The organism is Methylovorus sp. MP688, assembly GCF_000183115.1.
GTDB classification, from domain to species: Bacteria; Pseudomonadota; Gammaproteobacteria; order Burkholderiales; family Methylophilaceae; genus Methylovorus; species Methylovorus glucosotrophus.
On record NC_014733.1, the window covers coordinates 1,036,065 to 1,151,407 of the forward strand.

Below are 115,343 nucleotides of genomic sequence, written 5' to 3' on the forward strand. Positions count from 1 at the left end.
CCGATATTGATCTTGCCGGCAGTTTTGAACCCTGGCGTGGCCCGGGTCGTGATGTGCGCATTGTGCGTGATGTGTATCCGCCACGTATCAAGTTGCAATATGAATGGCGCGATGCCGATGGGCATATCCTTGGGCAGGGCGAGAAAAACTTGCGCAATCTGGGGTTTCAGATGACGACAGTAGCGCGGGACAGCGATGCATTGCGCTATGAAAAAGCGCTGATCAATGACTGGCTGGCGAGCGAATTTTTGCCAGCCAGATAAGCATCAAAACAGGGTGAATGCCTTGGCGATCAGCGACTTGAGGGTGGCCAGGTTGAGGTTTTCAGCGCGTAGCCTATCCAGTTTTTGTTTCAGCGAAGGCGCGCCTGCCAGAATGCGGGCAGAGACCGCCTGATCCTTGATCTGGCTGCGGATAATCTCGTCAAACTCGCTGCCCGCACGCTCGGCGTGTTCCATAATCAGCTCCAGCAAACGCGCCGCCGAGATGCGCAAGACTTCGCGATTCAGGGTGTATTCGGCATGATGGCCGCGCGTTTTCAGGAAGTTTTCCAGTTCGCGGCGCTCCAGCGGGTCTTCAAGTGAAATATCAATTTTGCCTTCGTTCAGTTCGGTGAACTGCTGGCTGGCGATCAGGCGCTCCACCACGCGTGCCAATATCGCCCGTGGATTGATTTCTTTATAACGCAGGGCGGCATTCAGTTTGAGGGTCTTGATGCGGGTCTCAGAGATGCCAAAGGTGTTGGCGAGTTCGTAGTTTGATTTGCCCCTGTGCTCGGCACTTTGGATCAGGGCATGAAACACAAACAGATCAATCTCGCGTTTGGGCAGGCTGCCCAAACCCATGGAAAGATAAAGCGTGAGAAAGTCGTCGGCAAACGCGATTTTTTCCTGTGGCGTCATGGATCTTCCTTTGCGTGGTGGCGGCTGTTACCGGCAGCTGCGCGTTTTTTGATCGGCAAATGGACTGCAAGCCGCATGGGCGGCTTGCAGGAGATACATCAGGTCTTAGTGCTTATTGTCTGCGTGCGTCATCAGGCGGTCAATCCAGGCAATCGATACGGCTGACAACACAAAGGCCATATGGATGATGGTTTGCCAGATCAGCGTTTTTTCATCGAGATTAGGCGCGTTGATAAACGTCTTAAGCAGGTGAATCGATGAAATGCCGATGATGGCCGTGGCCAGCTTGACCTTGAGCAGATTGGCATTCACATGCGAGAGCCAGTCGGGTTCATCAGGGTGGCCTTTGAGATTGAGGCGCGAAACAAAGGTTTCATAGCCGCCGACAATCACCATGATGAGCAGGTTGGAGATCATCACCACATCAATCAACCCCAGCACAATCAGCATGATGTCGGCTTCATGCATGTCGGGTACTTTTTGCACCAGATGCACAAGCTCGACCATGAAGTGAAACACATACACGCCTTGAGCCACGATCAGGCCCAGATAAAGCGGCAGTTGCAGCCAGCGGCTACCAAACAGGATGGTCGCCATCGGGTGCATCTTTTGGGTGGTGTTACGGGTATTGCTAGCGGTCGCCATGAAGGTTCCTCGTCAAAATAAAATTGGTATGGGCCTGGCAGCCTGAAGTCGCGAGGGTACAGGCCTCATGCAGTCTGTATCCTCATCAGGGAATGTGATGCTCCAGAGTATAGCTGGCACCGTCGTCCTGGCTAAGGGACTCGGTCAGCCAGGGTAAAGTTTCTTGCAGCGTGGCAGGTAGCGTCCATGACGGGTTAACAATAAACAGCCCGCTGCCATGCATGCCAAAGCCTTCTTCCGAGGGCCTTTGTACCGTCAACGTGACATGCAGCCAGCTAGCCAATTGCAAACGCTTGAGTTTTTCTATCATCTGCTGGGGTTCTGCACGCTGCAGCAAAGGGTACCAGATGAGGTAGGTGCCGGTAGCAAAACGTTGCAAAGCATCCTGCAGGGCGGTCACCACGCGCTGGTAATCCTGTTTTTCTTCATAGGGCGGGTCTATCAGCACCACGGCCCGGCGCGGTGGTGGTGGCAACAGAGCTTTGATGCCGGCAAATCCATCCTCGGCAAACAGCATGACCTTGCGCCCGCCATGCTGAAAGGTCTGGCGCAATAGCTTGAAGTCATTCGGATGCAGTTCAAATAGCCGCATGCGGTCTTCCTCGCGCAAGCAGGCTTCGGCAACAGACGGGGAGCCGGGGTAAAGACGCAGCTTGCCATCCGGATTTTCCTGCCGGATCAGGTGCACATATTCCGCCAGCGGGGCGGGCAGGTCGGTAGCTTGCCACAGGCGCGAAATACCACTTTCGAATTCAGCATTTTGCGTGGCGTAGCCGGTATCCAGGGCGTACTTTCCCGCCCCTGCATGGGTGTCGATATACCAGTAGGGCTTGCCCTTCTGGCCGGTGTACTGCAGCACTTGCATGAGTACAAAATGTTTAAGCACGTCGGCATGGTTGCCGGCGTGAAAGGCGTGACGATAACTCAGCATGTGCTTGTTGTTTCCTTGTTATTCAATAATGCCGCAAGCCACACGTGCGCCACCACCGCCCAGGGGCTTGGGTTGGTCGCTGTAATTGTCGGCGCCGGCATGCACCATCAGGCTGCGGCCGATGACGTCGGAAAGCTTGAGATTGGGCGCGATCAGTATTTGCGTGGCGCTGCCATCAGGCTTCACTTGCAGGGCAGGCAGGTCGCCGGCATGACCATGGCCTTGCGGACCTTCATGTTTGGCTGTTTTGTTGGGGTCATAATGTCCACCCGCGGCGAGACCGGCTGTTTTCTTGCCGTCTTTGTCGGCGGCTTCACAACTCGGGTTTTCGTGGATGTGCAGGCCGTGTTCGCCGGGGGTGAGGTCGCCCAGGTCAGGATCGATTACCAGGCCTTTTTCGCTATCGCTCAGCTTGACGGTGCCAATAATCTTGCCAATGCCATTATCACTGATGGCATTCACCACCACGATTTTTTCCGCGGCCAGGGCGGGCAGGCTGGAAAGCAACAGGGCGGTTAACAGGGGGGTGAAGATCTTCATGGTGGGGCTCCTTGGCGATGAGTGGCTATATTATAAGACGGTGGCAGCCTGGTGCTGGCAAAATTGCATGGTAGATTGGTCAACGCAGATTGCTACAGGTTCGTTTGTCTTAGGGTATATGCTATGCCTGCAGGGCGTATTGGGGATGGCCCCTTTATTACACTGGGAGATTTGGCGCATGCAACACGGTTACTGGATAGTCCCTCCTATGGTTTTGCTGATGACTCTGGCGCATGCCGCGGACGATGGTGCGACTCCGGAAAAGCACCACATGCGGGCAGATACCAATGGCGACGGCCGCATCAGCCTGCAAGAGTTTCGCGCTTCGGAGTTCAAGCCTTCTGAAAAAATATTCAAACGCATAGACAGCAATCAGGATGGCTTTATTGATCCAGCTGAGAAAGCATCGGCCAAAGATAGATTGCGTGCGCGTATCCGCGCCAAAGACGGCGAGATCAGCGCACCGCCCGCGCCTTGATTCACACCTGCTGGCGTTGTGATTTTACCGTCCAGCCAGCGTTGCAGCCCCGGGCCAGCCTTGCTGCAGGCTTTTTGTTATTGGATTTGCCATATCAGGCTGTTAGCATAGCAACTCTATGAAACACGACCATCACACCCACGCACACCAGGCCCCCGGACATGACCACGAGGAGCATGACGATCATGATCATGCACATCGTCATGATCACCATCATGATCACCATCATGGACATTCCCATTCCCACGCCGGTAACAGCTTGAAATGGCCTTTGTTGCTAACGCTGGCGTTCGCCTGTGTTGAGGCGATAGGGGGCTGGTACTCTGGTTCGCTGGCGCTGATGGGCGATGCTGGGCACATGTTTTCTGATTCCGCGGCGCTCGGTTTGGCCTGGCTTGGCACCTGGATTGCGGCTAAACCTGCCTCGCAAAAGCACAGTTATGGCCTGATGCGTGCCGAAATCATTGTGGCATTTGTGAATTGCCTGGTGATGCTGGCGGTCGTGGGCGCCATCGTGTTCGAGGCCATCGAGCGCCTGCAACATCCGCAGCAGGTGCATAGCCTGGAGGTCATGGTCATCGCATTTGTGGGTCTGCTGGTCAATTTGCTGGTCGCCAGGCAGCTGCATCAGCATCAGGATAACGTCAACCACAAAGCGGCACTGCTGCATGTGCTGGGGGATATGCTGGGCTCCGTTGCGGCACTTGCGGCCGGTGCCGTCATCTACTTCACTGGCTGGATGATGATTGATCCGGTTCTGTCGCTGCTGATTTCGGCCCTGATCCTGTTCTCCACCTTCCGCTTGCTGCGCGAAGTGCTGCATGTGCTGATGGAAGGCGTGCCTTCGCATATTTCAATTCAGGCCGTGACGCACGCCCTGCAGAACGTGCCCGAAGTGCAAGAGGTCCACAGCGTGCATATCTGGTCGCTGTCTTCCGAGGTGAGTGCCTTGTCTGCGCATATTGTGCTGAATGACATGGAGCAATGGCATGAGGTGTTGAACGCCATACGCACGCTATTGCATGACCGCTTTGACATCGAGCATGTGACTTTGCAGCCTGAGACAGTGGCGGCGCTCAATGCTGGCAAGGTCGGTTGCTGGCTGACCAAAAAGGCCGGGCAGCCAGCCTGAACTGGGATTGACCATGGACGGGAGGGCTTCCTCCTGTCACCGCAAATCTTCAACACGCAACAGGAGGATAAAATGCCTTATATCAATATCAAGCATGCCGGCCCACTGAGCCGTGAACAAAAAGCAAAAATTGCGGAAGAAGTGACCAAGACCATGGAGCGCGTGGCGAACAAGCCCGCCAGCTATACCTACATCACGTTTGACGAAGTGGAATATGAAGACTGGGCGATCGCCGGGAAACTGCTAGACGAGTAATTGCCCTGCACATACCGCCAGCGGTGAGTTCCGCCCCCGGTCATGGTGGTGTGACCGCCGCCGCTGGTGTCCATGCGGGCTGAACTGTCTCTGCTTAACCCATCCAGGCTGGCCCTTAGCTGACTCTATGTTTGACCCTAAACCCATACTGAAAAACCTGCCCAATCTGCCGGGCGTATACCGCATGATCAACGCTGAAGATGCGGTGATCTATGTGGGCAAGGCGCGCGACCTTAAAAAGCGCGTGTCGTCCTATTTTCAGAAGAATCTGCCCAGCCCGCGCACGCGCATGATGGTGTCGCAAATTGCGCGCATTGAAACCACCGTAACGCGCTCCGAAGCCGAAGCCTTGCTGCTTGAGAACAATCTCATCAAGAGCTTTATGCCGCGTTACAACGTGCTGTTTCGCGATGACAAGTCCTATCCCTACATCACGCTGACCGGCGATGCGTTTCCGCGCCTGGCTTTTCACCGCGGCACGCAGCGCAAGGGCAACAGCTATTTTGGCCCGTTCCCCAATGCAGTGGCGGTGCGCGAAAGCATACAGTTGCTGCAAAAAGTCTTCCGCCTGCGCACCTGTGAAAATACGGTGTTCGCCAACCGTTCGCGTCCCTGTCTGCAATACCAGATTCAGCGCTGCACCGCACCCTGCGTTAACTTTATTTCGGAAGAGGATTATCAGCGCGATGTCAGCCATGCCACCCTGTTTTTGCAGGGGCGTGAACAGCAGGTGATGGATGAGCTCAGCCACAAGATGATGCAGGCGGCCGAGGAGCAGGAATACGAGATGGCTGCGGTTTACCGTGACCGCATGCAAAGCCTGCGGCAGGTGCAGGCCAAGCAGTTCGTCAGCGACTTTACCATCAGCGATGCCGATGTGATTGCCTGCGCCGAGCTGCATGGGCAGCTATGTGTCAATCTGGTGATGATACGTGGCGGTCGCCATCTGGGTGACAAGAGTCATTTTCCCAAGAACGCCGAAGGCGCGGATGCCCGCATGACGGCTGAAGCTTTCCTGGAACAGCATTACATGCCGCAGAATACACCGCCGCTGATTATTGTCGGGGTCGAGGGCATGGAGACGGCGGAACTGGAGGAGGTGCTGAGCGAGCAGGCAGGGCGCAAGGTCAAGATCAACACCAATCCCATCGGCGACAAGCGCGTGTGGCTGAAGATGGCGCAAACCAATGCCGAGCTGGCGCTGGAGCAGCGTAGCGCCGCCAATGCCAATCAGCAGGCACGTCTGGTGGCGCTGCGCGAAGCGCTGGATTTGCCTGAGAGCACCGAGCGCATCGAATGTTTTGATATCAGCCACACCATGGGCGAGGCCACCGTTGCCTCCTGCGTGGTGTTTGACCGTGGCGCCATGCAGAATTCGGAATACCGCCGCTACAATATTACGGGGATTACCCCGGGCGACGACTACGCCGCCATGCGCGATGCCTTGACGCGCCGCTATAAAAAGGTGGCGGCAGGCGAGGGTTTGCTGCCGGATCTGGTGTTTATTGATGGCGGCAAAGGGCAGCTTGGGGTTGCGGTGGAAGTCATGCATGAAGTAGGCTTGCCGGACATCCAGCTGGTGGGCATTGCCAAAGGTGAGGAGCGCAAGCCGGGTCTGGAGCAGATGTTCTTCCCGGATCGCGATACGCCGGTGGGCTTGCGCAATGATCACCCGGGCTTGCATCTGTTGCAGCAGATACGCGATGAAGCGCACCGCTTTGCCATTACCGGCCACCGTGCGCGGCGTGGCAAGGCCCGCATGCACTCCAGCCTGGAAGATATTGCCGGCATTGGCGCCAAGCGGCGCCAGCGTCTGCTGACCCGGTTTGGCGGGCTGGATGGTGTCAAGAATGCCAGTGCCGATGAACTGGCGCAGGTGGAAGGCATCAGCCCGGCGCTGGCACAAAAAATATACGACGAATTACATTAACAATAACAACGCATTCTCTGAGCAAAAAAAGGCGACCCCATTCATGCATTGGAATATACCCAATACGCTTACTGTCACCCGCATCCTGATGATTCCGATTTTTGTCGGCATCTTCTATATGCCAGTCAGCGTGATCCCGGCACATTGGGTCAACTTCAGCGCAGCGGTGCTGTTCGCGCTGGCAGCGCTGACCGACTGGTTTGATGGCTACCTCGCCCGCAAGCTCAACCAGACCTCGGCCTTTGGCGCATTTCTGGATCCGGTGGCCGACAAGCTGATGGTGGCCGCCGCGCTGGTGGTGCTGGTGGACTTTGAGCGCGTCGGCGCGGTTATCGCCTTCATTATCATAGGCCGTGAAATCGCCATCAGCGCATTGCGTGAATGGATGGCAGGCATGGGCGAGGGCAGCAGTGTGGCCGTGGCGCAAATCGGCAAGTTCAAGACCACCGTGCAGATGGCGGCCATCCTGTTTTTGCTTTATCACGACCCAATCGCCGGGCTGGATATCCAACTCGTTGGCACCGTGCTGGTGTGGATCGCGGCATTTTTGACATTGCTGTCAATGGCTTACTATTTGAAGGCGGCCTGGCCCCGCATGAAAGAGAGAAAATAAGGCGCAGCGGGTGTTGACACAACCCCGAAAATCCTTAAAATGGCGCCTTCTTTCGATGCGGGAATAGCTCAGTTGGTAGAGCGCAACCTTGCCAAGGTTGAGGTCGCGAGTTCGAGACTCGTTTCCCGCTCCAGATTAAAAAAAGGGAAAGCAGCGCATGTATGCTTTCCCTTTTTTGCTCCGGATTGAACTCCGGCGCGATGGCGCGATAGCAAAGCGGTTATGCCGCGGCCTGCAAAGCCGTTTAGGCCGGTTCGACTCCGGCTCGCGCCTCCAGTACATGCGGGAATAGCTCAGTTGGTAGAGCCGAGTTCGAGACTCGTTTCCCGCTCCAGGTAAAAGGGAAAGCAGAAATGCTTTCCCTTTTTTGCATTTACGCTCCCCGATTCCCCCGCAGTTGCATTCTCTATGATCCCGATTGTGTATTGCCGCATGCTTCGGTTAATATTCAAGCACAGGCGCATGCCGGTGGTGATCGCTACCGCAATACGGCATACTACTGCATGGGGTGTTGTGATAAACAGCAGCAGTAATGCGCCTAACACAATAACGGGGGAAGCATGAAGAATACACTGGCCGCCATGGCCTTGATCTGCATGGGTATGACAACGGTTTACGCCGGTACCCAGCAAGAAAAAATGAAATCCTGTAACGATGAGGCAAGCAGCCAGTCCCTGGCTGGTGATGCCCGCAAAGCCTTCATGAAAAACTGCCTCAGTGCTGACCCCATGTCAGCGCAGCAGCTCAAGATGAAAACCTGCAACGCCGATGCCAGCGCCAAATCGCTGGCAGGGGACGAACGCAAGGCATTCATGAAGAGTTGCCTGAGTGCCAAAGCGACTCCTCCCACCCAGCAAGAAAAAATGAAAACCTGTAATGCGGATGCCAGTGCCAAATCCCTGACTGGCGACGCGCGCAAGGCGTTCATGAAAAGCTGCCTCTCGGCTTCTCCCCAATAATAAATTCCGGCCCGATTCTGATCGGGCTTTTTTCATGTGCGGCGCGCAGCCGGGCACAAGGGCGATGCCATGCGCTTGAGTATGCTGGCGCAGGCCTCGTGTTTGCATGATTAACAAAGGTATGTCCGCGGCAAGTGCAGTTGCCGGGTTATTGCAAAGACAGTGTGACTATGAATCGTGATGAGGAATTTTTAGGGGCACAAGCGCAGGTCAAGGATAGTCTGCTTGAAGCCCTGTTGATTGTGTGTCGTTTTCATGGGGTCGCCATTACGCGGGATGCCCTGAGTGCGGGCCTGCCATTGCGCGACGGTAAAATGACGCCAGCCCTGGTGCGGCGGACAGCGGCACGCGCCAACCTGGTCGCCACGGTGATCAGGAAGCCGTTGGGCGACATACGTCGCGAGTTTTTACCGGCGATTCTGCTGCTGGAGGACAACGAGGCCTGCGTGCTGGTTGGCTGGGATGAATCGCGCCAGCATCTGCGCATGATCTTCCCCGAGCTGGGCGATGCCGAAGTCAGCATTTCAGAAGAGGAGCTGCTGTCACGCTACAGCGGCTACGCCATTGTCGCCAAGCCCAAATTCACCTTCGACAAACGCGCCCCCACGGTCGGCAATGTGCGTATGCGCCACTGGTTCTGGGGCACGCTGGCAGAAAACAGCAAGGTATACCGCGACATCATGCTGGCCGCCTTGCTGATCAACATGTTTGCGCTAGCCATGCCTATTTTCACCATGAATGTGTATGACCGCATTGTGCCCAACCGCTCGGTGGAAACCCTGTGGGTCCTGGCTGCTGGTATAGGCCTGATCATTCTGGCGGACTTTGCCCTGCGTACCATCCGCGGTTATTTCCTTGATTGGGCCAGCCACCGCGTCGATATCAAGCTGTCGGCCCGCATCATGGAGCAGGTGCTGGGCGTGCGCATGGAGCAGCGGCCTACCTCGGTCGGCTCGTTTGCCGCCAACCTGCGTGCGTTTGAAACCGTGCGCGACTTCATTACCTCGGCCACCATCACCACCCTGATTGATATTCCGTTTGCCCTGATCTTTATTGGCGTCATGGCCTGGATTTCCTGGCCCATGGTGATTCCGGTGCTGGTCGGCGCGGCGATTCTGCTGGTGTATTCCTTCAGCGCGCAGACCAAGATGCAGGAGTTATCTGAAACCATGTTCCGCGCCAGCTCCATTCGCAATGCCACTCTGATTGAAAGCCTGGTCGGGCTGGAAACCGTCAAGGCACTGGGCATCGAAGGCCAGATGCAGCGTCGCTGGGAAAAAACCGCCACCTACCTGACCGAAGTCGGCAGCAAGCTCAAGCTGCTGTCCGCCTCCATCAACAATGGCGCCATGGGGCTGCAGCAGCTGGTCACTGTCGGCCTGGTATTGCTGGGCGTGTATCTGGTGATCAATGGTGACCTCACCATGGGCGGCATGATCGCCTGCACCATGCTGGCTTCACGCGCGCTGGCGCCCATCTCGCAGGCGGCAGGCATGATGACGCAATACCACAATGCAGCCACCTCGCTGACCTCGCTGGAAGAGGTCATGAACAAGCCAGTGGAGCGGCCGGTGGATTTCCGCTTTCTATCCCGCCCCAGCTTTACAGGCGATATCGAGTTTCGCGATGTCAGCTTCAATTACCCCGGCTCCGATGCCAACGCGTTGCGCAACGTCTCGTTCAAGATCAAGGCGGGGGAGCACGTGGCGATTCTGGGCCGCATGGGTTCCGGCAAGACCACCATCCAGAAACTGATCCTCGGGCTTTATCAGCCCACGGCAGGCGCGATCCTGATTGATGGTATTGATTCACGCCAGATAGACCCCGCCGAGCTGCGGCGGGCGATTGGCTATGTGCAGCAGGACACCCATCTGTTTTACGGATCCATGCGCGACAACATCGCGATTGCCGCTCCGCATGCTACCGGTGAGCAGGTCCTGCATGCCGCCCATGTGGGTGGCATTGATGAATTCATCAATACGCATCCCCAAGGCTTTGACATGCCCGTGGGCGAGCGCGGCGATACGCTGTCTGGCGGGCAGCGCCAGGGCGTGGGCATTGCCCGTGCAGTGATCAACAACCCGGTGATCTACCTGCTGGATGAACCAACCAGCGCCATGGATCACTCCGGTGAAGAGGCGGTGAAAAAACGCCTGTCGGAAGCTTCCAGCGGCAGGACATTGCTGGTGATTACCCATCGCTCATCGCTGTTCGACATGGTGGATAGAATTATTGTGATAGATGGCGGCAAGATCATGGCGGATGGTCAGAAAGACCTCGTCATTGATGCCTTGCGTACCGGTAAAGTGGGGAAAGCCGCATGAGCCAGCTTTTATTCAAGGCACTGGGTGCCATTCATGGGGTTTTCAATCGCATTGGCCTGCTGAGCAAGCCCGTGCGCTGGATGCTGGACAAATGGACGCCCGCCAAGGCCGAAGAAGATGCATCATGGCAGGAAGAAGCCGAGCTCGCCATGCTGGAACAGCAAACCCTGCGTGCTAAAAAAGTGCTGTACTGGGTGGCCGGCGTGATCGTGCTGCTACTGATCTGGGCGGCGCTGACCAAGGTGGATGAAGTGACACGCGGTGAAGGCCGGGTGATCCCTTCCAAGCAGGTGCAGGTGATTCAGTCACTGGACGGCGGCATTGTGACTTCGCTGCTGGTGCATGAAGGGCAGTCGGTCAATGTCGGGACGCCGCTGGTGCGTATCGATGAAACGCGAGCCATTTCCTCCCTGCGTGAAAACCGCTCGCAATATCTGTCGCTGGTGGCCAAGCAGGCACGCTTGCGCGCGCTGGCGGATGATACGGCGTTCATGCCACCACCGGAGGTGATGAAGGAAAACCCCTCGGTGTATTCACAGGAGCAGGCCCTGTATTTCGCCAGCAAGGACGAGCTGGCCTCGCAGGTGGCAATTGCGCGCGAACAGCTGACCCAGCGCCAGCGTGAGTTATCCGAGATACAGGCCAAGCTGGAGCAGGCCGAGCGCGGTCTGGAGCTGAGCAGCCGCGAGCTGGCGGTGACCAAGCCTTTGCTCGGTACCGGCGCGGTTTCTGAAGTAGACCTATTGCGTCTGGAGCGCGATACCGCCCGCTTGCGTGGTGATCGCGATCAGGCACGTGCGCAGATCGGCCGGGTAGAGGCGGCGATTTCCGAAGCCTCGCGCAAGGTGAGCGAGGCGCAGCAATCGTTCCGCAGCAAGGTGCGCACCGAGCTGTCGGATACCACCGCCAAGCTCAACAGCCTGGTGGAAACCAGCGTTGCACTGAATGACAAGGTCGTGCAGTCCACGCTGAAGTCACCGGTCAAAGGCACCGTGAGCCGGCTCTTTATCAATACCGTGGGTGGCGTTATCCAGCCCGGCAAAGAGGTCATGGAGATCGTGCCTACCGACGACGCCCTGATCCTGGAAACCAAGATTCAGCCGCGTGACATTGCCTTTATCAGTTTCGGGCAGCCTGCCACGGTGAAGCTGACGGCTTATGACTACACCATTTATGGCACGCTGGATGCCAAGGTGGAGAGCATTTCCGCCGACTCGGTGGTGGACGACAAAGGCAATGCGTTTTACATCGTGCGCGTCAAAACCATACGCTCCAATCTGGGCAAGGGCCTGCCTATCATTCCTGGCATGGTGGCGCAGGTGGATATCATGACCGGCCGCAAAACCGTGCTTTCTTACCTCTTGAAGCCGGTGCTCAAGGCCCGCTCATACGCCTTCACGGAACGATAACAACACCATGCGCGATATTTTCATTTCTGCAGGGGGGCGCTTGCTGGCCGACTGGCAGCAGGTTTGTCCCGAAGGGGCGGTATTCAGGGAAACTGCCGCATTGAATGCCGATGTTGGCCAGGCCCTGATCTGGCTGCATGTGAATGCAGACAGCACCGCCAGCATGCTGACGGATGTAACAGGCCTGCTAGGCCGCTTCACTCAGGCGCGCGTGCTGGTGCTGGCGAATGCGCCGGATACCAATGAAGCGGTGGCGGCTTTTCAGCAGGGCGCCGCAGGCTATTGCCATGCCTACAGCTCGGCCGACGTGCTGCGCGAGGTGCGCCGCGTGGTGCAGCTGGGCGGCGTATGGCTAGGGCCAGAGGTCCTGCAGCGCCTGATCACGGTTGGCCGCACCATGGTGGGCTCCAGTCAGACCAAGATCAATGCCACGCTGGATCAACTCACCCCGCGCGAGCGCGAGGTAGCACTCAAGGCAGCAGAAGGCCTTAGCAACAAACTCATTGCGCGCGAGCTGGATATAACCGAGCGCACGGTCAAGGCCCACCTCACGGCCATCTTTGAGCGCCTGGCGATACGGGACCGTTTGCAGCTTGCCCTGATGCTGAATGATCGACAGGGCTGATGAAATTTCGAGGTCTAGTACCTTGGTACAATATTTTTTGATGTTTGGATGGGGTTTAATCGCTCCATCAGTAATTTTGTAGAAAGGTCAGGTACACCATGGCAGCGATCGGTACCGTAGTAGCAATCAATGGCGGCAGCAATGCATTTGCTGTGAATGAACGTGGCGAACGCCGCATGCTCAAGGTGGGCGACAGCATACAGCCAGGTGAAGTCGTCACGACTGCGCAAGGTGTTGTCGTTGATATCCTCCTGACCACAGGCCAGAAAATCGAGATTTCAGCTGACCAGACGGTGAAATTCACCCCTGAGCTGGCTGAATTCATCGCCCCTGAAGGCACAGAAAGTGCCGTCAGCGAAGCCACTGTACAGGCCGTTATCCAGGCCATCGAACAAGGCCGCGACATTAACGAAGTGCTGGAAGAAACGGCGGCTGGTCTGATCGGCGCTGCCGGCAACGAGCACGGCTCTACCTTCGTTAACCTGCTGCGCATCGTCGAAGGCGTGACCCCGCTTAGCTATGAATATCCCGTCGGTACGCCTCCTGTAATCGACTTCGTGCGCGAAGCCTTCATTTACTCTGATCCTGCAGGCGTGGCTGCCACACCTTCTGGCCCGCCCTCCATTGTGCTGACCGATTACAACGGTATTGAGCCCGGCGAAATGACGCTGCCAGAAACCAATGGCGCTACGCCTGGTGACTTCACCGTAACCGCGCCTGCGGGCCTCTCCAGCATTTCCATTGGCAATTCCTCCGGTAGCACGACGGTGATCACTCTGGCACAGCTGACGAATGCCGGTACAACCCCTATCGTGATAACCACTGAGAAGGGCACTCTGACCGTAGTGGGCTACAACGCGACTACGGGTGTGGTGAGCTACACCTATGACCCTAACGTGCTTGATCATAAAGGTGCTCCTTCCCTCGCAGATAGCCTTCCCATTACCGTTACCGACACCAATGGCCAGACCGCCAGTGCAACGCTGGACGTGAACATCACTGACACCGGCCCAACCGCGGTAAATGACACCAACAGCATTACCGAAGACGCGACACCGAATCAGGTGACGGGCAATGTATTGAACAACGACAACATCGGTGCCGATGTGAAAGTGGACCCTGTTACGACGACGGGTACTTTTGTCGGCCAGTACGGCACGTTGGTATTGAATGCCAATGGTACCTATACGTACACGCTGAGCAATGCCAACCCTGCCGTGAATGCGCTGAACGAAAACCAGAGCTTGCAGGATGTGTTCAGCTACACCATCAAGGATGCAGATGGGACTGAAGCCACCGCCAATCTGACCATCACCATCAATGGTCATACCGACAGCCCACCTGGGCTGATCGTGGAAGGTGCTACCTTGCCGGAAACCGCTGACGCGACTCCAGGCAGCTTCCTGGTGGAAGCCGAGGCTGGCATCAGCAGCATTACCATCAGCGGCACTACCGATCATGTAGTGACTCTGCAACAGTTGAACAATCTGGCAACGGACCCGATCACCATCACCACGCCACGTGGCACACTGGTGCTGACCGGCTATGACGCTACTACAGGTGTGGTCAGCTACACCTACGATCCAAATATCCAGAGCAGCAACTCCAGCGTGACCGACAGCATCGGTGTGACGCTGACCGATGCCAATGGCGTATCGACCAGTTCGCCACTGAACATCGTGATCACCGACAGCGCTCCAGTTGCCGTGGCTGATACCAACAGCATCACGGAAGATGCATCGCCGAATCAGGTCACAGGCAATGTGCTGGATAACGACACTGTTGGCCCGGATGTGAACCCCAACCCGGTGACCACGACAGGTACCTTTGTCGGCCAATACGGCACCCTGATACTCAATGCCAATGGCACTTACACCTACACGCTGAACAATAGTAACCCGGCCGTGAATGCACTGAACGAAAACCAGAGCTTGCAGGATGTGTTCAGCTACACCATCAAGGATGGTGACGGTACCGAAGCGACTGCCAACCTGACCATCACCATCAATGGTCATACTGACGGCGCGCCAGGGTTGATCGTGGAAGGCACGACCTTGCCGGAAACCGCTGACGCTACCCCAGGCAGCTTCCTGGTGGAAGCCGAGGCTGGCATTAGCAGCATCACCATCAGCGGCACCACGGATCACGTGGTCACCCTGCAGCAGCTGAACAATCTGGCAACAGACCCGATCACCATCACCACGCCACGTGGCACACTGGTGCTGACCGGCTATGACGCTACTACAGGTGTGGTGAGCTACACCTATGATCCGAATATCCAGAGCAGCAACTCCAGCGTGACCGACAGCATCGGTGTGACGCTGACCGATGCCAATAACGTATCGACCAGTTCGCCACTGAATATCGTGATCACCGATAGCGCCCCTGTTGCCGTGGATGACACCAACAGCATCAAGGAAGATGCATCGCCGAATCAAGTCACAGGCAATGTGCTGAACAACGACACTGTTGGCCCGGATGTGAACCCAAATCCAGTGACGACCACAGGCACATTTGTTGGTCAGTACGGCACGCTGATACTCAATGCCAATGGCAGCTATACCTATACGCTGAACAACGCCAATCCGGCGGTGAATGCGCTGAATGACAACCAGTCCTTGAAGGACGTTTTCAGCTATACCATTAACGATGGTGACGGTACGCCAGCCACGGCCAACCTCACGATTACCATCAATGGAACGACAGATGACCGTCCACCCGTCGTTGGCACGGCAACTGCCAACGTATCGGAAGAGGGCTTGCCTGGTGGCTTGCCAGATAGCAGCGGCACGGTAGATGTAACCAATAGCGCGAGCGCACATGGCACGCTTTCCATTAGCGATCCGGATGGCAATGCCATTACCTCGGTCGTGCTGACGGCACCTACTGGCGATTATTACTCCGGTGGCCAGCTTATCACCTGGTCTGGCAGTGGTACTGGCACCCTGACCGGCTCTGCCGGTGGCCAGCCTGTGCTGACCATTACCATCAACAACGGCGGTGAGTACGACGTGAACCTGTTGCGTCCGCTCGATCATCCCGATACCAAGACGGAAGATGTGCTGACCCTGAATGTCGGTGTCAGCGCCACTGCGAATGGCGTGACTTCGGTGGGCAACCTGACCGTGAACGTGGAAGATGATTCGCCAGTTGCCAACCCGATCACCGCCAATCTGTCGACTACGAATACTAACCTGCTGATTACGCTCGATATCTCAGGCAGTATGCGTACTCATGATGGCGTAGGTGACACTACGCGGCTGGCCAGTGCCATCCAGTCCATCAAGGTATTGCTGGACAAGTACGATGCACTGGGCGATACCCGCATCAGCCTCGTCGTATTCTCTACCACCGCAGCCCAGGTTGGTACGGACTGGATGACGATTGATCAAGCCAAGGCACAGCTGGATCAGATTCTGGTCAAGGGCCCCGGTGGCAATACCAATTACGACAGCGCTCTGGCCAATGCCATGGATGCATTTGATGATCCAGGCAAGCTGACCAATGCACAGAATGTGGCTTATTTCATCTCCGACGGTGAACCCAATACTGGTAGTGGCAGTAACACCAGCCTGACGGGCGGCACCAATACCAATAGCTCGGATGCTGGCATTCAAACCCAGGAAGAGCTGGCATGGAAAACCTTCCTGGAAGCCAACCAGATCAAGTCTTATGCGATTGGCGTCGGCAGCGACATCAATAGCGTAAATGCCCTGAATCCGGTAGCGTACGATGGCCAGACCAACACCAATATGGATGGCATTCTGGTCACCAGTTTCACTCAGCTCGATGCCGTGCTGGCAGGCACTATCCAGAATCAGGCTGCTGGTGAACTGATCACCGGCAACATGATAGGGAATGGTGTAGGCGGCGACGGCGGTTTCGTCGGCAGCATCTCGGTGGAAGGTACCGAGTACCGCTTCAATGCGGCCACTGGTCTTGTCGAAGTAGTCGGCACCAATCACAGTACCTACAACAGCACCACGCATGAAATCACCGTGACCACGCTGCATGGCGGCCAGTTTGTGGTGGACATGGACAGCGGTAGTTATTCATACAAGGCACCGGATGGTTTGTCTTCCGCCATTACCGAAAAAATGGACTATGTGCTGCAGGACAAGGACGGTGACACCGCTGGCTCCACCGTCACCATCAACGTGGACAAGACTGATGTCCAGGTCGGCACGACGGCAGGCGAAACCATCACCGGTTCCAACCATCCAGACCTGATCATGGGCCGTGATGGCAACGATATCCTGATCGGTGGCGGCGGTAATGATCGCCTCTATGGCGATAACGGCAATGACACCCTGATTGGTGGCGCTGGCAACGATATCCTGAGCGGTGGCGCTGGCGTGGATACCTTCAAGTGGAATCTGGCCGATGCGGGCACGCCTGGTACCCCTGCCGTGGATACCATCACCGACTTCAACAAGGCATCGGTGGCATCCGGTGGTGACAAGCTGGATCTGCGCGATCTGTTGACCGGGGAAAATTCAGGCAATCTGCAAAATTACCTGCATTTTGAAAAATCCGGTTCGGATACCATCATCCACATCAGCTCCACTGGTGGTTTCTCCGGTGACAGCCATACCGTGGGTGCGGCCTTCAACAGCGGCGCCGAGAACCAGCGTATCGTGCTGGCCGGTGTGGATTTGACCACGGCAGGCCATACCGATGCCGCGATCATCAACAACCTGGTGACCAACAACAAGCTGGTTACCGACTAAACTTATCCGAAAGGGCGTTATGCCATACGTGTTACGCGATCAGGCTGGCAATATCAAAGCGGTGAGTCGCGAGGCCATGGACTCCCAAGGCTGGGAGTCTGTGGATGGCAAGTCGCCAGAGTATCAGCAGTATCTGGAAGACGCGCTCAAGGATCAGAATGCATTTCGCGAGAGTGATATTCAGCTCGCGCGCGTGCTGGAAGACCTGATCCTGCTGCTGATCGAGCGTGACGTGATTCACTTCACTGACTTTCCGGATGCGGCACAGAAACGGCTTATCCAGCGTCAATCCTGGCGCACCCAGGGCAAAGGGCTGGACTTGCTGGTGGATGACGAGAAGCCGGTTATCTGATGCCCATTCACGGCTCTCTTGCCGTTGGGTAAGTAGCAAAAACAAACCCCATCCACTACGGATGGGGTTTTTTATTGTGCAGATGCCAATGAGCGCGGCCTTGAGCATATGGCGACTGAGCACAAGCCTGCTCGTCGCCCGGTAATGCTTACACGGCGGGCGCCTGGATAGCGGGGCCGGTCATGCCGTCGATGCCCAGCGCGGGCAGGGCGGCGATTTCCTCATTGGTTTGCACGCCCTCGGCAATCGCCATCATGCCCAGCGAATGCACGATCAGGCACAGGCCTTTCAGGAAGGCCTGGTTGCCGGTGTTGGTATCGATCTGGCGGATAACCGATGCATCAATCTTGATGTAGCTGAGGCCAAGGTCGTGCAGTTCACCCAGGCGTGCCACCTGCGCACCCACGTGCTCGACGCCGATATGGCAGCCCAGCGGCTTGAGCGTGAGGCAGAAGTTGCGGAACGCTTCCATGTGCCGGAATACACCGTCTTCTGGTACTTCCAGCCACAGCCTGTCAGCCACTTCCGGGTTGGCCTGCAGCAAGGCATGCAGATGCTCCAGATAGGTAGGATTGCTCACGGCGCGTGAGGATATGTTGAGGCCAATGGCTGGTTTGCCATTCTTGAGGTCCTCAATGGCAATCTGCACCAGCAGATCATCCATTTCGGTAATCAGGTCGAGCTTGATCGCCCAGCCGATGAATTCCGCAGCAGGCAGCCAGGGGCCGTTGGGCTCCAGTTGCAGGCGCATCGGACCTTCGTTGTGGATCAGGGTATTGGTCGGGCTGATGACCGGGAAGCTGGCCAGGCGCAGGCGCTTGGACATGATGGCGTTATCCAGGCGGGCACGCCATTCGCTTTCGGTGCGGGTGGTGTTCAGTGGTGAGCTGGACTGCTGCGCCTGATCGTCAATCTCCAACTGCAATTGCGTCAGGTCATTGCGCTGGCGTATCACGGCAAGCAGGTCTTTCAGGCTATCCAGCTGGTCTGATCTGCCAATGTGGCTGGCGATGGTGCGGGGGCTGAAATCGGGGAAGCTATCGGCGATGGCGGCAGCCGAGATGATGGTGTCCTTCACCTGCTGGCACAGCAGCTCGCGGTTATCCGGACTGCTGCTAAACACGGCAAAATCCGCTCCGCTCAGCCGACCGGCAAACAGGCCATTTTCGGGTTTGCACAGCTCGGTCAAGGCATGGCCGATGCGCTTGAGTATCTGGTCGGTGCCGGTGCCACCATACTTGGCATTGATCTCGGCCAGCTCGGCGATATGCGAAACCACTAGTACGCCTTCTTCAAAGTTGTCTTCATTGTCCAGATAGGCTGATACGCGGCTGGTGAAATACTTGCGGTTCATCAGTCCGGAGATGGGCTCGTAGTTGGCTTCAAAGCGCAGTTGTTCCAGCAGCTGCGATTGCTCGTTGAGCATTTTGCGGATGCGGTTGGACAAGCGGTTCATGGCTTGCGCCAGCGATTTGAATTCGGTCACCCGGGGCTCGGTCATGGTGATGAAGCGCTGATCGCCAATCGCCTCTGCCATATTGGCCATTTCACTTAATGGACGGGTAATGATGCGCAGCAGCCAAGAGCCCAGTACCCCGGCCAGCAGGGCAATCGCTACGCTCCACAGCAGCATTTTCTTGGCGCCATTCCACAATGCCTGGTAGGCAAAGGTGGCATCGCTTTCCAGCGAGAGGGTGCCGTATTGCGACCAGCCATTTTGCACCTGGGCTACGCCGGGATGCACCTCAATGCTGAATGCGCGATTGAACCAGCTGGGGGTATTGGGTTGTATGTCGGCATTGTAGTGTTCGGAGATCAGCTTGCCTTCAGGGTCGACCAGCCGGATGCGCTGATAATGGCCATTATCAAACTGGGCGGATAACAGCAGGGCCACGTTCACCGGGTCCTCCTTGTCGATCTGCGACAGCGAAAGTGCGAGCGATGTGGCATTGTCGATGTTCTTCATCTGCAACTGCTGCTCCAGCGTGTGCTTGCTGGATTCGATACTGGCAATCACGCAGGCCGCAAATACTAGCAGCATCAGCAGACTGATGGCGATCCATAACTGTTTAATCAACGACATAATTGTTACCCCCTTAACCTGATCTTTTATTCAATACCATCGGCTTGCATTCTTGCGAGAACGTTGCGCCAGCGTGACAAGTGGCTCAACGAATCGCTACTTGGTGTGGTCGATGTGCCCGTCCACAACCCTTCGCTGTTAAAACTGAAAATCGGTACCAGATCCGGCCGACGCGAGGCCGGGCGGATGGAAATGATGAGGTTGTCCAGAATCAGCGGCTCGGCATTTGGCGTGGGGTAGTAGCTCAAAATCATGTGCGCTTGCGAAATGCGGCTGTTAGGGCCGCCTATCTTGGCCCGGACGTAGGTCAAGCGCAGTTTTTCATTGGGAATGCCCAGCTCGCGCAAAAACACGTATTTGGCAATGCTGTAATCCTCACAGTCGCCAGCCTCGCGGCCCAGGGATTCCAACGGCGTGGCCCAGTAGTCAGATTGCCCCCAGATATTGATGTCATCATCAAAGCGACGGATTTTGTCATTGACGAAGAGATTGATCTTCTCCAGCTTTTCCTGATCCGGGGCGTCTCGCAGGGTATTGAGCAGGGCCTCCAGCTCAATGATGGTGTTTTTGGCCCGGTCGCCATAACGCTGCTCGGCCAGCGTGCGCAGCTTGCTGAAATCCGTAGCCGCCTGTATGCCTGGAATCCATACCCCCAGCAACAAGCACATGATCGTGCAGAGCACCCACAGGCATTGACGACTTGCGCGAGATGTTAGCGAATGAGCGATGATGACTCTAGCCTACAAGGTTTGGCACGACAATTGCGTACGCTTCTTTATTGTAAATTCGGTGCGTGATTTAAATTTTAAATTCATGCACCCGGAAAAACCTCATATCTATAATAACTTATCGATGAAAGATAAGGTATTATTGAGGTCATAAAATATAACTAAATAACAAGCCGGGGTGAAGTGAATGAAAGCAATCTATAAAAGTATGATTGTTGCGGCTGCTATTGCCGCAGCAACTCCAGGGATGGCAGCACCAGCATCTACTCTGCAGGAAATCGTCGAAAGCGCCGTGACGAACAATCCGGAAGTGCAGAGCCGATACCACAACTACAAGGCCGCTGAGCAAGAGCAAAACGCTGCGCGCGGTGGGTTTCTTCCCAAGGTAGATTTGATCAGCAGTATCCGCACCCAGGAAAAAGTCTTTTCCAACACTAACAATACCAACATTCCTGACCGTCAGACCCAACTGGTACTGAAGCAGATGTTGTTTGATGGTTTTGCCACCAGCAATGAAGTCAGCCGCCTGGGCCATGCCGCCCGCGTGCGCTACTACGAGCTTCTGAGCGCCATGCAGAACACCGCGCTCGAGACCGTCAAGGCCTATAACGATGTATTGCGCTATCGCCAGCTGGTTTCCTACGCGGAAGACAACTACATCGTGCACAAGCAGTTGTTCGACAAGATTGAAGAGCGCGTTGGCGCCGGTGTGGGTCGCCGCGTGGATCTGGAACAAGCCAACGGCCGTCTGGCACTGGCAGAAGCCAATCTGCTGACCGAAACCACCAACCTGCATGATGTGACAGCCCGCTTCCAGCGTCTGGTCGGCGATTTGCCTGCGGATACCCTGTCCGATGTGGATTACTTCAAGGCAGGGGTAGAGCAAAGCCCCTCCGATGCATTGAAACTGGCGTATAACCAGAATCCGGATCTTCTGGCCTCGATTGAAAACATCATCGCCACCGAAGACGAAGTCAAAACCAAAAAGGCGCGCTACAGCCCACGGCTGGACCTGCAAGGCAAAAAGAGCCTGGATGTCAGCTCCGACGGCCGCAACAGTACCGCCGCTGCCGACTATCTGGAATTGACGCTGACATTCAACCTGTTCAATGGCCTCACAGATAAATCGCTGATCAGCCAATCCGTTGAAAAGCTGAACACTTCGCAAGACCTGCGCGACAAGGCCTGTGTCGATACCCGTCAGCAACTGGTGATCGCCTACAACGATATCAGCCAGCTCAAAGGACAACTGGATTTCCGCGACCAGCATCAACTCTCCATCGAAAAAGCCCGCGAAGCTTATCGTCGCCAGTTCGATATCGGTCAACGTACACTGCTCGACTTGCTGGATACGGAAAACGAATACTTCCAGGCACGCCGCACCTACACTAACACCGAGCGCGATCTGTATAACGCCTACGCCCGCACTTATGCCAGCCAGGGCGAGCTGCTGAAAAAGCTGAATGTGACCCGCGCCGATGTGCCTGAGCTGACCCCCACCGATTACAACACTTATGCCACCTGTCAGGCTGTGGCGCCAGAAGTGGTGAAGATCGACAAGGTAGCCCTGCTTGCCAAGGCCCGTCCGCTTAACACTGAACCGCTGAAGCCAGCCGAAGTTAAATTCGGCGAAGCGGATCTGGTGAAATCCACGGTGAATGACTGGGCATCTGCCTGGCAAGCCAAGGATTACAACCGCTACATCAGCTTCTACGCCGACAGCTTTGTTCCAGAAAAAGGCAACCGTGCCGCCTGGTTACAACAACGCAAGCAGCGCTTTGCTGCGCCTGGGGCGATTGTGGTGGAACTGAAAGACCTCAAGGTCAGCATGGATGGTACCCAGGCCCAAGCCTCGGTTTCTTTCATGCAACACTATGCCTCTGGCAAATACAGTGACGATACGATGAAGTATCTGACACTGGAAAAAACCAATAACCGTTGGTTGATTACCAAAGAAACCAGCAAGTAATTCAGAAGCAAACCCATGAAAACCCGACAACATTGTCGGGTTTTCAGCATCTGGCGGCTCACTTTCACCACATTTTTTGCTTTACATGCGCGTGAAGCCTGGCAACAACGGACTTGCCACACCCTCAAAGCGGGCGATATTGAGTGGCAATTCTGCAAGCATGAATGGTAGAATAGCGCCCTTCGCCGTCGGACCCCTGGTCCGCATCCCTAGCGTCTCGCTTCTGCCCGGATGGTGAAATTGGTAGACACAAGAGACTTAAAATCTCTCGCCAGTAATGGTGTGCCGGTTCGACCCCGGCTCCGGGCACCATAAAAATCATTAAACACTTTATAACTTCTCATCCCGCTAACATATTTGTCAGTGGACTTTCTATGAAAGTATTTGTGGCTTTAGTGGTAACTTATGACGATCTACCAAAAAAATAATTAAAGTCTTAGTAACCCCATGACACTTAAATTTGAATAAGTTATGGCCCTTAGTTGTGAGAGTGACTCACAATATTAAGTTGGTCTTTGTTATTGCTGTGATCTTAACAGCGGGGGTGCGATTGATGGTATGTAATCGCAATTTCTAATATCAGAAAGTGCATTCGACTTTTCTATCTCAGTCAGTCGCCAAGTCACTACATTTAGTCCATCTAAAAGTATGTAATAGTCTTCGCCAGCCTTCGAGCAAAAATCAAAATTTGTAGAACTACCAAAATTGGCATAGTAGGGCCAGAACTGATGGATTTGGTGACAACCTTCATTTACGTAAATGTATGTGTAGCTGCCACCACTTAGATTCGCAATTTTCTTTCCATCCACGGTGAATTGTGCATCGAAAGCACCCAGAAGAAATTTCCCAGGACGATAAAGATAAACTGTAGAGGTAGATGTATCAGGTTTGGGAGCATCCTGATATTTTGCGCCACTTGACGCGCACCCAACTAAAGTCAATAACAATACGGTTAGCGTAAAAAAGCGCATTCAAGAACCTCTCTGTTAATCATGAGTTATTTATTGATTTTATAATGGTAACCAAGCTTTACTACTAATTGCCAGCTTTGGGGTGTGTGCAAATCTTAAAGAATGTAGTTGTTCATGCTATCTAATCAATAGTAGCTCTAGTATGTTAAATTTTTTAATAGTCGATAGCCTCGTGCTCCAGCTGATTAGGGCGAAGTTTTTTTGTGCACACATTAGTGATGCATGCCGCGAGAGGGTGCCTTATCGTGGAATAAGTTCTGGCGATTTTTTAAGATATTGTTTGCAAAGTCCAGCACATGAATAAGCCGAATACCGACTGCCATTCTTTTGCCTCCCATTCCTGCAACTGGTATGCCCACAGGGATGCTTATCTTTGTCTTTGTACATCCATCCAAATATCCAAAAGAGGCTTACATGACCTCGAAGATAACGTTGCAACCTGGCCTTATTTTCTGGTTTCGACGTGATCTGCGTCTGCATGATCAGGTTGCGCTGACCTGGGCCGCGCGCCAGGCGGCTCATATCGGCTCCTGGCTGCTGCCAGTATTCGTGCATGATCCTGCCGAAAGCGGCCTGACGCGCTGGGGCTTTGCCAGGATGGCGCCGCACCGGCGAGCCTGGCTGACGAGTGCGGTGGATGCGCTGGCCGGGCAATTGCGCGCGCTTGGCAGTGATCTGGTGCCATTGCATGGGGATAGCGTAGATACACTGGTGCGATTGGTGCGCGCCCTCGGCAACCCGTTGCTGGTGTGCGAGGAGATTGCAGCGCCCGAGGAGCAGGCGGTGGTAGCCGCTTTGCGGGCAGCAGGGGTGAAGGTAAAAACGGTTTGGCAATCCAGTCTGGTGGCGGTGGAGAATCTGCCGTTTGATCCTCAGGCGGTGCCAGATACCTTTACGACATTTCGCCATGCGCTGGAGCGCGGGCATGTTCAGGCGGCGCGGCCGTTGCCGTCCATCAAGCAGCTGCCGCCGTTGCCATCGCATGCCTTGCTGAATGCGATACCGAGTGAAGTTGCGAGCGACGGCACTGATCATGCGATGGCAAGCGAGCCATGGCCGGATGACGCCCGGTCTGCTTTCCCGCTAGGCTCTTCGGGGTTCGATGGCAGTGAGCAGGCGGCCCTGCAGCATCTGCAGCAGTATTGCCAACGGCGGTTGCCGCATAGCTACAAGTCCACTCGCAATGGGCTCATCGGGGTCGATTATTCCAGCAAATGGTCGCCGTGGCTGGCGACAGGTGCCTTGTCGGCACGGCAGGCCTGGGCGGCCATTCAGGCATTTGAAGCGGAGCATGGTGCCAACGAGAGCACCTATTGGCTGTGGTTTGAATTGCTGTGGCGCGATCACTTTCGCTGGCTGCATTTCAAACATGGCAACAGGCTGTATCGCGCCCGTGGCCTGGGGGAAGCGCCTGTGCCATCGCATGATCCAGACCATTTTGCCCGCTGGTGCCGTGGCGAAACCGGGCAGCCGTTTATTGATGCCGGCATGCGCGAGCTGGCGGCGACCGGGTATCTTTCCAATCGCATGCGGCAGAATGTCGCGAGTTATCTGATACATGACCTGGGTTGCGATTGGCGTGCCGGGGCGGCCTGGTTTGAATCGCAGCTGCTGGATTACGATGTCTACAGCAACCAGGGCAACTGGCTTTACCTGAGTGGACGCGGCACCGATCCGCGGCAGGGCAGGCGCTTTAATCCGGACAAGCAGGCACAGGATTACGATGCGGATGGCAGCTACCGCGCCTTATGGGCGAGGGCAGCATGAGCTCTGTTGCATCTACCTTGCCGGGGCAGGCCAATTCAAAGGTGACCTTGCGCCTGATTCTGGGGGATCAGCTCAATTCCCAGCATTCCTGGTTTGCCCATGTCAGCCCCGATGTCGTGTACGTCATGATGGAGATCCGCCAGGAGACGGACTATGTGCTGCACCATGCGCAAAAGATGCTGGCGATATTCGCCGCCATGCGCCATTTTTCCCAGCAACTCAAACGCGCTGGGCATCGCGTGCGCTATATCGCCATTGATGACGCTTCCAACCGCCAACAGCTCACGACCAACCTGGAGGCGCTGATCGCGCATTACCAGGCAAGTACGATGCAGTATCAGGCGCCGGATGAGTGGCGGCTGGACCACTTGCTCGCGGCGTGGGCCGCGTCCTGCCAGGTGCCCGTGACCATGGTGGATAGCGAGCATTTCTACACCACGCGCCAAACTGTCGCCGCGCAATTCAAAGGCCGCAAGCAATGGCTGATGGAGCATTTTTACCGCACTCAGCGCCGCCAGCATGGGGTGTTGATGACAGCAGACGATCAGCCCGAGGGCGGCCAGTGGAATTTTGATCACGACAATCGCAAAGCGCTGCCTGCCACTCAGCCATTGCTGGCCGATATGCGTCCGCAACATGATCATCAGGCCCTGTGGCAAACCATTGTCGCCAGTGGCGCGGCGCATTTTGGCGATCCACAGGCCGAGGCTTTGCGCTGGCCGTTATCGCGCGAGGAGGCCCTGGCGCAGCTCGAAGTGTTTATCAACCAGGGCTTGCCTTTGTTTGGGGATTATCAGGATGCCTTATCCACACGCGGCTGGCGCCTGTTTCACTCCCTGCTGTCGTTTGCGCTCAATGTGAAAATGCTCAACCCGCGTGAAGTGGTGGCCGCCGCAGAAGCCGCCTGGCGCCAGGGCAAGGTGCCGCTTTCCGCTGCCGAAGGCTTTATCCGGCAGATACTGGGCTGGCGTGAATATGTGCGGGGCGTGTATTGGGCGCAAATGCCCGGGTACACCGAGGCCAACGCCCTTGGGCACAGCAGGCCGCTGCCGGAATGGTTCTGGACCGGAAAGACCCGCATGGCATGTGTAGCAAGCGCCATAACGCAATCATTGCAGCATGCCTACGCCCACCATATCCAGCGGCTCATGGTCATCGGCAACTTTGCCTTGCTGGCAGGGCTTGATCCGCAAGCTCTGCATCGCTGGTACCTGGGCATCTATATCGATGCCTTTGAATGGGTGGAGGCACCCAACACCCTGGGCATGAGCCAGTTTGCCGATGGCGGCCTGCTTGCCACCAAGCCCTATGTATCCAGCGCGGCGTATATTGACCGCATGGGCGACCATTGCAAGGGTTGCCACTACAGCAAGTCCACCAAAACAGGCGAGCGTGCCTGCCCATTCAATGCGCTTTACTGGGATTTTTTTGCCCGACACGAGACCCGTTTGCGTGGCAACCATCGCCTGAGCATGGTGTATCGCAATTGGGACAAGATGTCCGCCGAGGCCCAGCAGGCCTTGCGCCAGCAGGCGGAACAAACGCTTGCACAAATCGAGTCCCTGTAAAGCATTCGCTGCCTGTTTCCTATACCATGCGGGCTTGAATTCACGGCTTGCCCACATACTCAAATGACGACCATCATGGGCAACGCAAAGGCGTAAGGATCATCAGTGAGCGAAGAAAACCCGACATCGCATTGGCATCTCTATTTGCTGGAGTGCAAAGGCGGCAGCTATTACGCCGGCATCACCAATAATCTTGAAGCACGCTACAAGGCACATGTCGAAGGCAAGGGCGCGCGCTATACCCGGGCAAACCCGCCGCTGAGAATACTGGCCAGCAAGCCCTACGCCGACCGGTCAGCGGCCTCCATCGCCGAGGCCAGGCTCAAGAAACTGGCAAAGGCAGACAAGCTGGCTTTCTTTGCCGATTAGAAGTGCGCTTTATCAGCCATCGCCAGCCTGGCACCCAACACAATCTCCTACATGCTTTTCAGAACCCGCTGGCTCGCTAGACGTGCCCATGGCTTGCACAATGAAGTCGTTACCTTACGTAACGCTAACATTCATCCCAAATAAGGAGATTATGATGGCTACACAACAAGGAAGCACTCGTGGTGGTACCTCTCAGCAACACGCTCAGGCTGGTTCGCAAAGTCACAAGAATCAGCAGCAGGGCGGGGCGCAAAGCGGCGCCAACAAGCAACAGGAGCAGTCTGGCAGCCCTGACAAGAGCCAGCAAGGCAGCACCCGCGGCGGCTCGCATGAGCAGCATGTGAAAGCGGGCAGCCAAAGCCACAAGAAGAGCTAATGCCTGAAACCCAGGCCCCATAAGGCGATAGCCCTGTGGGTTTTGCCCGGGTTTGTTGGCAAGCTGTTTCGATGGCTTGTTGAAGACGCAAAAAAAGCACATGAAGATGTGCTTTTTTTGTGGGTGACGCTTGCGGGTGGTGTGCCCGCAAGTATGAAGCGAGGAGGGACTAACGACGGCGGCGCGAGGCAACAAAGCCCATCATGCCCAGACCTGCCAGCATCATGGCATAGGTTTCGGCTTCAGGAACGGCGCTGACGGTGGTGATGGTTAGGTTGTCATACAGCTTGCCTGCACCCAGCACGATGCCGTAAACACCGGAAACTGCACCACCGGTGATAATGGCACCGGGGTTGGCAAACTGGTCGAAAGACAGGGTGGAGATGGTTTTGCCAGCCGCATCCAGGAACAGGATGGAGGAATTGAAGCCACCAAAGCTGCTGTTATCCAGCTGCACCGAGAACGATGACAGGTTCTGTGCACTGCTGAAGCTGATCAGCACCTGGTCAAACATGGCGTCCAGCGCATTGGAGACCGATGGAGCTGCACCGTGGCCGTATTCCTCCGGGTTGCGTACGCGGATATCGCTATCCGAATAGGCTTCCCAGTGCGTATAGCCAGGGATGTTCTGGCCGTTAGGGTCCAGAATTTCAAAGCCGTCACCATCCAGATCAGCCGTTTCAAAGCCGCTGAGGAATTGCACATTGCTGTACGGATTGACCGCAGCATTGTTGGCCGAGGTGCCACTGGCGGCGTTGTCAAAATTGAAGTTGTAACCGGCGTAGGCGTTGGCGGCAAAGCTTGCCAAACCCAGCACGGCGGCGTTCATTATCAGTTTTACGGAATTCATGGTATCTCGCTTTCGTCATCAAACCGGGCGCCACGGCATGAGCCGCAGCGCCGGTGTTGTGGGCTTTCTTTACTTCACGCCGCCGATGGCAGCCTGACCAAACTTGAAGAACACATCGGTGTTATCCATCACGCCAGTGAACAGGGCAGCGCCACGACCGAAGGCGGACAATGGAATGTCAGTCGCGGTGTGCACGGCCTGGTCGCCGGATACCTGACCAGTCACGAGGTAACCGGTGCTGGCATTACGCACGCTTGGGTTAGCAGGGTAAGTGTTCAGCGGTGCGGTGCCAACGAATGGCTGCTGGCTGTCCTGCGTAGGTTGCGCATTGGCAATCCAGGCTTCGTAGCGGTCAGCATTGGCGCCGTAACCGATCAGCATCTTGTTGTCGATGTCGGTGGTGGCAGGGTAGCCATCAGCCGCGATGGTGTACTTGGGGAATTTCGCATCCTGATAAGTACCCACCACTTCGTTACGCATGCTGGCCACGGTGTTGGCCTTGCCTTGCAGTTCGGCATTGGTCACCTTGGAAGCACCCAGGATGGAAGCACCACCGGTTTCGTGGTCGGCCGTCACAATTACCAGCGTGTCCGGGTTGGCCGTGGCGAAATTCTTGGCAACTTGCACAGCACGGTCAAACTCGATGACTTCTTCAATCCAGCGATCGCTATCCATCAAGTGCGCCTGCTTGTCGATGGAAGCGCCTTCCACTGTCAATACGAAACCCTTGGGATTCTTGGCAAGTACCTTGATCGCCTTGTCGGTCATCTCTTCCAGCATGGGCTGGTCAGGGAAGCCATAGTCATTTACCACACTGGAAACACCACGACGGCCGTTGATCTTGTCAAACGCCACGTTCATGTTGGAGTAGGCAAACAGGCCCAGCAGCTTGTCTGGCACGCCTGCGCTCTGCAGGGCAGATTTGTCAGAAACATAGGTGTAACCGGCAGCGCTGAAGTCGCTGATCAGGTCACGCGCTGGATCCTTGGCACCGACGGCAGCGCCCCAGCCGCTGACGATGTCGCTAGTCAGCACGTAATCATTGGCAGCGCGGCGTTGCGAACCATTGGCGGGTTGCGGGCTGACACTGTTGGATGCATTAGGCAGGAACCACTTGCGGCCGCCACCCATCAGCACGGTCAGGCCGGTCAGCTTGCGGTCATCCAGGTATTGGTCGGCAATTCCGGTACCGTTGCCGCGGTTGGAGGTGTGCACGGCGTTAGCGGCAGGTGTGGCATCAAATACATCGGCAGTGGTGACGATACCCAGCGATTTGCCCTGAGTGCGGTGCAGGTATTCCGACAGGTATTCCATGCGTGGGTTGTCGAAAGCATCGGCAGTGTCATCTGGCCATACGCCTTCCTGACCGGAAGCCTGCTTGTTGCCATTCACATAGTTGGCCATGCCAGGTGCGGAGTCAGTGACGATGGTATCCAGTGAGGATGTCATCACCATGCCGGTGTAGGGGAAGGTATCCATGGCGAGATGACCCTTGGCCTTGCCCTGGGCATAACCCTTGGCCATGATGCGGGCGGCAGTGCGGTGCGCGGCACCCATGCCATCACCCAGCAGGATGATGATGTTCTTGGCTGGACGGCCCTGGTTGGTAATGCCAACCACTTCAAAGCTGCCAGTGGCGGTGACGGTCTGGCCATCGCTTTGCGTGGCTTTCACTGTCAGGGTGTGAACGCCGGGAACCGTGTTGGAGTAAGCACGCTTGGAAACCACGGCGGTATTCGCAGGCAGGCCAGCATTCAGGCCAGTGGTAACGATGCCAGAGGTGCTGGCAGTTACAGGCACAGTCACGCCATCCACGGCAAACTGGAAGCCGGTGATGGTGGCGCCAGCATCTGGACGGATGGTCGCTTGCAAGTCAAAACGCTGACCTGGCAGGAAGCGGGCAATCATGGGGGCGCTTGGGTCATTCACGCCGGTAGCGAAACGTTCGCTCGGTGGTGTCAGGCGTGTAACGGTAGGGGCGGCAACACTGACGCTGGCAGCAACGCCCAGCGTCGCTGCTACAACAGCGCGTACACAGTTAAGTGCAAAACGAGGTGACTTCATTTGAAAAAGCTCCTAATTAATCAATACAAAGGGTTGGCTATCATCAAAAACAGAAAATGACAGGTACAGCGATTACAGTTGACGCAAAAACAGGTGCTACTTGAAATCGGAAGGCGACTGCAGGGCCGCCGTGGTATCGGGTCGCAGCAGATGGGCGCTTTGCACGGCATCCAGTTGCAGGCGCACATAGGAAATGCGGCCATCGGCCTCGTGCCATTCCCCCACGCTCAGCACGCCGCTGAGGTTGATGAGTCCGGGCACGTAACCATTGATCTGACGGGCATCATGCAAATGCACAAACACCGAGGTGGCGGGCATGTCGTCGGCAAAGCTTTCATCCTCATGGCCCATCAGCACTGGCAATGGCGAGAGAATGAAAACACCAGGCGTGGCCTCGTCCTGCTTGGCCATATAGCCCAGCAGGCGCACCTGTTTGCCATTCAGGCTTAACAGTTTGGCCGATGGCTCCAGACCGCGCGGGCCCACCGGCAGCTTGTAGATTTCGCTGAACTTGAGCTCGGTAACGCCTGCGGGCAGGGCGGGCAGTGGCCCATTGACCTGCAGGGCAGAACTCATGGGCGGTTGGGCGTGCTCGTGCCCGGCTTCGTGGGCAAAGGCTGGCTGTATCAGTTGCGGGAGGGCCAGTTGAGCAAATAAAAGACTGGTGATGATGGCGCGGGAGTAGTGCATTGTTATCTTCCTCTTTGTCGGGACTGCAGCAAGTGCGTGAGCTATCAGCAAGTGCGTGCACTATAGGCAGCAAAAATTTCAGATTGATGAACGTTAAAAGATGTTAATGCGGCGAAATGATGAAATCCGCGCCAGACATGCAAGTGCCGTTGTCACAAAAGTATGCCGTGTCTTGAAAATGCAACATTACTGTAAAAAACTGCGCCTATGATCTGGCCTGTGAATACATCCTCTCTTGCTCCTTATCTCCATCGTGCGGCCCCCATTCAGAATTCTGGCAGGCAGCGCGCCCGTCATTCCGGCTTTACCTTGCTGGAGCTGCTGGTTGTCATGGTCATCATCGGTCTGCTCGCGGGCTATGTCGGCCCCAAGTATTTTGCACAGATCGGTAAATCCGAAATCAAGGCCACCCGTGCCCAGCTCGATTCCCTGGAAAAAGCGCTGGATCAATACCGGCTGGATACCGGGCATTACCCTTCCACTGAACAAGGGCTGGCGGCACTGACTGCCAAGCCGGACAACGACGCCCGCTGGGATGGCCCTTATCTTAAAAAAACTGTGCCTGACGATCCCTGGGGCCATGCCTATCAATACAAATCGCCCGGCGAGCACGACGAGTATGACCTCTACTCGCTGGGCAAGGACGGCCAGCCAGGCGGTACCAACGAGATGGCTGACATCGTCAGCTGGTAGACATGCTTTACAAACTCAGCGTACTGCGCGACAAACAATACCGCTCATTGCGTCTGGAGGCGGCCAATGAAAAGGCGGCAGCACTGGCCGCGAAGGCCCAGGGCTATACGGTTTTTTCTGTGGCGAGCGCCGAGCGCAACACCACACTGTCCTGGCTGCGCGGCGAGCGTTTCCCCCTCATGCTGTTCAGTCAGGAGCTGCTGGCCCTGCTTGAAGCCGGGCTTAACCTGATGGAAGCCATGGAAGCGCTCTCCGAGAAAGAGCAGCGCCCCCAGGTGCGCGATACGCTGCGGGCGACCCTGCGTCTGTTGAATGAAGGCCAGCCCTTGTCGCAAGCCATGGAGGCAAGCCCGGAGGCATTTCCTCCCTTGTATGTGGCGGCCCTGCGTGCCAGCGAAAAAACCGGCGGCATGCCGGAAGCCTTGCAGCGCTATATCGCCTACCAATCGCAGGTGGAAGAAGTCAAAAAGAAGGTGATCTCGGCGTCGATTTATCCGGTCATGCTGATCGTTGTCGGCGGCCTGGTGGTGATGTTTTTGATGGGCTTTGTGGTGCCCCGGTTTGCGCATATCTATGAAGACATGAATGGCGACATGCCCTTCATGTCGCAACTTTTGCTGGCGCTGGGCGGCTTTATCGAGACGCATGGCATGCAGCTTTTGCTGGCGGGGGTGGGGCTGGTGGTGGCAGGCGGCTATTTGCTGAGTCTGCGCAGTGTAAGGGCAGCGATGATGCAATGGCTGTGGCGCCTGCCGACCATAGGTGAACGCATGCGCATTTACCAGTTATCGCGCTTTTATCGCTCGCTCGGCATGTTGCTGATTGCCGGTATTCCCATCCTGAGTGCGCTGGGCATGGTATCGGGCTTGCTGGCACCGGCCTTGCGCGAGCGCATGCTGCTGGCCAGCGAGCAGATACGCCAGGGGCAGGCGATCTCGACCGCCATGGAAGCAAACGAACTGTCGACGCCGGTGGCTTTGCGCATGCTGCGGGTGGGCGAGCGCAGCGGCATGATGGGCGAAATGATGGGCCGCATTGCCGCTTTCTACGATGAAGAAACCGCACGCTGGGTCGACTGGTTCACCAAGCTGTTCGAGCCTTTGCTCATGCTGGTCATCGGCTTTGTCATCGGCTTTGTGGTGCTGATGTTGTATATGCCGATTTTTGATCTGGCAGGCAGCATCCAATGAGCCTGATCAGCGCACAAACCCTGGGAACAGCCCGGCAGTTGGCGGCACAGTCCAGCCGTCGCCTGATGGAAGTGCTACAAGACCAGAGCGCCATGGCGCCAGAGGCATTTGTCGCCGAGCTGTCACACGCATTGCATTACCCGGTGCTGGATAACCGCACCATGCACACGCTCAGCACCGATTTTGAGGTCATGCCATTTGCCGAGGCTTATCGCCGCGAATGCATTCCCCTGCGGCGCGAAGATGGTCAGCTGTTAATAGCAATTGCCGACCCGTTTGCCAGCGATATTCAGGCTTGGCTGCTCGACACCGTGCATGAACCGTTCACGCTCCATCTCGCGCATTATGCCGATGTCAGCGCCTTTCTCTCGCGCCATGAAGAAACCCTGAATGCCATGGACCGGGTGCTGGGCGGCGACATGGCGTCCGATGCCCATCCTGTACATGCAGATGGAGTAGAGCATCTTTCCTTAAGCCGCATTTCCGAAGACAGCAGCCCGGTGATCCGCCTGGTGAATTCCACGCTGTATGACGCCATGAAGATAGGTGCCAGCGATATACACCTGGAAACCACGCTGACTGGCCTTGCCCTCAAATACCGCATTGATGGTGTGCTGGATGCCGTGGGCCAGATTCAGGGCGTGGACATGGCCGAGCAGATTGTGTCGCGCATCAAGGTCATGGCCGAGCTCGATATTGCCGAGCGCCGCATACCGCAGGATGGCCGTTTCAAGGTGCATATCCAGCAGCGCGAGGTGGACTTGCGCGTATCCATCATGCCCAGCGTGTATGGCGAAGATGCGGTGTTGCGTATCCTGGATCGAAAATCGCTCACCGAGCAATCGCGTGGACTCACGCTGGAAAATGTCGGCCTCGATGCCCTGACGCGCCAGCAGTTTCGCGCCCTGGCCCGCGAGCCCTACGGCATGGTGCTGGTCACCGGCCCTACTGGCAGCGGCAAGACCACCACACTGTATGCGGCCATCTCCGAAGTGAATACCGGCCGCGACAAGATCATCACCATCGAAGACCCGGTGGAGTACAACCTGCCCGGTGTGCTGCAGATTCCGGTCAATGAAAAAAAGGGCCTGACCTTCGCTCGCGGCCTGCGCTCCATCCTCCGACACGACCCGGACAAGATCATGGTCGGCGAGATTCGCGATTCGGAAACCGCGCAGATTGCCGTGCAATCCGCCTTGACTGGCCATCTGGTATTCACCACCGTGCACGCCAACAACGTGTTTGATGTCATCGGCCGCTTTATCAATATGGACGTTGATACCTACAGTTTTGTCTCCGCGCTCAATGGCATTCTGGCGCAGCGGCTGGTGCGCCTCAATTGCACGCATTGCCTGGTGGATGACCAGCCGGATGCCGAGCTGCTGCAGGCTTCCATGATCAGCGAGACCGAGGCCGCCAGCATGCAGTTTCGCAAGGGCCAGGGCTGCGGCCATTGCCGTGGCAGCGGTTACAAGGGCCGCATGGCGGTGGCAGAGCTGTTGATTCTGGATGATGAAATCCGCGAGATGATCGTCTCGCGCCAGCCCATACGCCAGCTTAAGGACACCGCGCGCCGCAAGGGCCTGCGCCTATTGCGCCAGGCCGCTGTTGAAGCCGTGGCCGATGGCAAAACCACATTGGAAGAAATCAATCGTGTTACCTTCATCACGGCCTAGTTACTGCCTCAGGCTTTTACCGGACAGGGTAACGCTGTCGCAACCGCAGCGCGCCTGGCGCTTTGCCAGCTGGAAACGCAAATGGACGGATGCGACGCCGCCATTCACTGACACTGACGTGATTGTTGGCACTCATGCCGTGCAAGAGATGGCAATGGCAGATGAGCCAGGGCCGCATTCGGCTCAGCATTCGACGCATCAGCCCTGGCAGCGCGCGCTGCAGGCATGTTCACCGCTAGTGGCGGAGCTGGCTGCCGGGAGCCAGCTCACGGTGGTGGTCAGCAATCAATGGCTGCGCTACAAGCTGCTTCCCGCCATGCCGCCCATGCAGTCGCACGCTGCCAGTCTGGCGGTAGCCCGGGCCTTGTTCATGGAAACGTATGGCGAAGCCGCAGCCACTTGGCATATCGCGCTGGAGCCGCTGCCGCAGGGCGGATACCAGTTTGCCTGCGCTCTGGATCAATCACTACTGGAGGCGATCACCGCCATGGCAGCGCAAGCTGGCTGTCAGCTGGTGTCGGTGCAGCCGTCAATGATGCATCTCTACAATCGGCTCTGCCGCCATCTGAGCCCCGACCTGTGCGGACTGGTGCAGGTAGAGGCGGGCCGTATCCATCTGGCGCTGATGCGGGATGGTGGCTGGCTGGCGCTCAGTGCATGTGCCAGCCATGTGCAGGATTGGCCACAGCAGATGCTGGCCCTGCTGCAGCGCGAGATGGTGTTGCTGGGCGATGCGCCCCCGGCGTCAGGCAAGCTCTATGTAAATGTCGCGTTGGCGGCAGCCCATTCCGCTGCGTGGCCAGCCTTGCAAGCGAGCCTGGCCGAGATGGGCTGGCAGGCTGTGCCGGTGTTCAGCCATGAGCGGTCCATCAGCAAGCTGGCATTGCCTGCTGCGGCATGGGTAGGTGGCTAGCATGCGTGCATTGCGGGTGGATTTTATTGCCGATAACCAGCCAAAGGGCTGGGGACGCCTGCTGGCCGCGGCGGGCATGCTGCTGGCGCTGATTGGCTGGCAGGGGTATACGGCGATCCAGCATCAGACAGAAGCCGTGCAGTCGGCGCTGGCAGAAGCCAGCAAACAGGCCGGGCTGGTGCCGTCTCGTCAGCCGCGCCAGGCATCCTCGCCTGCTACCCAGCACGCCATGCAGCAGGCACGCAGCCTGGCGGATTTTCTGCAGATTCCATGGGGCGACCTGTTTGCCGGGCTGGAGGCAGCCAGCAGTCCGGACTTTGCGCTACTCGGCATAGAGCCGGATGCGCGCAAACGCCAACTCAAGCTCACCGCCGAAGCGGATAGTCGCGATGCGGTGTTCGATTACATGCAGCGCCTGGAAGCCACGCCGCAATTCAGCCATGTCATTCTGCTCAAGCATGAAAAGCAGCAGGAGCAGGCCGAGCAGCCCTGGCGCGTGGTGCTGATCGCGACCTGGCATGACATGCCCATTTCAATACCGCTTGAAACCTCGCAGGTGGCGCCATGACGCCGTTGCTGCGCACGATAGACACCTTGCGGTTCTGGCTGGGAACAGCCGGGCAGGTAGGGCTGCTGCTGATGGTATTGCTCATGCTGTTTGGCTTGTTGGTAATGCTGCCTGCACAGCAAAAGCTGCAAACTCTGCACGATCAGCTGGAGTGGATGCAGGCGCAACCCAAAGCCCAGGCCAGGCCAGCGCCCGTATTGGCCGAAACCCAGCAACTGCAGCAGTTCTATGCGCAATTTCCACCGCAGGACAGCCTGTCTGAACAGCTGCGTGCGCTGCATCAGCTCGCGCAGGAAAGTGGCATGGACCTGGTGATGGGGGATTACAAGTTATCGCATCAGCGCGATAACACGGCCTTGCAGCGCTACGAGATCACTCTGCCGGTCAAGGCGCGCTATGGGGCGCTGCGCGCCTTCATTGCCCAGGCGGCGCTGCGCTTTCCCACGCTGGGGCTCAGCGACATCAGTATCAAGCGCGATGGTATTCAGGACGACGAAGCCGAGGTGAAACTGAGCTATGTGTGGCTGTTGCGAGGCGAGGGCACATGAAGCGGCTGCAACCGAGACAATGGGCCCTGGCTGGCGCTCTCGCCTTGACTCTGCTCGCTATCTATCTGGTGGATGCGGAGGATGAGGCAGAAGAGCTGACGGTGCAGCACACCGCCGCATCCCGCCCCCGGCTAACGCCAGCCCCGCCATCGCGGCTGGCGTCAAATCTCATCGAAAACCAGACCTCGGGCCTGCCCGATCTGGCGCTTAGCCGAGCCCGTCAGGCGCACGCCATGCCGCAGGCGGGCCAGGATTTATGGCAGGCGCATGCCTGGCATGTCGCACCAGCGGCGAGTCATGAGAACACAGCCACGCTGGCCGAGGTCGTGAAGCCCGTGGCGCCTGCCTTGCCCTATCAGTACATGGGGCAGATGGACGATGCGCCCGGCGGCAATCTGGTGTTTCTGACCGCCGGTAACCGCGTACTCAGCGTCAGCCCCGGTCAGACCATAGAGCAAGTATGGCGTCTGGATAGTGTGGACCAGCGCGCCTTGTACCTGACCTATCTGCCCCTGAACAGCACCGTGGTGCTTAGCAAGACAGCCAAACCGGTGGTGGCACTTGCCCCATCGCCTGACGATCAACCGACCGACCGCTAGCCACGCGATCCTATCCATGAAACCCAAGATGAAACCTGTTCGCCTTTCAACGCTCTGCAGCCTGTTAACGCTGACCATGCTCAATGCCTGCGCCTTTGCGCCCTGGCCCAAGTCCGAGGTCAAGGGCGATACCCCCGAAACGCGGGTACACAGCGCAGAGGAAAACCTGCAGGCTAAGCCCGAGGCCGCCGTGCCACGCAAAGATATATTGATTACGCAGGAGCAGGCGGTGCAGGAATTGCTGACCGAGGCGGAAAAGCAGCGCAACGCCGGCCATTTTGTTGAAGCCAACGCCCTGTATGACCGCGTGATTGCGCTTGCCCCCAACAATGTGCGGGCGATTGCCGGCAAGGCCAGCATCACCCGCGAATATGCCCACAGCAAACGGCTGGATCAGGCACGTGCCATGCTGGACAACCAGAATAGCGAGGGCGCCTGGTCGATATTGCGCAATATCCTGATGGAAAACCCGGATAACAAGGAAGCGCAGCAGTTGCAGGCCAGCATACGCGCTAGCCGCGATGTGGCGCAGACGGAGCCGCCACGCCTCAAGCCGCCATTCCAGAAACCGGTGAGCCTGGAGTTTCGCGATGCCAATATCAAGATGGTATTCGAGGCGCTGTCGCGCGCCACTGGCATCAACTTCATTCTGGACAAGGATATTCGCGCCGATGCCAAGGCTACGGTGTATATCCGCAAGGCCTCGATTGAAGATGCCATCGAGATGGTGCTGGCGACCAATGGCCTGCAGAAAAAAGCGCTCACTGAAACCAGTGCGCTGATTTTCCCCAACACGCCGCAGAAGGTGAAAGATTACAAAGAGCTGATGATACGCAGCTTTTACCTGACCAATGCCTCGGCCAAGCAGGTGGCCTCCACCCTGAAAACCGTGCTCAAGACCAAGGATGTGGTGGTGGACGAGCGGCTTAACATGATCGTCATGCGCGATACGCCGGAGGTGATTCATATCGCCGAAAAACTGGTGGCGGCCAATGACCTGGCTGATCCTGAAGTCATGCTGGAAATCGAAGTGCTGGAAATCAGCCGCAGCCGCCTGCAGGAACTGGGCATTGCCTACCCCAACCAGATTTCGGTGAATAGCCGCATTCCCGTGACCACTTCCACGGCGGGGTCGGGTATTGCGGTCACGTCTACCGTGGCAACGGATTCGCCACTGACGCTGGAGGGCTTGCTCAATCTTAATTCCAGCCGCTTTGATGTCTCGCCCAACCCGGCGGTCAATTTCCGCAAAACCACAGGTGACGTCAATCTCATTTCCAACCCGCGCATACGCGTGCGCAACAACGAAAAGGCCAAGATTCTGGTGGGCGACAAGGTGCCGATTATCACCACGACCTCCACCGCCAATGTCGGCATTTCGGAAAACGTGACCTATATTGATGTCGGCCTCAAGCTGGATGTGGAGCCGCGCATCACGCTGGATGATTTCGTCAATATCAAGATCGGCCTGGAAGTGAGCTCGCTGGGCGACCGCACCACCACGCGCAATGGCGCCACGGTGTATACCATAGGCACGCGCAATGCCAGCACGCTGTTGCGGCTCAAGGATGGCGAGATGCAGATACTGGCCGGGCTGATACAGGATGAAGAGCGCAAAAACGCCAGCAAGCTGCCTGCGCTGGGCGATATTCCCATCCTCGGGCGGCTGTTTTCCAATCAGGAAGATCGCAAGAACAAGACCGAAATCGTGCTGGCGATTACGCCACGCATTCTGGGCAACATCCGGCGGCCTGACGCGGAAATTTCCGAATACTGGTCAGGCACCGAGAATGGCATTTCGGACAAGCCACAGCTGGCAGCGCCTGCTGGCGGTGGCAGCCCGGCTGCCAGTGGACCTGCGGTGGAGTCTACTTCTGAGGCCGTGGCAGCAGATGCCACTGGTGTCTCTTCTGAAGATGCCGCGATTGCCCAGCCTGGCGCTGCCGCGGCTAATGCCAGCCAGCCCGCGCCCACAGCGCCGGTCAACGCTGTCCCTGCGCCTGCAGCACAACCGGCAGTGGAAGGTGTGGACCTGTCGCGATGAAGTCCCGCGCTGGATTCACGCTGATCGAGATGGTGGTCACGGTGGTGATCGTGTCTATCCTCGCCGCGGCGGCGATGCCGGTACTTCAGCTGACGCTCAAGCGCAACAAGGAGGCCGAGTTGCGCACCTGCTTGCGGCAGATTCGCGAGGCGCTGGATGCCTACAAACTGGCCTATGAGGAAGGCAAGATCAAGCGCGGGCTGGACCAGTCCGGCTATCCGCCCAGTCTGGATGTGCTGGAGCGCGGCGTGCAGGACCAGACGCGGCCAGACAGGAAAGTCATCCGCTTCATCCGCAAGATTCCACGCGATCCTCTCAATCATGATCTGACGCTGGCCCCGGCTGACACCTGGGGCAAGCGCAGCTACCAGAGCGAGGCCGATGCGCCCAGCGAAGGCGTGGATGTTTACGATGTGTATTCCAAAAGCCCGGAGCAGGCGATTAATGGAAGCTGGTACCGTGACTGGTAGCAACTGCGAGAGCCGCAAGCGCTTCAAGGGCTTTACCCTGATCGAACTGATGGTCGTAATGACCATAGTCGCCTTGCTGATTGCGGTGGCGGTGCCACGCTATTTTCATAGTGTGGACAAGGCCCGTGAATCGACACTAAGGCATGATCTCAATGTGATGCGCGAAGCCATCGACAAGTTTTACGGGGACCATGAGCGCTATCCGGCCTCGCTGGAGGAACTGGTGAGCCTGCATTATCTGCGCGCCGTGCCACCAGACCCCATCACCGGTTCACGCGATACCTGGGTGCTGATCGCGCCGGAAGTGAATGTGAATGGTGTGGAGGCGGGCAGTGCGGGGGCGGTGTATGACATCCGTAGCGGCGCGCCGGGCAATGGACGCGATGGAACGGCCTATGCCGAATGGTAGGGCAGCTACGGCCAGCGAATATCGCCGCGGCGAACAGCGCGGATTCAGCTATATCGGGCTGTTGCTGATGATCGCCATTGCCGGTGTCGGCCTTGCTGCGGTGGGCATGCGCTGGCATCACCAGCTGCGTGCCGAAAAGGAAAAGCAGCTCTTGTTTGTGGGGCATCAGTACCGGGCGGCGATTGCCAGTTATCAGGCCGCGAATCCCTCGGGTGTCAATATGTACCCGGCCAGCCTGGATGACCTTTTGCTGGACAAACGCTACCCCAACATCAAGCGGCACCTGCGCAAACGATACGATGATCCGATCACCGGTAGCGCCGAGTGGGGCCTGATCAGGCAGCGCGGACGCATAATCGGCATTTACAGTCTTTCTACGGAAAAGCCCATAAAACAGGCGGGCTTTGCCTCTGATGACCGCGGGTTTAAAGGCGCGAGCCGCTACAGCCAGTGGGTATTCGGGCAGGAGCTGCTGGATCCGGAGGAGGCCGCCACGCCAGGTGTGGGCGCTACGCGACGCTAAAGCTAGGGCATGCCGGAAATGCGCTGCTGCAAATGGCGATAATGCTGCAGCACGTGGGGCACGTAGCGCTGGGTTTCCGCATACGGCGGCACCTGGTAGCCATGCCGTATTACGGCCTGCGGCCCGGCATTGTAGGCGGCGAGCATAAGCGACATATCGCCATGAAACTGTTGTTTGAGCGACTGCAGATATTGGGCAGCGGCCAGCAGATTTTGCCTGGCATCCAGCGGATCCCGCACGCCATAGCGTCTGGCGGTGGCGGGCATCAGCTGCATCAAGCCGGCGGCGCCACGGGGCGACAGCGCCTGCCGATTGCCCCCGGATTCCACATGCATGATGGCGTGCAATAAGGCGGGCTCGATCGCGGTCAGTCTGGCAGCCTGCTGCACGCTGGCGGCATAGGGCAAGCTGGCCTTTGAAAGCGGTGAAGGGCGGCTGGCATGCGATGCTGGATGCTGCGATGTATCTTCGCTGACCAGCACTTCATAACCGGACGCGTTTTCGGGCGGCTGTAAATTGCTGAGCACGATCTCGTCGGCATCATTTTTCAGCATGTAGATATCGGCCTCAGCCCGCCATGGCGCCATCAGCAAAAGCAAAAAGAGGAGGGTGAGTGAATGCCGCATGCGGCCAGCATATCCACCGGATATGAACAGCGCATGACAGCACAGCGAGGGATCACCATAAATATGGCTGCCGCCACTGGACCATTCTTGTCACCGCTCATTGTTGAGCTGGCGCTTGGCCACTATGATGAATCAGCTTTCTCACAAAAGCGGCGGCCAGCAGACTGTTTGTTGCTGGCCGCAATCTCGTTTGCTCCCCCAAATCTTCCCGTTTCGTGTGCCCGGCTTGTAAGCCCGGAGTGCAACTGGCAATATGGCACACTTTGGTTTTAAGGTAGTGGTGGGGTTATGAATAATCTGAATTACCGATGGTTGGCAGTTGGTTCTGTGGTCATGATGCTGAGCGCGTGCAGCAGCGTGAAAGTCTGGCCGTTTGGCGGGGATGAGGTCGCGTCTGTGCCAGGGGCACCGGCTAACTCAACCGCCTATGTCTGCGAAAAAAACAGGAAGTTCTATGTACGCATGCTGGATAACGGCGCCACTGCCTGGGTGATCCTTCCTGAGCGCGAGTTCGCCCTGGCTAAATCCGGCACTTCTTTCAGCAACGGGGTATCGACGCTGACGATCCAGGGGCAAGAGGCTACCTTGGTGGTTACACCGGAAAATACCTACAGTGGCTGCAGTGTCCCCGCGCCGATCAAAAAATAAAACGGCAGCGCAAGGCATAAAAAAAGAGCCATCATTGATGGCTCTTTTGCATTTCAAGGCTGCCAGTTAAGGCTTGCAGGAAAACTCCATGATGCGTTTCTGCTCGATCAGGCTTTCTTCTTTGCTGCCAATTTCAAAACCATTTGGGCAATAGGCCTTGGCTTTTTCATTGCATTTGTCCCAGGAGGCAAAGCCGTTACAGTTCACGCTGATCCATTCGCGATTGGGCTTTGAATTGGGTGTGGTACATGCCGAGAGCGATGCCAGGATGGCGATCAATAGCAGTTTTTTCATGAGGGGTGCTTCCTTTAGCTGATGTGGGCAAATCTGTTACCGCGCGCTGAGCTGGCGCAAATCATCGATAATTTCCTGCGAGTGGCGCGAAGTATCCACGCTTTGGTAGACCTTGGCAATCTGGCCCTGAGGATTGATCAGGAAGGTATAGCGCTTGGCGATTTTGATGATGCCAAGATTGGTCAGCGCGCCATAACTCGCCGCAACTTTGCCATCGGTATCCGACAATAGCGGAAACGGCAGGTTGTACTTTTTGGCAAACTTCGCGTGCGACTCGGCATCGTCCACGCTGATCCCCACAATCTTCGCCCCCAGTTTTTCCAGCTGCACCATGTCATCGCGAAAGCTGCAAGCCTCCTTGGTGCAGCCCGGCGTATCGTCCTTGGGGTAGAAGTACAGCACCAGCCAGCTCCCCTGGTAATCATTCAGGCCATGCACGTCTCCCTTGATGCCTGTAAGTGAAAAAGGTGGTGCCGCCTGCCCCACCTGCGGCAAAGGGCTCGCCATGGCAAACGAGCGGTAAAGCAGAAAGCCGAGAAACACAAAAGCAGACGCAAGAAGGATTTTCATTGTTAAAGCCCGCGGAACAAAGATATTCATCATAACAAGCCTGACCGCGATTTTGTATTTGCAAATTTACTGCAACGTTTTTTATGCGAAAATAACGCCCTTGCCCTCGTAGCTCAGTGGATAGAGCATTCGCCTCCTAAGCGAAGGGTCACAGGTTCAACTCCTGTCGAGGGCACCAGAAAAATGAGGTATTGTTGATATTAAACAATGCCTTAGTTTTGCTGATGGCTTCCGCGTGTGGTACTTTTGAGGTACTCTCGTGGTAATCAATTTCGGAACGGTCTTCAGTTTGCATATCAAGTACGTCTACCAGCGCGGTGATAATTACTACTTCCAGCGCAAGATACCCAATGATCTTCAAGAGCGGTATGGCTCAAAATCTCACATCAAAGAGAACCTGAAAACGGTGGACCCTGTAGAGGTGGCCCGTAAGGTCAAGGAACTCAATAGGAAATACGAGGCTATTTGGGAAGCCCTAAGACGTGATCCCAGCGTTTGCCCAGATTCTGTTAGAGAAAACGCTAAGCTCCTCCTTGAGCGTCATGGCCTAAAGCCGCAGCCCGCAACTAACGATCAGATTCTCCTAGAGCGATTCTATGATGTACTGATTGACAAGGAATACCAGTACACGGGGGGAGACGTAGAGCTTGCCGATCAGGTATCCATAGACGAGTACCTTGAGCCAGTTGAGGTGGAAGCTATAAGGCTGCTTAACGATAAGCCTAAACTCCTTCTCAGTGATGCCCGAGATGTATACCTTGAGGGGCACGAGAAGCGAAACGATCAGAAGTTCTATAACGACTCATTTAGGGCATGGGCTCGCTTTATTGATTCCGTGGGAAATAAGCCATTTGAAGCCGTGACCAGAGAGGACGCCAATGGCTACGTTAAGACGCTGTTAGCCCAACGTCTCAAAACAGGTACTGTTCGTAGGATGATCGTGCCTCTCAAGGCCGGATTTAACACTGTCATAGTTGAGAAAGAAATACACCGTACCAATCCCTTTGAGCGGTTGCGTATTCCTGGATTCGGAGAGGATGCGGATAAGAGGGTGAGCTTAAGTCCTAAAGAGCTAGCAACCTTGAAGGCTGCCTGTATTGCAAAAGACGACGACATCCGCTGGGCTATTGGGATGCTTACCGACCTTGGAGCACGTCTGGGCGAGGTTTTAGGGTTAGCCTTGGCTGATATTCATCTCGAAGAGCCTGTGCCGTATGTTCACTTCCAACCGCACCCATGGAGATCACTTAAGACAAAAGCTAGTAGGCGCAAGGTACCGTTGATAGGTACTTCACTGTGGGCCGCCCAACGCATTCTTGCTAGTGCGCAAGCTGGACAGAAGTTTGCTTTTCCAAGGTATATCTCCAATGGTCAGTGCAAGGCTGGGACAGCTGCTGCCTCAGTCAATAGCTGGATTAAAGCTAGAGGTGTGGACAAAACAACTCATGAGTTGAGGCACAGCATTCGAGATCGTCTCCGCAATGTGAATTGCCCCCGTTCCGTGATTCAGCAAATTGGAGGATGGTCTTCTGAAAGCATTGGGGACGATTACGGGGAAGGATACGCCTTGCATTTGCTTCAGGAATGGATGCTTAAAACTGTGGAAGTATGATTTTCTATTCATGATGTGAGCTGGTGGACGTACATGGCACTATCCAATATAGTGTACGAACGTACAAATTAGCTAGCCATCATGAATACTTTCCACTGAGGGCGGGGCAGTCCCGCTTTCCTTCCCCAGCTCAAGACTATGAGCAAGCGGAGCTGGACCTTAACAAACGGCTGGTGCGCAATCCTCCCGCTACCTTCTTCTTCACTGTCAGCGGTGACTCTATGATTGGTGCGGGCATCTTTGAAGGTTCTACGCTGGTGGTAGACCGCTCCATAAAGGCCAAGTCCTCAAGCATCGTGGTTGCCATGGTAGAAGGGGAATTGATGGTTAAGAGACTCTATAAGCGTGGGGCCGTGGTGAAGCTCCTATCAGACAATCCCGCCTATGCCCCTATTGCGCTCACAGAAGGCCAGGAACTGATTATTTGGGGTGTGGTGACCTATGTCATCAGCGCAGCAGCTTAAGCGCGTATTCGCCCTTGCAGACGCTAACAGCTTCTATGCCTCATGCGAGAAAGTCTTTAGGCCAGACCTAGAGGGAAAGCCTGTGGTTGTACTCTCGAATAATGATGGGTGCGTGGTTGCTCAATCCAAAGAGGCGAAGGCATTGCTGAAGCTCTGGATGTGCCGTCCGTGGTTCGAGATTGAAGAGGAGGCCCTCCGGCTGGGAGTGGTGCCGTTCTCATCCAACTATGAACTGTACGCCAACATGAGCAATCGCTTCATGACCACTTTAAGGCAATTCTCCCCCCGGCAGGAGGTGTACTCCATTGATGAGTCATTCCTTGAGATGACGGGCATTACTCGTAACCTGACCGACTACGGCCAAGAGATAAAGCGGACGGTGAAAGACTGGACAGGGTTACCTATCTGCGTGGGGTTTGGTCACTCCAAGACCCTAGCCAAGCTCGCCAATCATTGCGCTAAGAAGCAACCGCAGTGGGAAGGCGTGTGTGACCTTACAGCGCTCTCAGAGCGTGAGCTTGAGGCTATCCTAGGGCAACTCCCGGTAGACACTGTGTGGGGCGTAGGGCGACGCTTACAGGCCAGCCTTGCCACGGTAGGGGTAGAGAATGTACTCCGATTGAAAAGGGCAGACCCTAAGCGAGTCCGAGATAAGTTTGGAGTGGTGCTTGAGCGCACTGTAAGAGAGCTTAACGGGGAAGTGCTGCTAGACCTTGAAGAGATGGTACCGGAGGCGAAGCAGGTCATGTCCTCCCGGTCATTCGGGGCACGAGTCCACCAGCTCAAAGACCTTGAAGAGGCCATAAGCTATCACGCAAGCAACGCCAGCCAGCGGCTCAGGAGCAAGGGCTTGTACGCTAATGCCGTGTATATCTTCATTCAGAATAGCCCCTTCGATAAGGCCGAATACTATGGGCCTAGTTGTACCGTGGCGCTCCCATGCCCTACGGATAACACCTTGCAGATTAACAAGGCAGCCCTATGGTTGCTGAGGCGTATCTACCGCCCCGGTATCTACTATCAGAAGGCGGGGGTGATGCTAATGGAGCTGGTACCCAAAGAAGGCCAGCAGCAAGAGCTTCTAGGCTGCTCTGAGGCAACGCCGAAGGCGCAAGCCTTGATGGATACCTTGGACCGAATCAATAGCAAGTATTCCAAGGGGACGCTCAAGGTGGCCTCGGAGGGCTTAGAGAAAGCCTGGGTAATGCGAAGAGGATTCAAAAGCCCCAACTATACTGGCGACTGGGGGCAGCTCAGACGCATTGAATGACTCTTTGCTAAGTACCTCTTCATTGAAATTCAAAAATGAGGCATTCGGGTTTCAAACTGAATGCTGAATCTGTTCAAGGCGCTTTTCCAATCGCGCAAGGGTAAGTTCCAGTTTTGGCTGATGTTATTCAAAGCGAGGTAGAACAATTTGATTAACGATTCATCGTTGGGGAAGGAGCCACGGTGCTTGATGATTCTCCTTAAGCTCATATTCACCGATTCGATAGCATTGGTCGTATAGATGACGCGCCTGATCTCGGGAGGGTAATCAAAAAAGGGAGTAATTCTGTACCAGTTTCGTCTCCAAGATTGCGCGATAGGAGGGTAGAACGCGTCCCATTTTTTCTCAAAAGCAGTTAACCATTCCTCAGCCTCTGTGACTGTTGCGGATTGATATATGCGTTTTAAGTCTGCGGCAACCTCTCTACGAAGCTTCCAATGCACGTAGTTCATGCTGTAGCGAACCATGTGTACGATACAAAGTTGAACCGAGGTCTGAGGGAATACAGCTTCAATCGCTTCAGGAAACCCCTTCAAACCATCTACGCAAGCAATGAAGATATCTTGCACCCCTCTGTTCTTCAACTCAGTAACGACTTGTAGCCAAAATTTGGCACCTTCGTTTTGAGAAATCCAGATACCCAAAACTTCCTTCTCCCCTTCCATGTTGATGCCTATCGCTAAGTAGACCGCTTTAGGCCTTACTGCACCAGTGTCACGAACTTTTACATGTAAGCAGTCCAGGTACACAACTGGATAAACCTCGTCCAGCGGTCTATGTTGCCATGCCTTCAAATCATCATTTACCCGATCTGTTACTGTGGAGATTGTGGATGTTGAGACCTCAAGTCCGTGCGTCTCTTCAAGATAACTCTGAATTTGTCTAACGGTCATCCCGCGAGCGTATAAGGCGATGATCTGCTCATCGTAGTTAGTTGTGCTACTTTTGGGGTGGGTTATAAGCTGAGACTCAAAATGGCTTTCTAGGTCATGCGAGGGTTGACCTTTAATCATTCTTTGAGAATTTGGGGTAAAGCCATTCCCATGAGAGACGGTGGTCGACAGGGGGGAGGGTATGTTGCTATCCGCCATCTCGCTCTCAATAGCTCGCTCAATCAGTGCGCGGGCTAGTTGCTTAATGAGTCCAGCTTCCTCTATAACACCTTCGGTCTTCTTGTATGTAGACAGAACGCTATCCACAACATCCTTAGGGCCATCCTTGGGAACTACTTTGATAATATCAGCCATCTGAATCTCCTAGGGTAGGGTCAGCTCCAAATGACTTTGTACATTCAGTCCTTTACATCCATTTGAACATTTCATGAGGGGAATATTTCAGGAAAAATGTGAAACCCTATACGCTGGTGGCCGTCTCGATTTACACCCCCCTTGGCCCCTACGCTTTCTCGAGGATGTACTAGGAACGCCTGATGCCCACTTATGGCCGGTGCCCGGAGTCGGGGTCGAATTGATACTATTTATGAGGGGCAGCCTAAGCCGCCCCTTCCAGCTCACACCTTACCGATTATCTCTTGCTGTTCGGGGTTGTATGAGTTGGTATCCAAGTGCTACCTCGGGAGGAGGTTGGAGGTAATGGCTTGTTGTCCGCTACTGTTACGTAGTTCGGATGCAGCCCTCCTCTTGGTCCTTCCTCTTGGAAAATACCACCTTTGTTTCCGGTGTTAGTACCCGGTTTCTTGCCGTTTGCCATGATGTGTCCTTTCCTAGGATAAATGGCGTTGTACTGGCGCAGAACCCTAGGGTACGTCCAATTGCTAACCAATCAAGAATCAGCTATTGTGATCGTCCCTCGTACCCGGTTTCTTGCCGTTTGCCATGATGTGTCCTTTCCTAGGATAAATGGCGTTGTACTGGCGCAGAACCCTAAGGTACGTCCAATTGCTAACACATGAAGAATCAGCTATTGTGATCGTCCCTCGTTCGATACAGGGCGCAGACCTCGCCAGATGATGAGGTTCTGCAAAAGCCGTCCTTGGTTGCAGCCTTGGGCGGTTTTTTCTTTTCAGGATTAGCACTCGCTATGCCTGAGTGCCAATGATACAACATCTATTGCTGATTTTTTGAGTGTTGCCGGAGCACATCCATAAGTGTCATAAAGTGACCGTTTTCCAACACCACTCCCAATCGTCAGTCGCGCTGTGTTAGAAAGTATGTATTTCAATTTCCAACAGGTGTTGATATACTAACATCACTTTCTAACACCTCAGGGCTTCCCAATGACCTCCAAAGTATTCGCATACGGGCGCGTCAGTACCGACGAACAGACAGCAGACAATCAGTTACTTGAGATACGCAATGCAGGGTACCCCATTGAGCATGAATACTGGTTTGCTGACGAAGGGGTTAGCGGCAAGACTCCGGCTCTTGAGCGTCCTCAGTTCTCCAAGATGCTCCATAAGATACGCAAAGGGGAGACCTTGGTAGTCTCTAAGATTGACCGCTTGGGGCGTGATTCCGTCGATGTACTCCAGACCGTGAGGCACCTGCAAGATATGGGGGCGAGGGTGGTGGTACTCCAGCTAGGCAATACCGATCTGACCTCTCCCGCTGGAAAGCTAATGCTGACCATGTTATCGGCGGTCCGTCGATGTACTCCAGACCGTGAGGCACCTGCAAGATATGGGGGCGAGGGTGGTGGTACTCCAGCTAGGCAATACCGATCTGACCTCTCCCGCTGGAAAGCTAATGCTGACCATGTTATCGGCGGTTGCAGAGATGGAGCGTACCCTCATTGTTGAACGTACTAAGGCGGGACAGGCAAGGGCTTGGGCTGAAGGGAAAACGAAGGGTAGGCCTTCTAAGACCAGCGCAGCTCAGCGCAAGGAAATCTTGGAGCGACTCTCTAGGAATGACTCAGTGTCGGCGGTCGCTAGGGATTATGGAATCAGTAGAGCAAGTGTGATCAGTATCCGTGATGGGGCCTTCTAAGACCAGCGCAGCTCAGCGCAAGGAAATCTTGGAGCGACTCTCTAGGAATGACTCAGTGTCGGCGGTCGCTAGGGATTATGGAATCAGTAGAGCAAGTGTGATCAGTATCCGTGATGGGGCGGCCTGACCTGAAGAGGGTCATCTGAGGCTTCTGCAATCGAGCCATGACGCGTTATTCGATTGGTACTTAGGGGTGAGCATGGAGAGGCCTTGTTTTCGTGTCCTGCAATGGGGGCGGAATGGCTGCTTAGTCATTTTGAATCAATTGGATGTTGGGGTTTGGGGGGTTAAACCCTTACTTCAGTACAACCCGAGCCGCCCGCCCGGTCGTACATTTCCCATCAACATCAACAGGTAAATCATGACCCCTCACCCCCCCGCAAAGGTCTTCAGGAGCTTCGCGCTTCCGTTGGCAACCTTTGACTATCTCAAGCTTTTTCAACGGCGCTACCTTGAGCAACACTCGGTTCACCTAAACAACAATGAAGCAATTGCCCTAATCCTTGACCAGCATCAGCAATCCCTAAATGTAGAAAGTGAAGAACGAAGCCATGACACCGAACAAACCCACCAGCAGCTTTAAGAACAGCCTAGAGTTTCCAGAGGAGACGATGGAGGTCACGCTTGGCTGCATCGAGATGAACCCCCTATATCAATCACGGAAGCTGATGAACTCCAAAACGGTTGAGCTTTATCAAAGAGCACTGAGTAACGAGGCTTTGTTTCCTCCGCTTCTAGTTGCTCGGCGGGAGGGGGATTCCCCCATGGATAAACTTATACTCTTGGACGGCTGGCATCGCTATCAAGCAATGCGCAACAGCGACTTTAAAGGGAATGTCGTAGTTAAGGCGTTAACCGTACCGAAAGATACCAATACTGCCACTTTGAGATTCCTAGGTGCGCGAGGCAATCTCACCCATGGGCTCGGGTTGACGAGTTCTGATCGCCGGGAGTTGTTCAAGATTTACGTCAAGGCGGGTCAATGTCGCAAGGGACTAAAGTACAAGTCATATCGCGAGATCGCTAGGGAATTACAGGCAACCTCCCATCAAACCTTGGCCCGTTGGATGCAGCAAGATTTCCCGTCAATTGCTAGAGCGATGAGTGCCGGAAACGGAACCAACACGGCAGCGGAGGGCACTGGTAACAGATTAACTACCATGCCCGATCTAAGAGGACGGGAGATCAAGCTTACCCTTGAAGAGGTCTTTGAGGCAGCCAGAGAATCCAGCGACCAAGAGCGCTGGACAATCGCTGAACAAGTCAAAGCACTACTGACGAGGCTTCATCAAGAATTCCCCGGCACTCCTCCACCAGAGGACGAGTTCTAAGATAACAATGAGGGCAGCCCCAAGACATTTTAAGGTGTAGCTTGGGGTTGTCTCATTGTGACACCTCTAGACGACAAAGCCTTGGCGACCCATTGGGGCAGTTGAGTTTCCGCTGATTAACCCCTTATGCAGTTCAATGTCTTCGACATCCGGCTTTGATAGGGTATCTGTAGCATCATTATCACTGATAATGGAGGTACCTATGTGGTATTCTTGTGGTACTTTTAACTAGCCACACATCGAGAAGCCTTGTGGCGCAAGGATTACGGGTTCAAGGTTCAGTGCCTTATACCTGTCGAGGGCACCACAAACACCTGCGTCTGCCTTGTCTGTGGTTGGCCTGTAAGAAGTGTAAGCGCTGGGATTGCCAACTGACCTATTCAAGCCCCCAACTCAACGATCAACGGTATGAGATTTCGCTCTATGGGTTTGCTGATATGTGTCTAAAATCACGTTTGCTTGATTGATAAACAGATATTCTCAGGCTGTTTCATAAAAATAACCTGAAGTGAGTTTGCTTGATGGGCATTCTGATTTTTGGTACAGATTACTTTTTAAATGCATCGTAATGTTGCTAATCATAACAATGAACAAGACATAATCCATGTTTAAATTCTTTATTTATCATTACCTTATTTTGATGGTGGCCATCATGTCTTTTTGGGGCATAGGGCATCTTGTTGCACGCTCATCATCCGCTATCGGAGATTTGGGGAATATTCGACATCCCATTCAAACATCGCTTGGATTGGGGATTGTCATCTGCCTGATTCAGCTCATTTCAATTCTTGGTTTTTTGAATTTCACAGCACTTGCGCTGATCATCGCTGTGGGAGTCGTCATATCCTCGGTAAGATTGTTCTCTTATTTCCAAGATAAAAATCAAAGGAAAACCTTTTTTGAGGGATGTAAATCTCTTGGAAAATCAAGAAAAATTTACATTTTTTCATTAGTACTCTGTGTTTTACCTACACTTTTAAAACCATTACATCCACCCACATCATGGGATGAAGTCATGTATCACTTGCCTCATGCCCAGCAATGGGTAATGGCTGGTAAGTTGACCGTGAATGAATGGATAAGGTATCCATGGTTTCCATATAACTATGAGTTGCTTTACGCCGCAGGAATGATCCTGGTGGATGATATTTTTCCGCATTTGTTGCATGCATTGGCAGGATGGCTAACCGCCGTTTTGATATACCAAGTGGCAAAACGCTATTTTGATTCTTTTGTTGCTGTTTTATCAGTATTGATTTGGTTGCAAATTTCGAGGTCCTATTTTGGCAATGCCTATATTGATATGGGTCTTACTTTATTTATCGTTGCCGCTGTGATTTCATTTTATTCCTGGTCAGAAAATCCAAAAAATAACGCGTTGCTTTATGTGGCTGCTTTTTTTATGGGACTTGCTGCTGGGACCAAATACCAGGCACTCATGTTTTTGCCGATTTTCTTTGTGTTACTTGTAGTTAAGAGGGTAAAAGTTGAAGTGTTTTTGAAGCTAACTTTGCTTTTCCTGATTCCATGTGCTTATTGGTATTTCAGAAATTTTGTGATTACCGGCGATCCATTTTCCCCTATGGGCGGGAAAATATTCGGTTTTTATGATTGGAATGCTGAGGATTTCAGATCACAGTTCATTGAGCTTGGTACTGTAAAGGGTTGGCCTGAGTGGTTGTTATGGGCTGCCCCATTTTGCTTGCTGAATAAGGAAGTTTATGCAAAGCGTTTTATCAGATCATTAGTTATTTTTTGCGCTTATTCGGTTGCAGTGTGGATGATTATTTCGCATTATCCGAGATATCTGCTTCCACTTTATCCACTACTGGCAGTTTTTTCAGCCGCAGGAGTTGTTTATATTGCTAAATTTCTATTTGGTAAAATAACAAAAACAACTATTAACGAAATCTCTACGGAAGCGGAAAAAATACGGAAATCATGGCTCGTTATTTCTTCCATCCTACTTATCGCTTTTATGATAAGCGGTTTATCCGCAACGAAATCATCGCTTAAATATGTTGCGTGGAATGACAGTGTTCGTGAAAAGGTTCTTAAGAAAAGAATACCAGGCTATGAGGCGATTGAGTTTCAGAATAAATATGCCAAAGGTAATACTTACCAGTTTGGTATGGAATATGCCGTCTATTACATGAAGAATCAGACATGGGGCGATCATTTTGGACCCGGTCGCTATAGAGATTTCGTTGATCTGAGCTCAAGTGATTTGCATGACAAGTTAGTCAGGATGGGATTTGAAAACCTGATGATCAATCAGGATGTATTTAAAAGCATTTCCTTGAAAGAGGACTTTGCCTGCTATTTTTCCGAGATGTATAAAAGTGATCCTGTTGTACTTTATAAGATCAAATCATCCAGAGAATGTTGAGAATACTCCAAGTCGTAAACTAGCATCTCAATGTTTTTCACTGCTATATCTCTGAGGCTGATGAGGCGGACTACGAAAGTGACATCGCCCTTGCTGGTGTGAGGCATAAGGACTTTTATGTTAGAGTCGGTGGCAAGTGGAAGGTCGTTGATGATGGGGTATCCATCTTGATGGCCTCACTGGATACATTCGCATAATTTCATCCCAGTTTCGTACCTAAAAAGAGCAAGATACGAGGTGTTTTTTTCACTCTTGTTCGAATTCTTGTCCCTATCGCAATTCAGGCGCCACCATGTCCAACCTACACATTACCGAAATCAAAGCCTTCGTCCCGTCCAAAGACTTTGCTTTGTCCAAGCAGTTTTATACCGATATGGGCTTTACCATGGCTTCCGAGGGCGGTGGCGTTGCCTATTTTCATTGTGGAGGGGTGAGCTTTCTGCTGCAGGATTATTGTACGGAAGGGTTTGCTGAAAATTTCATGATGCATATCCTGGTGGATGATGTAGATGCGTGGTGGCGTCATATTGACGATAGTGGTGTCGTGAAAAAATATGCGGTTAAAATTTGACCTTTGGAGACGCAATCATGGGGGATGCGGGATTTTTGCCTGACCGACCCCTCAGGTGTGCTGTGGCGTATTGGGCAGAATGTGGATTGATGCTTGCCGCCAGATTTCTCACTGGCAAGGTACAAAATTGCTCGCGCATGTGTGCTTGCATTCAAACAGGTTCGACTCTGGCTTGAGGTCTTATGAGCACTAAAACTACTCCGGTATACCCCACAACCCCAGCCCCTCAGCCGGTCTCTCTGGCGCAGGCGTTCTGGTATTGGCTCAAGTTAGGCTTCATCAGTTTTGGCGGGCCTGCGGGGCAGATTGCCATCATGCACCACGATCTGGTGGAGAAAAAACGCTGGATTTCTGATCAGCGTTTTTTGCATGCCCTGAATTACTGCATGGTGTTGCCCGGTCCTGAAGCGCAGCAGCTGGCGACCTATATCGGCTGGTTGATGCATCGTACCTGGGGTGGAATTGTCGCCGGTGGTTTGTTTGTGCTGCCATCGTTTTTCATATTGACGGGCCTGGCCTGGATTTACATGGCGTATGGATCTGTTCCTGCGGTGGCGGGGGTGTTGTATGGAATCAAGCCTGCGGTGGTGGCGATAGTGATGTTTGCGGCCTACCGCATAGGCCTGCGCACGCTTAAAAACCGCGTGCTGTGGAGCATTGCGGTGCTGGCGTTTCTGGCCATATTTGTGTTCAAGCTGGCGTTCCCGTTGATTATTGTTTCCGCTGGCCTGATCGGCTATCTGGGCGGTAAATATTTTCCGCTGTATTTCAAGGTGGGTGGGGGCCATGGCCCTGCTGCTGGAAGTGTGGGGCCTGCATTGATAGATGACCATACGCCTGCGCCAGCGCATGCCCTCTTCAGCTGGGCCAGCTTATGGCGAGTGGCGCTGACTGGCCTGGGCCTATGGCTAGTGGCTATGGGCGGCCTGATGGCGGCGTATGGCTGGCATGGGGCGTATACGCAGATGGGCTGGTTTTTTACCAAGGCGGCTTTGTTGACCTTTGGAGGTGCCTACGCGGTGTTGCCATATGTGTATCAGGGCGCTGTGGAGCATTATCACTGGCTCACCGCCCCGCAGATGATCGATGGCCTGGCATTAGGCGAGACAACGCCGGGGCCGCTCATCATGGTAGTGACCTTTGTCGGCTTTGTGGGGGGATGGGTAAACGAGGTATTTGGCGCAGGCGCCACCGTGGCTTCTGCATTTGCGGCAGCCGGCATTGTGACCTTCTTTACCTTTCTGCCTAGCTTTGTGTTCATTCTGCTGGGCGGGCCGTTTATCGAGACTACTCATGGCAAGCTGAAATTTACCGCGCCACTCTCGGCGATTACGGCAGCAGTGGTCGGCGTGATAGTCAATCTGGCGGTGTTTTTTGCGTATCACGTGATGTGGCCGCAAGGGCTGGATGCCGGTGTGGATTGGGTTGCCTTGCTGCTAGCGCTGGCTGCGGTGCTGGCTATTTTTCGGTTCAAGGTTGGCGTTATCCCGGTGATTCTGGCGTCTGGCCTGCTGGGCATGTGCCTGAAACTCGCATCAATCTGACCTGCTCCATATTGCTTTCAGCGAGTTTGGTGGCGATTAAGCGCAACCTATAACCTCCAGCGCAGTCCTACCATGGTAAGTGCCTCTCCTGGTTTTTTCACCGCAGTGACTCTCAAGGTATTCCCACATGAAGCGTTTTTTCACCGTCCTCGGCTTGTGCTGTTGCATCAGCCTTTCCGTTAGCAGCGCCCAGGCAGAGCCTCGTCCCAAGATCATGGCGCTGGATTTTCAGCTGAACGACATGACCGATATCCCGAATGCCCCGGAAGAGCTGGAGCGCATAGCGCTGCTGTCGTCAGCATTTCATGAAAAGCTTGCCGAGAAAGATATTGACCTTGTCCCGCCGAATGAGGCGATCAAGGCGGCCATGGCAAGCCAGTCGGCTACCTATCTTTATAACAACATCGAGAATGCAGCAAAACTGGCAGAGGGAAGTGGGGCAGATTATCTGCTGATTGGTGTGGCTTTGAAGCCAACCTATCTCTTTGTGTACCCGAGATTGCTCTTGGTGGATATCAAGACCCATCAGGTACTCATGTCCAAATCCTCGCAGCTGGAAAGCTCCTGGACTGATCGCAACACGACCATACGCACTGCAGCCAACCTTGCCCAGGTCGTCAAAGACAGGCTATTGAAACTGGAGAATGCACAGTAATGTATACCTCGCTTGCGGGCGTATCGACGAGCCAGGCTGACGCGGCCGTATTGTACTGAAGTACAGGTGTACCACGGTACAATGGTCGCCCTATCGCTCGTTCCCTAGAATGGCTTCCAACAATCATTCAACAACAACGGGGAACGAAAATCATGAATAAATTCAAAATCGGTTTGCTGATCGGTCTGGCTGTATTCAGCCTGAACGCATCTGCTACCAACTTCACTTATGGCAAGGGCGACAAGCACGACCGCGATGGCAAATACAGCACATCAAAGGATGGCTGTTACGTCTGTGATCCTGACAACAGCATTTTCGGTTCGGATTTCAAGGACGGCAAAAGCACGCAAACCTTCAAGAACTTTATCCCTGACACCGATGCCACCTTCACGGCAGTTGGCGGCAAGTTCGAGAAGAAAACCCAGGACGGCTACACCGGTGTAGGCATTTCTGGCAAGACCGCTGGTGAAATCGATATTGGCGAACGTATTGATGTTTCGTTCACCAAGAACATCATCATCACCGCGAAGGCGCACTGTGGGCAATTGCCAATCCGTTTGGTGACAAGCAGGTGAGCGCACTGTCCTTTACTGCTGTATTGGGTACATGTGGAAGTGGTGCATGCAACAACCAGTCTGACTACGTTCTGCACTGCATTTCGGCCGTACCAGAGCCTTCTACCTACGCCATGATGATGGCAGGCATTGCAGCTGTTGGCTTCAGTGCTCGTGAAGTGGTGCATGCAACAACCAGTCTGACTACGTTCTGCACTGCATTTCGGCCGTACCAGAGCCTTCTACCTACGCCATGATGATGGCAGGCATTGCAGCTGTTGGCTTCAGTGCTCGTCGCAAGGCTAACAAGCAAGCGTAATCTGGCAGTAAGTACACATAAAAAAGGCTCCCATGTGGAGCCTTTTTTATTTACGCGATTTATTAATTACGCATCACATCTCACAGTAACTCGCAGCGATCAATAGCTGCTGCCACTGTTTTCTTTCTGCATATCGCGCGACTTGTTGGCTTTGCTTTCTGTTTCGGATTTCTTTTTCAGCTTTTGAATATCATTGCTACTGCCGGTAGATGTGCCATCTTGAGACGGGTGCTTGGCGTTATGGTCTGTATTGTGGGACTTTTCCATTTGCTCTGGTGGTGTCGTCGTAGTGGAGTTGCCTTGGGTGGATTCTGCGAACGAAATGGTGCTGCTCACAAGCAGCATTACACTGCATAGCATGCTGACAATAAGTTTCATGATGATCTCCTTGGTAGTTTGTAGTTATTGCTTGGTGCACCTTCAAGGTAAGGTATGGCCCCTGGTGTCAGCATCCGCTAATGGCTTAATTCCATGTAGGAATTATTGACGCGACGGGCTTCTGTCAGTGCTTTCTGACATCAAAATCAGGGCTTGACCGATCATGCGTGCCACGATGCATAAGCAATAATCTATGCAACCAGTCCCGCGCGTGATTCGCGCTATGGGGCGGCTGATTTATCCACATCTACTTTATCCATATCTACTAGGGGTTAGCATGTCAAAGTCCGGGGTTGCACGCGAGGATGTCATTGATTTTGTAATGAGCTGCGAAAATGTGTTTCGCTTGGGTATTTACGAAAAAAGACGTCTTGATGAACTGGATGCGTTTGCCGTGCAAAAAAAGATGGCGCACTATCTGCGCTTGGCCACGGATCCACGCCTGCTAAGGATTTATCCAGAGGCGGCAGCAAAACAAAAATGCATATTGATTGATCTGGATGCGATGCCTTGCGCCTATGTAATGGAAGTGCTGGGGCAGTGGAGTTCACGTGCTGTGGCTTCAAAAGTGGCCGTGGAAGTGAGCGTGGCGGGGGAACTGGTATTGAATACCCGGCCGCAAGTCGTCACCACAGGCAAGCCACGCCGACGCGTTACGGCAACTTCTGTCGCCCTCTAAGGCAAGGATTCACGTGAGCAGGCAATAGCCATGCATTCCAACCGTAGGACGCATTAGCCCAAGCGGTACATCAACAAAAACAAGATAAAAGGTAAAGACGGGTGATAACTTTTTCGACAGATCGTTATAGTGATATCAGCATGTTCAACGAGGTTGCCCATCAGCTTCTGAGTGTGATCGGGCACAGTGGTACTGTGCCGGGGGCGATATTGGCCGAAGACGTGCCTGCAGCCCTGCAACGATTGAAACAGGCAACCGAAGGCGATACCGAAGTGATCGCAGGTGCGGACGATGGAGATGACGGTGGTGAGAGCGCGGGTGTTAGTCTCAAGAATCGAGCACTGCCATTGATTGCGCTATTTGAATCCGCCCAGCAAAATAAAAGTAACGTCATGTGGCGCTGATTCTCGTGATTTCGCCAACCTTGTTTCATCCTTGAAAATTCATTTCTTCCGACCTCCTTCATAAGCGATTTGTCTTAGCATTAACCCGGTTATAACGACTAGACTATACTGTCTAGACTAAACGACTGCATTGCGCTAATCTTTGGACGGTTTACCCAGTGCCTGGCGTGGCAAGTACAAGGGAATGTAGAGATGAAAACCGGATTTCAACAGGCGAGACAGCCTGGCCAGAGTGAGATGCAAGCGTTAATCGGGCTTTTGAATGCGGGGCATATGCCGCAGGCGGAGGCGACGGCGAGATCCATGTTGCGTCAATATCCACAGACGCTGATGTTGCACAATGTGCTCGGCATCGCCTTGGAGTCGCAGCAAAAGTACGCAGATGCAGCAGCCAGTTATCGAAGTGCGATTGCGCTTGAACCCAAAATCGCTGAAATACATTTCAACCTTGGCGTGGTGCTGGGGCATTTGGGCCGCATGGACGAGGCCATTGCTTCCTATCGCAAAGCCATCTCCCTGAAACCTGATCTTGCGGTTGCTTATTTCAACCTGGGCTTTGCCTTGCAAACCTTGGGGCGTTATGAAGAAGCCATTCCCAGTTATCGCAAAGCGGCCGCCATGCAACCCACGTTTTATGAAGCGCATGGCAATCTGGGCACGGTGTTGCAGAAGCAGGGCAAGATGGAAGATGCCATTGCCAGTTACCGCAAGGCACTTGAGATCCATGCAGACCCACGCGGCTACTTTAATCTCGCCACCGCATTGCGCGATCACGGTCAGTTGGAAGATGCCGTGACGGCATACCGCTCGGCGCTGCGCATGCAGCCTGATTATGTTGATGCCTGGAACAACCTGGGTGAGGCACTGCGCGATCAGGGCAATATGGATGAGGCAGTCAAAGCCTATCAGCATGCCTTGAGTCTGGATGCAGCGCATGCTGCCGCCAACTACAATCTGGCCGAGTTTTTATATCTTGCGCGTGAATATGCCCAGGCAATACCGCATTTTGAGCGCTCGCAATTAGGCGATTGGCAAGAGCGCATCCTGTACTGCCTTTATAAATCCGAGCAGTTTGATGCATTCAAGGCGCGCTTGCCCCAAGTCATGGGCGATACCCATGCATCGCCTTTCCTTGCGACCTTGTCTACGCATTACGCGACCAACTTTGGCGTGCCAGATCCCTATCGCTTTTGCCCGCAGCCCATGGAGTATGTCTTCCATAGCCGCATCGCTCCTCTGGCCGAGCAGGACAGCAGTTTGCTGAATGCGCTGCTGAAAGATATTACCCTCACCGAAATTGCCGAGCGCAAGCAGGGCCGGCTGCATCATGGCATACAGTCAGCGGGCAATCTGTTCAAGCGCTCTGAAGCTTCTTTCAAAACCCTGGCGCAGCTGATCAAACAGCAAGTACAGGCATTCCGTGAGCGCTATGCCGGACAGGATTGCGAATTGATTGAAGGCTTCCCGGATGACATCGAGTTCACCAGTTCCTGGTACGTGAAAATGCAAAAAGGCGGGCATCTCACCTCGCATATCCACGAGATCGGCTGGCTCAGTGGCTGTGTTTACCTGGCAATTCCTAAGGAAAAACAGGGAGAGCATGATGGCAGTATCGAGTTCAGTACGGATGGTGACGAATACCCACGCCAGCATGATGATTTCCCGGTGAAGGTGATTGCGCCGCAAGTGGGCGATATTGTACTGTTCCCTTCGTCACTCTTTCATCGCACCATCCCGTTCAGTTCCAATGAAGAACGTATTTGTGTCGCTTTTGATATCAAGCCCAAGGTCGCCAAGGTGGGGGCCGCCGTCACCATGACCGTGGCCTGGATGGCAATCACCTTCGCCGATATGCTTGAGGTGGGTGTTGTCTCACTGCGATATGCCATATAAACAACGATGAGCATAAAAAAAGCCGGGGAATATTCCCACCGTGGCCTGGATGGCAATCACCTTCGCCGATATGCTTGAGGTGGGTGTTGTCTCACTGCGATATGCCATATAAACAACGATGAGCATAAAAAAAGCCGGGGAATATTCCCCGGCTTTTTTTATGCATGCAAATCCGCTTACACCTTTTTGCCGCCTGGCCCGGCAAGATACCAGACAATCAGACCCAGGACCGGGAATACCAGCACACCCAGTATCCACAACAGTTTGGCGACAGTATCCGCTGAACTTTGCGCAATTTTGATAATGGCAAAAATGTCGGCGATCAAAATCAGAATTCCGATGATGCTGCTCAATTTATTTCCCCCTTTTTTGTAAGTGTTGGTGCCATTCATCATAAGCATAAGCCAGTGTAGTGGCTATCGGCTTCTATCCTATGTCCTTGTAGGACAGAAAAGGACAACTACCATGTGGTTTTTAGGCCACGAAGACATCGCAAGCTGTTGTTTTGATATGTGACGGGCTTCACGGATTAGACATGTTTTGTGTTGTGTTTCTGCAACAAGTCCCAACTCTTTACTTTATTTAACAAATGGTAATCGTTATCATTAGCGATAAATTGCAAGCCACGATATTTAGCCAGCGATCCCCTCTATAAAAACTATATTTAGGATTTGATTCTATGCGTTCGTTGAAAGAGCCGATGATGTCCCATTTGGCTAAAACAAAAACGGTGGTTTCGCCGTGTGCTGCATCTCAAATTTTCCCTCTAGGCGCTATTGTTGCTGCCTTGTTCCTCAGTTCGGGTGCTTATGCTGCCGATGTAGCTTCTCCTGAGGCTGCCGCTTCGAAAGAAAAGTCATCTGAAGAGCAGCAGGTATTACCTGAGGTTGCCGTCAATGCCTCCAAAGAAAAAGCAAAAGAGGACGGCTATCAGGCAACCAAGACCCGTGTGGGGAAAGTGCTGCAGGATCCTCAGGACGTACCACAGGCTATTACTACTGTCACTCGCAGCCTGATGACTGACCAGCAAGTTGGTTCCTTGCGAGAAGCATTGCGTAACGTTTCAGGTTTGACTTTTAACGCAGGCGAGGGTGGTCGCGCTGGCGATAACATGATGCTGCGTGGGTTCTATACTTTTGGTGATATTTATCTGGATGGCATTCGCGATACAGCGCAATACAATCGCGAGACATTCAATCTTGAGCAGGTCGATGTATTGCGCGGTTCAGCTGCGATGCTTTTTGGTCGTGGGCAGGCAGGTGGTGTGATCAATCAAGTCAGCAAAATGGCCAAGCTGGAAGATGCTAATAAAGTTTCGGCTAGTCTTGGCGATTATGGCTACCAGCAATACACCGCTGATCTTAACAAGACACTGGGTGAAACCGTGGCATTGCGCGTAAATGTCATGGATCGTACCGAAGAAGCCACTCGCCAGAATAAGGCTGCTGGCGACAGACCTGAATTGAACCGTAAAGGCATTGCGCTCAGTTTGGGGATGGGCATAGGCACGGATAACGAGCTGTATCTTAATCATATTTATACCCAAACCCGCGATGTTCCCGATTTCGGTATCCGTTTTGCCAACGGCAAGCCTGTGAGCCAGTACTACGGAACCTTCTGGGGAACCAACGCCAACTTTGACGACAGTGATACGCGTGTTTCCACGGCTATTTTCACCCATAAATTTAACGAAAAGACACAATGGCGTACTCAGGTTCGTCAGGGCTCATATCAACGTGCATATTGGGTAAAAACGCCGCCTAATGGAACAAGTCCGGCACTGCCCGCTGCCAATGCAAGTGTCGGCGGTAACATCGCGCGTACACTGGATTACCAGACGTTTACCGTGCAGTCCGATTTTTCTACAGAGCTGGAATTAGCTGGAATGAAGCACGAGGTTCTGTTCGGGGTTGAGTATTTGCACGAAGACTCCTATCGCCAGAGTTTGCAAGGCTTGGTTGATGCAAACGGTAATCCTTATTACCGCTCAAGTGCAGTAGTTCAAACAGGTAATAAAGGCCTGAATAAATTCAAGAGCGATAGCCAGGCAGTTTATATTCAGGATTCGATAGAGTTTGTTCCTGACTGGAAACTCCTGTTGGGTGTCCGTCGCGATCGCATGGACGCAGACTATTTCCGTACAACGCGTACAAATGCCGCCACGGTTAACCCGGCAACCTATGATGATCTCAATTCTAGTCTGACCTATAGTGAGAACAGTTATCGTACGGGCTTGTCCTGGCAGCCAACACCTACTGCACATTATTACTTGAGCTACAGTGACTCTTTCAGCCCAACAGCTGACCTCTATCAACTGACTACTACCCCGTATCCTGCTGAAAAGAGCAAAACGACAGAGCTTGGCGCCAAATGGCTGTTCTTTGATGGTGACTTAGCTTTCCGTACTGCTCTCTACCGCGCAGACAAGGACTGGGAGCGGAATACTGACCTTGAGTCATCCGCTGCGATTTTGACGCGCAAGCGCCGTACTGACGGATTGGAGTTTGAACTTGCCGGCCGTATTACCAGTAACTGGGAAGTGTTTGGTGGCGTTGCATTCATGGATTCACGCATCCTGAAGGTGGCCAACAATACCGATCCTGTTTCGGGGGTTGTGACATACGCTGATCCGCGATTTGAAGGCGAGCGTTCCCGCAATACCCCGCCGATGACCGCTAACTTCTGGACAACATACAGTTTTCTGGGGAATTGGAGAGTTGGTGGCGGGTTTGAAGCCAAGGGCGAGCGATATGGCTATGTTCCAAGCAATGCCGTAGGCCCATTCGTGGATGGCGAATTCCGTCCCAACAGTATCCCTGGCTACACCCGGTGGGACGCGATGATGAGCTACGAAGAGAAGCGCTGGGCGGTGCGTTTGAATGTGAAGAACCTGTTCAACAAGGAGTACTACGATGCCTTGTATGACAACGGTGGCTTGGTGGTTCCTGGTAACCGTCGTATCGCGATCCTGACCACCGAAATCAAGTTCTAAGTGGTTGTGGTTTGAATGTGGGTCAGGTCATGGGTATCATGGCCTGGCCTTTTTCTATTAAGCGGAAATCATGCTATTACATATCCCCCAGGTGCTGAATTCTGCTGAGTTGCTTGAATTGCGCAAGCTGCTTACCTCTGCCAATTGGGCCGACGGCAAAGTCACCGCCGGCACCCAGTCTGAGCAGGTCAAACGCAATATCCAGCTACCGGAAACCTCCGTCGAGGCGGAGCAGGCGCGTCAGATCGTGCTCAAGGCGCTTAGTCGCAATGCCTTGTTTTTCTCTGCAGCATTACCCAAGAAAATCTACCCGCCGTTGTTCAATCAATACCGCGAAGGTATGGATTTTGGTGCGCATATCGATAACTCCGTGAGAACCCACGCTATCTCTGGCATGCACGTCCGTACCGATATTTCCTGCACCTTGTTTATTGCCGACCCGGAGAGTTACGAGGGTGGGGAGCTGGTGATTGAAGATACTTACGGTCACCAGATGGTCAAGCTGCCAGCGGGCGATATGGTGCTGTATCCCGGCACCAGTTTGCATCATGTGCGACCCGTTACCCAGGGCGCGCGTCTGGCGAGTTTTTTCTGGATACAGAGCATGATCCGTGAAGATGCCCAGCGCACACTGCTGTTTGATATGGATGCCGCGATTGCGACTCTGCGTGAACAGGTGGGGGATAACGCGGCCGTTATACGATTAACCGGCAATTATCACAATCTGATCCGGATGTGGGCCGATACCTGAGGAGTGAATATTTGATGAAATTACGTACATGGAGCCTGGGGGCTCTTCTGCTGTTGTCGACCATGCATGTCTGGGCGGCGGCCAATTGTCCTGCTTACCCCAAAGAGGAGTGGGCATCTGAAGATACCTTGAAACAAGCATTGGCGGATGAAGGCTACAAGATCAAGAAATTCAAGATTGATGGCAATTGCTACGAAATCTACGGCTGGAACAAGGAAGGCAAAAAGGTCGAGATTTATTTCGACATGAAAACCTTCGCCATCATTAAAGCCGAAGTGGAACGCTAAGTTTGCGCGACGCGGCAATCTGGCCTTGGTTTGTAAGGCTATCTCACTGGCTGGTCGCCATGATCGTGGTGGTGAACTGGTTTAATGAAACCGGTGAGTGGCATCGCAATTTGGGCTATGCCGCGGTGAGTATGGTGTTTGCCAGGGTGATGTATGGCCTGTTGACTTCCGTCCAGATGGCGCGCTTTTATTGGCCGGGTGGCAGGCAGCTGAGCATGCATATCCAATCCATCATGCATGGGCGGGCGGAGCATCATGTGGGGCATAATCCCCTCGGGCAATGGGCGGTCTATCTGATGTGGCTATTGCTCGCCATGCTGGCCCTGACAGGTTGGGTAAGCCGTACCGATGCATTTTGGGGTGAGGATTGGCCGGTTGTCTGGCATGGCTATTTGTCCTCTTGCCTGCAGGTCCTGGTGTTTGTGCATGTGGCTGCAGTGCTCGTGATGTCCCGCATTCAGCGCACCAATCTCATGAAAGGCATGCTCCTGCGCAAAAAAATGTAAATGTCCACGCCTGCGTCTGGCTGCCTCTTCCCGATAGCAGCCAGGCACGTTAGTTTATGCACCTCTTTTTTCGTTGATATTTTTCCCATGCAAAAAACACTCGCACAACAAAACGCACAACGCGGCCGCACCCTCCGCCTGTTAAGAAAAATCCATGGCTGGCTTGGCCTGTGGGGCGCTGTATTGGGGCTCTTGTTTGGCACCACCGGTTTCTTGCTCAATCATCGTGCGGTCATGAAGATTCCTGCCGCGCAGATGGAAGAAAGTGAAATCCAGCTCAGCGTGCCGCAGCCTTATCCGCAAAATGCGAAAGCGTTTACTGCGTTTGTGCAGCAGGCGCTGGACATTCAACATGATCCATTGGAGCGCAAGCCACGCAAAGGGGAGAGAGACAAGGGCGCGCAAGGGGCGGTGATGCGCGAAAAAGGCGAGCATGACGCACGCTTCATGGGACGCGACATGTCGCAACCTGCGAAATGGGAAGTGGAGTTTCGCATGCCGCAAATGCGTATTCGCGCCGAGTATATTGCCGGGAATCAGTTTGCGACCATTCATCGCGAAGATGCCAATGCCTGGGCATACATCATGAACATGCACAAAGGCGTGGGGGCCAATGTGGCCTGGGTGTTGCTGGCAGATACCATCGCAGGTGCCATGATCGTGCTTTCGATTACCGGCGTATTGCTGTGGACCAAAATGCGTCAATCGCGCCTGGTCATGGCAGGCCTGATTAGCGCTTCACTGGTAGCCACTATCTGGGCTGCGCTTGGCATGTTGTAGCGCAGCTTAACCGTTGCAGGCTGTATCGCAGCCTGACTGAAAAAGCACACAACTTTTGGGCGTGTGCTTTTTTTATGCCTGCGTTCAAGGCCACTTATTCATGTGCAAGAAATGCGATGCAATCCATTCAGCGATTGCCAGTGGGGGGGGATCTTTACTACAATTTACAATTGTAAACAATTCTCAATATCACAACAGGTAAAGATTTCCCCATATGCATCCTCATGCGATTCACTCATTCCCCGTTAAAACCCTCTGTCTGATGCTGGCGGGATTGCCTGCCATTGCCTATGCAGAAGAAGCCACCACGACACTGCCGCAAGTGGAGATCACGTCCAATAAAGTGACCGAACCCGCCAAGACCGATGGCTATGTCACCAAGTCCAGCACCACGGCCACCAAAACCAATACACCGCTGAAAGACGTACCGCAGGCCGTGACCGTGGTCAGCCAGTCGCAAATCAAGGATCAGGCCATCCGCAGCATGGAAGATGCCATACGCTACACTCCGGGAGTGGGCATGGCGCAGGGCGAGGGCAATCGCGATACCGTTGTATTCCGTGGCAATGCCAGTACAGGTGACTTTTTCCTCGATGGCGTCAGGGATGATGTTCAGTACTACCGGGATTTCTACAACATTGAAAGCGTAGAAGTATTGCGCGGCGCCAATGGCATGATCTTTGGCCGTGGCGGCGCCGGTGGTGTGGTCAATCGCGTCAGCAAGGAGGCGGGCTGGGATCCCGTGCGCGAGATTTCGCTGCAAGCGGGTTCGTATGACCAGCGTCGCGGCAGCATTGATATCGGGCAGGCCATTAATGAAGCGGCGGCTTTTCGCCTGAATGCGATGGTGGAAAATGCCGATAGCTACCGCGATGGCGTGTCACTGCGCCGTTACGGCATCAACCCGACCGTGACGCTGTTCCCGACTGAGAAAACCAAGGTCGTGCTCAGCGCGGAGTATTTCACCGACCACCGCACGGCAGACCGGGGCATTCCTTCACAAAATGGCCGGCCTTTTGCCACCAACGAATCGACTTTCTTCGGCAATGCTGCCAAGAGCCCCACGGAAATTGAAGCCCAGAACTACAGCGCACTGATCGAGCACAGCTTTGACAACGGTGTGTTGTTGAGAAACCGCACGCGCTATTCCGACTTCGACAAATATTACCAGAACGTGTTTGCCAACAGTGCCGTGGATGCCAGCGGCAACTACACCGTGGCGGCCTATCGCGATGATACCCAGCGCGAAAATCTGTTCAACCAGACCGACTTGCTCTATACCCTCAAGCAGGGCGCGGTCACCCACAAGCTGTTGGTTGGCATGGAGCTTGGCCGGCAGGACACCGATAACGTCCGCTACAGACCCAACTCCACCGGCACACTGACCACGGCACAATCGGCGCAGAATCCTGTATTCAATGGCCCAATTAGCTTTACCAACCTGCAAACCCGCAACCGCAGCCAGGTGGATGTGGCCGCGTTTTACCTGCAGGATCAGATTATCCTGAACCCGCAGTGGCAAGTGATTGTGGGCGCGCGTCTGGATAAATTCGATGTCGATTTCAAAAATCAGATATCTGGTCAGAAAATCAAATCCGACGACGATCTTTTCTCGCCGCGTGCGGGCCTGATCTACAAGCCTGTTGAGCCTTTGTCGCTGTATGCCAGTTACAGCCAGTCCTATGTGCCACGCGCAGGCGACCAGCTGACCTCGCTGACAGTAGTCACCAGCACCTTTGACCCGGAAAAATTCAAGAACACCGAAGTCGGTGCCAAGTGGGAAGTAAAACCGGGGCTGGAGATCAATGCGGCCATTTTCAAGCTGGAGCGCACCAATGTCGCGGTTTCAACCAGTGCAACCACATCTGCTCTGGTCGATGGGCAGGATACCAAGGGCTTTGAACTGAGTGCCCTGGGCCGCATCACCGACAAGTGGAATGTGATTGGCGCCTATACCCTGCAAAAGGCCGAACTGGTCGACACTACCAGCGTCGGCGCCAACGGTGCCAGCGCCCCCAATACGCCACGCAATACCTTCTCCCTATGGAACCGCTACGACATCAATGAAACTTGGGGTGTCGCGCTGGGGGCGATAAGCCGTAGCGAGATGTACACCTCGTTTGACAACACCGTGCAGCTGCCGGGCTACACGCGCTTTGACGGCGCGGTTTACGCCAAACTCGATAAAAACCTGCGCCTGCAGGTCAATATCGAGAATATCCTGAACAAGGAGTATTACCTGTACGCCCACAACAATAACAACATCACGCCGGGTTCTCCCACGGCGGCGCGTGCCACCCTGATCTACAATTTCTGATCGGGTGTTCCGTTCTGGCAGGCGTGAGGGCCTGCCAATAAAAAAGCACACGCATTTCCACGTGTGCTTTTTTGTTGTCTGCAAATGGAGCGGAGTTTAACGCTTGCTTTCCAGCTCTTCCCAGCGCTGCATGACGGCATCGATGGCTGAAGCCAGCTCATCCAGCCGCGCTTGCAGGGTTTTTACCTGCTCGGGATTTTCGCGGTAAAGGTCCGGGCTGGCGAGTGATACATTGATCTCGGCCTGTTCCTGTTCCAGCTGCTCAATACGGCCGGGCAGCTCTTCCAGTTCGCGGTTTTCCTTGAAGCTGAGGCGATTGGCCGCCTGTTTGGCCGCGGCGGGTTTTGCAGCGGCGGGTTTTGCAGCGGCGGGCGCGCTGGCAGCCCGGGTTTTCTCGGCAGCCAGGTTGGCCGCCTGCTGTTGCTTGTAGCGATACCAGTCGTCATAGCCGCCGCCAAACTCATCCAGTACGCCGTGGCCTTCAAACGCAATCACCTGAGTGACGGTGTTTTCCAGGAAGGCTCTATCATGGCTGACCAGAAACAGCGTACCTTCAAACTCCTGCAGCAGATTTTCCAGCAGTTCCAGGGTGTCGATATCCAGGTCGTTGGTGGGTTCGTCCAGCACCAGCACATTGGCCGGGCGCGCAAACAGGCGCGCCAGCAACAGACGGTTGCGCTCGCCACCGGAGAGCGATTTCACCGGCGAGCGCGAGCGCTGCGGCGGGAACAGGAAGTCCTCAAGATAACTGATGACATGCTTGCGCTCATTGCCGATCTGGACAAATTCGGAGCCGGGGCTGATGGTGTCGGCCAGCGTGGCTTCCTCATCCAGCTGCTCGCGCATCTGGTCAAAATACGCCACGTTGAGGTTGGTGCCGCGTTGGATGGTGCCACTATCGGGTTCCAGCTCGCCCAGTATCATCTTGAGCAGGGTGGATTTACCCGCGCCATTCGGGCCCAACAGGCCGATGCGGTCGCCGCGCAGAATGCGCGTGCTGAAATCCTTGACCAGCACCTTGTCGCCATAGGCTTTGTTCACATGCTCCAGCTCGGCCACCAGCTTGCCCGAGCGTTCGCCACTATCCAGCGTCAGCTTGACGTTGCCCTGGCGCTCGCGGCGCGCAGCCCGCTCCAGACGCAGCTGTTCCAGACGTCGCACGCGACCTTCATTGCGGGTACGGCGTGCCTTGATGCCCTGGCGTATCCAGGCTTCTTCCTGCGCCAATACCTTGTCAAACTTGGCCGCATGCGTGGCTTCTACCGCCAGCAGCTCTTCCTTTTTCACCAGGTACTGGGTGTAGTTGCCAATAAAATCCGTGAGATGGCCGCGGTCCAACTCCACAATGCGCGTCGCCAGCCGATCCAGGAAGCGGCGATCGTGGGTAATGAACAACACGCTGCCCTGAAAGCCGAGCAACAGCTCTTCCAGCCACTCAATCGCGGCAAAATCCAGGTGATTGGTCGGTTCGTCCAGCAGCAGCACTTCCGGCTCCGCGACCAGGGCACGGCCCAGGGCCACGCGCTTGCGCCAGCCGCCGGATAGGGTGGAGATCAAGGCATCGGGGTCTAATTCCAGACGGCTCAGCGCTGCATCTACCTTGCTCTGCGACTGCCAGCCCTGACGGGCATCGAGTTCGTGCTGCAAGACTTGCATGCGGGCCATCAGCTGATCAAGGTCAGCATTGGGGTTGCCCATGCTGTGCGATACCTGATGGTATTCCAGCAGAATTTTCTGCAGGTCGCCCAGGCCTTCGGCCACGGCTTCAAATACGGTGTGGGTCGGCTCCAGTACTGGTTCCTGCGGCACATAGGCCACACGCGCATTGGGGGCGCGCCACAGGGTGCCGTCGTCCAGTTTGCTGTCGCCAGCAATGACTTTCAGCAGACTGGATTTGCCAGCCCCGTTGCGGCCAATCAGGCCGACACGTTCACCGGGGTCCAGCTGAAAATCGGCGTGATCAAGAAGAGGGTAATGTCCATAAGCCAAGCTGGCTTGGTCGAGCGTGATATAAGGCATGCCGCATTTTAACAGGTTGCAGCGCGCATGCGCCTATCGCGACGATGTTTTGCCTGGTGCGGCTTCCTGCTTGAGCTGCTGCAGGACCTCGGCGCAGCTTGCCTGTTTGCCATTGCCGGGGTCGACAAATGGCAGGATGGCCGCCAGTGGATTGATCAGCCCCAGGGCAATGCCACCAATCACGCGCAGGGCAATCGGCGTTTTTTCGATAGACACCTCGGGTTGCAGAAAGCTGCCTTGTACGTGTATGGGCGAGCGCACGGTCAGCGGCGATACGTTCTTTGGCTTGGCTACCAGACGCAGGTCCAGCTGCTCTTTACCCATGTCGATATGGCCATCGGTCAGCACACGCGTCACTGGCGTATCCATCAAGCCCACGCGGGGGCTGAGTATTCCGTGCGTTGCCTGCATATCGATCACGGCGCATTGCAGGGGCACCGGGCTGTCGCCCTGTATCATCACGCCCAGCGCCTGGGCAATATCCAGCCCCAGCGCTTCTACGATAAGGTGCGAGATCGAGCCATCGCGCACGGTCATGAAGACATTGCCGTCTAGCGAACCCAGCAGCTCGGCGGTGGTTTGGCCTTTGCCATCCAGTTTCGCTTTGCCGTTTAAGCGGCCAGTGAGATAGGGCTGCGGTTCGGGCTTGTTTTCCTTTTTGGCATTTTCGCGCTGGGTTTGCGAGATTTTCAGCCATTTATAGAGATCAATGTTTTTCCAGGCGAGCTCAGCGCGCCAGACCGGAATCGCCTCGGGCGGCAGCTTCTTCACATCGGCTTCCAGACCATTGAGCTTGCTGGCGTCTACCGAGATCATGCCGGAGAGGCTGCCATCCGCCGTGCTGGCGTCTATATCGGCCAGGCCCAGCTTGCCTTTTTCCAGTTGCAGGGTGGCTTTCAGCGGCGCAATCGGCCGCTGGAAAGCCGAGCCCAGGTCCACGTAATCCATCAGGATGCTGATGCGGGCATCCATCTTGTTCAGCGCGGGCAGGTTCAAGGGCTTATCCGGAATGGCGCGGGTACGGGGCGCATTGTCACCGGCCTCTGCTTCGCTGGCGGTACCAAAGGCCGGCCCGAGGTCAGCCAGCACAAAACGCTTGCCGCGAATATCGCCGGTGAGCAGCGGCGTTGCCGGCCGCAAGTCGTATTTGAATTTGCCCGTGAGATCACTGCTGCCGATATGGGCTGAGGTGACATCGGCCAGCCACAAGCCACCTTCCTTTTGCAATCTGGTGGTCAGGGTAAATGGCGCCGTGGTGGGTAATACCGTGCTGACCAGATTGCCAAACAGGCTCAGCGATGGGCCTTTTACCGTCAGGGTGCCCTTGATGGATTGCTCGCCCAGCGCATCGGCCACCTGGCCATCAAAGTCAGCGCGCAGGCCACCGTACTCCACCCAGCCTTTGGAGCGCACGGTGTCGTTGCTTTCCTTGAGGCTGGCAATCGGCAAAAAGCCGCTGGTGGCCAAGTGGCCGCGCAGCGCCTCTTTGTGCAGCTTGCCTTCAATATCGACATTGGATTGCATGGCGGCACTGGCCGGCTTGCTGGCCGTCTGCTCTGTGCCTTCCTGCGTGTTGAAGCGCAGATCCAGATCGGCTTCCGAGAGTGCATCGCGCACGACCGCCGTGCCGTTATGGATCACCAGGTTTTCAAAGATGGGGAAGGGCCGTGGCGGTTCCTGGTCATCCTGCTTGAACTGCCAGGTGGATACGCCATCCCGATTGCGCAGCACGCGGGCATCAATCTCTTGCACGCGCAGGCTCTTGATGCGATAGGCATCGCCAGGTTGGAGCGTGAGCAAATCACGATAACGCAGCCGCAGTTCGGCTTCTTTCACATCCACAAAATGCGGCACCTTGAAAGCATCCGGCGCGGAGATATTCAGCCCACCGGCGCGCAGATAAATCCCGCCGAGGAGATGCAGCTCAAACGGCGCGGTGATGACAATCTTGCGTTCCAGCTTTTCACTCAGAAACTGCTGTGCTGGCGCCCGCAGAAACGGCCAGCCCGCCAGCTCGCAGGCGCCAAGTGCAATCAGCAGCAGAAGCAGCGTAATCCAGAAGGTGCGGAACAATGGGCGGGAAAATAGCGGTGGCATGCGGTTCTTATTCAGTGGTTGATGTTTAAATGGAAAGCATAAACGCCGACAAGTTCACCGCTGTTTGTTACTAGGCGGGAAGTGTGGCGATGGAATGCACGCCCCGAGTCTCGGCGCAATGGCTGCCAGAAGCAAGGTGAATCCCATGCACATGCCCATGGTAAGGCGCTGACCCATCTGCCAGTTCTTAGCCAAAGTGAGCCAGCGTGTCTCTCAGTCAGCGTCTGCCAGCAGGCGATAGCCCACACCGGTCTCCGTCAGCAGGTAGCGCGGTTGCGCCGGGTCTGCCTCCAGCTTGTGCCGCAGATGGCCCATGTAGATGCGCACATAATGTCCGCTCTCGATATGGCTGGGGCCCCAGACCTCCTTCAGCAACTGGCGTTGGGTGACCACGCGCCCGGCATAGCGGATCAGCGTGGCCAATAACCTGAACTCGATGGGGGTGAGACTGACCAGCGCACCGCCGCGATGCACCTGGCGATTCACCAGGTCCACCCGAATATCCCCCATGGTGAAAACGCTCTCCTGTGCCGCATTGCCCGCCTGCGAATGTCGCCGTAACTGGGCGCGTATGCGTGCCAGCAACTCGGCCGTGCCAAACGGCTTGGTCAGGTAATCATCGGCGCCGGCATCCAGTGCGCTGACTTTTTGCGCCTCCTGCGTGCGGGCCGAGAGCACTATCATCGGCACATTGCTCCAGCTGCGAATCTGGCGAATAACGTCTATGCCATCCATATCCGGCAAGCCGAGGTCGAGAATGATGGCATCCGGTTTGCGCGTGCCGGTATCAATCACCCCTTGTTTGCCGCTGGGCGTGCTGTGCACGGTGAAACCGGCATCTTCCAGCGCAGCGTGAACAAAACGCTGAATCTGGACTTCATCTTCAATCAGGATGATGGTGGCCGTGTTGCTCATGCAGGTGTTTCCTCGGCGAGTGGGGGTGCGGGTGGTTCGCCCAATGGTAAGGAAAAAATGAACCGTGTGCCATGCGGCTGTTGCGCTTCTGCCCATAGCGCGCCGCCATGCGCCTGAATGATGGCCTTGCAGATGGAAAGCCCCAGACCGACACCAGGTTGCGGCGACTCGACTTTGCCGCGGGTAAATTTCTGGAATATCTGGGTTTCCATCCCGGCTGGCAGGCCCCAGCCTTCATCGGCCACGGTGACCCACACCTCACCTGGATGCTGCTGGGCAGAAATGCGTATGGTGGTATTCGGCGGACTGTATTTGCAGGCATTGTCCAGCAGGTTGCAGAACACCCGCTCCAGCAGCACGGCATCAAACTGCAGCAGGGGCAGCTCGGGCGGCAGCGTGACTTCAATACGGTGCTGCTGGCTGACTGGTTGCATGGCGCGCAGGGCGCTGCCCAGCACCTCCTCCAATACCTGCCACTGGCTGTTGAGTTGCACGCTGCCAGCTTGCAGGCGTGCCATGTCCAGCAGATTCACCACTAGTTGCTGCATGCGAAACGCCTGGTCGTACATGGTTTCCAGCTGGGCATGCCGGTCAGAGGGCATGTCCGGGGCCTGGCGCAGCTGGTCGGCGATGCCCAGCAGCGAGGTCAGCGGGGTGCGCAGGTCATGGGAAATCGCGCTTAACAGCGAATTGCGCAAGCGCTCCGACTCCATGGAAATCAGCGCATCGCGCGCCACTTCGACGTAATGCTTGCGCTCCAGCGCCAGGGCAATCTGCGCGGCAAAGGTATCCAGCAGCTGGCGTTGTTCCGGCAAAAAGATGGCCGCCTGGTTTTCCGGGACGATGGCCAGCACGCCGCGGGTGCGCATCGGCGCCTTGAGCGGCACATACAGCACCGGGCTGGAGGGCAGGGTATTGGTGCCCAGACCAGCGTGTTCCTGATGATCAAAGGTCCATTGCGCGATGCCGAGATCCACATCGGCCAGGGTATGCCCATGCCCGGCATCTGCTTCCGGTGCCCGCAGCTTGTCATCGGCATCCGGCAGCAAAATGGCAGCGCGGCTCTGAAACAGGCTGGCGATATGGTGCACGCTGACCTCGACAATATGCTGCGTAGTCATGGTGGAGGCCAGCTCCTTGCCAATCTCGTACAGGGCCAGGCTGCGGCGTTCGCGGTAATTGGCGATCACGGCCTGATAGCGCAGGCTGGAGGTGAGGTTGCTGATGACCAGCGCCACCGACAGCATGATGCCAAAGGTCAGCAGGTATTGCGTGTCGGAGACGGTAAACGACAGCTTGGGCGGCACAAAAAAGAAATCAAACGCCGATACGCTGAGAATGGATGCCAGGATGCCGGGGCCACGTCCATAGCGTATCGAGATCAGCATGACACCCAGCAGGTAAAGCATGATGACATTTGATAGCTCGAAGTATTGCAGCAGCATGCCCGCGATCACCGAGGTGGTCGCACTGATGGCCAGTGCCCACAGGTAGCCACGTTTTTTCAGGCCGGATAAATGGGCATTGGCCGCCATTTGCAGGCTGTGCTGCGGTGCTGGCTTATGCCGTGGCTTGGGCTGGCGCACCACCACATGCAAGTCAATATCGGTGGCTTCCTTCGCCAGTTGATCGGTCACGCTGGGGACGAACAGGCGCATCAGCAAAGGCCGCCTTGGCTTGCCTACCACCAGGCGCGAGACATTGCGGCTGCGCGCATAGTCCAGCAGCACAGTGCTGACTTCATCACCGCTCAGGGTGGCGGTGGTCGCCGCGCCCAGTGTTTGCGCCAGCCGCAGGTTGTCCAGGATGGCCTGACGCTCGGCGTGCCCGAGCTTTTGCAGGGCGGGCGTTTCCACATAGGCGGCCAGCCATTCGGCTTTCATGCTGATGGCAAGGCGGGCGGCGGTTCTCACCAGTTGCTCGGCCTCCGGGCCCGGCCCCAGGCCCACCAGTATGCGCTCATGGGTTTGCCAGACGTGCTGGATGCTCTGGTCAGTGCGATATTCGCGCATCTGCGCATCCACGCGGTCAGCGGTGCGGCGCAATGCCATCTCGCGCAGGGCGATGAGGTTGCCCTTGCGGAAAAAATGGCGCCGCGCGCGTTCCGCCTGCTGCGACATATAGACCTTGCCTTCCTGCAGGCGCTGCAGCAGCTCTTCCGGCGGCAGGTCGACCAGTGTCACCTCATCGGCGAGGTCAAACACCTTGTCCGGCACCGTTTCTGATACCCGGATGCCGGTAATCTGGCCCACCACATCATTCAGGCTTTCCAGGTGCTGCACGTTAAGCGTGGTGTAGACGTCGATGCCCGCCGAGCAGAGTTCTTCCACATCCTGCCAGCGTTTGCGATGGCGGGAGCCCTCGGCATTCGAATGCGCCAGCTCATCCACCAGCAGCAGGCCGGGGCGGCGTGCCAGTGCGGCGTCCAGATCAAACTCGTGCAGGGTTTTATCCCGATAGCTCAGGCTTTTGAGCGGCAGTTGCGGCAAGCCTTGCAGACGCGATTCGGTGTCACGGCGGCCATGGGTTTCGATCACGCCCACCAGCACATCCTCGCCTTCCTGCATGCGGGCATGGGCGGCGGTCAGCATGGCAAAGGTCTTGCCTACACCGGCGCAGCTGCCGAAGAAAATCTTGAGCCTGCCGCGTTGTTGACGGGCATCTTCCTGCTGCAGTTTTTCCAGCAGCGCATCGGGATCAGGGCGCGTATGGCTCATGTGCGCAGTATAGGCGATTTCGGGGCGGCGTCAGCAGAGCAGCATGCAAGGCATCGCGGGCCTGGGTGGATGTGCATATTCATGTCGCGCACTCCCATCTTATTGACTCCGCTGCTGTGGCTGCAAGGCGTCCAGCGCCAGATTGAGTTCCAGGACATTGACGCGTGGCTCGCCCAGCACACCGAACTGACGCCCTTCAATATGCGCCTTCACCAGCGCATTCAGCTGATCCGCTGTCAGATGCCGCGCCTGGGCGATACGCGCCACCTGAAAGTAGGCGGCGGCAGGGCTGATGTCCGGGTCCAGCCCACTGGCGGAACTGGTGACCAGATCGACCGGCACCGCTGATGGCGATGCGGGGTTGGTCTGCAAGTCAGCCACGCGCTGTTTGACGGCATCGCTCAGCGCCGGGTTGAGCGGCCCCAGGTTGGAGCCGGACGAGGCCGCAGCATTATTGGGATAAGGCGCGGTCGCCGAGGGGCGGCTCCAGAAATACCCCGGGCTGCTGAAGTGCTGGCCGATCAGGCGTGAGCCGACAATCTCGCCATCACGCGTGAGCAATGAGCCCGCGGCCTGCCGGGCAAAGGCGGTCTGGCCAATGGCGCTGACCAGCAGCGGATAAACGAGTCCGGTCAACAGGCTGAGGCCAATGAACAGGAACAGGGCAGGGCGTAAATGCTGTTTCATGATGATGTTTCCTCTAAAAATGTAATGCCTGGTATGGGGCTAGAGCATTTGCAGCAACAGGTCGATCAGCTTGATGCCGACAAAAGGCACCACCACACCGCCTACGCCGTAGATCAGCAGATTGCCACGCAGCAGGCTGGCGGCACTGGCGGCGCGATAGGGCACGCCTTTCAGCGCCAGCGGAATCAGAAACATGATGACCAGCGCATTGAAAATCACCGCCGATAAAATCGCCGACTCCGGACTGGCGAGGTGCATGACATTCAGCGTGTTGAGCTGCGGATAAGTACTGGCAAACGCGGCCGGGATGATGGCGAAATACTTGGCAATATCGTTGGCAATGCTGAACGTGGTGAGCGAGCCACGCGTCATCAGCATCTGCTTGCCGATCTCCACGATCTCAATCAGCTTGGTCGGGTTGGAGTCGAGATCCACCATGTTGCCGGCTTCCTTGGCGGCCTGGGTGCCGGTGTTCATGGCGACCGCAACATCGGCCTGCGCCAGCGCGGGGGCATCGTTGGTGCCGTCGCCGGTCATCGCTACCAGCTTGCCCGCTGATTGATGCTCGCGTATCAGCTTGAGCTTGGCTTCCGGCGTGGCTTCGGCCAGAAAGTCATCCACGCCCGCTTCGGCGGCAATGGCGGCGGCCGTGAGACGGTTATCGCCGGTGATCATCACGGTTTTGATGCCCATGTTGCGCAGCTCGGCAAAGCGTTCCTTGATGCCGCCTTTCACCACATCTTTCAGCTCAACCACGCCCATCACGCGGGCGTCGTCGGCTACCACCAGCGGGGTGCTGCCACGGCGGGCGATATCGTCCACCATCTGGTTGACTTCATGGGCAAATTTTCCGCCCTGCGATTCCACCCAGCTGCGAATCGCCGAGGCGGCGCCTTTGCGAATCTGTCTGGTGCCGAGGTTGACGCCGCTCATGCGGGTTTGTGCGGAGAATGGCACGAACTCGGCTTGCAGGCCCTGCAGATCACGCTCGCGCAGGGCGAAACGGTTTTTTGCCAGCACGACAATGCTGCGGCCCTCCGGCGTCTCGTCGGCCAGCGAAGCCAGCTGTGCGCTATCGGCCAGCTGTTGCTCGCTGATGCCGGGTGCAGGCAGAAACATGGATGCCTGCCGGTTGCCCAGCGTAATGGTGCCGGTCTTGTCCAGCAGCAGCACATCCACATCGCCAGCCGCCTCCACTGCGCGGCCCGAGGTGGCGATGACATTAGCCTGCATCATGCGGCTCATGCCCGCCACGCCAATCGCCGAAAGCAAACCGGCAATGGTGGTGGGAATCAGGCAGACCACGAGCGCGACCAGCACGGTGATGCTGGCAGGGGCGCCTGCTCCGGCTGCATGCACGCTGAAGAGGGAGAACGGCAGCAGGGTGACGGTTGCCAGCAGAAAGACAATGGTCAGCGCTACCAGCAGTATGGTCAGCGCGATTTCATTGGGGGTTTTCTGGCGTTTGGCGCCTTCCACCATGGCGATCATGCGATCCAGAAAAGCCTCGCCCGGATTGACGCTGATGCGCACCACCAGCCAGTCCGACAACACCTGGGTGCCGCCGGTAACAGCGCTGAAATCGCCGCCGGATTCGCGGATGACCGGGGCTGATTCACCCGTGATGGCGGCTTCATTCACCGAGGCAATGCCTTCCAGCACCTCGCCATCGGCCGGGATCATGTCCCCGGCTTCCACCAGCACAATGTCGCCTTTGCGCAGGCTCTGGCTATCGGTGATGCTGATGGTTGCCTGGCGTGAGGCGCTGGCCAGTTTTTTGGCGGGCACATTCTGCTTGGCGCTGCGCAGGGCGGCCGCCTGAGCTTTGCTGCGGCCCTCAGCCAGGGCTTCGGAAAAGTTGGCAAACAGCACGGTAAACCACAGCCAGATGCTGATCGCCAGGATAAAGCCCGCCGGGGCTTCGCCATGGCTGCCATGCGACTCAAGCACCAGCGCCTGGATGAACATGAGCGTGGTGAGCATGCTGCCCAGATAAACGACGAACATGACCGGGTTGCGCCATTGCACCTGCGGCGCCAGTTTTTTGAAGGAAAGTGCGATGGCAGGCAGTATCAGCTGCGTATCGAACATGGAAAGGCCTTTGGGGGAATGCATGCGTAAAGACTCCTCAGTAGGGTAGGAAGGCATAACCATTAGTGGCCAGCCACCATTTGCAGATGCTCGATGACCGGTCCCAGCGCCAACGCGGGTACGTAGGTCAGGGCGCCGACCAGCACCACCGTACCAATCAGCAGGGCAATGAACAGCGGGCCATGCGTAGGCAGGGTGCCGAGGCCGGGGGTGATGCGTTTTTTCGCCGCCAGCGCACCGGCAATCGCCAGGATGGGGATGATGATGCCGAAGCGTCCCACCGCCATCGCCACCGCCAGCAACAGGTTGTAAAACGGCGTGTTGGCAGACAGCCCGGCAAACGCGCTGCCATTGTTATTGGCCGCGGACGACAAGGCATAGAGGATCTCGGTGAAACCATGCGCGCCGGGGTTGGCAATGCCAGCGAGTCCGGCGGGCAGCATTACGGCGATCGCGGTGCCAAGCAGCACCAGAATGGGCGTGACCAGCAGGATGACCGCAGACATTTTCATTTCAAAGATTTCAATCTTTTTGCCCAGGTATTCCGGTGTGCGGCCTATCATCAGCCCGGCCACAAACACGGCAATCACGGCATAAATCAGCATGGTGTAGAGCCCGGAGCCCACGCCGCCAAACACCACCTCGCCCAGCTGCATCAGCCACAGCGGTACCAGCCCGCCCAGCGGCGTCAGCGAATCGTGCATGGCATTAACCGCGCCACAGGAGGCGGCGGTGGTGATGGTGGCAAACAGGGCCGAGGTGGTGATGCCAAAGCGGGTTTCCTTGCCTTCCATATTGCCGCCGGATTGCAGCGGGCTGCTGCTCTGGTCTACGCCCAGGCTTGCCAGTACAGGATTGCCATCCTGTTCAGCCCACAGGCTGACGGCGGTCATGGTTACAAAGAGCAGTGCCATCGCCGTCCAGATCGCCCAGCCCTGGCGACGGTCGCCCACCATCAGGCCAAAGGCGTAACAGAGCCCGGCCGGTATCAGGAAAATCGCCAGCATTTGCAGGAAATTGCTGAACGGTGTCGGGTTCTCAAACGGATGCGCCGAGTTGGCGTTGAAAAAGCCACCGCCATTGGTGCCCAGCATCTTGATCGCTTCCTGCGAGGCGACCGGGCCCATGGCCAGGGTCTGTGTATGGCTGGTGATGGTTTCCTGCGCTGGTTTGCCATCGCTATCCAGCTTGGGCTGGCCCTGGGCATCCAGCACGGGCTGGCTGTAGGTGACGCTTTCCAGGGTATTCACCTGCTGGTAGGCGCTGAAATTCTGGATCACGCCCTGGCCCATCAGCAGCACCGCGAGCAATACGGACAACGGCAGCAGGACATACAGCGTGCTGCGTGTCATATCCACCCAGAAGTTACCAATGGTGGCGACCGAGTGGCGGGCAAAGCCGCGAATCAGCGCGATCACCACGGCAATGCCGGTGGCAGCGGACAGGAAGTTTTGCACCGCCAGTGCGAGCATCTGCGTCAGGTAGCTCATGGTGCTTTCACCGGCATAGCCTTGCCAGTTGGTATTGGTGACAAAACTCACGGCGGTGTTGAAGGCCGAGTCCAGGCTGATCTCGCCCATGCCCGCCGGGTTCAGCGGCAGGCTGCCTTGCCAGCGTTGCAAAATCAGTACTGCCAGCACGCCGATGGCATTGAACAGCAGCAAGGCGACGGTATACGATTTCCAGCTCATCTCCTGCTGCGGGTTTACTCCGGAGACGCGATACAGCAGCCGTTCCAGCGGGCCTAGCAGTTTCCCCAGCACCGGCAGGCGGCCTTCCATGGCGCGATGCAGATACAGGCCCATGGGTTTGGTCAGCAGCAACAGCGCTGCCAGATAGATCGCCACTTGTAGCAAGGCATTCGCACTCATCAGAATTTCTCCGGTTTGCATAGGGCGTATAACAGATAAGCAAGCAGCAGCAGGGCAAGTGCGCCGCTCAGTACATAAAGCCAGTTCATGGTTTTGCTCCCAGGTAAATGCAGTACACGGCCACCAGATAACTGGTCAGCAGGTACAGCAGAATCAGCAAGGTGTTGAAAATGTCCATCGGAGTCATCAGCCTGATCCAGTGAATGGCGTGAGCTTACTGAGGACCATGTAAAGATGGTGTAATGAAGCGGGAGAGGGGTGTAAAAATGCTGTAAAAACGCAGCGCTCATGCACCAGCAGGGCGCCAGTGCCTGAGCGTTTTGGCTCACCGCCCGCAGGCGGTGCTTAGAGGGGAAGTGCTAGGCGGGATCAGCCGCGGCGCATGCTGAACAGCGTGAGCAGGCAACCGGCAATGGCGACCACGGCGGCGGCCAAAGGCACCGCTTGCAGGCCCAGGCCGAAATGAATCACGGCGCCACCGAGAAATGCGCCGACGGCATTGCCCAGGTTAAACGCACTCTGGTTGACGGTGGAGGCCATGAGCGGTGCTTCGCCTGCCTGGCGCATGGCATTGGTCTGCAAGCCAGGCCCGACGGCAAAGGCAATCATGCCCCAGATAAATGCCGTGGCGACGGACAGCAGCGTGAATTGCATACTCCAGGCAAACAGCAGGCTGAGCAGCGCCATGCCGAGCAGCGAACCGGCAATGGTCGGCAACAGCCAGCGGTCGGCCATCTTGCCGCCGATATTGAGCCCCAGGGTGGCGGCGATACCCAGCAATACCAGTACCAGGCTCACCGCATGCGGACTGAGGCCGGACTGGTCTTCCAGAATGGGCGTGATGTAGGTGAAGATGGTAAACACGCCAGCAAAGCCCACCGCGGTAATCGCCATCGCCAGCAGGGTTTGTGGATGCAGCATGGCTTTCATCTCATCGCGGATGTTTGCGCGCGGCATGGCGGTGATGTCGGGGATAAAGCGCCACACGGCGGCCATGGCAACCAGGCCGCAGGCGGCCACGGTCCAGAACGGCAGACGCCAGCTGGTGAGCTGGCCCAGCAGCGTGCCCAGAGGCACGCCGAGCACATTGGCCAGCGTCAGGCCGCTGAACATCAGCGCCAGCGCGCGTGAGCTTTGGCCGGGTGGCGCCAGGTAAATGGCCACCACCGCGCCTATGCCGAAGAATGAGCCATGGCTCAGGGCGCTGAAAATACGTGCGAAGGCCAGCAACTCATAGTTGGGGGCCAGCGCACAGAGGGCGTTACCCAAGGTAAATATGCCCATCAGCCCGATCAAGGTCGCCTTGTGCGGCCAGCGCATGGTGAGCGCCACCACCAGTGGGCCGCCCACGACCACGCCCATGGCATACACGGTGACCAGATTACCGGCCGCCGGAATCGATACCTGCAAATCGCGGGCAATATCCGGCAATAGCCCCATGGGCAGAAATTCGGTCATGCCTATACAAAATGCACCGGCGGCCAGCGCCAGCATCCAAAGACCCATGGGGTGGTTTCCTGAAGTTAAGTCATGATTAAGGGAGCAATCGTCTGTCGACGCTGATCCCCGCAATGGCCGGGCTTTTTCCAACCTGTTCAAGCCTTTGCCAGGCCTGAATTTCTGCCCGGGGCCTGGCTATTCCTTGGCCTGGGCCAGCATGGCACGGATTTGTGCCATGCGTTCGCGGCCGTTTTCCTTGGCAGCAGCCGGGTCACTCGCTGGCATGCCGAAATGCTTGACGTCATCGTGCGGCAGCTCGGCAATGAAACGGCTGGGTTCGCAGCTCTCGGTTTCGCCGGCGCGCTTGCGCTTGCGGCACCAGGATATATTCAGCGACTTCTGCGCACGGGTAATGCCCACGTACATCAGGCGGCGCTCTTCCTCAATGCGGTCGGTGTCTATACTTTCGCGGTGCGGCAATATGCCTTCTTCACAGCCGATCAGGAACACATGGCCAAACTCCAGGCCCTTGGCCGCATGCAGGGTCGATAGTTTGACTGCGTCCGGCTCACCGTTTTCGCGGCCTTCCAGCATGCTCATGAGCGAAATCATCTGCGTCAATTCCAGCAGGTTTTTCTCGTCTTCATTGCCTTTTTTGGTGAGCCAGCCGGTAAAGTCCAGCACGTTTTTCCATTTGCTTTCGGCGGCGCGAGGTTCTTCACTGTCGTAAAGAAAGGCCTCGTACTGGATGGCATTCAGCATGTCATTCAGCATCTCGCCTGCCGGGTCGCGCGTGGCGCGCTCCTGCACGCGGTTGATGTACTGGCAGAAGGTCAGCAAATCTTCCAGCTGGCGGGCGCCCAGCTCGCGCTGAAAGTCACCCTCAAATGCGGCGGCAAACAGCGAAAGGTGATGGTCGCGGGCATATTCGCCCAGGCGTTCCAGCGTGGTGTTGCCTATGCCTTTTTTTGGGGTGGTGGCGGCGCGGATAAACGCGGGGTCATCGTCCTCGTTGGCGATCAGCCGCAGATAGGCCACCAGGTCCTTGATCTCGGCCTTGTCAAAGAACGACTGGCCACCGGAGACGGTGTAGGGCACCTTGTGGTTGCGCAATTGCTGCTCGAAAATGCGCGCCTGGTGATTGCCGCGATACAGAATCGCGTAATCGGAAAACTGCGTGCGGTGCTCGAATTTGTGCGCCATCAGCTTCATCACCACGGACTCGGCTTCGTGGTCTTCATCGCGGGCGGCGCTCACCTGGATGAGGTCACCCGTGCCCAGCTCGCTCCAAAGCTTTTTATCAAACAGCTTGGGGTTGTTGGCGATCACCTGGTTGGCAGCGCGCAGGATGCGCACGGTGGAGCGGTAGTTCTGCTCCAGCTTGATCACCTTGAGCCGCGAGAAATCCTCGGTCAGCTGCCGCAGGTTTTCCACATCGGCACCGCGCCAGCCGTAAATCGCCTGGTCATCGTCACCCACCGCGGTAAAGCGGCCTTCGACGCCTGTCAGTAGTTTGACCAGCTTGTACTGGCAGGCGTTGGTATCCTGGTATTCATCAATCAGCAGATATTTGAGCTTGCGCTGCCATTTTTCCAGCGCCTCGCGGTGCTGTTCAAACAGCTCCACCGGCAGCTTAATCAGGTCATCAAAGTCCACTGCCTGATAAGCCTTGAGGGTTTGCTGGTAAAGCTGGTAGACCTTGGCGGCGGCGTGCGTCAGCTCTTCGTCGGCCTGGGCCTTGGCCTGGTCCGGATTGATAAAGGCGTTTTTCCACTGCGAAATCTGCGATTGCGTGCGGCGCAGCAGCTGCTTGTCAGTGGTGGCCAGCACATCGGCCAGTATCTTGTAGCTGTCGGAAGAGTCCAGAATGGAAAACTGCGGCTTGTAGCCGAGCAGGGCAGCTTCCTGCCGCAGCATCTGCAAGCCCAGCGAGTGGAAGGTGGCAATGGTCAGCCCTTTGGCCGACTTGCCTTCCAGCAAATGTCCCACACGCTCCTGCATCTCGCGCGCCGCCTTGTTGGTAAAGGTAATGGCCGCGATTTCACGTGGCTGGTAGCCGCATTGCTCGATCAGGTAGGCGATTTTCTGCGTGATAACGCGGGTCTTGCCGCTGCCCGCACCGGCTAGCACCAGCAAAGGGCCGTCCAGATATTTGACCGCTTCACGCTGCGGGGAGTTGAGTTTGCTTAACATGCACCAGGTGGATTCGTTTCAGGGAAAAATCGGGGGATGCCGTTGATGACAGGCAGCGTACTTCGCAAGTTGCACGCGTATTTCCAAGTTGCATAAGTTTAGCTTTAACCGGGTTTTGATGCCAGCAAGCATTGCTTGTGGCATAGTGTGAACTAACTAAAAAAGAACCAATAAAAGGACAATGAATCCGTAATGTTAGGCCTGGATTTCAAGACCATGGTTGTCATGGCTACCCTGCTGACATTCTGCATGTCAGGACTGCTTATTTTCATGCGTTTTCATGGTATCCGCGGCCCGGAATACTGGGCTGCCGGCAATCTGTCCATCAGCTTTTCCATGATGTTTGTGATGTTCCATTATGATGACATTCAGCATTGGGTTTCGCTGATCCTGTCGCTGATGGTCTTCGGGCAATCGGTGCGCCTGCTGGGGATACGACGCTATACCGGACAAAAGGTGCGCTATTACTTTCCCTTCGTGATGGTCTGTGGCCTGCTGCTGCTGGATGTTTTCACCCTGGGCTTCTTCAGGAGCCAGCCGCTCACGGTGTTTGTCAATTCAATGGGTATCGTGTTTCTGCATGTTGCGTCGGCAGGGCTGTTGTATCAGTTTTCCATCAAACCGGCGCGTGCGCCCGCCGAGCGCATCACCTGCCAGATCACCGCTGTCATTTTCTTTACCATGGCACTGCTGATGGCGTATCGCGGCATCAGTGCGCTGTTTGCTGACGGGCCTATCCTCGATCACCCCATGGGGTGGCAACCCAATGTGCTGACCTTGCTGGTTGGCAGCATGCTGCAGATGTTGGTCACCTTTGGTCTGGTGATGATGGTGAGTTTTCGCAAATCCTCCGAGCTTGAGCAGTATGCGCATTACGATGCGCTGACCGGTATTCTGAACCGGCGCGGTCTGGAAGAGGCGGCGCGGCGTCTGGCCAGTTTTGGCCGCCGCAATGACAGCGGCCTGGTCATGCTCTTGCTGGACATTGATCTTTTCAAGCACATCAATGACCGCTGGGGCCATCCGGTTGGCGACGAGGTGCTGCGTCAGCTCACCCGGCAAATCAAAACCCAGACCCGTGAAGAAGATGTGCTGGCCCGCTATGGTGGCGAGGAATTCTGCCTGCTGCTGCCTGGCTCCACCGAGCAGGAAGGCATACAGTGTGCCGAGCGCATACGGCAATCGGTTGAATCCCTGCGTATTGTTCAGGGGCCAGTCACGCTCCAGTTCACCGTCAGTGTAGGCATCACCTGTGCAAGGCTGGCTGGCTATGATTTCCGCAGTCTGCTGGCTTCGGCGGATGCGGCCCTGTATGCCGCCAAAAAAGCCGGGCGTAATCAGGGCGTGGCGTATTCCAGCCTGTCAGGACTGAATCTGCAGGCAGCGTAATCTGTGTCTGCCTTTATCCACTCGCCTTTCATGCATGCCCACAGTCATTTGCTGTGCAGCAGTTACCTGCGGCTGACAGGCCGCCCGCTGATTGCCCAAGGGCAGGGCGACATGCCCAATGACGCGCTGCTCGCCGAGTCGCTTTACGCAGCCGATGTGGCCATCGTTTCGCACGACACGGCCGCTGACCCCATATTCAACTATGCCAATCTGCAGGCGCAGACCTTGTTTGGCTATGACTGGGAGCAGTTTGTGCACTTGCCCTCCAGACTGTCTGCCGAGCCCATGGTGCGCGAAGCGCGCGCGGCCTTGTTGCAACGTGTCGCCCTGGATGGCTATGTCGATGATTATGCTGGCGTGCGGGTGACTGGCGATGGGCGTCGTTTCATGATCACCCGGGCCACGGTGTGGAATCTGCATGATGCAGAGGGGGTATACCGGGGCCAGGCGGCCTGCATACACGACTGGCATGGGCTTTAGCATGGTCGGTGGCATCAAGTTTATGGGGGATGCAGCCGATATTAATGAATCATTGGGCCATGCCCTGTCCAGCAAGGGATGGATATGTGGGACATTCCCTGCGGGTAAGCCATTCGTGCGCTGATACAGATCGAACCATAACGGTAGACATAATTTAACGTGCTCGATTATAAAAAACAGATTATTCGGCCTTTTATCCTGGCGTCATTGCTGCTTAGCGCAGCCCTGGCTGGCTTGTTGTTTGCCGCGATCCATCTGGTGCATATTTCGCGGCAGGCCGAGCAGACTGACGTGCTGCGTATAGAGGCCATCAAGCTGCACAAGGCGATTGTCCAGGTCGAGACCGGGCAGCGCGGTTATCTGCTTACCCAGAATGTGCGTTTCCTGGAGAATTATCGCAAGGGCAAGGCTGATATCAAGCGCATCACCCACACCCTGAATGCGCAAATGATCGACGTGCCGGACATCAAGCATCGCTTTGAGGATGTCAGCAAACTGGTCGAGATCAAGCTGCGGGTAACAGAAGCCTCCATCCAGACCGAGATAAATTCTGGCGCGTATGCCCCCCATCTCAATTCGGCCAAAATCGGCGTCAATATCATGGACAGGATAGACACCGAGCTGGAAGATATCGACGACCTGTTGCAGCGTCGCAAAGCCGAGTTGAGTGATGCCTCCCGTCGCGCGCTGAAACAGACCATGGGCGGCGCTGCCTTGTTGCTGCTGATCGTCATCGGGCTCTTTACCGGCGCCTATTACAAAACAGTGCGCCTGTTTGAAATCGCGTCCACCTCCCAGACTACGGCGGAGGAGATGAGTCATGATGCTTACCATGATTCGCTCACCGGTTTGCCCAATCGTCGCTACTTTGAAAGCTATTTCCGGCGGCAGATTTTCCTCTCCAAGCGCAGCGGCCAGCCGTTTTCGCTGTTTTACCTTGATCTGGATGGCTTCAAGGAAATCAATGACCGGCACGGCCATGATGGCGGTGACCTTGCCCTGAAGTTTGCCACCGAGCGCTTCAAGAATGCCTTGCGGGAGTCTGATTTCATCGCCCGCCTGGGTGGCGATGAGTTTGTCGTGCTGGTGCACAACTACCGTTCCGTCAGTGAAATCGGCGGTTTGGGCAATCGCATCATTCGCTATATCAACCAGCCGTTTACTATTGATGGGCAGCACCAGCTGCTGGGCGTCAGCATTGGCATTAGCTGTTATCCCATGGATGGTCAGGAGGCGGATGAGTTACTGGATGCCGCCGACCGGGCCATGTATCAGGCGAAGAAAAACGGCAAGAATCGCCTGGTGTTTTCGCAGGATTGAGACGCGGGGCGCGTCCTGAGGCGAAGTGGAGACCTTAGTGTTCCGGGCTGTCGTTTTCAGCTGAGCCGTCTTGCGGCTGTTGGCGGGCTTTGGCCTGCGCCGCTTCTTCGGCAGCATCCTCTATGGCCTGCTTCGCCGCCTGCATCATCTGCTGACGGGTATCTGGCGTTTCCAGGCTGATACGGCCCAGGGCGCCGGAGCGGTAGTCCACCAGAAAGGCCATGGCGGTTTTTTCCATGTCAAACTCACCGCCTTTCAGCCGGTAAGCCCGGCGCTTGGCTACGGCTTCCAGTACGTCCACCGCATCCATGCCACTCACGTCTATCTTGTAACGGGCATTGAGCAGGGCGGGGTAGCGTTCCAACAACAGGCCAGCCAAAAACACTGCCACATCTTCATCAATTACCGCATTGCGGCCAATGGCATGGCTGGCAGCCAGCATGTAGCCATCAGACTCATATTGAATCTTGGGCCACATCATGCCGGGGGTGTCGGTGATGCTCATCTGGTCGTTCAGGTCAAAGCGCTGCTGGCTTTTGGTCACGGCAGGCTCATCGCCCACCTTGGCAATGCGGCGATTCAGCAGCGCATTCATGAGCGTGGATTTGCCGACGTTGGGGATGCCCATGATCATCATGCGCAAGGGTTTGAGATTGGTGCCGCGGTGCGGCGCAAGGGCTTTGCACAGGCCGGGGATCTTGCCGGCGTCACCCGGTTTTTTACACGAAAGCGCCACCGCTTTCACGCCAGGCTGCTTGTTGAAGTAGTTGAGCCAGGCCTGGGTAACGGCAGGGTCGGCTAGGTCGGCCTTGTTCAGAATCTTGAGGTTGGGCCGCTGCCGGAACAGGCGCAGCTCCTCAATCATGGGGTTATGGCTGGCTTCTGGCACCCGCGCATCCAGCACCTCGATCACGATGTCGATATGCTCCATGGTCTCGGCTGCTTTTTTCTTTGCCGAGGTCATATGTCCGGGAAACCACTGTATTGCCATTATTCAGAACCGCCAATGATGATGCGCACGCCAGGCAGCGTGCGGTTTTAAGGATGTAGTGTATGGATGCTGGCTAGTATTTTTTGCCAACAATGTGCAAGTATGCCGCCAAAACCGAAATTAGACCAACGATCCAGTGCCCGAGGCTGAACGCATTGTGCCATTGATCATCAATGAGGTAGTAAAGCAGATAGCCGCTGATGACCAGCCATATCCACACTGCCAGCAGAGGCAGGCCTGTCCACCAGCGCTTGGGGTGCTTGAGATACGTCTTGATATGATGCTCCAGCAACATGCCGAGGCAGAGCAGGCCAAACATGGCAAAAAAACCATGTAAACGCAGCGACCAGATTTCAAGCGGATGCTTTTCCGGGCCGAATTCACCCTGGATTTCCAGAAAATAGTGCCCGATCAGCCATGTAATGCCGGAAATGGCGATCAGGAGCAGGGATGGATACAGTATTTTTTTGGTGAATCGGGAGGGACGCATCAGCTTGCACAATCAGTGGATGAGGCGGGCATGATAGCGCTCCAGCAGGGCTGGATTCAATGCATTTAACCATGCCAGCTTGGTCAGGGCGTCAGCCGCCATCGCGGTATTCGCCACTATGCTGATCGGATGGGCGAGCGCGGGTAGGCATTGCCGGGTATTGGGGTCGACAATCGGCAGCTGGTCCAAAGCGGTGTCACGATTGCTAGGCTGGCCGGAAGTTGCCAGCGCCTGATTGTGCAGATAGCCCAGCGGTACATACATCTGATGCTGCCGGCGGTGTATCGGTGCTTCTGTCGTGCCATAGATTCGCATATCCCCACCCGCGTTGATCAGTGCTGAAGGCACGCCCATTGCCTGCAAAGCTTCAATGGCCAAGTCCACCGCATAGCCTTTGGCGATGCCGCCCAGATCAATCAGCGTGTTTGCCTGCTTTTTGAGACTGGCCGTCCCATCTTCATGAGAGGTGATTTCCAAGGGCTGTCGAGGTGAAAAATCTTGGGGCACTGTGCTGACCCATTCTTCCGGCAGATAAGCTGCACGGGCCAGCACGTCGCCGATGCATACATCAAACATGCCATCGCTTAAGCTCCACAGGGTTTCAGCAAACTCCAGAACCTGGAGGGTATGGGCATGAATCGTTATCGGCTCTCCATCGCTTGCCAGACGGTAGCGGCCAAGATCGCTGTGGTCGTCATGTACGCTCATCAAGGCATGCACTTGCCGAATGGCCTGATAGGCTGTCTCAAATAATGGAGAAGGATCGGTGCCGGGTTCAAGCCAGAGGCTGACCTCCACTATCGTACCGAGCGCGATAGTGGCGCGTTTATGTTTTTCTAATGGCAACGTCATAAAGCGTGAGCATGCGGCGTATGCCCTCGGTAATGTGCTTGCAGGACAAGGTGGCCCCGGCAATGTTCTGTATGTCTCCGTTGAGCTTGATGGCGTCGGTTTTCTTTTTGCCAGTGAACTGCGCCCGCCATTTCTCATTGCGGATTTGCTGGCCGTAGCTTTCCAGATACTCCATGACTTCTATGCCCTGAACTTCGCCTGCTAGGTTGAGGGCGACTGCATAGGTGATGAATTCATGCCGCCCCAATACCTTGTCGATGACCAGATAGCCCACATGCCTGTCACCCTCAAATACCTCAAAAAGGTGCGTGGGGATGGGCGTGCTGGTGGGAGAGCTGTCCTCTATTTTTTTGATTTGTTCAGGCGTCAGGCTCAGATTTTTAGCCTCAAAGCGGGAGGCGTGCGGGTATAGCGCTTTTTGCACGGTTTCAGCCGTGAAAAAGACCTCGGCATACGATGATTGCGAGGCAACCAGGCAAACACCAAAAAGCGCCAGTGGCAGGCGATTGGAAGACATGATGGTCTGTCCTTTAACAGGTTAATGGACTGGCTTGCCCGCATACGCATGCTGGCAAGCCAGTTGCCCCATGAGAAATTAAAGGGGAATGCCGAATTTGAACATGAATTCGTCGCGGCCATGGTCGTCATTCACATAACCACTGGAGCATTCAAACTCGCCAGCATTCATGCATGACCCTGACTTGAGCTGATGGCGCCATGCCACAGTTGCCCACCATTTCTGGGTACCGTAGTGCAGGTTGGGGCCAATGAAGTGAGCGTGCTGGGTGACATTCTGGTAAAAATAGCCAGAAAAATCATTGTGGTAGCGGTATTCCAGGCCACCTGACCATTTGGGTGCGAAGCGATAGCTGGCCCCCATCAGCAGGTCGGCGTGGGATGCTTTTTCCGGATTGGTGTTGGTAGCCACCTCGTCGCGCTCCGTTTCAAAGACCAGGTTGCTGGCAAGAATAAGCTTGTCATCCATCAGGTTTTTTTGCAGCAGCAGGCGATATTCAAAGGATTTGTTGTCGTAGCCCAGGGTAGGCTCGAAGTAAACACCAATGCCAATCCAGTCGGTATAGGGGTTGGTAATCCGCCAGATCAGTTCCGCAGCCACACTCTCATAACGGAACTTACTATAGCTTTTGGATGTGTCTATGCTTTCGGGAATGCGGGAGCCTGCTGTCTCGCCAAAACGGTCATTCTGGTTGGCATTGACGTAGTTGGTATTGACGTAACCCGCGATTTGCAGATTGTCCGACAGGCCATATTCGATTTCACTGCGCATATCGAAATCTTCGTAACGCCCAGCTTCCTGGCGATGGTTCCACTGCATGCGCTGCTCAAACTCATAGCTGCCTTTAGGCTGTAAATCCAGTGTGTAAATCCAGCCAAAATTGCCTTCGCCTGCATGCACTGCCGGGCTAATGAAGACAAGAGCACCCAGTGCCAATAATACAACCCTATTGATATTCATGATTTTTCCTGACTATTTGATGATGAGGCGGTATGGTTGGCATACCTTAATTTTGTGTATTAACACTTATTTAGTTATGGGTATTATTATATTTGAGAATGGTTCTTGTTTTCAAGAATGCACAAGTGAATTTACATTTTTTGAATAGCTGGCGAGCCTGTTGCGTTGCAAGCAAACAACAGTCAATAAAGTCGCTACCAGAGGATGATAAAATGTCGCCATGACCCTCATCCCCGAAATTCACCCCAATCAATCCATCGCCCTGCTCAAGGAGCTGCACATCCTGACGCGCGACGGCAAGCTCAACCAGGACACGCGCCGCAAGCTGAAGCAGGTGTATCACCTCTACCAGTTCATTGAGCCTTTGCTGCAGGAAGTCATGCAGGGCAATCCTTCACCCATGCTGGTGGATCATGGGGCGGGAAAATCCTATCTGGGCTTTATTCTTTACGATCTCTTCATGAAGCAGCAGGCGGCCGGGCAGGTGGTGGGGGTGGAAACCCGCGCCGAGCTGGTGGAAAAATCCCGTCAGTTGGCGTCCGATCTGGGGTTCGCGCGCATGCAGTTCCATCATTTGTCGGTGGAAGACGCCATGCGGTCGACGGCCTTGCCGCCAAAAGTGGAAATCGTGACGGCGCTGCATGCCTGCAATACCGCCACGGATGATGCGATACAGTTTGGCCTGCAAAAGCAGGCGCAATTCATGGTGCTGGTGCCGTGCTGCCAAGCGGAAGTGGCCGAGGTGCTGCGCAAGCGCAAGAATGAGTCCTTTGGCAAAACGCCGCTATCGGAAATCTGGCGTCACCCGATTCATACCCGCGAATTTGGCAGCCAGATCACCAATGTGCTGCGCTGCCTGCAGCTTGAGGCGCATGGCTATCAGGTGACGGTGACCGAGCTGGTCGGCTGGGAGCATTCCATGAAAAACGAGCTCATCATCGCCCGTTACAAGAATAATCCGCGGCGCAATGCGCGCGAGCGGCTGGAGCAGATACTGCAGGAGCTCAATCTGGAAGATTTGCGCTCCCGCTTTATGCCAGCGGAGGTTTAGGGCTGGTCGTTTTGCTCTTTCAGGCTGCCGTAAGTGAGAGCAAATTGCCGGGTGACCTCGGCGCCAAAAAAGAAAATCTGCGCGGAGTAATAAATCCACAGCAACAGCGCGATCAGCGAGCCCGCCGCGCCAAAGCTGGATGAAATGCCGCTGCGGCTCAGATACATGCCGATCAGCAATTTCCCCAGGCCAAACAGCAAGGCCGTGAGCACGGCGCCCACCACCACATCCGACCACGACAGCCGCACATCCGGCAGCATCTTGTAGACCACGGCAAACATGGCGGTAATTACCGCAAACGACAGCAGGGTCGAGATGTATTTGAAAATCGCCATGTGCTGCAGCAGGAAATCCAGATAGCCCCCCAGGAAATAATTGGCGTAATGCTCGATCAGCCCTAGCCCGGCGCTCGCCAGCAATGAGCTCATCAGCAAGGCGGAGAGGATGATGATCAGGCCGAACGAGGTCAGGCGCGTGATCAGCAGTTGCTTGAATGCATGTTTATTGCTGACGACGGCTTTCTCCACTTCCCAGATTTCATCCAGGCTGGCCTTCAGCTCGGCAAATACCGTGGTCGCGCCTATGAAAATCAACAGGGCCGCCACGACGGAAGCGATGATGCCCGAGGTGTGGTTATGCGATGCCGCCAGAAGGGAGCTGATCACGCGGGCGCCGCTGTCGCCAACCAGCATGGACAGCTCGGCAACCACATGCCCTTGTGCTGATTGCTCGCCCAGAAAGTACCCTGTGACGGCAATCACCAGCACCAGAATAGGCGTCAGCGAAAAAATCGTATAAAACGCCAGGGCCGCGCCCTTGCTGGTGGCGCGGTGAGCAAACCAGGCAACGATGGCACTGGTGAAGAGCTGGCGCATGCAATTGAGATAGCGTAATGCCGAGCCAAAAGGTTTGAAAACAGAATGCAAAGAGGACTCCCATGGTGGTAACAGAGGGTGGCTACAGATTATTCATGCAGGTAGAGGTATGATAATTCGATAATGCCCCCGCCAGTGAGTTCCGCTGCGTTTACTGTGCCGTTCACTGGGCCTGGGGCTGGCCAAGGGGCCATGCAGGTTCATCGTCATTTTTCAAAAAAGGGGAAGGTATGTCGCGTTTTTCATTGGCTAGTCTCATGCTTCTGGTTTCCATTGCAGTGCCGCTGCAGGCGCAGGCCAAGGCCTCGGCGGGCAAATTCACCGGCGAGGATTTCAGCGGCGTATACCAATGCACGGGCGATGATGCACACGAGGGAGCTTATACCGGCACTGTCACCATGACCCTCAAGCCCGAACACAGCCGTGGCAGCTATGCCAGTTATGACTTCAAGCTGGAAGTGCCGGACTACGGCACCTACCTCGGCCACGCCGCCGCCAACGGCCGCCATGTTGCCATGCACTTTGGCCTGCAGGACCCGACCACGCATGATTACGGCACCGGCATTGCCGTCATGAAGAAAACCAAAGCGGGCAAATGGCGCTTTCACAAATTCTATTTCGAGCCCGAGTTCAAGGGCGGCAACACCGGGCTTGAAAACTGTGTGATCAAGTAAGCGCTGGATGTCGGGGCGCCCGTCTTAACATCACACAGAATTCACCATCACCCTGGACAATAAGCCCCTGCTTGTTGTCGTTATCTATCGCCAGGAGAGCCTTGCTCATGCTGAAAAATTCCTCCATGTTTGTCCTGCTCAGTGGACTCTTGATGCACGGGCTGGCCTCTGCCGCGGTTGAGGTACGCGATTTCTCACCGCAGGGCGAGGTGCGCAAGGTGAATCAGGCCACCGCGATTTTCAATGTGGACATGGTAAAGCTAGGCGATGCGGAAGCGGCCGCTCCCTTTGATATTGACTGCCCGTTGTCAGGGGAAGGGCGCTGGCAGGATAGCCGTACCTGGGTTTATCGCCTGAGCGGCAAGCTGGACGCCGGGGCTCAGTGCCAGTTCACTCCGCGCCGCGATCTCAAGTCGCTGGATGGCGAGACATATGCCGGGACAGCACCGTTCCGCTTTTTCATGGCCGGCCCGTGGCTGAAGCATGTGCTGCCGGAGTCGTACAACCCGATTGAAGAAGACCAGGTGTTCATCATCGAGACACCGTTTGCCATCAAGCCGCAAAGTGTGGAGCAGCATGCCTGGTGCGCCCCGGAGGGTGTGAGCGAGCGCATTCCCGTGCGCACATTGTCGGCGGCCCAGCTGAAGACGGCGCTGCAAACCTTGCAGCTGGACATGTCGTCCCCCGCGCTGGGTCTGCGTTGCCAGCGCCCTCTGGCGCCGGGTAGCCGCATGCAGCTGGTTTGGGATGCCGGCATCGAAAGCATGTCGGGCGGCAAGTCTACCCAGCGCGAGTCGGTGACCTACCAGGTGCGGCCAGTGTTTCGCGCTGAGCTGAGTTGCACGCGCGAAAAGCCGAACGCGCCATGCTCGCCGCTATCGGATATCGAGCTGCGCTTCAGTGAATCGGTCAGCCTGGCACAGCTGGAGCAGATACGGCTGGTCGGCGCGGGCAAATCCCAGGCGCCCATGGAGATCAGCCCGGCACGTGCCAAGGCACTCAATGCCCAGCGTCCCGGCGCGGCGTCTTCCTACCGTGTGGCAGAGCAGGATCAGCTCATCAGCGTGCTGTTCAAAGGCCCATTCAAGCCGGGTGCAGCCTATGAGCTGACCCTGCCCAGGAATCTGCGCGATGCCAGCGGCCGCACGCTGAGCAATGCCAGCAGTTTCCCGCTCAAGCTGCGCACGGCGCTGCTGCCGCCACTGGCCAAGTTCGCTGCCAATTTTGGCGTACTGGAGCTCAAGGAAGGCGGTGTTCTGCCGGTCACCATCCGTAACATGGAAAGCCGTATTGGCATGCGCGTGCTACGCCAGCAGGATCCGGAAGTGGCCTTGCAGGTGATGGCAGATCTGCGGCGCTTTGAAAGCCAGACTCGTGAAGTCAGCAAACCATCGCCCCGCATGAAACAGCGCACGCTCGATGGCGATACAGTTGAAGAATTCAGGCCTTACACGGATATGTTGTATCCGCGCGAACTGTCCTTTCTGGAAGGTCGTAACGATACTGCGCTAGAACGTGCCATGCCCAGACCGGCCAATGGCAAGGCGTTTGAAGTCGTGGGTATTCCGCTGCAAAAGCCCGGATTTTACGTGGTGGAAATTCGCAGCCAGGTGCTGGGCAATGCACTGCTGAGCGAGGCCAAGCCCATGTATGTGCGCAGCCAGGCGCTGGTGACCGACATGGCAGTGCACCTCAAGACCGGCCGCGACAACAGTCTGGTCTGGGTGACCTCGCTCTCCAGCGGCAAACCGGTTGCAGGCGCTGACGTTGCCTTGCTGGATTGCCAGGGCCACCGCTTCTGGCAGGGCAAAACCGATGCCCAGGGCATTGCGGGCTACCCTGAGGCCCTTCCCGAGCATCACAAGTGCCCCGGCGCCTGGGTGTACTTTGCCACTGCCAGATTGGGCGAGGATTTTTCCTTTGTGCAGTCCGACTGGGATAGGGGCATAGAGCCATGGCGCTTTAATGTGCGCACCTGGGCGCCGCAGCAAGGCCTCAAGATGCAGACCATCCTCGACCGCACCATGCTGCGCGCGGGCGAAACGGTTTCCATGAAACACATTGCGCGGATGGAGGATTTCCGCGGCTTCCGTTACCCCAACGAGTCCTTGCCAGACAGTGTGACGCTGGAACTGATAGGCGGTGATTATTCGGTCGATATGCCGCTGGAATGGGATGCACGTGGCGATGCCATCACGCAATGGCAGATACCGGAGGATGCCCCCATCGGCAGTTATGGCATCAAGATGGCCGGGCAGTGGGACTATGTGGGCCAGTTTCGGGTGTCCGAATTCCGCCTGCCCGCTTACAAGGGCAGCGTGCAGTCCGAAAAAATGCGCTACGCCGGCGCCAGTGCTATCCCGGTGCGGCTATCGCTCAATTACCTGAATGGCGGCGCGGCCAGTGGCCAGCAGGTGCAGGTATCTGCCATGTTGAACGCGGGGCAATATTCCTTTGCTGACTATCCGGACTTCAGTTTCGGTGCGCGGCTGCGTGGCGAGCCGCTGCAGAAACTGGTGCTCGACCGCCAGGCCGTCAAACTGGACCGCCTGGGCAGCGGTCGCCTGCAAGTGCCGGTGACTGCCGTGGGCAATGCCGCCGGGCAGCCGCTGCAATTGCAGACGGAAATGACCTTCACCGACCCCAATGGCGAGATACAGACGCTGGCAGGCAGTACCGATATCTGGCCCGCCAGCCTGGCGCTGGGCCTGCAGGTGAAAGATTGGGCGGGCATGCAAGCCAGGCGCAAGGTGCAGGCCGTGGTGCTGGATACCGCAGGCAAACCCAGGGCAGGCGTGAAGGTCACCCTGCACGGCGAGCGCAAGTGGGATTTTGTGCATCGCAAGCGCATCCTTGGCGGTTTTTACAGCTACGAAACCGAGCAGGGTAGCGAAGACCTTGGCACGCTATGCCAGGGCGTGAGTGATGCTCAGGGCCTGGTGCAATGCCAGGTGGATATCAAGGGCAGCGGACGGATAGCCCTGACGGCACGCGCGGTGGACGATGCCGGGCGGCCCATGGTGGCCGAGAGCGGCTTCTGGGTGAGCGATGCCGCTGATGTCTGGTATGCGCAGGGCGATCAGGACCGCATGGAAGTGATCCCGGAGAAACGCGAGTACAAGGTTGGCGAAACCGCCCGTTTGCAGGTGCATACGCCATTCCATCAGGCCACGGCGCTGATTGCGGTGGAGCGCGAAGGCATCATCAAGACCATGGTGCGTCCGCTGTACCGGCGCAATGCCGTGGTGGAGATTCCGATTGAAGACAGCTGGGGGCCGAATGTGTATGTCTCGGTGCTGGCGGTACGCGGTCGCCTGACCGAGGTGCCGTGGTACAGCTTCTTCCAGTGGGGCTGGCATAGCCCGGTGGACTGGTGGCAGGCCTGGCGCGATGGCATGCCGCAGCCCACGGCGCTGGTTGATCTCGGCAAGCCCGCCTTCAAGTTTGGCCTGACCCATATCGCGGTGGGGACGGATGGTGCGCGTCTCAAGGTCGATGTGCAGACTGACAAGCAGGAGTATCGCCCACGCGACATGGTGACTGCCAAGATCAAGGTGCGGCTGCCCAATGGTAAACCGGCGCCCGCAGGTGCTGAAGTGGCGCTGGTGGCGGTGGACAGGGCCTTGCTGGAGTTATCTCCCAATGCCAGCTGGAACCTGCTGGACAACATGATGGACGAGCGGGCCTACCTCATCAACACGGCCAGCGCTCAGATGCAGGTAGTGGGCAAACGTCACTACGGCAAGAAGGCGCTGCCTGCGGGCGGCGGTGGTGGCAAATTCGCCACGCGCGAGCTGTTCAACACGCTGTTGTACTGGAACCCGCGCGTCAAGCTTGATAATCAGGGCATGGCGACGGTGCGCTTCCGCGTCAATGATGCCTTGACCGCATTCAAGGTGGTGGCGATTGCCGATGTGGAGCAGGGCTACTTTGGTACCGGGCAGGCGGAAATCGTCAGCCGGCAGGCCTTGCAGCTGACCTCCGGCCTGCCGCCCATGGTGCGTGAAAATGATCGTTATCAGGCCATCATCACGCTGCGCAACACCACCGCCAAGCCGATGTCGCTGAAACTCAATGCGCGCACCGAGCAAAAACAGTGGACATCGCAAGCGGTGACGCTGGCTGCCGGGGCGGCGCAGGAGCTGCGCTGGCCGGTGGAAGTACCGGATAACAGTACCTCGCAGCGCTGGACCATAGAAGCGCTGAATGATCAGGGCAAGCCGCTGGACAGGCTGGAGATTCCGCAGAAGGTATTGCCGCGCGTGCCGGTGACGGTGCAGCAGGCCAGCTTCATGCAGCTGGAGCAGCCCTTGAATCTGCCGACCACCTTGCCGGCCGGGGCCATCCCCGGCAAGGGCGGGCTGCAGCTCAAGCTCAGTGCCAGCCTCGGGCAGCAGACGGCAGGCATAGAGCGCTACTTCAACTCTTACCCGTTCAACTGCCTGGAACAGCAGACCTCGATTGCCACCGGTCTCATGGACGCCACGCGCTGGCAAACCATCGCCAAACAGCTGGCGGGCTATCAGGATGCGCAGGGCTACCTGGCGTATTTCCCCGGCATGTCATACGGCAGTGATGCGCTCACGGCCTATGTGCTGACCATGGCCTATGAAAACGCTGTGACCTTGCCGCCCTCGGTGGAGCAGGGCATGCGCACGGCGCTGCTGGATTTTGTTGAGGGGCGCAGCCAGCCGCATGGCTGGTATGGCGGCAGTAATCGCTACCTGAACGAGCGTCGTCTGTCGGCGCTGGCGGCTTTGTCGTATACCGGCAGTGTGCATGGCCGTTCGCTCGATGCGTTTGAGTTCAAGCCCATCCAGATGCCCACCACCAGCCTGATCGACTGGTATGCCATCTTGCGCCACGTGCCGGATGCCAGCCAGCGCGATGAGCGCCTGCAGCAGGTGTCGCGCGAGTTGCGCAATCGCCTGCAGAACGTGGGCGGCCGCCTGAGCTTTGACGGCGAGGAAAATGACGCATGGTGGTGGGCCATGGTGGATGGCGAAGTGAATGCCACACGCCTGACCGCCTTGCTGATGGATGACCCCGCGTGGAAGGCCGATATGCCTGCCATGTTGCGCGGTGCGCTCATGCGCCAGCAGAAGGGCCACTGGCATACCACGCTCGCTAATGCCTGGGGCCGTCTGGCCTTGCAGAAATTCAGCCGGCAATTTGAGTCCGAGCCGGTCAGCGGGCTGACGCAAGCCACGCTGGGCGCGCAGCAAAAACGTTACGACTGGCCCGCCGAGGCCGCGGCTACCGGGCCGGATGCCACTGCTGCCAGCTTGTTCCTGCCATGGGCGTCTTCACCGGCCTCTAATCTGCAAGTGACGCATAGCGGCACCGGCAAGCCCTGGCTCAATCTGCTGGTGACGGCGGCTATCCCCGATAAACCTGCCAGCAATGGCTACCGCATTCAGCGCCGCGTGACGCCGATTGAGCAGAAAGTGCCGGGGCAGTGGAGTCGTGGTGACCTGATGCGCATACGGGTGGATGTCGACAGCCAGCATGATCTCAGCTGGGTGGTGCTGACTGATCCGATACCGGCTGGCGCCAGCATACTCGGCAATACGGCGCGAGATTCGCGCATTGCCCAGATGGGTGAAAACCAGGCGGGTGAAAACCAGTCCAATGAAGATAGTCTGGCACCCAGCTACACCGAACGCGGGCTGGCATTTTTCCGTGCGTATTACGAGTTCGCACCGCAGGGGCACTTCTGGTACGAATACACCGTGCGGCTCAATAACCCCGGCACCTTCAGTCTGCCGCCAACGCGGGTAGAGGCGATGTATGCGCCCGAAGTGTTTGGTCAGCTGCCCAATGCCAAGCTGGATGTGCGCTAGGGCCGCATGACCCAGACCGCGACAATGCGCAAGCTGACCGGGCAAAAGCCTAAGCCGCAGCGACAGCTCCACCAGCGGACACTACTTGCGACGCTAGGCTTGCTGCTTGGCCTGCTGCCGGGCATTGCGGCGGCCGTGCCCAGCTATGTCCAGGTCAAGGCGCAATACCGGGCCTCCGATGCCTGGCTGCTGGCGCGCGATGGGCAGGTTCTGCAGCAATTGCGGCTGGATCATCAGGTGCGGCGGTTGCAGTGGACACCGCTGGAAGCCATGTCGCCCGCCTTGCTGCAAGCGCTGCTGTATTCCGAAGACCAGCGCTTTTACCAGCATGCGGGCATAGACTGGCTGGCGGTGGCTTCGGCTAGCTGGCGCAATCTGTGGGATAGCCGCACGCGCGGCGCCAGCACCATCACCATGCAGCTGGCTGGTCTGCTGGAGCAGGATGCCGTGCATGGCCGCCGCAGCCTGGTGCAAAAGCTCGGGCAATCGGCCGATGCCTTGCAGCTGGACCATGCCTGGAAAAAATCCGACATCCTCGAAGCCTACCTCAACCTGGTGCCGTTTCGTGGCGAGCTGCAAGGCGTTGCCGCCATGAGTCAGGGCCTGTTTGGCAAAGGCCCGCAGGCGCTGGATGCGCGGGAAGCCGCCATCGCTGCCGTGCTGCTGCGCGCACCCAATGCCAAACCCGCCCGCGTGGCCGAACGTGCCTGCCAGCTTTTGAAGCAGATGCAGCAGGCGCGAGCCTGCGCCGACCTCGAAGGGTTTGCCAGCCTCAAGCTGGTGGCGCCCTTCGAGCCTGCCATGCCCAATCTGGCGCCGCATCTGGCACGGCAGTTATTGCAGCAGCCGGGTCAGCGCCTGCGCAGCACGCTGGATATGCGTTTGCAGCAATACGCCGCCCGGCAATTGCGTGCCAACCTGCTGCAACTGGAAAACCAGAATGTGCAGGATGGCGCGGTGCTGGTGCTGGATAATCGCACAGGCGAAGTGCTGGCCTGGGTGGGTTCCAGCGATACCCTGTCGACCGCGCCCGCGGTGGATGGCGTGCTGGCACAGCGCCAGGCGGGCTCTACGCTCAAGCCATTTTTATATGCCACGGCGCTGGATATGCGGGCGCTGACCGCCGCCTCGCTTCTGGACGATAGCCCGGTGCGCATACGCACCGGCAATGGCGATTACATTCCGCAGAATTACGACAAGCAGTTCATGGGCCCGGTCAGCCTGCGCACGGCACTCGGCAGCTCGCTGAATGTGCCCGCCGTGCGTAGCCTGCTGCATATCACGCCGGACCGTTTTTTTGCGCGCCTGCAGCAATTGCGTTTCAGCACGCTGACCGAGTCGGTGGACTATTACGGCTACAGCCTGGCTCTGGGCGCGGCCGATGTGCGCCTGCTCGATCTCACCAATGCCTATCGGGCGCTGGCCAATCAGGGCCGTTACAGCGGGGTGCGCATGCAATGGGCCAATCCCGCCAGCAAAGGCAAGGCCGATAAGCCCATGCAAGTGTTTTCGCCCGCCGCGAGTTATGTGGTGAGTGACATCCTGGCCGATAACAATGCGCGTGCGCATACCTTCGGCATGGATTCGGCGCTGGCGACGCGCTACTGGAGCGCAGTGAAAACCGGCACCAGCAAAGACATGCGCGATAACTGGTGCGTGGGCTACACGGCACGCTATACCGTCGGCGTGTGGGTGGGCAATGCCAATGGCGCGCCCATGCACGATGTCTCTGGCGTAAGCGGCGCGGCGCCGGTCTGGCGTGCCGTGATGGATTACCTGCACACGCACCCCGATGGCCGTTTGCTGGCGCCAGTCGTGCGCACGCCGCCCGCCGGGCTGCTGCAGCAACAGGTGCGCTTTCAACCCGCGATTGAGCCGGTCCGGCAGGAGTGGTTTTTGAAAGGCACCGAGCTTGCCCTGGTGCAGGCGAGCCATGATGGGGACGATGTGCGCCCAAGCAAGCTGGGCCAGGATACGCGGGGTGCCCAGGCGGATAATTCGCTGGTGAGCATTGCCTACCCCGGCCAGGGCGCGATTATCGCGCTGGACCCGGAAATTCCGCCCGCGCAGCAGCGGGTGGTGTTCAAGGCAACCCCGGCCTTGCCTGCAGGTTGGTACTGGCGGCTGGATGGCAAACGGGTGGCACCGGTCAAGCTGGCATCGCCGCGCCAGTTGGCAGGTGAACATGCACCGCCCGCCAATACCCCGCAGACGGCAGACCTGCGCTATACCTGGTTCCCCATGCCCGGTCGCCATGTGCTGAGCCTGCACGATGCCAGCGGCAAGTTGCGCGAGTCGGCACGCTTTGAAGTGCGGGGCGCCATGCTGCGCGAGGCCATGCCCGGGCCGAATGCGAAACCTGCGCGACCATCTTGAGCGGCCGGGCAGCGGGCGTGCATGTTAAAATCGCGCCAACCTATGAACACCGCCATGAATACCACCACCAACCCCCGTCACGTCATCAGCCAGCTGGAGAAACTGCTACCGGAATGCATGCTGGCCGACCGTTTTCCTTTGCGTCGGCGCTTGCAGCAGGTGCGGGCACAGCTGGATCAGCAGAAACCTGAGCAGAAATCCCCCGACAAACTGCTGGCCGAGCTGGCCAATCGCGTGCGTGATTCCGTCGCGCGCCTGCAGGCGCGCAAAGCGGGGTTGCCCAAGCCGGATTATCCCGCCGAGTTGCCGGTCTCTGGCAAAAAGGACGATATTGCCGCCGCCATACAGAAACATCAGGTGGTGATCGTTTGCGGGGAAACCGGCTCTGGTAAAACCACCCAGCTGCCCAAGATTTGCCTGGAGCTGGGGCGCGGCGTTAGCGGTCTCATCGGCCATACCCAGCCACGCCGCATTGCCGCCCGCTCGGTGGCCTCGCGCATTGCGCAGGAGCTGAATTCGCCGCTGGGCCAGGCGGTGGGTTACAAAGTGCGCTTCAACGACAAGCTCTCGGAAAGCAGCTATATCAAGCTGATGACGGACGGCATTTTGCTGGCGGAGACGCAGGGCGACCGCTTTCTCAACGCCTATGACACCATCATCATCGACGAGGCGCACGAGCGCAGCCTGAATATCGATTTCCTGCTGGGCTATCTCAAGCAGCTATTGCCCAAGCGTCCTGACCTCAAAGTTATTGTCACCTCGGCCACCATCGATGCCGACCGCTTCTCGCGGCACTTTGAGGGCGCGCCGGTGATTGAGGTTTCCGGTCGTACTTATCCGGTGGAAATCCGCTACCGCCCGCTGGGCAAGGCCGGATTCAGTGCCAAGGAAAATCCCCCCGAGCTGGAAGACGAAGACGATCTGGAACTGCTGGGGCAGGACCTCATGGGCATCAAGCGCAAGCCGCGCGTGGAATCGCGCTGGCTGGAAGAAGACGATGCCGAAGAGGCCATGGAAGAAGCGATTCTGGATGTGGCCGATGATCTGATGCGGCTGGGCGAGGGCGATATTCTGGTCTTTCTGCCTGGCGAGCGCGAGATTCGCGATACCGCCGACCATCTGCGCAAATACCAGGGCCGCTCGCCCAAGCTCAAGCATGTGGAAATCCTGCCGCTGTTTGCCCGACTGTCGATTGAAGACCAGCAGAAGATTTTCCGTTCCGGCGGCACGCGCCGCATCGTGCTGGCGACCAATGTGGCCGAAACCTCGCTTACCGTGCCCGGCATCAAATACGTGATCGATACCGGCCTGGCGCGGGTCAACCGTTACAGCGCTCGCGCCAAGGTCGAGCAACTGCAGATCGAGAAAATCTCGCAGGCCGCTGCACGCCAGCGGGCAGGGCGTTGCGGCCGGGTGTCGAGCGGCATCTGCGTACGCCTGTACGACGAGGAGGATTTCAATAACCGCTCCGAATTTACCGACCCCGAGATTCTGCGGTCCTCGCTGGCTTCGGTGATCCTGCGCATGGCCGCCCTGCGGCTGGGTGATGTGAATGACTTTCCCTTTATCGAGGCGCCGAGTTCACGCCTGATTGCCGATGGCTACCTGCTGTTGCAGGAGCTGGGCGCGGTGGATGCCGACCGGCAGATTACCGAGCTGGGCAACCAGCTGGCACGCCTGCCGCTGGACCCGCGTGTGGGCCGCATGATCCTGGCCGCCAAAAAGGAAAGCTGTTTGCAGGAGATGCTGATCATCGCCAGTGCGCTGGCGATCCAGGACCCGCGCGAACGGCCCATGGACAAGCGCGAAGCCGCCGATCAGGCGCATGCCAAGTTTGCCGGCGAGCAGTCCGATTTCATGAGCTTCCTGAAACTGTGGGCGTTTTACGACGAGGCGCTGAAAACCAAGAAATCCAACAAGGAGCTTTTGGGCAAATGCCATCAGAACTTCCTGTCTTTCCTGCGCATGAAGGAATGGCGCGAGCTGTATTTCCAGCTGCTGGAAATCGCCGAAGACATGGAATTCAAGCTCAACGACAAAGAAGCCTCCTATGAGCAGATACACCGGGCGCTGCTGTCTGGCCTGCTGGGCAATATCGGCTTCAAGGACGGCGAATCGGAAAGCTATCAGGGGGCGCGTGGCATCCGCTTCAATATCGCCCCCGGCTCCGCGCTGAAAAAGCAGCGCCCCAAGTGGGTGATGGCCGCCGAGTTGATGGAAACCACCAAGCTGTATGCGCGTTGCGTCGCCAAAATCGAGCCGGACTGGATAGAGCCACTGGCGCGCAGCCTGACACAAAGTCATTACACCGACCCGCGCTGGGATCGCAAGCCAGCGCAGGTGGTGGCGTGGGAGCGCGTCAGCCTGTATGGCCTGACAGTGATCCCCAAGCGGCGTGTGCATTACGGGCCGATCAACCCGCAGGAATCGCGCGAAATCTTTGTGCGCGAAGCGCTGGCGAATATGGAATTCGACACGCGCGCGCCGTTTTTTGAGGCCAACCGTCGCCTGATTGCCGAGATCGAGGAGCTGGAACACAAGGCGCGCCGCCAGGATGTGCTGGTGGATGAGCACGCATTGTTTGCGTTTTACGATGCGATTATTCCCGCCGGTATTATCAATGGCGCGGGTTTTGAAAAGTGGCGCGAAGAGGCCGAGCGCGAAAATCCGCGTCTGCTTTATCTGACCCGTGATGCCTTGATGCGCCATGGTGCGGCTGGCGTCACCGAAGCGCAGTTCCCTGAAACCATGCTGCTGGATGGTACCGAGATCGCGCTTAAATACCGCTTTGAACCCGGGCATCCGCTCGATGGCGTGACCGCCACCGTGCCGCTGGCGCTGCTGAATCAGCTGGACCCGACCGCCAGCGAATGGCTGGTGCCTGGCATGCTGCGCGAGAAACTCACTGCACTGATCAAGGCCCTGCCCAAGACGCTACGCCGCGTGTGCGTGCCGGTGCCGGAATTTGTGACGGGTTTTCTGGAGCAGGCGCAGATAGGCGCATCGCCCCTGATTCCCGCGTTGATTGCTTACATCCAGCAGCGCACCGGGCTCAAGATGTCAGCCGATGAGCTGAATGCAGAGGCCTTGCCTGCGCACTTGCACATGAATTTCCGTGTGGTGGATGAAAAAGGCCGCGAGCTCGGCATGGGCCGCGACTGGACTGCGCTGAAACAGCAGCTGGGGCAGGCCGCCCAGCTCACCTTCCGCAGCAGTTCGCCCTCTATTGAGAAGAGCGGGCTCAAGCAATGGGACTTTGGCGATCTGCCCAAGACCCTGACCTTCAGTCGTGATGGGCGCCAGCTCACCGGCTACCCGGCCATAGAGGACGAGCAGGACAGTGTGGCAGTCAAGCTGTTTGATACGGCCACTGCGGCCGAAGATGCCCACCGCGCCGGCGTGCGCCGCCTGATGCGCTTTGAGCTTAAAGAGCAGATGAAGCAGCTGGAGAAAGGCCTGCCGGGCTTTACCCAATACGCCTTGCTGCTGCGCAACCTGATGACGCCGGACGAACTGCGCGACGACATGCTGACGGCGATTGCCGACCGCGCCTTTATCGGCGAGGACGACTTGCCACGCAGCAATGCCGACTTCATGAACCTCAAGCAGCGCGCCCGCACCCGGCTGCCCGCGGTAGTGGAGGGCGCCAGTCGCCTGGCCGCCGCCATCGCCGCCGAATACCAGCCGCTGATGCAAAAGCTGGTCAGCCTGCCCGGCCCCATGGCGCGTCTCAAAAAAGAAGTGGAAGAGCAACTGGGGCGCCTGTTGTACAAGCGCTTCTTCAGCCAGACGCCATGGGAGCGCCTGCAGCATGTGCCGCGTTACCTCAAGGGCTTGCGCCTGCGGCTGGAAAAATACCCCGGCGGCATCGAGCGCGACACGCGCAATGGGCAAGCGGTGCAACAGGTCTGGCAGCGCTGGGAAGAGCGCGTCGTCAGCCTGCGCAAGAGCGGCCAGCCGGTGCCGCCTGCTTTGCAGGAATACCGCTGGCTGATCGAGGAGCTGCGTATTTCCCTGTTTGCGCAAGAGCTGAAAACGCCGTTTCCGGTGTCGGTCAAACGGCTGGATAAAGCCTGGGCTGATCTTTCCTAAGGTTCTGCCTGTCGTTCCCATGCCTGTCTGACTCCTCCTGTTTGATAGGCATGGGCGCAAAAGCTTATGCATGAAGTAAGTGGTTTGTGCATGCCCCCGTTTTTTCCTTACATCACAGCTCGTGAATTGCCTTTATGCAGTCAAGGCCATCATTCACCGCAGCCAATTATTCGGCATCAAAAAGATTTTTATTGCATTTAATATGGAGCCATACTAACATGGCCTCATGTTACTTCTCAAAGAACTTCCTACCTCCAAAAGCCTGGAACGTTTCGTTCAGCGCTACCCGCAAACCGACATTTCGGCCATCTCGGATTTTGTCGCCTTGTTGCGCGCCGCTTCGGATATTTCCGATGCGCTGGACAAGCTGCTGGGCAAGCATGATCTGCTGCAAGGCCGCTGGTGGGTGCTGGTGTTGCTCATGCGCCAGGAGGATTTCACTTCTTCGCCTTCAGACCTGGCGGAGAAGGCCGGTGTCACCAAAGGCACCATGACAGGCTTTATTGACGGCCTGGAGCGGGAAGGCCTGGTGACGCGGCTGATCAATAACGATGACAGGCGCAAGTTTCTGATACGCCTGAGCGCCGCTGGCCTGCAAAAGCTGGACGAAGTGATGCCGGACTACATAGACAAGGTGAAACTCTTGATGGATGTCCTGAGCAAGTCGCAACGCGATGTCCTGATCTCGCATGCCAGAACCCTGGCCGAGCATGTGGATGTCATGAAATAAGCTGCTTCATTTTTTTTGAACATTTAGTTTGAATCCATACTTTATGGTTCCATATTTTTAATTTATTGCCATGCTGCCTGACTCAACACCGCAAAATGCGCATGCCATAGCGCACCCTGATGCCGCCGTTAACGGCCAGCTACTGCCATATCGGCGGCTGTCCGGCCAGCTCCTGCCATATCGGCGGCTGTTTGCCGTGTTGCTCGCATGCAGCCTTATCTCACTGCCTGGCTGTGTCAGCATGCGCGGCATCAACCCGCAGGCAACGACCGTGCAAGCCAACCAGCTTGATCTCGGCAATACCGTCATCAGCGCTGCTAGCATCGAATGGCCGAATGCCGCATGGTGGAAGGACTATCACGATGCCCAGCTGGATGCGCTGGTCACCAGAACCATTGCCGATAACCCCGATCTCAAGGCGGCGCAAGCCCGCATAGGGCTGGCACAGGCCTATGCGGACAGCATGCACGCCCAGACCTTGCCGACGCTGAGTGGCGACACCACCATGACGCGCGAGCGCTTTACCGAGCTGCAATTCATTCCTGCTCCCTGGGCCGGGCATACCGACTGGAACAACCGCGCCACCGCATCGCTGGCTTACGACCTGGATTTGTGGGGCAAGCAGAAGGGCATGTGGGCGGCGGCGCTGGACGAAACCCATGCGTCGGCAGCCGAGACGCAGCAGGTGCAGCTTGAGCTCGTCAATGCCGTGGTGAGGAGTTATATCCGCCTGGGCTTTGAGTACCAGCTGCGCGATATTGCCGAAGAGCATGTGCGTGAAGTGGAGCACCGTGTGGCGATCGCCCGCCGGGCGCTATCGGCGGGTCTGACCACGGAGCTGGCCGTCACCGAAACCGAAGTGCCATTGCCCATGGCGCGCATGAAGGTGCAGCAGATTGAGGCACGCATTGCCCTGATCCAGAATCAGCTGGCTGCCTTGTCTGGTCAGGGCCCCGGTGCTGGTGAACATATCCAGCGCCCCGTCTTGCACTATGACGCCGCCATCGGCCTGCCCGATCAACTGCCTGCCAACCTGATTGGTCGCCGTCCGGATATTCTGGCGAGCCGCTGGCGCATTGAGGCCTCGCGTGAATACATCGCCAGCGCCAAGGCCAATTTTTACCCCAATATCAATCTGCTGGCATTCGCTGGTTTTCAGGCGCTGGGCTTCGGCAAGCTGTTCACCAATGCCGCCGCCATTGCCGGCGTGGGCCCGGCCATTTCGCTGCCAATTTTTGATGGCGGCCGTCGCCGTGCCAACCTCAGTGCGCAAACCGCCAGCTACGACATGGCCGTGGAGCATTACAACGCCACTGTGCTGAAAGCGCTGGAAAGCATCTCGAACCAGCTGGTGCTGCTGAATGCCAATGCGCGTGAGATCAAGAATGCCGAGGAAGCGCTGGCCACGGCTGAAAAAGCCCATGCGCTCGCCCTCAGGCATTACAAGGCTGGCCTCACCAATTATGAGCACGTGCTGGCAACGCATGAGGTGGTGCTGACGCAACGCGAAGCCATGCTGCAGCTGGAAGCCGACAAGCTGGATGCCCATGCCGGCCTGATGCTGGCGTTGGGTGGCGGGCTGAATGACGAAAAGGCCAGCCAGGCCATCTCCGATGCCAGCCGCCCCCATGCCGATACCACGAAACACGCCAGGGCAGGGAGCACACCATGAACGCCTGCTCACTCGCCAGCATGAGGCGGCCTTTGCTGCGCACCCGCGTGCAGTTACGCCTGTGCGCCCTTACTTGCGCGCGCTATACCCGCGATGTGGCAGATGCCATATCGACACTGGCACGCGCGCTGGGCATGGGTGCTACGCTGGGCGCACGCGAATGGTGGAAGCTGGATGCCCCCATCATCGCTTATGTATTCAAGGTGCTGCTGGCAAGTGTGTTGGCGGTGTGGATATCGCTGCGCCTGGAGTTTGATCAGCCGCGCACGGCGCTGCTGACGGTGGCGATCGTCATGCAGTTTCGCTCCGGCATGGTGCTGACCAAAAGCTATTACCGGCTGATCGGCACCATCTTCGGCATTATCGCGTCCTTCCTGCTGGTCGCCATGTTTGCGCAGGAGCGCGTGCTGTTCCTGCTGTGCATGACGATCTGGATAGGCCTGTGCACGGCGGGCTCGGTGATCTTTCGCAATCACCAGTCCTATGCCTTTGTGCTGGCGGGCTACACCTTGTGCATTGTCGGCCTGCCCGCCACGCTGGCGCCCGAGCTGACCTTCAATATCGGCGTCACCCGCCTGTCCGAAATCCTGGTGGGCTTGCTGTGCGCCACAGTGGTGAGTGATCTTGTGTTTCCGCAACGCATGTGGAATGTGACCCTGCAGACCGTGCGTCGGCGCTACACCGACTTTTGCGACCTGCTGCGCATCAGCGCGCGGGAGGGCGTGGCACATGCCACCTTGCAGGCGCACATGCTGCGCTTCATCGGCGACATCTTCAGTCTGGAATCCTTTCGCGCTTCTTCGGGCCTGGAGACGGATGAATCACGTGGGCACCGCCACCGCCTGAGTCATCTGAACAAGGAATTCATGGAAGTCTCCACGACCTTTCATGCCTTCAGCCGACTCTTGCAGCGGCAACGCAACAACAGCCGTGCCGAGGTGCGCGAGGCCCTGCTGCAGCTGTATCAATGGCTGGCAGACGCGGTGACTGTGCAATACCGCAGCGCGCAGACCGAGCAGGAAACGCTGGAGATTGTGCAGAAGCTGAAAGCCTTCCGCGAAGACTTCAGCCTGCGTCTGCAAGCAGCCCGCCATCGCTTGCCAGCCACATTGCAAACCAGGGACCTGCTGGATTTTGATACCGGGGCTGCCTATCTGCTGCGGCTAGCCGAAGAGCTGTATGTCTATAGCAGCACCTATGGTTCGATTGCCACCGGCAGTGCGCCCGACCAGGGGCATGCAGAGGAACTGCCTGCCCAACTGGAGATGCATTTTGATCCACTGGCGGTGGCGCTGGCCGCGCTGCGCGGCAGTATCACGCTGCTGATACTGGCCGGGCTCTGGATATTCACCGACTGGCGCTCGGGCATAGAGGCCATCACCATCGGCGTTATCACCAGCACGCTGTTTGCGAACAGTCCTTCGCCCAGCAAAACCATACGCCACTTCATGGCGGGCGCGTTCATCGGCACTGTGCTCGCCTATTTCAGCAATTTCTGGTGGCTGACCCAGGCGCATGACTTCTGGACGCTGATCATTGCCATCAGCCCCGGCATCCTGCTTGCCAGCTGGCTGGGTTCCAGGCCTGCTACCGCATTTATCGGGGCAGGGGCTTCCGTGGTTTACCTGTTGCACATCGGCTTCAACACCGTTTTCAGCGCCAGTCCGGTGACTTTTCTTAACGATGCGGTGGCCGATCTGCTGGCGATTCTGGTCTCGGGCACCATGTATGGCCTGATCGACCTCAGCGGCAGCGCCTGGTCACGGCAGCGCGTATCCAATGCCTTGCGCAACCTGGTGGTAGCTGCCTGTCGCGAGTCCACCCCACTGCGGCGTGCCCGCTTTGAAGCCAGCGCGCGGGATCTGGTGCAGCGCTCCGGCAGCGTGCAGCGGGTTGGCGAGGCGCAGGATCAGGTAGTGGTCGAATGGCTCTTTTCGGCGCTGGAGGTTGGCCATGCCGTGATCGCCCTGCGCGAGCAGTTGCCGCATGTGCCAGCCGAAATGGCCCGCGCCCTGCAACACGCCATTGCGCAGATTGCCAGCCTTTACGAGGCGCCGGGCCAGGCCGCCATTGCGCACGCAGCAGACGCTGTTGATCAGGCGCTGGCACTGGCTGCCCCCAGTGCTGCCAGCGAGATGCCACTGCATGTGCGCCACCAGTTGCTGACCACGCTGCACTTTGTGCATAGCACGCTGCTGGATGAAGCTTCGGTGCTGGCATTCGGCCCCAGCACATTTGCGAGTACCAGCCCCGCGGGAGGACGCTGATCATGCCACGTGAATTTGCCTTGCTTGATGCCCTGGTACCCACCTTGCTGCTGGCATTTATTGCAGCGGCGGCTGGCACCCTGGTGCTGGACCGCATGTTTGCCTGGCTCGGCGCTTATCGTCTGGTCTGGTACCCCGCGCTGTTTCGCTTGTCGGTGTTCGGATGTCTGTTTGCGGGCCTGGGGCTGTGGATTTACCAGTGATGAACGCAGGAAATGTGAAGCGCGGTGGTGTTAATGCCTTGGAAATCACGCGCAGAATTTGTGAAGGAAACTTGCCATGAAATTTTATCTGAAGCGCCTGTTCAGGATACTGATCACGCTGGCCCTCGCTGCCGCTGCGGTCTTTCTCGCCCAAAAGCTGTGGGTGCGCTACATGGATTCGCCCTGGACACGTGATGGCCGGGTACGGGCCGATGTGGTGAATATCGCGCCGGATGTGGCCGGGCTGGTGATGAATGTGGCCGTGCGCGATAACCAGTTTGTGCATCGTGGCGATGTGCTGTTTCAGATTGACCCTGAGCATTTCCGCCATGCCGTGGCCGAAGCCAATGCCATCGTGAATCAACGTAAGGCGGCGCTGCAGATGAAGCGCAATCAGGCACAACGCCGTGCCAGCCTGGATGATGAAGTGATTTCTCGCGAAAACCGCGAAGATACCGACCTCGGCGCCGTAGCCGCCAAAGCCGACTACGAGGCTGCGCTGGTCACCCTGGAAAAAGCCCAGCTCGACCTCACGCGCAGCACCGTGCGCTCACCCGTGGATGGCTGGGTGTCCAACCTGCTGGTACGTCCGGGCGATTATGCCCAGGTGGGCGCGGCCAAGCTGGCCATCATTGATCAGCATTCTTTCTGGGTATACGGCTATTTTGAAGAGCACAAGCTGCCGCTGGTGCATGTGGGCGATGCCGCCGAGATACAGTTGCTGGGCACCGGCCGCCGCCTGCAGGGGCATGTGGAAAGCATAGCCATGGGCATTACCGACCGCGACAACCCCACGGACGTGCGGCTGCTGGCGAATGTGAATCCCAGTTTCAACTGGGTGCGTCTGTCACAACGGGTGCCGGTGCGGATACAGCTGGACGAGATACCCCGGGATTTAACCCTGGTGGCAGGGATGACATGTTCGGTGGTGGTCAAACCTTCTCTGGTCTTAGAGTCAAAAGTCACGCGGTCACCAGTCACGCAGTCTGGCGTCAGGCCATTGGCTAAAGCTAAAAGCTAAAAGCAACGTGGGTGACCAGCACAATGCCTGGTCACCCACGGGGCAACTTGTTCACAGCCAGATGACATAAAAAATTACGTCACGAGCCCAGGTTTACTCGGTCTTGGTCTCATCTGGTCCAGCCGTGTGAGGTTCGGTGCCTTCAGGAGCGGGGGCGACCTTCTCGTGTTCAGCGGGCACATAGCCACCAGGTTCTGCCTTGCCTGATGCCGCAGGAGCAGCAGGTGCAGCCTCAGGGGCTGCAGCGGGTGGCGGGGTGGTGGCCGCAGGGGCTTCTGCGGTTTCCGGGTTCGCGGGCTCGGGCTTCGAGCAGGCAGTCATCAGTGCAGCGGTCATTGCAATGGTAATAAGGGAACTCGGCCATGATTTCATCATTGATTATTCTCCTTTGGTCATTTTCATTCAGGCTTGCTTGTCAGGGTTAGAACCCCATCTTCTGGCTTAAGTTCGGTCAAATTGCCATTTGCATTATTAAGATTGCATTAATTAGTTAAATTAAATCAATCGTTTGTTTCACAGCAAACGTATGCCTGCCAGCGTATCCAGGCAGGTTTCACGAATAATCCGCACCAGATCCACCGCATAAGGCCGCGCCATGATTTCCGTATTGCCAGTGGCGTAAAGCTCCGACCACAGGCCTTTGCGCGTGATGGGTTTGGCGATGACATACTCGTGCTCCAGATAGCTCTGTATGCCCCAGCTCGGCAGCGCTGCCAGCCCGCGACGGCTCGCCACCAGTTGCATGATGGCGACAGTCAGCTCGGCCGTGCGACGGTCAAACGCCACATTGGCCGGATGCAGGACTTCGCGTATCAGGTCGATGCGTTCTTCCGGTACCGGATAGGTGATCAGCGTGCTGCCGCTGAAATCCTCGGCCTGCAAAAAAGGGCGGGTGTGCAGGGGATGGTCTGTCGGCAATACCGCCATGATTTCAAAGGTGAAAAGCGGCACATGCTGCAGCATTTTCATCTTGCCCGGCAGGCCGCCAATGACAAAATCCGCCTTGCCTTCCTTGATCAGGCTCCAGGGGTCGCTATGAAACCCGGCCACCAGATCCAGCTCCACCTCCGGCCAGGCACGTCTAAAGGCATCCATCACCGGCGTCAGCCAGTCAAAGCAGGTGTGGCATTCCAGCACAATGCGCAACTCGCCGGATTGGTCGGATTTCAGCCGCTCCAGATCGCGCTCCGCCTGCGCCGTGGCTTCCAGCACGATATCCGCCAGCTTGAGCAGGCGTTCGCCCGCAGGCGTAAAGCGCAAACCGTGCGCGGTGCGCTGAAACAGCGTGATCTGATAATACTGCTCCACCGAACGTATCTGGTGCGAGAGCGCCGATTGCGTGAGGTAAACGCGCTCGGCGGCCAGCGCCAGCTTGCCGCTTTCAGCAATGGCCTTGAAGGATTTGAGATGTCGGATTTCGATCATGATATGAATTTAATTCAAGTTTAATGGAAAAAAACTCGCTTTATTAATTCGATGATAGCACGCAAACTGCGGCCTTCGTTATTGAGAGGTGAGTTGTCATGATCAAAGCCCATATCCTGGGGTACCCGCGCGTCGGGGCCAAACGTGAACTGAAAGTTGCGCTGGAGGCATTCTGGAAAAGTGCGCCCGGCGAAGAAGCCCGCCATGAAGCAGCGCTGGAGCAGACCGCGCGCCAGTTGCGCGAAACGCATTGGCAAAAGCAGATAGACGCCGGCCTGGCCTTTATCAGCGTCAATGATTTTTCATGCTACGACCATGTGCTGGACCACACTGTGCTGTTTGGCGCCACGCCGCCGCGCTTTGGCTTTGCCGGGCGGCCATTGCAGGCGCAGGACTACTTTGCCCTGGCCCGCGGCAATGCCGAGCAACCCGCGCTGGAGATGACCAAATGGTTTGATACCAACTACCACTACCTGGTGCCCGAGCTGAGCGCCGAGACCGAATTTTCCATCAACGCCCATGCGTTTCTGCTGCAGATAGACCAGGCGCTGACCACCGGCGCCGAGCTCAAGCCCGTGTTGCTGGGCCCGGTGTCATGGCTGTACCTGGGCAAGAGCCGCGATGCCGGGTTTGACCGCCTGAGCCTGCTGCCAGCCTTGTGCGCGCAATATGCCGCCTTGCTGAGCGAGCTCAAGCTGCGCGGCATTGCCTGGGTGCAGATCGATGAGCCAGTGCTGGCCCTGGACCTCGATGCACGCTGGCTGGCGGCGTTTGCTGATGCCTATGCCCGCATCCGCGACCACAGGCCCAAGCTGTTGCTGACGACGTATTTTGAAAGCGTGGCGCGCTATGTGGGTGCGGTGACGTCTTTGCCGGTGGATGGCCTGCATATCGACCTGGTGCGGGCGCCGGAACAGCTCGCCGCCTGGCTGGCGGCCTTGCCCAGCCATTGGGTGCTTTCCGCCGGGGTAGTGGATGGCCGCAATGTGTGGCGCAATGATCTCGACAAGACCTTGCAGCTGTTGCAGCCGGTAGCGCAGCAGCTGGGGGATCGCCTGTGGATCGCGCCATCGTGCTCGCTGTTGCATGTGCCGGTTTCGCTGGCGCAGGAGTCGTCTATGGATGCGGAAATACGCTCCTGGCTGGCCTTTGCCGATGAAAAGCTGCGCGAGTTGCAGCTATTGCAGCAGGCGCTGAATCATGGGGTGGATAGCGTGGCTGCCGAGTTTCAGACCGCACGCAAGGCCATCGCTTCTCGCGGCGCATCGCCACGCGTGCACAACGAGAGCGTGCAGCAGCGCTTGCAGCATCTGCCGCAGTTATCCGCCGAGCGCAGCAGCCCGTTTGCCGAGCGGCGCCTGGCGCAGCAAAAGCGCTTGCGGCTGCCTTTGCTGCCGACGACGACCATAGGCTCTTTTCCGCAGACGGCCGATATACGGGCGAGCCGGGCGGCGTTTCGCCGGGGTGATCTGAGTGCGCAGGATTACACGCTGGCCATGCAGCAGAACATACGCCATGCCATTGAGCAGCAGCTGGCGCTGGATCTGGATGTGCTGGTGCACGGCGAAGCCGAGCGCAACGACATGGTGGAATACTTCGGCGAGCAGCTGGCAGGCTATGTGTTCAGCCAATACGGCTGGGTGCAGAGTTACGGCTCGCGTTGCGTCAAGCCGCCGATTATCTATGGTGATGTGCACCGCCCACTGGCGATGACCGTGGCGGAGGCCCGCTACGCGCAGTCGCTCACCAGCAAGCCGGTTAAGGGCATGCTCACAGGTCCAGTGACCATGATGCAATGGTCGTTTGTGCGCGATGACCAGCCGCGCGAAACCACCGCCTTGCAACTGGCGCTGGCAATACGCGATGAAGTGGCTGATCTGCAAAATGCAGGCATTGCCATCATCCAGATTGACGAGCCCGCCTTCCGCGAAGGGCTGCCTTTGCAGCAGGCCAAGTGGGCGCAGTATCTGGCATGGGCGGTGCGGGCATTCAAGCTATCGGCCAGCGTGGCGGAAGACAGCACGCAGATACATACCCACATGTGCTATTCGGAGTTCAACGACATTCTGCCGTCGATTGCCGCGATGGATGCCGACGTGATTACCATTGAGACGTCGCGCTCGGCGATGGAACTGCTGGATGGCTTTGGCGAGTTTGATTACCCCAACGACATCGGCCCCGGGGTGTATGACATCCACTCGCCGCGGGTGCCGAGTGTGGAAGCCATGACCACCTTGCTGAAGCGTGCGATTGAGGTGATCCCGGTAGAGCGCTTGTGGGTGAATCCGGATTGCGGCCTTAAAACCCGCGGCTGGCCGGAAACCATCGCCGCCCTGCAACACATGGTCGCCGCCGCACGTCAGCTCCGCCACGAGAAGCTCAATCACAAGGCGGCGTGATCTCGGGACTA

General features: G+C 56.5%; 99 protein-coding genes and 4 tRNA genes (1 of these 103 only partly in view). 69 read left to right on the forward strand and 34 right to left on the reverse strand.

Going from position 1 to position 115,343, the window contains the following annotated elements:
* Positions 1–263: the 3' portion of a DUF3016 domain-containing protein gene (locus MPQ_RS05105; protein ID WP_013441830.1), read on the forward strand. The gene continues 250 nt to the left of window position 1, outside the view; 263 of the gene's 513 nt are visible here — the last part of the coding sequence; its start codon lies off the left edge, out of view; the stop codon is at positions 261–263.
* Between the two features lie 3 nt (positions 264–266).
* Here MPQ_RS05105 and MPQ_RS05110 read toward each other — a convergent pair whose 3' ends face one another.
* The 4 genes from MPQ_RS05110 to sodC form a co-directional block, all read right to left on the reverse strand.
* On the reverse strand, positions 267–902 hold the full coding sequence (locus MPQ_RS05110; protein ID WP_013441831.1) for a hypothetical protein: 636 nt from the start codon (positions 900–902) through the stop codon (positions 267–269).
* A 105-nt stretch (positions 903–1,007) separates the two neighbouring features.
* Positions 1,008–1,547, reverse strand: a complete 540-nt coding sequence (locus MPQ_RS05115; RefSeq protein ID WP_013441832.1) for a TIGR00645 family protein — start codon at positions 1,545–1,547, stop codon at positions 1,008–1,010.
* 85 nt (positions 1,548–1,632) lie between these two features.
* Positions 1,633–2,478, reverse strand: coding sequence for a 23S rRNA (adenine(2030)-N(6))-methyltransferase RlmJ (locus MPQ_RS05120; protein WP_013441833.1), 846 nt, complete (start codon positions 2,476–2,478; stop codon positions 1,633–1,635).
* An 18-nt stretch (positions 2,479–2,496) separates the two neighbouring features.
* Positions 2,497–3,018 carry a superoxide dismutase family protein gene (gene sodC, locus MPQ_RS05125; protein WP_013441834.1) on the reverse strand — a complete coding sequence of 174 codons (522 nt, stop codon included), beginning with the start codon at positions 3,016–3,018 and terminating at the stop codon, positions 2,497–2,499.
* A gap of 178 nt (positions 3,019–3,196) precedes the next feature.
* Between sodC and MPQ_RS05130 the strand changes: the two genes are divergently transcribed.
* From MPQ_RS05130 to MPQ_RS05190, 13 genes are all read left to right on the forward strand, one after another.
* Positions 3,197–3,496 (forward strand): EF-hand domain-containing protein, encoded by a 300-nt coding sequence (locus tag MPQ_RS05130; RefSeq protein ID WP_041362073.1) that lies wholly within the window; start codon positions 3,197–3,199, stop codon positions 3,494–3,496.
* A 259-nt stretch (positions 3,497–3,755) separates the two neighbouring features.
* Positions 3,756–4,628, forward strand: a complete 873-nt coding sequence (locus MPQ_RS05135; protein ID WP_238525354.1) for a cation diffusion facilitator family transporter — start codon at positions 3,756–3,758, stop codon at positions 4,626–4,628.
* Between the two features lie 72 nt (positions 4,629–4,700).
* Positions 4,701–4,883, forward strand: a complete 183-nt coding sequence (locus MPQ_RS05140; RefSeq protein WP_013441838.1) for a 4-oxalocrotonate tautomerase family protein — start codon at positions 4,701–4,703, stop codon at positions 4,881–4,883.
* A gap of 127 nt (positions 4,884–5,010) precedes the next feature.
* The gene (gene uvrC, locus MPQ_RS05145; RefSeq protein WP_013441839.1) at positions 5,011–6,813 is read left to right on the forward strand and encodes an excinuclease ABC subunit UvrC; all 1,803 of its coding nucleotides are present in this window, start codon (positions 5,011–5,013) and stop codon (positions 6,811–6,813) included.
* Positions 6,814–6,856: 43 nt separating this feature from the next.
* On the forward strand, positions 6,857–7,426 hold the full coding sequence (gene pgsA / locus MPQ_RS05150) for a CDP-diacylglycerol--glycerol-3-phosphate 3-phosphatidyltransferase (RefSeq protein WP_013441840.1): 570 nt from the start codon (positions 6,857–6,859) through the stop codon (positions 7,424–7,426).
* Positions 7,427–7,483: 57 nt separating this feature from the next.
* Positions 7,484–7,559, forward strand: a tRNA-Gly gene (locus MPQ_RS05155).
* A gap of 69 nt (positions 7,560–7,628) precedes the next feature.
* Positions 7,629–7,702 (forward strand) — tRNA-Cys (locus MPQ_RS05160).
* Positions 7,703–7,986: 284 nt separating this feature from the next.
* Positions 7,987–8,385 (forward strand): PsiF family protein, encoded by a 399-nt coding sequence (locus tag MPQ_RS05165; RefSeq protein WP_013441842.1) that lies wholly within the window; start codon positions 7,987–7,989, stop codon positions 8,383–8,385.
* Between the two features lie 170 nt (positions 8,386–8,555).
* Positions 8,556–10,709, forward strand: coding sequence for a type I secretion system permease/ATPase (locus MPQ_RS05170; protein ID WP_013441843.1), 2,154 nt, complete (start codon positions 8,556–8,558; stop codon positions 10,707–10,709).
* Positions 10,706–12,118: an HlyD family type I secretion periplasmic adaptor subunit gene (locus tag MPQ_RS05175; RefSeq protein WP_013441844.1), complete on the forward strand. Its 1,413-nt coding sequence runs from the start codon at positions 10,706–10,708 to the stop codon at positions 12,116–12,118. Before MPQ_RS05170 ends, MPQ_RS05175 begins: the two co-directional genes overlap by 4 nt.
* A gap of 7 nt (positions 12,119–12,125) precedes the next feature.
* On the forward strand, positions 12,126–12,743 hold the full coding sequence (locus MPQ_RS05180) for a response regulator transcription factor (protein ID WP_013441845.1): 618 nt from the start codon (positions 12,126–12,128) through the stop codon (positions 12,741–12,743).
* A gap of 98 nt (positions 12,744–12,841) precedes the next feature.
* Positions 12,842–17,473: a retention module-containing protein gene (locus MPQ_RS05185; RefSeq protein WP_013441846.1), complete on the forward strand. Its 4,632-nt coding sequence runs from the start codon at positions 12,842–12,844 to the stop codon at positions 17,471–17,473.
* 19 nt (positions 17,474–17,492) lie between these two features.
* Positions 17,493–17,825: a hypothetical protein gene (locus MPQ_RS05190; protein ID WP_013441847.1), complete on the forward strand. Its 333-nt coding sequence runs from the start codon at positions 17,493–17,495 to the stop codon at positions 17,823–17,825.
* A gap of 148 nt (positions 17,826–17,973) precedes the next feature.
* Here the strand turns inward: MPQ_RS05190 and MPQ_RS05195 are convergent, their stop codons facing one another.
* Positions 17,974–19,908, reverse strand: a complete 1,935-nt coding sequence (locus MPQ_RS05195) for an EAL domain-containing protein (RefSeq protein WP_013441848.1) — start codon at positions 19,906–19,908, stop codon at positions 17,974–17,976.
* Positions 19,909–19,934: 26 nt separating this feature from the next.
* A complete protein-coding gene (locus tag MPQ_RS05200) occupies positions 19,935–20,576 on the reverse strand; it encodes a transglutaminase-like cysteine peptidase (RefSeq protein ID WP_013441849.1) in 642 nt (213 codons plus the stop codon).
* A 307-nt stretch (positions 20,577–20,883) separates the two neighbouring features.
* Between MPQ_RS05200 and MPQ_RS05205 the strand changes: the two genes are divergently transcribed.
* Both MPQ_RS05205 and MPQ_RS05210 read left to right on the forward strand, forming a co-directional pair.
* Positions 20,884–22,605, forward strand: coding sequence for a TolC family outer membrane protein (locus MPQ_RS05205; RefSeq protein ID WP_238525356.1), 1,722 nt, complete (start codon positions 20,884–20,886; stop codon positions 22,603–22,605).
* 225 nt (positions 22,606–22,830) lie between these two features.
* Positions 22,831–22,917, forward strand: a tRNA-Leu gene (locus tag MPQ_RS05210).
* A 206-nt stretch (positions 22,918–23,123) separates the two neighbouring features.
* Here the strand turns inward: MPQ_RS05210 and MPQ_RS14265 are convergent.
* The gene (locus MPQ_RS14265; RefSeq protein WP_083801040.1) at positions 23,124–23,576 is read right to left on the reverse strand and encodes a DUF2846 domain-containing protein; all 453 of its coding nucleotides are present in this window, start codon (positions 23,574–23,576) and stop codon (positions 23,124–23,126) included.
* A 414-nt stretch (positions 23,577–23,990) separates the two neighbouring features.
* Between MPQ_RS14265 and MPQ_RS05215 the strand changes: the two genes are divergently transcribed.
* The 4 genes from MPQ_RS05215 to MPQ_RS05230 all read left to right on the forward strand — a co-directional run bounded on the left by MPQ_RS05215 (position 23,991) and on the right by MPQ_RS05230 (position 27,656).
* Positions 23,991–25,343, forward strand: coding sequence for a DASH family cryptochrome (locus MPQ_RS05215; protein WP_041362618.1), 1,353 nt, complete (start codon positions 23,991–23,993; stop codon positions 25,341–25,343).
* Positions 25,340–26,911 carry a cryptochrome/photolyase family protein gene (locus MPQ_RS05220; protein WP_049821929.1) on the forward strand — a complete coding sequence of 524 codons (1,572 nt, stop codon included), beginning with the start codon at positions 25,340–25,342 and terminating at the stop codon, positions 26,909–26,911. The genes MPQ_RS05215 and MPQ_RS05220 overlap by 4 nt, the downstream gene beginning before the upstream one ends.
* A 105-nt stretch (positions 26,912–27,016) precedes the next feature.
* On the forward strand, positions 27,017–27,280 hold the full coding sequence (locus tag MPQ_RS05225; RefSeq protein ID WP_013441853.1) for a GIY-YIG nuclease family protein: 264 nt from the start codon (positions 27,017–27,019) through the stop codon (positions 27,278–27,280).
* Between the two features lie 154 nt (positions 27,281–27,434).
* A complete protein-coding gene (locus MPQ_RS05230; RefSeq protein ID WP_013441854.1) occupies positions 27,435–27,656 on the forward strand; it encodes a hypothetical protein in 222 nt (73 codons plus the stop codon).
* Between the two features lie 169 nt (positions 27,657–27,825).
* Here MPQ_RS05230 and MPQ_RS05235 read toward each other — a convergent pair whose 3' ends face one another.
* The 3 genes from MPQ_RS05235 to MPQ_RS05245 form a co-directional block, all read right to left on the reverse strand.
* Positions 27,826–28,506 (reverse strand): FxDxF family PEP-CTERM protein, encoded by a 681-nt coding sequence (locus MPQ_RS05235; protein ID WP_013441855.1) that lies wholly within the window; start codon positions 28,504–28,506, stop codon positions 27,826–27,828.
* Between the two features lie 69 nt (positions 28,507–28,575).
* The gene (locus MPQ_RS05240) at positions 28,576–30,570 is read right to left on the reverse strand and encodes an alkaline phosphatase (protein ID WP_013441856.1); all 1,995 of its coding nucleotides are present in this window, start codon (positions 30,568–30,570) and stop codon (positions 28,576–28,578) included.
* 96 nt (positions 30,571–30,666) lie between these two features.
* Complete coding sequence (locus tag MPQ_RS05245) at positions 30,667–31,260, reverse strand: hypothetical protein (RefSeq protein WP_013441857.1); 594 nt, start codon at positions 31,258–31,260, stop codon at positions 30,667–30,669.
* Positions 31,261–31,467: 207 nt separating this feature from the next.
* Between MPQ_RS05245 and gspG the strand changes: the two genes are divergently transcribed.
* Genes gspG through MPQ_RS05300 form a run of 11 tightly spaced genes read left to right on the forward strand, consistent with a single transcriptional unit; the run spans position 31,468 to position 40,893 of the window.
* On the forward strand, positions 31,468–31,953 hold the full coding sequence (gene gspG, locus MPQ_RS05250; RefSeq protein ID WP_013441858.1) for a type II secretion system major pseudopilin GspG: 486 nt from the start codon (positions 31,468–31,470) through the stop codon (positions 31,951–31,953).
* A 2-nt stretch (positions 31,954–31,955) separates the two neighbouring features.
* The gene (locus tag MPQ_RS05255) at positions 31,956–33,143 is read left to right on the forward strand and encodes a type II secretion system F family protein (RefSeq protein ID WP_013441859.1); all 1,188 of its coding nucleotides are present in this window, start codon (positions 31,956–31,958) and stop codon (positions 33,141–33,143) included.
* Positions 33,140–34,819 carry a GspE/PulE family protein gene (locus MPQ_RS05260; protein ID WP_013441860.1) on the forward strand — a complete coding sequence of 560 codons (1,680 nt, stop codon included), beginning with the start codon at positions 33,140–33,142 and terminating at the stop codon, positions 34,817–34,819. Before MPQ_RS05255 ends, MPQ_RS05260 begins: the two co-directional genes overlap by 4 nt.
* A complete protein-coding gene (locus tag MPQ_RS05265; protein ID WP_238525357.1) occupies positions 34,797–35,732 on the forward strand; it encodes a hypothetical protein in 936 nt (311 codons plus the stop codon). The genes MPQ_RS05260 and MPQ_RS05265 overlap by 23 nt, the downstream gene beginning before the upstream one ends.
* Position 35,733: 1 nt before the next feature.
* Positions 35,734–36,300: a PilN domain-containing protein gene (locus tag MPQ_RS05270; RefSeq protein WP_013441863.1), complete on the forward strand. Its 567-nt coding sequence runs from the start codon at positions 35,734–35,736 to the stop codon at positions 36,298–36,300.
* On the forward strand, positions 36,297–36,848 hold the full coding sequence (locus MPQ_RS05275) for a hypothetical protein (protein ID WP_013441864.1): 552 nt from the start codon (positions 36,297–36,299) through the stop codon (positions 36,846–36,848). The genes MPQ_RS05270 and MPQ_RS05275 overlap by 4 nt, the downstream gene beginning before the upstream one ends.
* Positions 36,845–37,447 carry a hypothetical protein gene (locus tag MPQ_RS05280; protein ID WP_013441865.1) on the forward strand — a complete coding sequence of 201 codons (603 nt, stop codon included), beginning with the start codon at positions 36,845–36,847 and terminating at the stop codon, positions 37,445–37,447. Before MPQ_RS05275 ends, MPQ_RS05280 begins: the two co-directional genes overlap by 4 nt.
* 28 nt (positions 37,448–37,475) lie before the next feature.
* Entirely contained in the window at positions 37,476–39,491 is a 2,016-nt protein-coding gene (locus tag MPQ_RS05285) for a secretin N-terminal domain-containing protein (protein ID WP_013441866.1), read from the forward strand.
* Positions 39,488–39,961 (forward strand): type II secretion system protein, encoded by a 474-nt coding sequence (locus tag MPQ_RS05290; RefSeq protein ID WP_013441867.1) that lies wholly within the window; start codon positions 39,488–39,490, stop codon positions 39,959–39,961. Before MPQ_RS05285 ends, MPQ_RS05290 begins: the two co-directional genes overlap by 4 nt.
* On the forward strand, positions 39,936–40,370 hold the full coding sequence (locus tag MPQ_RS05295) for a type II secretion system protein (RefSeq protein ID WP_013441868.1): 435 nt from the start codon (positions 39,936–39,938) through the stop codon (positions 40,368–40,370). Before MPQ_RS05290 ends, MPQ_RS05295 begins: the two co-directional genes overlap by 26 nt.
* On the forward strand, positions 40,357–40,893 hold the full coding sequence (locus MPQ_RS05300; RefSeq protein ID WP_013441869.1) for a type II secretion system protein: 537 nt from the start codon (positions 40,357–40,359) through the stop codon (positions 40,891–40,893). The genes MPQ_RS05295 and MPQ_RS05300 overlap by 14 nt, the downstream gene beginning before the upstream one ends.
* A gap of 2 nt (positions 40,894–40,895) precedes the next feature.
* Here MPQ_RS05300 and MPQ_RS05305 read toward each other — a convergent pair whose 3' ends face one another.
* Positions 40,896–41,519: a lytic transglycosylase domain-containing protein gene (locus MPQ_RS05305; protein ID WP_013441870.1), complete on the reverse strand. Its 624-nt coding sequence runs from the start codon at positions 41,517–41,519 to the stop codon at positions 40,896–40,898.
* Between the two features lie 288 nt (positions 41,520–41,807).
* Here MPQ_RS05305 and MPQ_RS05310 point away from each other — a divergent pair, with 288 nt between their 5' ends.
* Complete coding sequence (locus tag MPQ_RS05310; protein WP_049821875.1) at positions 41,808–42,167, forward strand: hypothetical protein; 360 nt, start codon at positions 41,808–41,810, stop codon at positions 42,165–42,167.
* Between the two features lie 66 nt (positions 42,168–42,233).
* On the opposite strand, the gene MPQ_RS05315 is transcribed toward MPQ_RS05310, so the two are convergent.
* Both MPQ_RS05315 and MPQ_RS05320 read right to left on the reverse strand, forming a co-directional pair.
* Complete coding sequence (locus MPQ_RS05315) at positions 42,234–42,461, reverse strand: hypothetical protein (RefSeq protein WP_013441872.1); 228 nt, start codon at positions 42,459–42,461, stop codon at positions 42,234–42,236.
* A 36-nt stretch (positions 42,462–42,497) separates the two neighbouring features.
* On the reverse strand, positions 42,498–43,064 hold the full coding sequence (locus MPQ_RS05320; RefSeq protein WP_013441873.1) for a peroxiredoxin: 567 nt from the start codon (positions 43,062–43,064) through the stop codon (positions 42,498–42,500).
* A gap of 69 nt (positions 43,065–43,133) precedes the next feature.
* Between MPQ_RS05320 and MPQ_RS05325 the strand changes: the two genes are divergently transcribed.
* The 4 genes from MPQ_RS05325 to umuC all read left to right on the forward strand — a co-directional run bounded on the left by MPQ_RS05325 (position 43,134) and on the right by umuC (position 46,377).
* Positions 43,134–43,209 (forward strand) — tRNA-Arg (locus tag MPQ_RS05325).
* A gap of 81 nt (positions 43,210–43,290) precedes the next feature.
* Positions 43,291–44,643, forward strand: a complete 1,353-nt coding sequence (locus MPQ_RS05330; protein WP_041362080.1) for a DUF6538 domain-containing protein — start codon at positions 43,291–43,293, stop codon at positions 44,641–44,643.
* A gap of 23 nt (positions 44,644–44,666) precedes the next feature.
* On the forward strand, positions 44,667–45,107 hold the full coding sequence (locus MPQ_RS05335; protein ID WP_238525358.1) for a LexA family transcriptional regulator: 441 nt from the start codon (positions 44,667–44,669) through the stop codon (positions 45,105–45,107).
* The gene (gene umuC / locus MPQ_RS05340; RefSeq protein WP_013441876.1) at positions 45,085–46,377 is read left to right on the forward strand and encodes a translesion error-prone DNA polymerase V subunit UmuC; all 1,293 of its coding nucleotides are present in this window, start codon (positions 45,085–45,087) and stop codon (positions 46,375–46,377) included. Before MPQ_RS05335 ends, umuC begins: the two co-directional genes overlap by 23 nt.
* Positions 46,378–46,406: 29 nt before the next feature.
* On the opposite strand, the gene MPQ_RS05345 is transcribed toward umuC, so the two are convergent.
* Positions 46,407–47,624: an IS256 family transposase gene (locus MPQ_RS05345; protein WP_013441877.1), complete on the reverse strand. Its 1,218-nt coding sequence runs from the start codon at positions 47,622–47,624 to the stop codon at positions 46,407–46,409.
* Between the two features lie 989 nt (positions 47,625–48,613).
* Here MPQ_RS05345 and MPQ_RS14210 point away from each other — a divergent pair.
* The 10 genes from MPQ_RS14210 to MPQ_RS14165 all read left to right on the forward strand — a co-directional run bounded on the left by MPQ_RS14210 (position 48,614) and on the right by MPQ_RS14165 (position 56,688).
* On the forward strand, positions 48,614–49,135 hold the full coding sequence (locus MPQ_RS14210) for a recombinase family protein (RefSeq protein WP_083801043.1): 522 nt from the start codon (positions 48,614–48,616) through the stop codon (positions 49,133–49,135).
* On the forward strand, positions 49,017–49,325 hold the full coding sequence (locus MPQ_RS14270) for a recombinase family protein (RefSeq protein WP_148225259.1): 309 nt from the start codon (positions 49,017–49,019) through the stop codon (positions 49,323–49,325). Before MPQ_RS14210 ends, MPQ_RS14270 begins: the two co-directional genes overlap by 119 nt.
* A 551-nt stretch (positions 49,326–49,876) precedes the next feature.
* Positions 49,877–50,656 (forward strand): hypothetical protein, encoded by a 780-nt coding sequence (locus MPQ_RS05360; protein ID WP_041362084.1) that lies wholly within the window; start codon positions 49,877–49,879, stop codon positions 50,654–50,656.
* A gap of 604 nt (positions 50,657–51,260) precedes the next feature.
* Entirely contained in the window at positions 51,261–53,045 is a 1,785-nt protein-coding gene (locus tag MPQ_RS05365; RefSeq protein ID WP_013441878.1) for a glycosyltransferase family 39 protein, read from the forward strand.
* 292 nt (positions 53,046–53,337) lie between these two features.
* Positions 53,338–53,616, forward strand: coding sequence for a VOC family protein (locus MPQ_RS05370; protein WP_013441879.1), 279 nt, complete (start codon positions 53,338–53,340; stop codon positions 53,614–53,616).
* Between the two features lie 182 nt (positions 53,617–53,798).
* Positions 53,799–55,160, forward strand: a complete 1,362-nt coding sequence (gene chrA, locus MPQ_RS05375; protein WP_013441880.1) for a chromate efflux transporter — start codon at positions 53,799–53,801, stop codon at positions 55,158–55,160.
* 127 nt (positions 55,161–55,287) lie between these two features.
* A complete protein-coding gene (locus MPQ_RS05380; RefSeq protein ID WP_013441881.1) occupies positions 55,288–55,815 on the forward strand; it encodes a DUF2380 domain-containing protein in 528 nt (175 codons plus the stop codon).
* 152 nt (positions 55,816–55,967) lie between these two features.
* Complete coding sequence (locus MPQ_RS05385) at positions 55,968–56,390, forward strand: hypothetical protein (protein WP_013441882.1); 423 nt, start codon at positions 55,968–55,970, stop codon at positions 56,388–56,390.
* 113 nt (positions 56,391–56,503) lie between these two features.
* Positions 56,504–56,626 carry a hypothetical protein gene (locus MPQ_RS14065; protein ID WP_238525373.1) on the forward strand — a complete coding sequence of 41 codons (123 nt, stop codon included), beginning with the start codon at positions 56,504–56,506 and terminating at the stop codon, positions 56,624–56,626.
* Complete coding sequence (locus tag MPQ_RS14165; RefSeq protein WP_255348600.1) at positions 56,590–56,688, forward strand: PEP-CTERM sorting domain-containing protein; 99 nt, start codon at positions 56,590–56,592, stop codon at positions 56,686–56,688. Before MPQ_RS14065 ends, MPQ_RS14165 begins: the two co-directional genes overlap by 37 nt.
* A 99-nt stretch (positions 56,689–56,787) precedes the next feature.
* On the opposite strand, the gene MPQ_RS05390 is transcribed toward MPQ_RS14165, so the two are convergent.
* Positions 56,788–57,066: a hypothetical protein gene (locus MPQ_RS05390; RefSeq protein ID WP_041362086.1), complete on the reverse strand. Its 279-nt coding sequence runs from the start codon at positions 57,064–57,066 to the stop codon at positions 56,788–56,790.
* A 277-nt stretch (positions 57,067–57,343) separates the two neighbouring features.
* Between MPQ_RS05390 and MPQ_RS05395 the strand changes: the two genes are divergently transcribed.
* The 3 genes from MPQ_RS05395 to MPQ_RS05405 all read left to right on the forward strand — a co-directional run bounded on the left by MPQ_RS05395 (position 57,344) and on the right by MPQ_RS05405 (position 60,042).
* Positions 57,344–57,745, forward strand: coding sequence for a hypothetical protein (locus tag MPQ_RS05395; RefSeq protein WP_013441884.1), 402 nt, complete (start codon positions 57,344–57,346; stop codon positions 57,743–57,745).
* Positions 57,746–57,846: 101 nt separating this feature from the next.
* Positions 57,847–58,149, forward strand: a complete 303-nt coding sequence (locus tag MPQ_RS05400) for a DUF1840 domain-containing protein (protein WP_041362088.1) — start codon at positions 57,847–57,849, stop codon at positions 58,147–58,149.
* A gap of 192 nt (positions 58,150–58,341) precedes the next feature.
* On the forward strand, positions 58,342–60,042 hold the full coding sequence (locus MPQ_RS05405) for a tetratricopeptide repeat protein (RefSeq protein ID WP_013441886.1): 1,701 nt from the start codon (positions 58,342–58,344) through the stop codon (positions 60,040–60,042).
* A gap of 176 nt (positions 60,043–60,218) precedes the next feature.
* On the opposite strand, the gene MPQ_RS05410 is transcribed toward MPQ_RS05405, so the two are convergent.
* Positions 60,219–60,395: a PLD nuclease N-terminal domain-containing protein gene (locus tag MPQ_RS05410; protein WP_083801081.1), complete on the reverse strand. Its 177-nt coding sequence runs from the start codon at positions 60,393–60,395 to the stop codon at positions 60,219–60,221.
* A 326-nt stretch (positions 60,396–60,721) separates the two neighbouring features.
* On the opposite strand from MPQ_RS05410, the gene MPQ_RS05415 reads away from it, so the two are divergent.
* From MPQ_RS05415 to MPQ_RS05440, 6 genes are all read left to right on the forward strand, one after another.
* Complete coding sequence (locus MPQ_RS05415; protein ID WP_013441889.1) at positions 60,722–63,034, forward strand: TonB-dependent siderophore receptor; 2,313 nt, start codon at positions 60,722–60,724, stop codon at positions 63,032–63,034.
* Between the two features lie 70 nt (positions 63,035–63,104).
* Positions 63,105–63,785, forward strand: coding sequence for a Fe2+-dependent dioxygenase (locus MPQ_RS05420; RefSeq protein ID WP_013441890.1), 681 nt, complete (start codon positions 63,105–63,107; stop codon positions 63,783–63,785).
* Between the two features lie 14 nt (positions 63,786–63,799).
* Positions 63,800–64,072 (forward strand): PepSY domain-containing protein, encoded by a 273-nt coding sequence (locus tag MPQ_RS05425; protein WP_013441891.1) that lies wholly within the window; start codon positions 63,800–63,802, stop codon positions 64,070–64,072.
* A gap of 2 nt (positions 64,073–64,074) precedes the next feature.
* Positions 64,075–64,578, forward strand: a complete 504-nt coding sequence (locus tag MPQ_RS05430) for a cytochrome b/b6 domain-containing protein (RefSeq protein ID WP_041362089.1) — start codon at positions 64,075–64,077, stop codon at positions 64,576–64,578.
* 87 nt (positions 64,579–64,665) lie between these two features.
* Complete coding sequence (locus MPQ_RS05435; protein ID WP_013441893.1) at positions 64,666–65,358, forward strand: PepSY-associated TM helix domain-containing protein; 693 nt, start codon at positions 64,666–64,668, stop codon at positions 65,356–65,358.
* A 214-nt stretch (positions 65,359–65,572) separates the two neighbouring features.
* The gene (locus MPQ_RS05440; protein ID WP_013441894.1) at positions 65,573–67,675 is read left to right on the forward strand and encodes a TonB-dependent siderophore receptor; all 2,103 of its coding nucleotides are present in this window, start codon (positions 65,573–65,575) and stop codon (positions 67,673–67,675) included.
* 96 nt (positions 67,676–67,771) lie between these two features.
* Here the strand turns inward: MPQ_RS05440 and MPQ_RS05445 are convergent, their stop codons facing one another.
* From MPQ_RS05445 to MPQ_RS05490, 10 genes are all read right to left on the reverse strand, one after another.
* Entirely contained in the window at positions 67,772–69,694 is a 1,923-nt protein-coding gene (locus MPQ_RS05445; RefSeq protein WP_013441895.1) for an ATP-binding cassette domain-containing protein, read from the reverse strand.
* 33 nt (positions 69,695–69,727) lie between these two features.
* Positions 69,728–71,791: an AsmA family protein gene (locus MPQ_RS05450; RefSeq protein ID WP_013441896.1), complete on the reverse strand. Its 2,064-nt coding sequence runs from the start codon at positions 71,789–71,791 to the stop codon at positions 69,728–69,730.
* 213 nt (positions 71,792–72,004) lie between these two features.
* On the reverse strand, positions 72,005–72,706 hold the full coding sequence (locus tag MPQ_RS05455) for a response regulator (RefSeq protein WP_013441897.1): 702 nt from the start codon (positions 72,704–72,706) through the stop codon (positions 72,005–72,007).
* On the reverse strand, positions 72,703–75,423 hold the full coding sequence (locus MPQ_RS05460; protein ID WP_013441898.1) for a sensor histidine kinase KdpD: 2,721 nt from the start codon (positions 75,421–75,423) through the stop codon (positions 72,703–72,705). Before MPQ_RS05460 ends, MPQ_RS05455 begins: the two co-directional genes overlap by 4 nt.
* 99 nt (positions 75,424–75,522) lie before the next feature.
* Positions 75,523–76,110, reverse strand: coding sequence for a potassium-transporting ATPase subunit KdpC (kdpC, locus tag MPQ_RS05465; protein WP_013441899.1), 588 nt, complete (start codon positions 76,108–76,110; stop codon positions 75,523–75,525).
* Positions 76,111–76,149: 39 nt separating this feature from the next.
* A complete protein-coding gene (gene kdpB, locus MPQ_RS05470) occupies positions 76,150–78,225 on the reverse strand; it encodes a potassium-transporting ATPase subunit KdpB (protein ID WP_013441900.1) in 2,076 nt (691 codons plus the stop codon).
* Between the two features lie 38 nt (positions 78,226–78,263).
* Positions 78,264–80,072 carry a potassium-transporting ATPase subunit KdpA gene (gene kdpA, locus MPQ_RS05475; protein ID WP_013441901.1) on the reverse strand — a complete coding sequence of 603 codons (1,809 nt, stop codon included), beginning with the start codon at positions 80,070–80,072 and terminating at the stop codon, positions 78,264–78,266.
* Positions 80,072–80,161 (reverse strand): K(+)-transporting ATPase subunit F, encoded by a 90-nt coding sequence (gene kdpF, locus MPQ_RS14275; RefSeq protein WP_041362091.1) that lies wholly within the window; start codon positions 80,159–80,161, stop codon positions 80,072–80,074. Before kdpF ends, kdpA begins: the two co-directional genes overlap by 1 nt.
* Before the next feature lie 280 nt (positions 80,162–80,441).
* Positions 80,442–81,578, reverse strand: coding sequence for an MFS transporter (locus MPQ_RS05485; protein ID WP_013441903.1), 1,137 nt, complete (start codon positions 81,576–81,578; stop codon positions 80,442–80,444).
* A gap of 129 nt (positions 81,579–81,707) precedes the next feature.
* A complete protein-coding gene (locus MPQ_RS05490; protein ID WP_013441904.1) occupies positions 81,708–83,705 on the reverse strand; it encodes a UvrD-helicase domain-containing protein in 1,998 nt (665 codons plus the stop codon).
* Between the two features lie 192 nt (positions 83,706–83,897).
* On the opposite strand from MPQ_RS05490, the gene MPQ_RS05495 reads away from it, so the two are divergent.
* From MPQ_RS05495 to MPQ_RS05505, 3 genes are all read left to right on the forward strand, one after another.
* Positions 83,898–85,094, forward strand: a complete 1,197-nt coding sequence (locus MPQ_RS05495) for a GGDEF domain-containing protein (protein WP_013441905.1) — start codon at positions 83,898–83,900, stop codon at positions 85,092–85,094.
* 30 nt (positions 85,095–85,124) lie between these two features.
* Entirely contained in the window at positions 85,125–85,574 is a 450-nt protein-coding gene (locus tag MPQ_RS05500; RefSeq protein ID WP_041362633.1) for an MEKHLA domain-containing protein, read from the forward strand.
* A gap of 159 nt (positions 85,575–85,733) precedes the next feature.
* Complete coding sequence (locus MPQ_RS05505) at positions 85,734–86,894, forward strand: diguanylate cyclase domain-containing protein (protein WP_013441908.1); 1,161 nt, start codon at positions 85,734–85,736, stop codon at positions 86,892–86,894.
* A 34-nt stretch (positions 86,895–86,928) separates the two neighbouring features.
* Here the strand turns inward: MPQ_RS05505 and ylqF are convergent, their stop codons facing one another.
* From ylqF to MPQ_RS05530, 5 genes are all read right to left on the reverse strand, one after another.
* Positions 86,929–87,885, reverse strand: a complete 957-nt coding sequence (ylqF, locus tag MPQ_RS05510) for a ribosome biogenesis GTPase YlqF (RefSeq protein ID WP_015829835.1) — start codon at positions 87,883–87,885, stop codon at positions 86,929–86,931.
* A 73-nt stretch (positions 87,886–87,958) separates the two neighbouring features.
* Positions 87,959–88,375 (reverse strand): hypothetical protein, encoded by a 417-nt coding sequence (locus MPQ_RS05515; protein ID WP_238525359.1) that lies wholly within the window; start codon positions 88,373–88,375, stop codon positions 87,959–87,961.
* Positions 88,376–88,387: 12 nt separating this feature from the next.
* Positions 88,388–89,227 (reverse strand): FAD:protein FMN transferase, encoded by an 840-nt coding sequence (locus MPQ_RS05520; protein WP_013441911.1) that lies wholly within the window; start codon positions 89,225–89,227, stop codon positions 88,388–88,390.
* A complete protein-coding gene (locus MPQ_RS05525; RefSeq protein WP_013441912.1) occupies positions 89,202–89,744 on the reverse strand; it encodes an FMN-binding protein in 543 nt (180 codons plus the stop codon). Before MPQ_RS05525 ends, MPQ_RS05520 begins: the two co-directional genes overlap by 26 nt.
* Positions 89,745–89,822: 78 nt before the next feature.
* Positions 89,823–90,704 carry a DUF6662 family protein gene (locus tag MPQ_RS05530; protein ID WP_013441913.1) on the reverse strand — a complete coding sequence of 294 codons (882 nt, stop codon included), beginning with the start codon at positions 90,702–90,704 and terminating at the stop codon, positions 89,823–89,825.
* Positions 90,705–90,924: 220 nt separating this feature from the next.
* Between MPQ_RS05530 and MPQ_RS05535 the strand changes: the two genes are divergently transcribed.
* On the forward strand, positions 90,925–91,755 hold the full coding sequence (locus MPQ_RS05535) for an SAM-dependent methyltransferase (protein WP_013441914.1): 831 nt from the start codon (positions 90,925–90,927) through the stop codon (positions 91,753–91,755).
* Here the strand turns inward: MPQ_RS05535 and MPQ_RS05540 are convergent.
* Positions 91,752–92,681: a YihY/virulence factor BrkB family protein gene (locus MPQ_RS05540; RefSeq protein WP_013441915.1), complete on the reverse strand. Its 930-nt coding sequence runs from the start codon at positions 92,679–92,681 to the stop codon at positions 91,752–91,754. The genes MPQ_RS05535 and MPQ_RS05540 overlap by 4 nt on opposite strands.
* 179 nt (positions 92,682–92,860) lie before the next feature.
* On the opposite strand from MPQ_RS05540, the gene MPQ_RS05545 reads away from it, so the two are divergent.
* The 9 genes from MPQ_RS05545 to MPQ_RS05585 all read left to right on the forward strand — a co-directional run bounded on the left by MPQ_RS05545 (position 92,861) and on the right by MPQ_RS05585 (position 111,508).
* Positions 92,861–93,304: a hypothetical protein gene (locus MPQ_RS05545; RefSeq protein ID WP_013441916.1), complete on the forward strand. Its 444-nt coding sequence runs from the start codon at positions 92,861–92,863 to the stop codon at positions 93,302–93,304.
* Positions 93,305–93,411: 107 nt separating this feature from the next.
* Positions 93,412–99,147, forward strand: a complete 5,736-nt coding sequence (locus MPQ_RS05550) for an alpha-2-macroglobulin (protein ID WP_013441917.1) — start codon at positions 93,412–93,414, stop codon at positions 99,145–99,147.
* Positions 99,148–99,153: 6 nt separating this feature from the next.
* Entirely contained in the window at positions 99,154–101,523 is a 2,370-nt protein-coding gene (gene pbpC / locus MPQ_RS05555; protein WP_083801044.1) for a penicillin-binding protein 1C, read from the forward strand.
* A 54-nt stretch (positions 101,524–101,577) separates the two neighbouring features.
* Complete coding sequence (gene hrpA / locus MPQ_RS05560; protein ID WP_013441919.1) at positions 101,578–105,615, forward strand: ATP-dependent RNA helicase HrpA; 4,038 nt, start codon at positions 101,578–101,580, stop codon at positions 105,613–105,615.
* 226 nt (positions 105,616–105,841) lie between these two features.
* Positions 105,842–106,345: a MarR family winged helix-turn-helix transcriptional regulator gene (locus tag MPQ_RS05565; protein ID WP_013441921.1), complete on the forward strand. Its 504-nt coding sequence runs from the start codon at positions 105,842–105,844 to the stop codon at positions 106,343–106,345.
* A gap of 70 nt (positions 106,346–106,415) precedes the next feature.
* The gene (locus MPQ_RS05570; protein ID WP_013441922.1) at positions 106,416–108,017 is read left to right on the forward strand and encodes an efflux transporter outer membrane subunit; all 1,602 of its coding nucleotides are present in this window, start codon (positions 106,416–106,418) and stop codon (positions 108,015–108,017) included.
* A complete protein-coding gene (locus tag MPQ_RS05575) occupies positions 108,014–110,284 on the forward strand; it encodes an FUSC family protein (RefSeq protein WP_013441923.1) in 2,271 nt (756 codons plus the stop codon). Before MPQ_RS05570 ends, MPQ_RS05575 begins: the two co-directional genes overlap by 4 nt.
* 2 nt (positions 110,285–110,286) lie before the next feature.
* On the forward strand, positions 110,287–110,487 hold the full coding sequence (locus MPQ_RS05580) for a DUF1656 domain-containing protein (protein ID WP_013441924.1): 201 nt from the start codon (positions 110,287–110,289) through the stop codon (positions 110,485–110,487).
* 76 nt (positions 110,488–110,563) lie between these two features.
* The gene (locus MPQ_RS05585; RefSeq protein WP_013441925.1) at positions 110,564–111,508 is read left to right on the forward strand and encodes an efflux RND transporter periplasmic adaptor subunit; all 945 of its coding nucleotides are present in this window, start codon (positions 110,564–110,566) and stop codon (positions 111,506–111,508) included.
* Between the two features lie 93 nt (positions 111,509–111,601).
* Here MPQ_RS05585 and MPQ_RS05590 read toward each other — a convergent pair whose 3' ends face one another.
* Together MPQ_RS05590 and MPQ_RS05595 are read right to left on the reverse strand one after the other, a co-directional pair.
* The gene (locus MPQ_RS05590; RefSeq protein ID WP_013441926.1) at positions 111,602–111,883 is read right to left on the reverse strand and encodes a hypothetical protein; all 282 of its coding nucleotides are present in this window, start codon (positions 111,881–111,883) and stop codon (positions 111,602–111,604) included.
* 138 nt (positions 111,884–112,021) lie between these two features.
* The gene (locus MPQ_RS05595; protein ID WP_013441927.1) at positions 112,022–112,933 is read right to left on the reverse strand and encodes a LysR family transcriptional regulator; all 912 of its coding nucleotides are present in this window, start codon (positions 112,931–112,933) and stop codon (positions 112,022–112,024) included.
* 98 nt (positions 112,934–113,031) lie between these two features.
* Between MPQ_RS05595 and metE the strand changes: the two genes are divergently transcribed.
* Entirely contained in the window at positions 113,032–115,332 is a 2,301-nt protein-coding gene (gene metE, locus MPQ_RS05600) for a 5-methyltetrahydropteroyltriglutamate--homocysteine S-methyltransferase (RefSeq protein ID WP_013441928.1), read from the forward strand.
* Positions 115,333–115,343: the final 11 nt, after the last annotated feature.

Coding starts and splice junctions, on each gene's coding strand:
- MPQ_RS05110 (WP_013441831.1), bottom strand. CDS start 902: ATGACGCCACAGGAAAAAATCGCGTTTGCCGACGACTTTCTCACGCTT.
- MPQ_RS05115 (WP_013441832.1), bottom strand. CDS start 1,547: ATGGCGACCGCTAGCAATACCCGTAACACCACCCAAAAGATGCACCCG.
- MPQ_RS05120 (WP_013441833.1), bottom strand. CDS start 2,478: ATGCTGAGTTATCGTCACGCCTTTCACGCCGGCAACCATGCCGACGTG.
- sodC (WP_013441834.1), bottom strand. CDS start 3,018: ATGAAGATCTTCACCCCCCTGTTAACCGCCCTGTTGCTTTCCAGCCTG.
- MPQ_RS05130 (WP_041362073.1), top strand. CDS start 3,197: ATGCAACACGGTTACTGGATAGTCCCTCCTATGGTTTTGCTGATGACT.
- MPQ_RS05140 (WP_013441838.1), top strand. CDS start 4,701: ATGCCTTATATCAATATCAAGCATGCCGGCCCACTGAGCCGTGAACAA.
- uvrC (WP_013441839.1), top strand. CDS start 5,011: ATGTTTGACCCTAAACCCATACTGAAAAACCTGCCCAATCTGCCGGGC.
- pgsA (WP_013441840.1), top strand. CDS start 6,857: ATGCATTGGAATATACCCAATACGCTTACTGTCACCCGCATCCTGATG.
- MPQ_RS05165 (WP_013441842.1), top strand. CDS start 7,987: ATGAAGAATACACTGGCCGCCATGGCCTTGATCTGCATGGGTATGACA.
- MPQ_RS05170 (WP_013441843.1), top strand. CDS start 8,556: ATGAATCGTGATGAGGAATTTTTAGGGGCACAAGCGCAGGTCAAGGAT.
- MPQ_RS05175 (WP_013441844.1), top strand. CDS start 10,706: ATGAGCCAGCTTTTATTCAAGGCACTGGGTGCCATTCATGGGGTTTTC.
- MPQ_RS05180 (WP_013441845.1), top strand. CDS start 12,126: ATGCGCGATATTTTCATTTCTGCAGGGGGGCGCTTGCTGGCCGACTGG.
- MPQ_RS05185 (WP_013441846.1), top strand. CDS start 12,842: ATGGCAGCGATCGGTACCGTAGTAGCAATCAATGGCGGCAGCAATGCA.
- MPQ_RS05190 (WP_013441847.1), top strand. CDS start 17,493: ATGCCATACGTGTTACGCGATCAGGCTGGCAATATCAAAGCGGTGAGT.
- MPQ_RS05195 (WP_013441848.1), bottom strand. CDS start 19,908: ATGTCGTTGATTAAACAGTTATGGATCGCCATCAGTCTGCTGATGCTG.
- MPQ_RS05200 (WP_013441849.1), bottom strand. CDS start 20,576: ATGTGCTTGTTGCTGGGGGTATGGATTCCAGGCATACAGGCGGCTACG.
- MPQ_RS05205 (WP_238525356.1), top strand. CDS start 20,884: ATGGCAGCACCAGCATCTACTCTGCAGGAAATCGTCGAAAGCGCCGTG.
- MPQ_RS14265 (WP_083801040.1), bottom strand. CDS start 23,576: ATGCGCTTTTTTACGCTAACCGTATTGTTATTGACTTTAGTTGGGTGC.
- MPQ_RS05215 (WP_041362618.1), top strand. CDS start 23,991: ATGACCTCGAAGATAACGTTGCAACCTGGCCTTATTTTCTGGTTTCGA.
- MPQ_RS05220 (WP_049821929.1), top strand. CDS start 25,340: ATGAGCTCTGTTGCATCTACCTTGCCGGGGCAGGCCAATTCAAAGGTG.
- MPQ_RS05230 (WP_013441854.1), top strand. CDS start 27,435: ATGGCTACACAACAAGGAAGCACTCGTGGTGGTACCTCTCAGCAACAC.
- MPQ_RS05235 (WP_013441855.1), bottom strand. CDS start 28,506: ATGAATTCCGTAAAACTGATAATGAACGCCGCCGTGCTGGGTTTGGCA.
- MPQ_RS05240 (WP_013441856.1), bottom strand. CDS start 30,570: ATGAAGTCACCTCGTTTTGCACTTAACTGTGTACGCGCTGTTGTAGCA.
- MPQ_RS05245 (WP_013441857.1), bottom strand. CDS start 31,260: ATGCACTACTCCCGCGCCATCATCACCAGTCTTTTATTTGCTCAACTG.
- gspG (WP_013441858.1), top strand. CDS start 31,468: ATGATCTGGCCTGTGAATACATCCTCTCTTGCTCCTTATCTCCATCGT.
- MPQ_RS05255 (WP_013441859.1), top strand. CDS start 31,956: ATGCTTTACAAACTCAGCGTACTGCGCGACAAACAATACCGCTCATTG.
- MPQ_RS05260 (WP_013441860.1), top strand. CDS start 33,140: ATGAGCCTGATCAGCGCACAAACCCTGGGAACAGCCCGGCAGTTGGCG.
- MPQ_RS05270 (WP_013441863.1), top strand. CDS start 35,734: ATGCGTGCATTGCGGGTGGATTTTATTGCCGATAACCAGCCAAAGGGC.
- MPQ_RS05275 (WP_013441864.1), top strand. CDS start 36,297: ATGACGCCGTTGCTGCGCACGATAGACACCTTGCGGTTCTGGCTGGGA.
- MPQ_RS05280 (WP_013441865.1), top strand. CDS start 36,845: ATGAAGCGGCTGCAACCGAGACAATGGGCCCTGGCTGGCGCTCTCGCC.
- MPQ_RS05285 (WP_013441866.1), top strand. CDS start 37,476: ATGAAACCTGTTCGCCTTTCAACGCTCTGCAGCCTGTTAACGCTGACC.
- MPQ_RS05290 (WP_013441867.1), top strand. CDS start 39,488: ATGAAGTCCCGCGCTGGATTCACGCTGATCGAGATGGTGGTCACGGTG.
- MPQ_RS05295 (WP_013441868.1), top strand. CDS start 39,936: ATGGAAGCTGGTACCGTGACTGGTAGCAACTGCGAGAGCCGCAAGCGC.
- MPQ_RS05300 (WP_013441869.1), top strand. CDS start 40,357: ATGCCGAATGGTAGGGCAGCTACGGCCAGCGAATATCGCCGCGGCGAA.
- MPQ_RS05305 (WP_013441870.1), bottom strand. CDS start 41,519: ATGCGGCATTCACTCACCCTCCTCTTTTTGCTTTTGCTGATGGCGCCA.
- MPQ_RS05310 (WP_049821875.1), top strand. CDS start 41,808: ATGAATAATCTGAATTACCGATGGTTGGCAGTTGGTTCTGTGGTCATG.
- MPQ_RS05315 (WP_013441872.1), bottom strand. CDS start 42,461: ATGAAAAAACTGCTATTGATCGCCATCCTGGCATCGCTCTCGGCATGT.
- MPQ_RS05320 (WP_013441873.1), bottom strand. CDS start 43,064: ATGATGAATATCTTTGTTCCGCGGGCTTTAACAATGAAAATCCTTCTT.
- umuC (WP_013441876.1), top strand. CDS start 45,085: ATGTCATCAGCGCAGCAGCTTAAGCGCGTATTCGCCCTTGCAGACGCT.
- MPQ_RS05345 (WP_013441877.1), bottom strand. CDS start 47,624: ATGGCTGATATTATCAAAGTAGTTCCCAAGGATGGCCCTAAGGATGTT.
- MPQ_RS14210 (WP_083801043.1), top strand. CDS start 48,614: ATGACCTCCAAAGTATTCGCATACGGGCGCGTCAGTACCGACGAACAG.
- MPQ_RS14270 (WP_148225259.1), top strand. CDS start 49,017: ATGGGGGCGAGGGTGGTGGTACTCCAGCTAGGCAATACCGATCTGACC.
- MPQ_RS05360 (WP_041362084.1), top strand. CDS start 49,877: ATGACACCGAACAAACCCACCAGCAGCTTTAAGAACAGCCTAGAGTTT.
- MPQ_RS05365 (WP_013441878.1), top strand. CDS start 51,261: ATGTTTAAATTCTTTATTTATCATTACCTTATTTTGATGGTGGCCATC.
- MPQ_RS05370 (WP_013441879.1), top strand. CDS start 53,338: ATGTCCAACCTACACATTACCGAAATCAAAGCCTTCGTCCCGTCCAAA.
- chrA (WP_013441880.1), top strand. CDS start 53,799: ATGAGCACTAAAACTACTCCGGTATACCCCACAACCCCAGCCCCTCAG.
- MPQ_RS05380 (WP_013441881.1), top strand. CDS start 55,288: ATGAAGCGTTTTTTCACCGTCCTCGGCTTGTGCTGTTGCATCAGCCTT.
- MPQ_RS05385 (WP_013441882.1), top strand. CDS start 55,968: ATGAATAAATTCAAAATCGGTTTGCTGATCGGTCTGGCTGTATTCAGC.
- MPQ_RS14065 (WP_238525373.1), top strand. CDS start 56,504: ATGATGATGGCAGGCATTGCAGCTGTTGGCTTCAGTGCTCGTGAAGTG.
- MPQ_RS05390 (WP_041362086.1), bottom strand. CDS start 57,066: ATGAAACTTATTGTCAGCATGCTATGCAGTGTAATGCTGCTTGTGAGC.
- MPQ_RS05395 (WP_013441884.1), top strand. CDS start 57,344: ATGTCAAAGTCCGGGGTTGCACGCGAGGATGTCATTGATTTTGTAATG.
- MPQ_RS05405 (WP_013441886.1), top strand. CDS start 58,342: ATGAAAACCGGATTTCAACAGGCGAGACAGCCTGGCCAGAGTGAGATG.
- MPQ_RS05415 (WP_013441889.1), top strand. CDS start 60,722: ATGCGTTCGTTGAAAGAGCCGATGATGTCCCATTTGGCTAAAACAAAA.
- MPQ_RS05420 (WP_013441890.1), top strand. CDS start 63,105: ATGCTATTACATATCCCCCAGGTGCTGAATTCTGCTGAGTTGCTTGAA.
- MPQ_RS05425 (WP_013441891.1), top strand. CDS start 63,800: ATGAAATTACGTACATGGAGCCTGGGGGCTCTTCTGCTGTTGTCGACC.
- MPQ_RS05435 (WP_013441893.1), top strand. CDS start 64,666: ATGCAAAAAACACTCGCACAACAAAACGCACAACGCGGCCGCACCCTC.
- MPQ_RS05440 (WP_013441894.1), top strand. CDS start 65,573: ATGCATCCTCATGCGATTCACTCATTCCCCGTTAAAACCCTCTGTCTG.
- MPQ_RS05445 (WP_013441895.1), bottom strand. CDS start 69,694: ATGCCTTATATCACGCTCGACCAAGCCAGCTTGGCTTATGGACATTAC.
- MPQ_RS05450 (WP_013441896.1), bottom strand. CDS start 71,791: ATGCCACCGCTATTTTCCCGCCCATTGTTCCGCACCTTCTGGATTACG.
- MPQ_RS05455 (WP_013441897.1), bottom strand. CDS start 72,706: ATGAGCAACACGGCCACCATCATCCTGATTGAAGATGAAGTCCAGATT.
- MPQ_RS05460 (WP_013441898.1), bottom strand. CDS start 75,423: ATGAGCCATACGCGCCCTGATCCCGATGCGCTGCTGGAAAAACTGCAG.
- kdpC (WP_013441899.1), bottom strand. CDS start 76,110: ATGAAACAGCATTTACGCCCTGCCCTGTTCCTGTTCATTGGCCTCAGC.
- kdpB (WP_013441900.1), bottom strand. CDS start 78,225: ATGCATTCCCCCAAAGGCCTTTCCATGTTCGATACGCAGCTGATACTG.
- kdpA (WP_013441901.1), bottom strand. CDS start 80,072: ATGAGTGCGAATGCCTTGCTACAAGTGGCGATCTATCTGGCAGCGCTG.
- kdpF (WP_041362091.1), bottom strand. CDS start 80,161: ATGAACTGGCTTTATGTACTGAGCGGCGCACTTGCCCTGCTGCTGCTT.
- MPQ_RS05485 (WP_013441903.1), bottom strand. CDS start 81,578: ATGGGTCTTTGGATGCTGGCGCTGGCCGCCGGTGCATTTTGTATAGGC.
- MPQ_RS05490 (WP_013441904.1), bottom strand. CDS start 83,705: ATGTTAAGCAAACTCAACTCCCCGCAGCGTGAAGCGGTCAAATATCTG.
- MPQ_RS05495 (WP_013441905.1), top strand. CDS start 83,898: ATGTTAGGCCTGGATTTCAAGACCATGGTTGTCATGGCTACCCTGCTG.
- MPQ_RS05500 (WP_041362633.1), top strand. CDS start 85,125: ATGCATGCCCACAGTCATTTGCTGTGCAGCAGTTACCTGCGGCTGACA.
- ylqF (WP_015829835.1), bottom strand. CDS start 87,885: ATGGCAATACAGTGGTTTCCCGGACATATGACCTCGGCAAAGAAAAAA.
- MPQ_RS05515 (WP_238525359.1), bottom strand. CDS start 88,375: ATGCGTCCCTCCCGATTCACCAAAAAAATACTGTATCCATCCCTGCTC.
- MPQ_RS05520 (WP_013441911.1), bottom strand. CDS start 89,227: ATGACGTTGCCATTAGAAAAACATAAACGCGCCACTATCGCGCTCGGT.
- MPQ_RS05525 (WP_013441912.1), bottom strand. CDS start 89,744: ATGTCTTCCAATCGCCTGCCACTGGCGCTTTTTGGTGTTTGCCTGGTT.
- MPQ_RS05530 (WP_013441913.1), bottom strand. CDS start 90,704: ATGAATATCAATAGGGTTGTATTATTGGCACTGGGTGCTCTTGTCTTC.
- MPQ_RS05535 (WP_013441914.1), top strand. CDS start 90,925: ATGACCCTCATCCCCGAAATTCACCCCAATCAATCCATCGCCCTGCTC.
- MPQ_RS05545 (WP_013441916.1), top strand. CDS start 92,861: ATGTCGCGTTTTTCATTGGCTAGTCTCATGCTTCTGGTTTCCATTGCA.
- MPQ_RS05550 (WP_013441917.1), top strand. CDS start 93,412: ATGCTGAAAAATTCCTCCATGTTTGTCCTGCTCAGTGGACTCTTGATG.
- pbpC (WP_083801044.1), top strand. CDS start 99,154: ATGACCCAGACCGCGACAATGCGCAAGCTGACCGGGCAAAAGCCTAAG.
- hrpA (WP_013441919.1), top strand. CDS start 101,578: ATGAATACCACCACCAACCCCCGTCACGTCATCAGCCAGCTGGAGAAA.
- MPQ_RS05565 (WP_013441921.1), top strand. CDS start 105,842: ATGTTACTTCTCAAAGAACTTCCTACCTCCAAAAGCCTGGAACGTTTC.
- MPQ_RS05570 (WP_013441922.1), top strand. CDS start 106,416: ATGCTGCCTGACTCAACACCGCAAAATGCGCATGCCATAGCGCACCCT.
- MPQ_RS05575 (WP_013441923.1), top strand. CDS start 108,014: ATGAACGCCTGCTCACTCGCCAGCATGAGGCGGCCTTTGCTGCGCACC.
- MPQ_RS05580 (WP_013441924.1), top strand. CDS start 110,287: ATGCCACGTGAATTTGCCTTGCTTGATGCCCTGGTACCCACCTTGCTG.
- MPQ_RS05585 (WP_013441925.1), top strand. CDS start 110,564: ATGAAATTTTATCTGAAGCGCCTGTTCAGGATACTGATCACGCTGGCC.
- MPQ_RS05590 (WP_013441926.1), bottom strand. CDS start 111,883: ATGATGAAATCATGGCCGAGTTCCCTTATTACCATTGCAATGACCGCT.
- MPQ_RS05595 (WP_013441927.1), bottom strand. CDS start 112,933: ATGATCGAAATCCGACATCTCAAATCCTTCAAGGCCATTGCTGAAAGC.
- metE (WP_013441928.1), top strand. CDS start 113,032: ATGATCAAAGCCCATATCCTGGGGTACCCGCGCGTCGGGGCCAAACGT.